Source organism: Lentimicrobium saccharophilum, from assembly GCF_001192835.1.
Classification (GTDB): domain Bacteria; phylum Bacteroidota; class Bacteroidia; order Bacteroidales; family Lentimicrobiaceae; genus Lentimicrobium; species Lentimicrobium saccharophilum.
Map to the genome: position 1 here is coordinate 948636 of NZ_DF968182.1, position 115343 is coordinate 1063978.

Sequence of the window (115343 nt, forward strand, 5' to 3'; positions counted from 1 at the left end):
AAAGCCCAGCACTTTCGCACCGAGTACATCAGGGCCGGTTGCCCGGGCATTGATGCGCGTAGTCATGGCGTACTGGTTAAATGTCGGGTGCGCGTTCAGATCATTTCCGTTCCGGTCGTAAACTGGTTTTTTGGGGTAGAAAAGTAAAAAACCTTCCCGCGCTTCCACTACCTGACGGCTGTCGAAAATCGCATCTGCCCTGACAAATCCGGCAAAATGAAGGCTGTAGGGGCTGCTTTCCTGTTGGGCTGTCAACTGATTGAAACTTAATAACAGGCTACAGGTTGCCGTGATCAGGAGGCGGAAAAATGAATGCATCTTTTTTCGGGCAAAGTAAGGCAATGTAATCTGTTTGTGCAACAGGCCCGCTTTGGTTTTAAGGTGAAGCATCATAGTCATGCTGCCGGTTTATACAGGTATAGCAGGCAATTATTGCAGTGAGCCATTTTAAGGCTGGATTTTTTTTTATAGGTTTGCACCATTCAATATTAATCTCAAATTGATGATTACCGCAAAGTCTGTCACCAGAAAGCTTTTCCGTCTGATCCGCTTTGCCGTTTTCTTTTTTTTCTTTTCCACGGTTCTTGTTACCATTATATACAGGTTTGTTAGACCTCCCGTAACGCCTTTGCAACTGATCAGGGTTGCTGAACAAATTGCAGAAGGCGAAAAGGTGAAGATGAACCGCGACTGGGTGAAACTCAGGGATATTTCCCCGCACATGGTTCAGGCGGTGGTTGCTGCTGAGGACAACAATTTCATGAAGCATCACGGTTTTGACCTGGAAGCGATTAAAAAAGCCAGGGAACTCAATAAAAAGAGGAAAAACAAGTTGGGGGCCAGCACCATTTCGCAGCAGACGGCCAAGAATGTTTTCCTATGGCCCGACCGGACATGGCTCAGAAAGGGACTGGAGGTCTATTTCACCGGACTGATTGAAATATTCTGGGGGAAGCGGCGCATTATGGAGGTGTATCTCAATGTAATTGAGATGGGCGACGGTATTTATGGGGTTGAAAAGGCCGCCGGCAAGTATTACCGGAAACCCGCGTCAGACCTTAACCGTGCCGAGGCCGCGATGATTGCCGCCGTGCTGCCCAATCCGCGCCGGTGGAGCCCTGCCTCACCAACAGCTTATATTCAGCGGAAACAACAGCGGATTATGCGGGTGATGAATCAAATGGAGAAGGTGAAATTTTAAGAATGTCAGCTTGAAACTACCGGTGTTTTTTTTCTGAACTCAGCCAGCGGCACAATATTTGAATAAAATTGTTGTCACACGGGATTACGAATGGAATTGCCGGGTATTAATATCTGTCTTCTGAAATCTGTTTAAAATAATTTATATCCATCAAACTCACTGACCCACATGAAGCAAAAATTTCCCCTTCTGCTGATCATCGCAGCGCTATTCCTTAATCTCAGTGCCTTTGCACAACTCAAAACCAACCTTGTCTTTTTTACTGAGCAGGGCGAAAGGTTTACCCTGATCCTGAACGGTATCCGTCAGAATCCGGCTCCCGAGACCAATGTGAAGGTTACCGATCTGATTGCTCCGACTTATAAGGTAAAGATCATCTTCGATGAGCAGGGGATACCCGATCTGGATAAAACCCTGACGTTTAACCAGGGGACTGAAACTACATTTGTCATAAAGCGGAACAATAAAAACGAGTATGTGATGCGCTGGATGAACGAGGTGCCCATTGAGCAGGCTTTGCCTCCGGCCACGGGTCAGCAGGTGGTTGTTTATACCACCCAGCCTCCGGCGCCCTCCACGGTCACCCAAACCACCACTACCTACACGGAAACCTACGGCGAGCCTCAGGGAAATGTATCCATGGGAGTCAGCATCAATGATCCTGAACTGGGCGTGAATATGAACATCAATGTCGGAGGGGCCATTCCGTCAGGCTCGCAGGCAGTCACCACCCAAACCACTACCACCACTTACTCCACCACCACTACCGCTTCTGACGGGTATTATCAGGAGCCGGTCCGGCAACAGCCGGTGCCGCAGCAGCAGGCGTATGTAATGCCGGGGTATAATGGACCAGTGGGATGTCCGTATCCAATGCATCCATCTGAATTCCAGGAAGTAAAGAGATCAATTGAAAGCAAATCCTTTGACGATACCCGCCTCACCATCGCCAAACAGGTCATCGCCTCTAACTGTTTGCTCAGCGCACAGGTGAAGGAGATTATGCTCCTCTTCACCTTCGAGGATACCCGCCTCGACCTGGCAAAATATGCCTATGGATATACCTACGACACCGGAAATTATTACAAACTGAATGATGCTTTCACCTTTGAATCGACCATTGAGGAACTTGATGAATACATCAATGGCTTTCGAAGGTAATACGAGCTGTATTTTTGCATTTAACCAGGGCCGGGAAGATTTTTCCCGGCTTTTGTTTTTCATTTTAGCATTCTTTTAACAGGCTGATTTTGATAATTCACTGAATTTTTTTTTTGTACCTTTGCACCCGCGTTTGCGCGGGGTTAACCTGCAAAGAATCAAGCATTGATATTACTAACCTTAATTCAATAAAAACTAAGACAAATGGCAAAAGAGAAGACCAGAAAATCGGTTTATACTTTCGGTAACAAGAAAGCCGAAGGTGATGCCAGCATGAAGAACCTGCTGGGAGGTAAAGGTGCCAACCTTGCCGAGATGAACCTGATCGGGGTTCCCGTACCTCCGGGATTCACCATCACCACCGAAGTATGTACCGATTACAACAAATACGGCCGTGAGAAAGTAGTAGAAATGATCCGCCCCGAGGTGGAAGCCGCTGTAAAATATGTTGAAAAGATTATGGGTTCAGGTTTTGGCGACAAAAAGAATCCCCTGCTGCTTTCCGTACGTTCAGGTGCCCGCGCTTCGATGCCCGGCATGATGGATACTGTATTGAATCTGGGTCTTAACGATGAAGCCGTTGAAAGCATTGCCAAAAAATCAGGCAACGAGCGTTTTGCATGGGACTCATACCGCCGTTTCGTGCAGATGTTCGGCGATGTGGTGCTTGGCATGAAGCCCGCTTCGAAGGAAGATATAGATCCTTTTGAAGAGATCATGGAACATATGAAGGAGGAGAAGGGCATTCACCTGGATACCGAGTTCACCGTTGCAGATCTCAAAGAGTTGGTAAAGCGCTTTAAGAAAGCCGTGAAAAAAGTTACCGGTCATGACTTCCCCACCGATCCGTGGGAGCAGTTGTGGGGTTCCGTGATGGCTGTTTTCGACAGCTGGATGAACGAGCGGGCTGTTTATTACCGTAAGTTGAACAACATTCCCGCTGAATGGGGAACTGCCGTTAATGTGCAGGCGATGGTATTCGGAAACATGGGCCAGAATTCGGGAACCGGTGTTGCCTTTACCCGCGATGCCGCTACCGGCGAGGATATCTTCAACGGTGAATACCTGATCGACGCCCAGGGCGAAGACGTGGTAGCCGGTATCCGTACCCCTCAGCAGATTACCAAAGAAGGTTCAAAACGCTGGGCGAAACTGGCCAATGTATCTGAAAAAGAACGCGCTTCTAAATATCCTTCACTTGAAGAAGCAATGCCTGCCATTTATAAGGAATTGCTCGATATCCAGCAGAAACTTGAGGACCACTACCGCGATATGCAGGACCTCGAGTTTACCATTCAGGATGGCAAACTGTGGATGCTGCAGACCCGTAACGGAAAGCGCACCGGTGCTGCCATGGTGAAAATTGCCATGGATATGCTGAAACAGGGCATCCTTACCGAGAAAGAAGCCCTGCTCCGCTGCGAGCCGGCCAAGCTCGACGAACTGCTGCACCCCGTATTTGATCCCACCGCTGTTACAAAAGCCAAGGTGCTGGCTAAAGGCCTCCCCGCTTCACCCGGTGCTGCAACCGGTCAGGTTGTGTTCCATGCTGATGAAGCCGAGAAATGGGTGGAAAAAGGACATAAGGTGGTGCTGGTGCGCATCGAGACATCTCCTGAAGACCTCAAGGGGATGAATGTAGCAGAAGGAATCCTCACCGCCCGTGGCGGCATGACCTCACACGCCGCCGTTGTTGCCCGCGGAATGGGTAAGTGCTGTGTATCAGGCGCCGGTAACCTCAAGATTGATTACAAAGCCCGTACCCTCACAATTGACGGAGTTAAACATAAGGAAGGCGACTGGATTTCGCTCAACGGCAGCACCGGAGAGGTGTATGACGGTAAGATCGAAACACGCGATCCGGAACTGAGTGGTGATTTTGGCAAGCTGATGAAACTGGCCGACAAATATTCCCGGATGCTGGTGCGCACCAATGCTGACACGCCGCGCGATTCACAGGTTGCCCGTAATTTCGGGGCAAAAGGGATTGGTTTGTGCCGTACCGAGCATATGTTCTTCGAAGGTGACCGTATCAAGGCCATGCGCGAAATGATCCTCGCCAACGACGAAGAAGGCCGCCGCAAAGCGCTCAAAAAACTGCTTCCGATCCAGCGTGCCGACTTTGAAGGTATTTTCGAAGCCATGCAGGACCTGCCGGTAACCGTTCGTTTGCTCGATCCGCCTTTGCATGAATTCGTGCCTCACGAAGAAGCAAACCAGAAGGAAATGGCAAAAGAGATGGGCATCTCTGTGGAGGAAGTAAAACAGAAAGTGCATGACCTTGCAGAATTCAATCCCATGCTTGGTCACCGTGGATGCCGTCTTGGTAATACCTATCCCGAAATTTCAGAAATGCAGGCCCGTGCAATTATTGAGGCCGCGCTGAACCTGAAGAAGAAGGGAATCAAGGCAATCCCCGAGATTATGATCCCACTCACGGGAACTTTGGAGGAGATGAAGTTACAGGAAAAGATCGTTCGCGAAACAGCAGAGAAGGTGTTTGCCGAGCGTAAAGAGAAGATCGATTACCTGGTAGGGACCATGATCGAAATCCCGCGTGCAGCGCTGATCGCTGACCGCATCGCCGAATCGGCCGAGTTCTTCTCGTTCGGAACCAACGACCTTACTCAGATGACGTTTGGTTACTCCCGCGATGACGCCGGTAAATTCCTCCCTGTATATTATGAAAAGGGAATCCTTAAACACGATCCGTTCCAGATTCTGGATCAGGAAGGTGTCGGACAGCTTGTGCGCATGGGCGTTGAGCGTGGCCGCAGCACCCGTCCTAACCTGAAAGTCGGGATCTGTGGTGAGCACGGCGGAGAGCCTTCATCGGTTGAGTTCTGCCATTCTGTGGGTATGAACTACGTAAGCTGCTCACCTTACCGTGTGCCCATCGCCCGTCTGGCTGCGGCACAGGCAGTAATTAAGGAAGAGGCCGCTTTAGCCAAATCCAAAAAGACTGAGACCAAAGCAAAGAAGTCCAAAAAGGATGAAGGAAAAGGCAAAAAAGCAGCCAAAAAGAAAAAATAATCCCTTTTTCTGACAACTGAAATTTAAGGAGGCAGCCCAAATTTTGGCTGCCTCTTTTGTATTTATTTTTAACTTTGCAATCGTTTGAAATCAACCCTATGGATTGAGCAGTCATATTTAGATGAATCAATATAAACGTTTATAATCAAACCACCAACACAATGACCAACCAACCAGACAGTGTGTCAGCAGAAATCGGGAAATCGATTGATCTTTCCCAATACGGGATCACAGATGTGAAGGAGATTTATTACAATCCTTCCTATGAATTGTTGTTCGAGCATGAAATGGATCCTGCGCTTGAAGGATTTGAGCGTGGAGTGCTTACCAAATCGGGGGCCGTCTCCGTGGATACCGGTGTATTTACAGGGCGTTCACCCAAGGACAAGTATATTGTCCGCGATGAGGTCAGTGAAGATACCGTCTGGTGGTCAACCATCGGGAAGAACGACAACCGGCCTTTAGACCCTGCCATCTGGGATCACCTCAAGGGAATTGTGGTCAGGCAGTTGTCGGGCAAAAAACTGTATGTGCTGGATGCTTTTGCCGGCGCCAATCCCGATTCAAGACTCAGCATCCGTTTTATCGTGGAAGTTGCCTGGCAGGCGCATTTTATCAAAAACATGTTTATCCGCCCCAGCGAAGAAGAATTGAAGGTTTTCAAGCCTGATTTTGTCCTGATGAACGGATCAAAGGCCATCAATCCACAGTGGAAGGAACAGGGGATGCATTCCGAGAACTTCGTGGTTTTCAACCTGAAAGAACGCATGCAGATCATCGGTGGATCCTGGTATGGAGGAGAGATTAAGAAAGGCATCTTCACCATGATGAACTATTATCTTCCTTTGAAGGGCATTGCCGCCATGCATTGTTCCGCCAATATGGGCAAGGAGGGGGATGTAGCGATCTTTTTCGGGCTTTCCGGAACCGGGAAAACAACCCTTTCGGCCGATCCCAAGCGCGCCCTGATCGGCGATGATGAGCACGGGTGGGATGATGACGGCGTGTTTAACTTCGAGGGCGGTTGTTATGCAAAGTGCATCAACCTGAGCGAGGAAAATGAGCCGGATATCTACCATGCCATCCGCCGCGACGCGCTGCTTGAGAACCTGGTGGTTTTGCCTGATGGCACCATTGATTTCGCGGATGCTTCCAAAACGGAAAATACCAGGGTATCCTATCCCATTTATCATATTGATAATATCGTAAAACCGGTATCCAAGGGCGGGCACGCCTCAAAGGTTATCTTCCTTACGGCGGATGCTTTCGGTGTTCTGCCTCCGGTTTCAAAACTTACGCCTGACCAGACTGAGTATCACTTCCTTTCAGGGTTTACTGCAAAACTGGCTGGTACCGAACGCGGCGTTACCACGCCACAGCCCACCTTCTCAGCCTGCTTTGGCAATGCGTTTCTTGCACTCCACCCGACAAAGTATGCCCTCGAGCTGGTGAAGCGGATGAAACAATCCGGCGCCAAAGCATATCTGGTCAACACAGGCTGGAACGGCACCGGCAAGCGAATTTCAATCAAGGATACGCGCGCCATCATCGATGCCATCCTGGATGGATCCATCGATCATGCCCCGACGAAAATGATTCCTTATTTTAACCTGGAGGTGCCCACCGAACTGCACGGGGTGAATCCCGGCGTGCTGGATCCGCGCGACACCTACCCTTCGGCAGAGATATGGAATGAAAAGGCCAGAGACCTTGCGAAAAAGTTTATCGATAATTTCGATAAGTATACCGATAACGCGGAAGGTAAACGACTGGTTGCAGCAGGGCCGGAGTTGTAATCGAAAAGTTTTTCTGAAACCGGGTGTCGTTTTTTTTTACAGACTTTCCGGTAACTTTGAGTGTTGAAAAAAAACGGCTGCCTGATTTTTTGGCAGCCGTTTTTCATTAAGTAAAGCTTGTTTATCTGATATTCTCGCTTTCCGGAAGTCCGTATTCTTCTTCCATGCGGATATCCAGTTTTTCCAGGGCGTCGAGCACCGGGTTGTAGATTTCGGGGATTACCGGGCGGAAAACACCTTTCACGCCGATTTCTCCGTTCAGGATCATTTCCACCCCAATGGCGGCCGGAAGGGCCACGGTACGGGCAATGGATGTGTCGGTGGCCGGGGTGCCGAAATCGAGCATGCGGGAGCGGATCACCTCCTTGCTGCCATCGGGGTAAGAAGCCAGGAAGGTGTGCTGCATCACCACCATGTCGCGTTCGGTATGGCCAAGTTCCATCTTGCCGATCATCAGGTCACTGGTGACTTCAAACGGGGAATCTTCGCCGCGTCCCATGGGCTTGTCGTCGAACAGGCCCAGCCATTCCATGGCTTTGATGGCATGTGCGTTTACGTCGGTTTTCAGGAAGCCTGCAACTTTCTCTTTAATGTTTGTGGCATCGGCAGCGCCGATCTGGCGGGCGATGAAACCTGCGTAGGTCATGCCGCTCATGTCGAACTTGTCGTATGAGATAAGGTTGAGCTGCTTCATGGCATCAATGCTTTCGCACCATCCCGGGAAACGGAAAGTGCCGCGCATCATGGTCTTTGTTTCCGGAATGCCGTAAATGTCGATGTAGGAAATCGAATCGCGGTTGGGGTAAACTTCCAGCTTTCCGACATTGGTAAAGTCGACCTTAAGCGGATTTTTAAAGAGGTCCTGTGTCGGCACTTCAATCACTTTTCCGTAGCGCAGGTATTTGCCGTCGTTGTTACCGGCCATTACCACGCCTTTGGGGCTCCAGGAGAATTTATACATAAATGGATTGTCGGCAGCTTCGGGTGCCGGCAATGCGCCGCAGATTGAGTAGAATTCTTCAATTTTGCCGTTGCGGTTGCGTACATTGTCGATGATGCGCATGGCCGACATATGGTCAATACCCGGATCGAGGCCCAGCTCATTCAGGATAATGATGCCGGCTTCCTTTGCCTGTGCGTCGAGCGCCTGCATTTCGGGTTTCACATAAGAAGTGGTGACCATATTCTTTTTGTGCTTCAGGCAGTATTTTGCCACCAGCAGGTGATGGGCATAGGGGAGGAGGCTTACAGAGAGGTCGTGCCCGGCCACCATGGTGTCGAGGGCTGCTTCGTCTTCAACCGTCCAGGCAATGGCCGTGCCGTTGGGATGGCCCGAGATCATGGCTTCGGCTTTTGATTTGGTACGCGTGGCAACCGTTACATGGATTCCTTTGCTAAGCAGGTGTTTTACAATGGGCTTTACCACAAGACCGGCGCCCAGGATCAGAACTTTCTTCATTTGTGTCAGTAGTTAAGGGTTGTTGTTGATTTTTTATTAAAAACCTGCCCGGTTTTGATTTCAGGCAGGCCTGTTTGTTTACCTGAGGTAAGTTTCGAGGTATTTAAAGTCATTGGTGAGCTCGCCATTGTGCAGGATCAGTGCTTTTTTGATGGCCCTGGGAAGGTCCAGGTCTTCAAATGCCTCCGAGAAATCGCAGTCGGCAATGGGTTTGATAAAGTTGATCAGTGCGTCGGCAAAGCCGTTGCTCGAATCGCGGGGAAGCTCGCTTGGCAGGATGTCCACCGCCATCACCAGCATCCCTTCCCCCTTATGACCCATCATTGGTTCGCGGGTAAACGGGTTGTAAACAAAGATGGGGTCTTCAATTTCGGTGCCCTTATGGGTGATTTCGATGCTGCCGTCCGGATCGCAGGTAACGTCACCGATAACGGTAAGCTTCGGCCTGCCTTCGCTGAAAGCCTTTTCGAGATAGTCTTTGGTTACAATCCTCGGATAGCGTGCATCCCAGTACATGCAGTTCATCAGCACACTGAGGTGGGGGATGTACTGCTCAAATACACTTTGATAGTTTTCCGGATGAGCATAGTAATCGTGCAGGTCGAAACCGCGGCCGTCTTTATGGGCCGAGAGGTGCTCCTCTTTAAACACCACTTTGTAGATCAGGTTGTCTGGCAGGTAATCGCGCTGGCTGAGATCGGTCAGTTTGTCCGGCGAAATTTCCTTCACCGGCAACAGCCCGAGGATTTCCTGGGCACCCTGCGAAACATTGCCATAGCCGGTAAATCCTACCGTAAAAGGACGAAGTTCGGCCGGAAGGCCTTTTTCGGCAATTTCCTGACCTACTTCCGAAATTACTTTTTTGGCTTCATCGAGTGAAGCATAATGATGGGCCTGTGAAATTTTCAGGAAAGGAGTGTCAAAGCCATGTTCTTTCAGTCGCAGTCCCAGCGACCACAGGGAGTTGATCATCCCTGCAAGTCCGGCGTAGCGCCCGAAGAAAATCAGGCGGCGGCCCTGCTCATCCACGATCTTTTCATAATCAATCAGGTTGCAGCCCATTTCCATCATGCGTTTCAGCATAGGCATATTGTACGACTGCCCCTTAATTACATGCGAGAAGAAAACATAAGTTTTGCCCGGTTCGAAAAAGGATTCCGGCATTTCCTTCACACCCAGAATTACCGAGCATTCTCCGAGGTTATCGGCAATGCGGGCACCCGCCTGCCGGTACTCCTCATCGGTAAAAATGCGCTTGGGCGAGGACTGCACCACGATGTCGAGATGCTTTCCTTTGATTAATCTTTCCACATGACGCGGGGTAAGGGGTGCGCGCCTTTCCATTACATACTTGTCCTCATGCCTGATTCCGATAAACTTACTCATGATTTCCGTTATTGATTAAGTATTTCACCGCTGAAGCGCAGCGGGGCAAACTTAAAAAAATTAGTTCATTTTGTTGATCTGAATGACAGGATTTATTTTTCACCGGAAAAATGAATACAAAAGCCCCCCGGGCCGGGAGCATCAGTTAACGGCCAGCCTCAATCTTTAAGTGGGAAAGGGAAACAATTTCAGGGTTTAATAAACGGGTGGTCCTGTTCAGCCGCCCAGCAGTTCAAAGTGGCCTGAACCTGCATTGTACTGGTAAATATCTCCGGAATGTATCATGTAATGCCATCCGATAAGTTGCAGGGCTTTGTTTTCCACCTTTTCGCGGATGTAGGGATAGGTCATGAGATGACTCAATTGCTCTGTAACATTGATCTGTTCGGTGAGCCATTCGCGCGCGGCATGGTCGGCGGATTTCAGGGTGAGGGTGACTTTATCTTTGACTGAAGCGGCCAGTTCCAGCCATTTCCGGGTGTGCGGAATATGGGAGAGGTTTTCCGGATTTTCCCACAAAGCCGCGCAGCCCCCGCAGTTGGAGTGGCCGCACACGATAATATTTTTAACATTCAGTATCTGCACGGCATATTCAATGGCGGAGGTAGTGGCAAGAAATTCAACCGATTCACGATACATAGGAACCAGGTTGGCGATATTTCTGACGATAAACAATTCGCCGGGCATGGTCTGGGTGATCAGCGAAGGCACCACCCTGGAGTCGGAACACCCGATAAACAGGGTGTGCGGGTTCTGTTTGCGTCCGAGTTTGCCAAAATGTTCGCGGTTGGCTTCAAAATCCTTTTCTCTGAAGCGTTTTACATCATCTTCAAAACCGTGCATGACTTTTATTTTGTATTATTAACAGTTTTCGGTTGGCAATGTTGGAAAGGCCTCAATTCAAGATAATTTATTTTTGAAGTGCGTTCGTTTAAAGGTTTTAATACATTTAGTAGTGGTTAACAATAAAAGTCAAATTTTTAAAATCGAATCTTAAGTTCTTGGTTAATCCTGAAAATGAAAAAAGCTCCCTTTTGAGGAGCTTTTTGTCTCGTCAAACAGCCTGTTTGACGAGAGACGGGATTCGAACCCGTCTTGTCACGTTGAAAAGACGTGACGAGATGACAGGCCCTTATTCTAACCATTCACAAGTAGTTCAATTGACCTGCGATTGAGCGATTTTAATCTTCGTTCTCCAATAAGTGCTTCTCTTTTTGAAGGAAAGCCTTTCAAATAGACCAGTTCCCATGGCCCTTTTCCACTTGTAAACCGGCTTTTATTGTTGTTGTGTTCCCACAACCTCTGATCAGGATTTTCAGTTATCCCTTTGTAGTAAATTTTGAAGACAGCAGAATAGAGAATGTAAGTATAATACATAATTAAAAAAGCTCCCTTTTGAGGAGCTTTTTGCGGTCCGGACGGGACTCGAACCCGCGACCCCGTGCGTGACAGGCACGTATTCTAACCAACTGAACTACCGGACCAATATTTATAAGAACGTTTCTCAAATGAGAGTGCAAAGATAAATAGAAAAATCAATTGCACAAGCGACAGTAAAAATTTTTCTGAAAATTTTTCAGTCAGTCCTGCAAATGTTACGGATTCATGGCTTAACGGGGGTTGGGTGTGTCTCAGGCTTGCCAAAGGAAGTGTGAAACTATGGCTGGACATAGCTCGTTTTGCTTTTCTGCTGAAAAACGGGGGTATGTCCAGGAAAAAATATCTCTGCAGAGGGTTGAAGATGCGGACAATATGCGGATGTGCCGTTTAGTATAAAAGAACTGACGATGTATTCACCATCCCTTCACCTCGTCCCTGTTGCAAATGGCTTTAAAAGGGCAGTTGCTGCAATGCTCCCTGAAAGTGGTCTGTGCGAAGGGAATCCCGGGATCGAATAGCTCTTCCAGCAGCCGGGTCAGCTCATCTTCAAAAGCTTCTGATACAGGCTGAGAGTCGTTATTCTGGAGCAACAACGGCAGATACCCGTCTTTAAGTGAGCGGAAGGTGATGATTCCGGCACTGAAATCACCCGTTGCAATATTTTCCCTTCCGGCAAGGTAGAGGTAAAATAATAACTGAAACGCTTTTTCCTTTATTTCTTTGGCGGGCGCAAACACTGCCGCGACATCATTGATTTTCAGTGATCTTGGCTCAACTTTCCCGGTTTTGTAGTCGATGATCCGGGTGTGTCCGTTTATGCGGTCGATGCGGTCGGCGGTGCCTTTCAGGGTTACGGATATTTTCCCTTGCCCGGGGGCTTCAATGGTCAGGGGGGCTGTCAGTTGTTTTTCCAGCGCGATCAGATGGTCCCCGTTGGCAGGATTGTATCCGGCTTCAACTTCCATTTCGAGGAAACGCCTGATCCATACCTCCGCGACTTTGATGATCAGCAGGTTGCGCCCTTTGGTGGTTTCTCCTCCCGGGAAGTGTTTCTGCAGGGCTTCGGCTATGGCCTGTCCCGCCTGTTGCTGCATCTGACTGTAGTCATGCTCCAGCGGGAAGCTCCCCACAAAGGGTTCAAAGAAGCGCTGAACCACTTCATGGATGATGGTACCCAGGGTGCGGAAGTCCATGGTTTCTTCAACCTCCTCAGTTTCGCCAAGCCCGAGCACATAATTGAAGTAGTATTTAAGGGAGCAGTTCAGGTATTGGGTGATCGCGGTAGGGGAGATGCCTTTTCTGGAAATGCTGATCAGTTTTTCGAGAATGGCTTCATCTTTATGCACCGTAATTTCACCGGGGGTGCCCAACTTTGCGTCGAAAGCCGGTCTGATTTCCCTGATTTGATTCAGCAGGCTGTAGGCCGGTAATTCATGCATGATCTGACTCAGAAACCTGCTCTTTTCTCCTCCGCCGAGTTCGTCGGCTTCCGCATTGTAGATCAGCCAGGCATTGGTGCAACGCTGCAGCAACCGGTAAAAATGGTAGGCGAAAACAGCCTGTTGTTCGTGGTGTGTCGGAAGCCCGAACTCACGCCTGATTTCGAACGGAATAAAGGAGTTGTGATTCCTGGCGGATGGCAGTATGTCTTCGTTGGCCGAAATCAGGATGATATTTTCGAAATCCAGCACCCGGGTTTCAAGCATCCCCATCACCTGTATTCCTTTGAGTGGTTCACCGTAGAAAGCTACCGGACTGGCTGCCGCCGATTCCCGGAACAGGGTGTGCAGGGTGCGCAGTTCACCGATATATTCTGCCTGGCCGGTGAAAATCTGTAGCCTGTTGATTATTAATGCAATATTGTAGAGTATTTCATTCTCGGCCTGATTTATCTTTCGTTCTTTCTCTGCGCCTGACGTCAGCCCGCTTTTCAGGGTATTGATGATTCCGGCAAGCTGTTGCGTGAAACCATAAACGGAAGCGGGCTTTTTCATCAGCAGATGCAGCAGTTCGCCCAGACTGTTTGTTTCACCGCTGTCTGCCTTAAGGTCAGAAATTCCGATAAAAGGCTTGTTGCTGTTCCGGATGTTTGCGATGATGGAGGTCAGCGCCTGGTGGCCGGCCAGGTATTGTATGTAGCTGTGCTGCAGTACTGCCAGCAGATGACGGAAATAAAACCGGGGTTCACCGGCTGTTCTCCCTTCAGTTGCATGCACATGCATTTCAATTATGCTGTCGAACAGGTTGTAAACCGGCGATTGCTGTAGCGGGAAGCCCATGGTGATATTGAAATCGCCTGCTTCCGGAGGTATGGCGTTGAGCAGTGGAAGCAGCAGGGATTCGTCGGCCAGCACCACTGCCGTTTTGTTGAGGATAGCCGGGTCTCCCGTTTCCGTGAGATTTCTGAGAATGCTTCCGGCCAGGTTGGCCTGTGCGGTGAAACGTGGCACCCCTGCTATGGTGATATTCCGTGCGGATGTTTTAAAATAGTCGGTGATTTCATCAAATCTGCCCAGGTCCCGGTCTTCCCTGTATTTTCTGAGAAATAGTCCGGCTTCCTGATGGGCATTTTCCAGGTAGTAAGCGTCAGCGTCCCACAGGATTTCAGCTTTTTCAGCTTTGATAAAATACCGGATCATCGTGCGTTGCGCAGGCGTTAGTGCATTGAATCCGGCAAAGATGATATGATTCCATTGAACAGCATCGCAGTAAGCTTCAGGCGTTTCAGCAATGGTACGGCAGGCAAGTCCGTGATAGGCATTTTTTCTGCCGAGCAGATCCCGGGTGTATTCTTGATAATAAGCAGTCAGCGAATTGAAGAATCTGAGGTATTTTGATTCAAAGTCCGTGAGCGGGCGTTGATCCATGTTCCAGAGCGTCATGGCTTTGGATTCGCTCAGGTAGGTAAACAAAGTGTCCGGTTTGATCAGGTACTGGTCAATGTCTTCGAAATCACGGATCAGCCCGCGTCCCCAGCCGTAAAATCCGTCGAAGTCCGAAGCGGCACTGCCTTCGGTTTTCCGGTGTGCTTCATACAGCGTGGTCATCAGTTCCAGTGGATCGGCTACCTGAAGCCCGGAGAGCCTGGCGGCAAAATCCTCCATAGAAAAGATGGATGGCGCCCACACCGGGGCTCCTCCGGCCGGGACCAGATGACGCTTCAGGAAGAGTCCGGCCCTGCGGTTGGGAAGGACGATACACAGGCGCTGTCCCAGACCGGGGTGCTTTTCGCGGATATGAAGGGCAAGTTTTTCAAGAAACGGCTGATGCATCATGCTGGATTTCTATCGCTAAAAGTAATCAGTTTTGCTATCTCACCGGCCTGTTTCAGGCTTTCCGGCTTTCCGGCGTCCGCCCATAGTTGACTTTCGTCAAGGTAACCTGTAATGAGATTATTTCCGGCCAGCGCAAGATAGGTGTCGATGATGGAGAATCTGCCTTTTGTCCGGATAAGCGGGAATATTTCCGGATTAATCACATGTATGCCGCTGAAGGCCAGTTGTATAAGTGAAGTAGAACCAGCACGGGCCATGCGCTGTTCGCCGGTTTTCAGGTTTTCCCATCCGGAAAGACGCAATTTTTGGTCGAAAAGCAGATAGCGGTTTGTTTCCCTTCTGCGTACCACCAGCGTGGCAAGGCTCTGCTGTTGCAGGTGCATGGCATAAAGTGCAGAGAGGTCGAGGCCGCCGATAATATCTGCGTTATACACCAGGAATGGTTGCCCGTCGCTGAAGAACCAGGATGCTTTCTGAATTCCTCCGCCCGTGTCGAGGAGCTGATCCGACTCATCTGAAATGCTGATTTCGCAGCCGAAATTCAGGTTTTTCTTAAGATAACTGATGATCATGGGTGCATGATGATGCACGTTGATGATCAATTCGTTAAATCCGGCTGCTTTCAGTTTGCGGATGGCAAATTCGAGCAGGGTGTAGGGACCGGCCTGCAGGAGCGCCTTCGGGCAGTGGTCGGTCAGCGGTTTCAGCCTGGTGCCCAGTCCGGCCGCCAGTATCATCGCTTTCATTCTGCGGGAGAATCGTCGAGTTTATAATATTTATAGTAATTCCTGAAAATCACCTTTTTGAGTTCCCGGTAGATCACCAGTTCGGCGATTACCTGCGAATGGGAAAATTCGGGATGGGCCTCCCAGGCTTTCAGGATACTCTTCTCGGGAATGTCAATCTGGTAAAGCAGGGCCATCAGCTTCTGCACGTTTCCCGTCAGCAGTCCTGAAACATGAAAATCCAGCTGATTGAATAGTTCGGTATAGGCCATATTCATGTTCAGTGGAAAATCCACATCAAGCCCGAACATGGCAAAATCCTTTCTGATTTGCTCTACGGTTTGCCTGATGACTTCGGCTTCGGCCTTAAAAGGCTCGATATCGAATGGTTCTTTCATGCATTGATAAGTTCAAAATTATAATTCCTTTGGTTTACAGACCTGCTTCTCTTTTTTTACCAGGGCACCGCATTTTTTGCATTTGTACTTTGGTTCGTTGGTATCTTTTTCTCCCTTTTTCCCTCTTTCACACATGGTCTTGCTCATGATCAATGGAATTTTTTATCTGTTGTTGTCCTTTAATATAAAAAGTTAACGGTTGACTGACTTTGGATAAACAGATTTTATGCAATCCAGTTTGCGCGTTGGGTATGATCGGGCTGTATCTGCATGCCGAATCTTTTATTCAGGTGTTTGGCAAGCTGTCCGGCGCAGTATACCGAGCGGTGCTGTCCGCCGGTGCAGCCAAAGCTTACCATCAGGTGCTGAAACCCGCGCGAAATGTAATTTTCCACGGCCTGGTCCACCAGGGTAAAGACACTGGCGAGGAAAATGCCGGTCTCAGGCTGAGCGCTGAGGTAACGGATCACCGGATCATCCTGACCGCTGAGCTTTTTGTATTCATCGAGTCTGCCCGGGTTGGGCAGGGCCCTGCAGTCGAATACAAAGCCGCCACCGTTACCTGTGGGGTCTTCAGGAATACTGTTTCTGTATGAAAAACTGTTCACACTGACTTTCAGGGCTGGTTTTGCATGGCTTCTCAGGCTTTCGCTGGTGATAAACCTGTGCAACAGTTTCTCCAGCGCAGGCATTTCAATTTCCGGATGATGATGGGTCAGCAGATGGTCGAGATTGTCGAGTGCAAAGGGAATACTTTGAAGAAAATGTTCCTTTTTCTGATAGAAGCCCCTGAAACCATAGGCGCCCAACGCCTGAAGGATGCGGATAAGCACGAATCCGTAAAAATACTTCAGGAATGATTCCCGGTCAATTTTTGTAAGCAGGGAAGCTTCCTGAATGTAAAGGTTGAGCAACTCGTCCCTGAAGATGTTGGGCAGATTGGCTTTGGCATCGAAAAGAAGTGAGGCGATGTCGTACTGCAGCGGCCCCTGCCGGCCTCCCTGGAAGTCGATAAAGAACGGATTGCCGCCGGTAATCATGATGTTGCGCGACTGAAAGTCCCTGTAAAGGAAATAATCTGAATCAGCCTGAAGCAGAAAGGATGTCAGCCGGTCGAAATCATCCTCGAGCGCCTGTTCATCAAAATTAAACCCGGAGAGCCTGACAAAATAGTATTTGAAATAATTCAGGTCCCACATCATACTTTGCCGGTCGAATGCCCGTCGCGGATAGCAGAGTGAATAATCGAGGCCATCGCCGCCGCTGATCTGAAAACGCGGGAGCCAGCGGACCACCTGCCGGTAGAGCCCTTTCACGCGTTCGGACAAGCCTTCTTCGCTGAGTATCCCGAAAAGGTTCTGATCGCCCAGGTCGGTTTGCAGGTAAGCCATTCCTGATACATCATTCAGATAGACTTCAGGTACCGGTAAGCCTTTCGCGGCAAAGTGGCGCGAAAAGGCCGTAAAGGCAATATTTTCACGTTTGTCCGGATTCCATGCACCAATAGCGGTAATGTCCTGCCCCGAAATGCGGTAATAAACACGGTCAGAGCCTGAAGCCGGCAATATTTCTGTTTTGATGGCTTCCTTTCCGCTCCATTGGTTGAAAAGGGTATTCAGTATGCTGATATTTCCGCTCATGCCGCTTGTGGATTGCTTTTTCTGATAGTGCCTGAATCCGGCTGGTCATGCAAATTTAGCGATTAATTCCGGCTTCGGTCTAAACTTTATTCGGGCCTTCATGTTTTTTATCAGGGTAATTTTGTAGGTTTGTAAGGGATTGCCTTTTGCTGCGAAACATCAAATACAATATAGTTATGGAGAACAAAAAATCTACCGAAATCCTCAAGACTGCCATTCTGATGGAGAAAAGGGGAAAGGCATTTTATGAGAAGGTTGCCGAGCAGGCATCAAGCGAAGAGGTGAAAAAAATCTTCAGCATGATGGCTGAAGAGGAACAAACGCATGTGGAATTCCTTTCAAAGCAGTTTGCAAGCTACAGCAAGGATCAGAAATTCGGGAAAATCGACCTGAAGGCCGATCCCGGTGTGGTGGAGTTGATCCTTTCGGACAATATCAGGAAGCAGATCAGTGCCGCCAGCTTTGAAGCTGCAGCCATTTCCGCAGCCATCGATATGGAAACCAAAGCCATTGAAGTATATTCGAGGCAGGCGGCAGAAGCGACAGATGTCAACGAAAAGGAGTTGTATTCCTGGCTTGCCGACTGGGAGAAGGGCCACCATAAGATTCTGCATGAACTGAATGAACAGCTGAAGGAAGACATCTGGTACGACAACCAGTTCTGGCCATTCTGAGTTTTGGATGGTATCAGCTGAGAGAAAGCGGTTTTCTCTCTGTTCTGAAGTTGACGATACCTGCCGGTTGATTGTTACCTGATGTTTTCATCATCTGTTAAGATCCATGCCGCAATTGGAAGACTTCAAAGATAAACGCCCGCCGGGACATTTTCCGGCGGGCGTTTATTATCGGGGATTCCCCTGCTACCTGTTTTTTAAATTGAACGCCGCGATCACCCCGGCAGTCATCAGCCAGGCGCCGGCTCCCGCCGCCGGGCCACCCCAAAGCGCAGCCGCGGTAATGGCGATAATCATCAGTGCAAACTCCCACCAGGCCGGCTTGATTTTTTGATAAGTGTTTCCGTAACTTTTAAAAAGCGGGGTGGTTCCGTTTTGGATAAGAAGATGTCTGTCGGAGCGGAATTCTGCATCTTTTTCCGGCCAGACGATCATCCCGGCGCTGGGAATACCGTATTTAAAAAGATACAGCCATCCGCTCTCCCTGTTTTGCAGATAGTGCCCGTATTCATGCCTGAGCAGCTTGAGCAGGGGGGATTGTCTGCCGGGTACCAGCATTTTCTCAACTACCGGTCCGCCCATATCATTCACTAAAATAAAAGATCCGAAAGTGACACCGTTGGCCATGGGGACTTTTCCCTGCATAAAAGTTGCCCCGCCCCCGGCAATGGTTTTCTCGAATAACCATACGCTGTTAAGCAGATGGGCAACGGCATTGCCGAGCAGGGTCTGGGGTTGCTCCCAGAATTGCCGGCCAAGCCCCTGCTGAATTCCCCTTAATAAAGGTTGCCCGGGTTCTATATAAAAGTTGCCTGCCAGGATGCGCAAGGCATTGTCCATGACATTCCCTTTGCCGGTTGTAACTATCCTGAGCAACCCGCTGATAAAACCCAGCATCGCGGGCACCAGGGTGATCCACAGCCAGACAAGCACCAAAACCGGTGCAATGGCAAAAATCACCCCTGTGAGTAATCCGCTCAGCACACCGGTTAACAGTCCCTGAAACATCAGGTTTTGTTTTATCTTGCCGGCTTCAACCTGTTCTTTTCCGGGAAAGTAAAAGGGCAGAAAAAGCAGGTAAAGCAATACCCAGCCTGCAATTATCAGCGTCCAGGGGGCATCAGCCAGGTCGTGCCTGAATAATTTCAGCCATTGCTGTGCATCTGTAAATACATCCATGAAGTTGATCATATCCTTTATTTTACCCTGACTTCTCCTGATCCATGGTAGGAATAATACTGTCCGTTATACATGGCATCCGCGCTTACCGGTCCCTGCTTAAAGGTTCCTTTGGAGGTTGCCCTGACCATATAATAGAATTTCTGCTGTTTGCCGCCTGCATTGACAAACAGATTGATCCTGTCGTCCCTGATATCGGTGTAGTCGGGAACCGATTGTTCTTTGGCCCAGTCAATGCCTCTGTCGGCAGTCAGGCGGGTGTTTTCCACTTCGAAACAGGCCGGCAGGATATCGGTGATCACAACATTTTCAACGGTGCTGTTGTCGTTGGTCGAAAGGGTGATTTCAACCACGATCAGGTCATTCTGCCTGATCTCATGCGGGTCGACCTGAGCACCGTTGCGGTTGAGCAAACGCCGTCTGACGGATAATACCCTGTCTTCTTCCCTGCTTTTTCCCGGCAACGGAATGCCCTCCGTTTCGAGATAATAGTATAGCGTGCCTGTGCCGCTTGTGGTAATTGTTGCTTCTGAGCCGGTTATATCCAGCGAAAGGTCATCTCCCTTGAAGGATACTGTTTGCCGGCCTTTTACAGCGATACCGGCGGAGATGCTACCGGATTTTGCTTGTCCGGCCAGCCTGCCTAATGCCAGCAGAGAGAACGCTCTTTCCTGGGTGGACATCCAGCGGGAAGCGTTCATCATCTCACCCACCTGCCGTGCAAGCATGGCAACCTGCGGATGGTCAGGATCAGCGCTTACCAGGGTATAGAGGGCCACGGCTCTGTCGCGCAATGGCGAGCTGTAACTGCCACCGTTCATTACGGCGGGTTCTGTGCTGTTATCCCAGGAGCGGGGTAAAAGATCCTCGAAACTTCTGCGGTCGCCGGCAAGGGCATAGGCACAGGCAAGCATAAAGCGGCTGTCGGTGCTCAACTCTCCCGCCATTGCCTTATAGTAGTTCATAGTGGGCAAATGCTGCTTTCCTGCCAATGCAAGTATATAGAGCGAATAGAAGGTTTCGCGGTTTGGCTGGTATCTCCGCTGCCATTGGTTGTTGCCTTCGGTTTTATAGAAATATTCTGTTACCGGTTTCTGTTTGATTTTTTCAGTGAGGTAGCGGTAGATATTGCCGGCCACAACGGGGTTGACTGTATACCCGGCATTTTCGGCTTCATAGAGGAAGTGGGCAGCATAGGCTGAGTTCCACCAATGCGCTTCTCCGCCCGAAGGCCAGGAGACAAGGCCGCCGTTGTACTGCTGAAGGGCAGCGATTTTCATGATGGCCTCGTTGATATTTTCCGCAGTATTGAATTTCCCGGCCAAATGTCCCTGCTTCAGCATCCCGGCAAGGTCGTCGAAATAGAGCTGGGGGAAGGCTGCCGAAATGGTCTGCTCGAGGCATCCATAAGGATAATTCACCAATTCGCTCAGGTTGCGGGCATAACGTCCGGCTGGTGACCGGGTGAGCAGCAGTTTTGCCGAGGCCGTTCCCTCCATGAATGCTGTCGCCGGTTTAAGTGCAACTTTCTGCCCGCCTTTTATACTTCCTGCCTCCGCTGTTTTCTCCAGACTTACAGCCGGCCTTACACCGATTTCTGTTAATTCGGTAAAGGTTTCGCCTGCCGCTGCCGCATTTACGGTAATTTCAGCCTTGCCGGTAGCCCCCCCGGCTGTAAGGGGATAGAACAGCTGCTTTTCACTGTTGGGCGGTAACCTGAATTCCGGTTCACTGAGTTTCCCTGCCTTCAGCGGGCCTGAAATCTTGATGGCCGGTTTCACGGTCATCGGTTTATCTGTGGTATTGGTAAAGGTTACCATTATTTCTGCCTCGTCAGCGGGACTGAGAAAGCGGGGAAGCGAACTGCTGATCACCAACGGGTCGGCAATCCTGATCTGCTTTTCACCGGATCCAAACTGCTTTTCCGTGTAGGCAAGGGCCATCACCCTGACAGCTCCTGAAAACTGCGGGATGCTGATGTTAAAAACCACCTCTCCCCTGGCATCTGCTTTTTTTATGCCACTCCAGAGCGATAGCAGTTTAACCCGTTTCGAAGTAAGCGGGTTCAGCCGTTTGCCAATATCGAAGCCCCGGTCGCCGCCGATTGCCGATCTGCCGCCTGACAATTCGGGAAACAGTTCGTCAAAAAGGTCGTAAGGGATTACTTCTAGCGCTCTTTTTTGGTAAAAATAGTGATAAGGGTCTGGCGTTTTATAATCCGTTATCTGCAGAATTCCCTCATCCACCACAGCAATGGTAACTTCGGCATGGGGGGCGGTTTTTATCCTTACCTGCTGTTTTACTTTTGAGCGCAATTTTGCGGGAGCCTCAATGGAAACGCTTAGCCTGCGGTTGGGCAGGTCAACCTTTACGCTGGAATATCCGTGAGCAACGGTGAGCGGCAGGCCCGAATTGTCGGTTTTCCTGATCAGTGTCGCGCTGACATATACATTGGGCATAAATGCTTCACTGATTTTCAGATTAAGGGTAGCGCCCCCGCCGGAGGCTTGCAGGGAATGGTGCTCCAGCACTTTATCCTGTTCGATGGTTACCAGCAACTCGCCGTCAAATGGTGTTTTGAATAGCACCTTAGCCAGATCTCCCGGTTTGTATTGCTCCAGGTCGGTTTCTATGCCGATCTCGCCTTCGCGGTTCACATAAAAGGATGAACTCCCCGCATCGCCCCACCCATAGGCGTAAAAGCCCTCGGCTACATAGTTGGGGCTGCCGGTATTGCTGACCCTGACCTGATATTCTCCGGAAAGCGGTGGAGAATACTGGAATGTGTAGCCTTGTAAAGGAATGGTGACTTCCCTCGAAAATACAATGCTTTCTTTTTTCTGTGAGCGGTAACTGGTCTGGCCATAGTTACGTTCGAGCACTGTTTCCCATTTCAGGTGAACGATTTCAATCCTGACTCCGCCACCGGCAGGCTTTTCGGCACGGTTGAGCGACAGCAGACTGATGTTGATGGGTTTTTGTGTTGAAACCCAGCCTGGTAAGCGTTTAATGCCGGGGAAATATTCCTGGGTCAGGATTTCTGCAGGTGTGTAACGGTTGACTGGCCGGCCGGTTTCATCAAAAACGGTTGTGAACAATCTGGCTTCGAGAATGCCAATGTTCTGATGACCGGGCAGATTGAACTGATGTGCCAGTTTTCCATCGGGTCCCGTTACTCCTTCGTTCACCTGATTTTCGATATAAATGTCAGCAGGCGTGAAAATATTGAAGTTGAAATCGGGATATTTTGCAGGATTGAATGCCTTGCGGCTGATGCGCAGTTCATTTTCCACCTTGCGGCCGGAGGCCGGAGGGCCGAACAGATTGGTTGCAGTTATACCGGCAGTAAGCCTTTCCCCCGGTTTGTAGACTTCTTTATCCGTTTTAACGTCTACCCTGATCCTGTCGGGCATAAAATCTTCGACCGCGATCCGGTAACTGCCCATCAGCACATCGTTCGATGCAAGCATCTCAATAACATAAGTTCCGGTGAGCGCAGCGGCCGGCAGGCTGAAATTCAGCGTTGCCGCCCCGTTTTTATTCAGCATGGCGCGCCTTACCATAAAATCGCGGCCATCAGGCGCCATTATCCTGAATTTTACCGGAAGTTCCCGAATGGTTTCCCATTTAAAACTGCGGACAATTGCATTGCAGAAAACGGAATCTCCGGGCCGGTAAAGGTTCCGGTCGCCGTAAAAGAATACATCGTATTTAAGTCCGGCTGTTCTTTTACCTCCGGCATCGAAACGGGAGGTTTCAACGGTTGACCGGTCAAAGAGCAAAACATTGAAGTCCTGGTCTTTCCTGGCGGAGATCATGGTGACGGTGAAGCCAGGGATGGTTTTCTGCATATCCCTGAAGATGGCGGTTCCATCAGCACCGGTAGTTACCTGGTGTACCATCTGGTTGTTGCGGCTGATAAACCGGATGGTAACCCCCTCAACCGGACCGGCGGTGGCAATGGAACGGGCGGCTACAAAAATTTCATCAACACCCTGGCGCACGATAAGGCCGATGTCTGAAACCGACACCAGCTGAACATCGATCAACCACGATTTCTCAACAGATTCGGCCTTGATCAGGTAAAGCCCTTTGGCATCGGCCGTCAATTCCAGTTCTTCCGGCTTCAGATTAAGCAGCCTGATGTTGCCTTTACGGGGAAGTGCGCGTGTATCAATCTCGCGGGTCGAAATTACCTTCCCGTAATTTTCGTCCAGACTGTAACCGTATGAGTCGTAATAATTATCGTCCTCGTAATACCAGTTCCAGCTTTTCCCGTTGCGCATAAAATGCTGGATGTTGTTCTCAAATACCTTAAATACGGTAATTTTAATTTTCGGGATATTGATGATGTTCAGCCCGAGGTTGCGGGCACCTGCCGGGGTCAGGTACAGGCTGTTCTGGTCGCTGAATGCGAGATATGGCTGCAGGGCGCCGAATGTGACGGTGTATTTCTGATCACTGCCCAGTTCCGGTCCGAAAATGCCCCTGATCTTACCCGACACGGAAAGTTCAACAGTGGCACCGTCGGCGAAGTTGCCTTTCAGCGCAAAGCCGTTGCCGATGGAGTTCAGTTCAAAGGGGATTTCAGGATTTACCTTCAGAAGCCCTTTCATTCCCTGTATCACCACCGGTTGGGAGGTGAATACGCGGATCACCCCTTCGCCCTCCTCATAATCGGCCACAACACCCGAAATCTCAAGCCTGTCGCGGGGAGGAACAGACAGGGCTGTTGAAAGTTCTTCCGGGTTGATGCGGTCTGAGCCTTTGCATTGTATGCCTTTGCCCATTAGGATGGTAATTTCACCTTCAGGTGCGGTTCCGCTGTTGACGGGGATGGCCAGCTCTACTTCAGCCGGATTTTCCCTGCTGATCACATCAAACATCAGGGATTGGTCGTTATTTCTGACTGAGAGGAAACTGCGGATGTTGCCCGGCTCGATTTCGTAATTAAAAACAATGATCATCCTTAGCTGAACCTGCCCGGGATCCGCCTCACTCACACCCCAGTAGGCATAGGCCTGATCTATGGCAAGATAAGGCGTGTGAAACCGGATCTCCTCATCTGCAGGATTGTATTTCTTTTCGCCGAATTTCGACAATTCTTTGGTAAGCGTGGCCGTGTAGTCGGTGTTTGGTGCAAACGGCACTGCAGGTGAAAATACAAGTTGCCGTGCCGAAGTCCATTTAAACCGCCCGGGAATAGCGGGGGTAATCTTTATGTATTCCGCAGAGTCCCACCGGTTGAATACGGAATCAACGGCAAGGTCACGGTTAAAATTGAATTCCAGGTTCTGGTACTGATCAATCTGCTGATCGAAATTCGTTGACTCAACCCTAAGCAGGTTGCCCGGCCCGCAGGCAGAGATCAGGATAATAAATGACCAGGACAAATGGCGGAGAATACTGTTGGTTAAGGACATATCCGGAATGTTTTTTGTAAAACCTGACAGATATAGTTGAGAGTGTATCTGATAATACGGCAATTGGCTAATTTACAACAAAATTTTTCTGGTAATGAGATTTATCGGGATGGTAATTTATTCTTGTTTTCGCCTCTGATACCTGTCTAATTCTATTTTAAGTCATGGTATTACAAACGGTGAGCTGTTTTTCGGGCGTCAATCCCCGTGCCCGAAAATTGCATAGCAAACCAGGTCTTTGTATTTTCCCCAGTGAAGGATATGTGATTTAAGGGTAGCTTCGTAATGCATGCCGGCTTTTTCCATTACGCGTCCGGAAGCCGGATTGCCGGCGAAATGGTTTGCTGTTACCTTATGCAGGTGCAGCGTGTTAAACGCAAAATCCAGCACTGCCTTTACCGCCTCTGTGCAATAGCCCTGATTCCAGAACTCTTCGCCAATCCAGTAGCCAAGTTCTGCAAGTTTGTAATGCAGTTGCATTGAAAGCCCGATGGCGCCGATCAGTTGACCGTTATGTTTGAGTGTGATGGCAAAAACAGCTGACTTTCCTTCCTCAAACTCCTTTTCATGCGTGGCGATCCAGGCTTCGGCCATTCCGTCGAGATAGGGGAAAGGCATGGCAAGGGTATTGGATGCAACGGCTTCGCGACCGGCCATTCGTTGAACGTCTTTTGCATCCTCCGCGCTGAATCTTCTGAGTATAATTCTGGCGGTTGTAATCTCCGGATAGGCTTTCTTTTGCATGGTCTATTGAAATAGGCAAAATGTATTATCTGGTTTCGGATTTTCCAATCTGCGCTGCAATGCCCTTGCTATTCAGGATTCCGGCCTCTTTCAGCGCATCCTGCCGCTTACTGAAGTATCCCAGCCTCACTTTATACAAACCTTTCTCCATGATAATTCCACACGGCGCTTCTGTATGACCGCAAACTTTCATTTTTAATTTTTCTGCACTGCCGGGATTACCAAAAGCGCCGCACTGAACATAATAAATGCCTGCGGCCGGATTGATATCCCCCTCAATAACTTCAGGTTGCGGTTTTTGGGCTGTTTCTCCCGGCTCCACGGGTTTCTGTTTGCCTGATGTCTCATCGGGTTCTGAAATTGGAGGAATGGTATCAGGCTGAATGGCAATAACATCTGGTGCTCCTGCAGGATTTTCATCAGCAGGATAATGTTCAGCGGCCCCCGTCTCTTCGCCTGTCGGAATTGGCAAGGCTGATGTGAGCGTAAAACTGATATCATCGGCAATATCTCCGTATTTATATGGTACGATTTCAAATTCAATAGCGGGCGGATTGCTGATCAATCCCAGCCTGCTGAGTTGTATCGTGTCAATGGTGGCGGTATACCTGCCCGGAGCCAGACCCAGGAAGGTATAAAATCCGTCCTGTTCCGAGAGAATTCTGCCTGCCATTCTACCTGCCGAATCTGAAACATTGATGATAATCCTGCCCAACCCTTTTTCCTGTGCGCCGTCTTTCAGATAAATCATCCCGTTGACTTCACCCATGACCTTTACCGGAATATAAACCCTCTTGAACTGGTTGGGATCTGCATAGACGCTTATTTTTTTATCCTCAATCTGCCAGGCGATATTTTCCAGTGTATTGTCATCGATTTCAAGCAGGTAAGATGCAAACGGTTCCAGTTCAATGATGCGGATAAGTGTATCGCCTCTGTCATTGAGTATTCTGCCGCCATTGATTCTGACATTCAGCCCTTCAATGACAGCTTCTCCGGCATCGCGTTTTTCGTTGTGATTCATATCAAGGAAAGGCTCAATGGTGATGCCGGCGCGGCCGATTTTTGAACGGCTGTCGGCAAGCACTGCGCCGTTCCCGCTGCCAAAGGCAAAACTACCCCTTGCACTTTCGGTGGTATACAGGCGTTTGTTGGCTATCCTTGCTGAAGCTGAGGTCTGGGCAAAATTCAGGTCGTATCTGAATGCCAGTTCCACACTCCGGTAAACCGAGCGGATATTCTCTTCATAAATAAGTGAGAGATGGGCTTTTTGTGAGAAAGTATGTTCCAGTTCTGCTTTTAACGAAACAAGCTTCTTGTTTGTAATGTCAAGCTGGGCCTGGGGCCTGAAGTTGGTGTTGCGCCCCATCCTTAATCCAAGTGAAATATTGGAGTAAATGTAAGGACTGCCTTTGGTGATCCAGGTTGCGAATCCGGAGACATTCGCACTTACATTCCCGAAATAGGAGGATAACATTGCTTCGGCAGATGAAAAGGTGAGATGTTCCAGCACATTCTGCCTGAATCCTACCTTGGCAAAACTACGGAAGGTTCCCAGCCTGACCGGCATGGAAAGGCTTGCTTTCCGCTCCTCAAGGTAATTGAAGCTGATGGCTTGCTGACCGGGCGCATAGCGGGTGTAATCCAGTTCCATAATCAGACTGGAAGGCAGGCGGTAATTCAGCAGGCCGCGGGTTCTGACTCCATGGGCATATTCTCCGGTAAACATAAAATTTTTCAGGAAGCGTAATGAAGTATTCAGGAACGGGATGGAACTGCCGCTCCTGACTGAAGAAAGGTACTCAATACCCCCGCCAACCGTTAAATTCCGGTGAATCCCGACGCCTGCTTCGGTACGGGTATAAAGCGCATTGGTTGTGTCCCTGACGATACCGCTGCTGACGTTATACTCAAGTGTACCTTTAGGAAGAAAGTTATAGGGAATATTCAGGGTTTGTTCCCGGATTCTTTCTTCTCCCCATGGTCCGTAAAACTTCAGGGTAATCTCGGAAATGCCGTAAACCAGCGGAACTTCAAAACTGAAAAATCCCGAAGCATCGGCCGTGGTAAAATCAACGATCACATTGTTGATAAACAGTTCAACCGTCCATCCGGGTTCAGTATAGTCGCTCAGCAGGTAGCTGCCGAATGATTTTCTGAAAGTGGTGGGGGTATTGGTCGCCGAAACGCCAATCACCGGAGCGTAAATAGAGGAGATAGAACGGGGTTGTATCTTTCCGGCCGTTATTTGCCTGACGGCCCGGGCGTCATTATTGGCCCAGCGCCATCTGTATTGTTGCTGCCGCTCTTCGAATCCTGCGCGGCTGGAGTAGTTAAGTATGATATTGGTTTCGCCGCCCAGCAGTTCAGCGCCCATGCCCAGGCTGGCCCGGGTATCGCTTCTGCCTCCTTCGATCTGCGACGAGATCACTGACCAGTCAACCATTCCTCCCCTTGCCGGATGATATTGTCTTTTGAGGGTGGTGTCCACGGTAACTTCCCCTTTCAGGCGGTTTACGTTTTTACGCATCGTGGCCAGTCTCAGTTCCTTGATGATGGGCAATTCATGGTGTGTCTTCAGTTCTATGGACATTGACCTGAAATTAAAATTCAGGTTAAGGCCGAAAATCTTTCCGAAGACATCGGTTCGCATGTACAGCCCGTCAGCTGTCCTTAAAAGGTTTGTTTTGTCAAGCGGGTATTTTTCGTTGCCAACGGTTGCGGTTTGTCCTGTATAGGAAATGAGATACCGGTTCTGCTCATTCAGGAAAAAGCCGCTCACCGAATCATAATTTTTTGATAGCTCGTGGTTAATTTTCAGAAAACCGAAAAGCCCGCCAACCGGAAGATATAGCTTGTCATTCATGTAAATGGCATCCATTTCAAACCCGCCTATCCCCTGAATCATCAGAAAAATTCCGATCTCATCGTATTCAGGCTCTTCCTGCGCCATGGCATTGAATATGGTTACAAAGGTCAGCATCAGCGCAACCGCCGCCCTTTTCCATAAGACCGGCCGGGGTCGGGTATTTGTGCTGTTGCGGGGTAGTGTCATTGCCGGATCAGCCTATCGTGATTATTCCTGAATAAAGGTAATAAAGAACTGCCCGGTGTAATCCCCGGGAGGGTTTGCCAGGAAATTTCCCACCATCAGCGTGCCGCCTACCATGATTTGTGTTTTGAAAGGCGGATGAGTGGAATTGATAAAGGGCGAAACGGGCAGGCTTTGTCCGAGGTGCAGCTGCATGCTGCCGCCATTGCTGCCGGTAAGGGTAATGTCGGGGCCGTTTAATATGCTGATGACCACACCTGCGTTGGCTTCCACTTCAAAAATTGCCGGATGGTACTGATATCCATGATAGATGGGGATTATATCTCCGGTGATGTTGCGTGAGCCCCCCGGATCGATGGTGATGGTCCCTCCGCTGCTGCCGTTGATGAATGCGCCAAAACTCAGGTGCTGGTAAGTTGAAACCTTCATCGGACGGGGCGGATCTTCCTGCCCCCTGGCGGTAAAAGCCAGCAGTATAAGCAATAGCAGTTGAAAGGATATCTTATAAATGGTTCTTATCTTCGGATTCATCATTGTACCAGAATCTTTTTTGAAATGGTGCCCATGCCGGTGAATACACTTATGATGTAAACGCCCGGAGCGGGTGCCTGCCCCAGCCTGTGCTCGCCTTCCCCGTAAAGGGTGCGCTCCATAAGCTGCTGACCGGCCATATTGTGTAATTTTATTTCCACCTGCTCATCCCTGAGCCTTATAATCGCATAAATCAATCCGTCCCTGACCATGGCATCCGCACTGCCACTGCCGAAGGTTTCCTGCGAGAGGTCATAATCACTGAGTAACAGCGTAAACCGCTCATTCACTTCACCCGCCGCCAGGCTGGTTTTATAGGCGGACTTCAGTTTAAGGTCCTGAACCGTGCCGTTTGCCTTGTCTTTTAAATATACCCGTTTCCCCTGCGGCAGGTTCTCTTCCGAAATCAGGCTAAAGGTAAGCATTCCCTGCTCCTCCGTTTTAATCCCCAGGGGAATCTCATGCGCCTGCGAGAGTGGCCAGGCGCCGATGGAGAGTCTTCGTCCGCATTCTGTAATTGAATAAAAATTGGGTACTTCGGGGTCTGTGTTTTCGAGTTTGATGGCGTCAAGGCCGGAATCAAACCCGGGTGTTGCATTTTCAACAAAATACACGGCAAGGTGGTCGATATTTTCCCCCGACGCTTCATAGGCTGCACTCAGCCTGATCAGGGGGCGGTACTCAATTTCTGTATTTTTATGATATGCCGCAGACAGGTTATTCACCCTTACCCGGTTATCCATGCCAAACTGACCTTCCACCGGATAAGCGCCGTCACTCACATGCACAAAGAACCCCTGCATGGAAGCTATCACTGGCCCGGCCGAACCATCGCTTGATATGCCGTTGATGTAGGTGCTGTAGGTCCCTGCATAACGGTCGGCGCCGCCTGCATCAAAGAAATAAACGGCATCATCAATATTTAAACGTACCCATCCTTCAGCAGCATCCCAGTTGATGGGCGAAGGGTAGGGGTTCCCGACCAGATTGAAACCTCTGGTGTATGTTTTGTCATGATTGTAAAGGGCGACCGGCGTCAGCACTCCGTTGTTCACCCGGCCTGTCAGGCTCATCAGCATCGGAGCTGGCGTTGAGCCTGTATTGGCCGCGTAGCCGGACATGGGAGAAAGTGGAGCCGCCGGATCGGTATAAGCAACCCAGCCTGTTGACTCACGGTCTTCATCGTACCGGTAAAATTCAGCAAAGGATGCGCCCAGGTCGGTTTCTTCGCCGAACCCTGCTACCGTCGCATCCGAAAATGGAGAACTCAAATATTTATATCCGAAAGCGGATGAGAGGTATCTCTGCATGTGCACCTCGCCGGTAACATCGCCATTTCCGCTTCCGTCAATCAGGGCGGTTTGTGTTTCGGAGGAGATAAGGGTCAGGTAGCCGTCCGCGTTAAGGTTGCCCTCCGCGGCTTTTACATAGCCCAGAATGTTCAGTTCGCCTGTCAGGGATACTCCCTGACTGTTGCTGATAATCAGATCTTTGATGGTATTGATCAGGAAGGTGGACGGAGGAATTACCTGCAGCACACTCCCTTTCATTTCGATGCTCCCTGCTGTGGCATCAAAAGTCCCGTTATTGCTGATTGCTCCGGCAATCTGCATCGTATTTCCGGAAACAGTCAGTGAAGCGCCGGATTCAATGGTCAGATTTCTGACCATGCCAGGGCTGCCTGCGGAAAGAACCGGATAATTCGATAGTCCGCTGCTCAGTGTGACATCGGTGGTCAGGTTGGGAATATAGCAACTCCAGTTTCCCGGATTGTTCCAGTCGGTGTCTGTATCTCCCGTCCAGGCATTTTGTCCCGAAACGGGAATCAGCAACACCCTTGAAATATCTGAACATCCGGCAGAATAGACGGTGCGCCGGAACCAGGTTGTGGCACTCAGTGGTTCGGGGGTATAATGCTGCTGGTCATTGATACCGGGGGCAGGGGCGAATCCGGACAATGGCCCCGTGGTGCTGCTTTCCCAGAGATAGGTGTAGTTTCCATCGCCGCCGGCAGGCATGGATCCGCTGATCTGGCCGGGGGTGGACCCGGTACAGATGGGTTCTCCGTAGATCGCCTGGATGTAAAGTCTTTTGTAAGTTCCGACGCAGGGATCACCGAAAACGCCGTTGGTCGCGGGAATTACGGCGCTGTTGTTGCCCAGGAGGTAGGTCTCGGCAACGCTATAACTGGTATTTGCATGGCAGCTGCCATAGGTAAAACTGTTGCAGCTGCCGTTTGGTGTGCCATAGCTGGCAAATTCAATATGCACGATTACAGTTCCCGCCGGAACGCTCATGTTGGCGCTTGAGTTTTCATTGGCTGTGGCGCATACCGATCCATGATTGCCGTATTCAATATTCAGGCTGTTGTTGCTGAGGGCAGCAGCAGCTGACAATACAAGGGTGTTTGAAGTGGCCACATTTCCGCCGGAACATGGATCATCGGATATCATTTCGCAGTAAACGACATCGCCGGGTTGCGGATTTTCAAGAATCCAGACCGGGCTGTTTTGTCCGGCATTGATGCCGTTACGTTTCCACTGATAAACGGGGTTTTGTCCGCCGTTTGCCGGGGTGGCGGTAAATGTTACGGCAGCGCCCTGACAGAAGGGGTTCGGATCGGCAGTGATGCTCACAGCAGCAGGTAAACCTTCAGTGATTTCAACCGTGGTGGTGGCGGTCAGTCCGCCGCAACCCGCGTAGAAATAAGTTACGGTATAAGAGCCTGGTGCACTTGCCGATGGGGTGATGTCACCGGTAACGGCATCCAGCGCAAGACCTGCGGGTATGGCAGAGAAGATTCCCCCCATGGGGCCGTTAATGACCACAGGTTGCGGATTCGTAATGCCGTTACAGTAAGGGGTTCCCGGATATATAATGGAAATATCGGGCTGGCTGGTAACCGTAAGACCGGCTTCATCGCTTACCGCAGTGCATACGGAGGCTGAACTTACCAAAACCCTGAAACGATAGCCATCCTGCCACATCTGGGTATTCATCACAGTCAACTGATTGGTAGATGTGCCGGCATACATCCCTCCATCACTGATATCGTACCAACTGCCTCCGAATGTCTGCCATTGGTAGGTTAATTCTTCTCCTGAGGCGGTGACTTCAAATATGGCATCACCGTTGACGCAGGATACGGCCGGCTGAGGATGATCAACAATCACAGGTAATGAATTTACCGTGAGGGACACTTCCTCAGAAACGACTGAACAGCTCCCGGTATATACGATTACCCGGTAAATATTGCCCGAAAGGAGGACCGGGGTATTTGTCAGTTGAAGGGTTCGTGTATTTGATCCTGAATATGGTGGCTCATCCGTAACATCTGTCCACCCGGCACCTCCGGTATTGACCTGCCATTGAAATGCCGTTCCGGAAGAATTGACATCGAAGAAGGTGTTACCGTTTTCGCACAGGGTTTGGCTCTGCGGTTGATTCCATATGGAAGGAGAGGCATTCACCGTAAGGGTGGCTGCATCGGAAGTAGTCTGGCAGCCTGTGCTTCGGCTTACCACAACGCGGAATTGCTGTCCGCTCATCCAGGTGTCGGTATTGCTGATGGTGAGCGAGGCAGTATTGGTGCCGGCGTAATTTCCGCCTTCATTCAGCGGCCACCACAAGGATCCGTTGCCGGTGTACCACTGGTATGAAAGTCCGGCTCCGGAAGCAGTGACTTCAAAAACGGCCGGAGCGCCCTGACAAACCGTTTGATCCTCCGGTTGTACAGTGATTTCAGGAGGTACTTCCACGGTGATAACGGCCGCATTGGATTCGTTGACCGCAATGTAAGGGTTGGGTGATACATTGTTGGTACTCCTCAGGCTGGCATTGCGATAAATATAATAAGTTCCCGGCACATTGAAAGGAGCGACCGCTGTGTTAGGCGCATAGTTGGCCGCAGTGGCGCCGGTGATGGCTGTGCGTGCACCATCGGGGGAGGTACTGTAAGTCCATTGATAGCCTGTTTCCTCAGGGGTAATGCCGGAAGGAAGGGCTCCGAATACATCGCCGCTGATGGCAGCGCCCGTCTCTCCGGTGCAGAGAGTTTGTTCCGTGTTGACAGTCAGGCTGTTTTCTATTAATTGGGTGAGATTCTGGAAGACCACGCGGTTGGCGCCACTGTTTTCGTAAAATTCATAAGCCAGATTGCTGCTGCCGCTCAAACTGAACAGCACCCGGGGGCGGGAACGGAAGGCATGGTCGCTCCAGTCGTTATAAACCTCCTGGCCGTCCACAAACAGGCGGCTTCCGTCGTCTGAACCAAAATCAGCAATATAGAGCCCCTTTCCGGTGGAATTCATCCGGTAACGCACCGAGAAGGTTTCGGTGTAAACTGATCGGGTCGCTGCGCTGGAAATGACTTCGAAGCAATTTTGGTTTCCTCCGAAATTCTGGTCAAACAGTTCTGTTTCATCAAAATGACCCATATAACTGTTGAAATTCGTCCCGTCATAAAAATGTCCTTTCCAGGCATCTGTACCGGCAATAGTCTGATCGTCGCCCGAAATTGACGGATCACTTACAGAGACGGTGGTTGAGGCTTCGCAATTATGAAAATCCCTCGCTGAAATCAGATATGAACCTGCAGCCAATCCTGTAAATATACCTGATGATTGGTAAGCACCTCCGTTGAGGCTGTATGTATATGGAGGGGTGCCATCGATGCCTTCGGCAGTTATGGTGCCGGTTCCCGAAGGTGAACCCAGGCAGGTCTCAGTTGCGATTGCAGATACGGAAAGGTCACATGCAAGGATATTTACATTGTAATCTTCTGCTTCTCCGTATGAATAACCTGTGCAGGGGTCCTGGTTAGAAGTGTTCCAGACCTCGCGCACCCGCATGCGGGTAGTGCCGCTGACTGCTCCTGCAGGTATTGTGAAATTGATGGTTCCCGTGGCCGGGGCAGCCCCCAGGGTTACATTGCCCAGTTTTTCAGATTCTTCAAAAACACCGTCCTGGTTGTAATCTATCCAGACCGTAATGTTATTGGCTGAGGGATAGGTCCCCGCACTTAAAGTTATGGTGTACGAAGCGCCAGCCGTAAGGTCGGTGGATAAATCGCTGTAATAAAAATAGTATGGTGCTGCGAGGCGGCCGGTAGCATTGTTGATGCTGCCCAGTTGAACGAGTGAAATATAATCTCCGTCGTTGGTTCCTATGGAATAGGTGGGGGTGCAATACGCAGGAATGGTGTTTCCCGTAACGGCCAATTCCAGGCTGGCACCTCCTCCGGAATGGCTGATGGATCCGTTATAAACCATGTTGGATATTGTCGGGGCAAACCTGACGTAAATGGTCGTGGATTCCAGTATACTGCCAGTGAAAGGAATGTTCAGGGAAGATCCGAAGCCGGAAGAAGATGAAAGGGAAATTTCGAAAGCTGAAGGTGCTGTAACGGAAATATTACCCGGCGCGCCAATCAGGTATGGACTGCTGATTGAATAGGATGAGACTGCCGAAACTGTCCCGGCAGGGACAAATCCAAAGTCGATACCTGATGAAGATGAAATTAGTGAAGGGGGTAGCGTCCAGCTTACCAGCACCAGTCCGTTTGCACCGCTGCCGCCGTTACGGTCACTACTGGTATTGGCTTTTCCACCTGATCCACCTCCGCCATAAGCGCTGCCGGCTGAGCCTGCAGTGTTGTTCCCGACTCCGTTGGCGCCATTGCCGCCATTCAGGGATGTGCCGGTGCCGCCCGACCCGTTGATGGCATTGCCTCCCGGGCCGGTTGATCCCGCGCCGCCGCCACCGGCGCCGCTGTAGCCGCTTCCACTGGTATAATCCCCCTGTGAACCACTTCCTCCGGCATAGACAATATCGCCAATGCAACCAATGGAAGAGCCAACTCCAGGGAGCCCGTTTGAATTATTGACATTTCCGGCACTTTGCCCGCCGGCGCCGCCTTTGGCGATGATTGTTGAAGCCGATCCGAACCAGCTGTCGCCTCCGTCACGGCCATGTTGTGTTGTTGTCCCTGTACCGTTTCCCCCTGATCCGCCGGCCCCAACACTAACTTGATAGCTGTCTCCGGGACCGACATTCAGGGTGCTCCTGACATAGCTCCCGCCGGCGCCGCCTCCGCCAGTGGCCGGATTGCCGCGGGCCCGGCCGCCACCACCGCCGCCACCCCAGCACTCCACGACTACCTGTGTAACCCCTGCCGGAACAGTAAAATTGCCACTGGATGTAAAAGTCTGCGACTGTGGTTGTGCGTAAATATTCCGGGAATGGGACAAAAAGAGAAGAAGGGACAGCAGGTAAAAGAGCGTGAAGGATATCCTGATGCTGCCCGTAATGATAGAAAACCAACCCTTGTAAGTAATGCTTTTCTCTGAAGAATTGTGGTGCCGTGCAGTAACATGGCCGGGTTTTTGGCAGTTGATGTTCAGTTTCTCGGCTCTTTTCGCAATTCCCATAGATCAGTCTGGTGTTAATGTGCCGGTATCCCGGTCGCATTTATGCTATTGCAGGGATATCTCCCGCGTTGCATACACCTCCGGTTTCAGGTCGCCCGGCGATTGGTAGCGTACCAGCAGTTTGCCTTTGGTGTAATCAATTTCTTCGTTCTTAAGCAGTTGCATTTTAAACCGGCGAACCTTATTGGGAGTGTACACGGCTATGCCCCTGACAATCCCGACTTCAACAGCCGGTCCCTTATCAGGAATCCAACTGACGGTAAGGTCTCCGTAGACAGATTTATCGCCGGAACGGTGAAAAGTAACCGATAAATAAGGGATTGTATCAGATTTTGTATCCAGAATAATTTCCCTTAGTTCGGTAGTTGCCGAAAGTTCTGCCGGACGGATGATAACAGGAATGGTAATCCCGAATATCGGGATCAGCCGGATGCCTATGGAAGTGCTGTCCTGCTGCGGTTCTTCGCCCAGCGCGGTTTCTTTGGGTACCGCTCTGAAATAGACATGCGAGCGGTATTCAACCGGCTCCATGTCCGGCATGCGCCGGAACTGCATCCTTACTACCTGTGATTCTCCCGGAGCCAGGGTGACCGATCTGGGAAAGAAGCGCAGGTATTTATCGGCAAAGTATTGTCCGGAATCCGGTTCCTCAATCTGCTCGAAAGATCCGTTCTCATTCATCCGGTACTGCACAAAGGATACATTGTACCTGGCGGTATCCCTGCCGGTGTTGGCCAGGGTCAGCTCCTGCGATTGCTTGCTTCCTTCAAATACCACCCGGCGGGGCGTAATCAGCAGATCGCCCTGGGCAAATGCAGCGGACGGAAGGATTGAAAGGAGTGACAACGTCAGCAGCAATGCAGACAAACAGATGCTTTTTATTCTTTTCATGGGTGTACGTTTTGAGGATTCAAACTTACGTTATTTGACCGAAACTGCCAAAGGAGTTTCTCTTTGCATCCTTCATAACGTAAAAGTCACTGATGATAAAACTGATTGATTTTTGGGAAAAAAGCGCAGGTCTGGGCTGCGCTTTTTTGCTGGTGCCTGCAATGGTCAGTTGTAGGCAAAGGTAAGACTGAATGAACCAGTGTACATACCTACGGGGTTATCTTCTATGGGTCCGACCTGCAGGGTTGCCCCGATGCTGACGGTTTCCTGTCCCTGTTGCAGGATGATGTTTCCGTTTCCGGCCGGCGGGTCCGAGGCCCATCCGTCCACGGTCATTATTTTGTTGCTTCCCTGGTGCATAAGCAGGGCGGGTCCCTGCGGCAGCTGAATGGTGAAGGAGGCGTCGGGCGCTCCGGTAACGGTAAAGATGCCGGGCTGGGCAAATCCGCCGTTCAGCATCACCGATCCCTGGCTGCTCCGCTCTCCCGAAGGGGATAGGATTACCTGCCCTCCGTTCATCAGGGTGGAAAACCTGCCGAAGTTCATCTGGCTGGTTTCGGTGGCCGAGAGGGCTTCCATTACCTCGGCGTACGCCTGTGCTGTGAGCGAAACCTGCGACCGGCCTGCAAGGGACAACAGCAGGAATAAGGCCACTGCGGTTGTGATTCGGGTCATCATGGTTAAACTGGATTATGAAAAGAACTGAAAAGGTAATAAAAAAGGGTGAAGGAAACCGACACCCTTTTAATATGAGTTGTTATTTATTATTCGTAAGTTACAGTTACATCGAATTCTCCGGTGTATTCTCCGGCAGCCTGTCCGGCGGCAATGTTGAGGGTTGCACCGACAAAGAACTCGGTAGCACCACCTGAGAGAACAACGCCGTCGTTTCCTGTGCTGCTGATAAAATTGTCAATGATCATGCTTTCCGAGCCATTTGTAATTGTAGCAGAGGTGGGAAGGGTGATGTCGAAGGTGGCACCGTCCTGGCCGCTGGCGGTAAATTTAGCTGCAGAGGTGGTTGTGGCAAGCTGAGCAGGAAGGCCGTTGTAGTTGGGAGTACCGGCTGAAGTAGCGGGAATTGCTACGGTACCTCCGTCGGTGTCGGTGATGATGCCGCCGAAAGCGAGGTCAACGTCCTTTGAAAGTGAAAGATGCTGGTGAATGGTTGCACTTGCCTCGGCGGTTTCAGTTGCTGTGTTCTGGGCGTTAACGTTTATTGCGCTGATGGCCATCAGAATTACCCCCGTAAGAATGATAGTTACCTTTTTCATTGTTTTGTTGTTTTTTGTTGTTTATTTTTTTTGTTGTTTGTTTCCGGTTCGGTTCCGGTGTTACCCGGTTTGTTTCCTGATAGCATTAAGTCAGAAAATGTGCCATTCGCTGTTTGTGTACCGTGCCAAAGTGGAATAATTTTTTTGTAAAAATCTTAATACGTTGAAAATAAGGGAAATAAAATTGTTGAATAGAATTATTCTAAATTATATTTCCCGTTCTCCACGGAATCTCAGGGGCTGGAATTGTCCCGATATTTTACCGACTGTCCCGAGATGGGACTTATTTAAAAATATTATTATCGTTTTTTTGCTTTCGCTGCCAACCGGGGACTGACCTAACAAGTCTTCTTCCGGCTTGTCAGGTCTTCTTTCTACTGATGTTCCAATCTATGTTCAGTGATGTCAGCACAAACTGTTGACTTTCATCTTTTTATCCGCTCAGGCCGCGGGGCCGCGCATTCGCAATGCGGCTGCCTAAACTTGACCATTGTTTCATTTTTAAGTTGGCCATTCATTCCTTTAAGTTTAAGCCTTTGAAGGTCAACTTTAGAAGGCCGCTTATGCGAATGCTGAAAATTTTTACGCACTTCCTTACGTTACTGGGATTACAAAGAAAAACATAATCTTGTTAGCAGGCGTTTTCCGACAGGCTACAACGCAGGATTCGCAGAATTTCGGATTCATCTTCGGTGAGCTCCGCTTTGCTCCGGTTCGGATTTTGGTCCCGATGGCAATCGGGAGCGGATTTCGAATTGCCGTCCCCTAAATTCCTGACTTCCCTGCAGATTTAGGCTGCTATCATCAATGAACCGACCTGACAAGTTATCTTCCAGTTTGTTAGGTCTTCTAAGCTACACTGATATAATGGCCCAGGGCTTGGTTTTAAGGTGAACTGGCACGGACGAGGACGTCTGCGCCAACAAATGAATGGGCACGGGCATGGACAAGGAGGTCCGCGCCAACAGGGTTGGTTCTAAGATGAATAGGCACGGACGTGGACATCCGCGTAAACAGAAAAAGGCAGGCAATTAAAGATTGCCACGAATGCACGAATGTTATGAATGAGTGTGTGCGTATCCCCGATACCCGGGCAGCACCGCGCCCTAAGACAGGTTCCGACGCGTTCCAGTGACTTTCAAAGGAACAGGATCCGGTACATCTGACCTCATTATTCAACAAACAGACCAATCAAGTCTTCTTTTTGACTTGTCATGTCTTTCTGGCTAGTCTGATTTAATAGAGTGCGGATTGATTATAAGTTGAAAGGGCACGGACGAGGATGTCCGCGCCAACAGGGTTGGTTCTAAGATGAATAGGCACGGACGTGGACATCCGCGTAAACAGAAAAAGGCAGGCAATTAAAGATTGCCACGAATGCACGAATGTTATGAATGAGTGTGTGCGCATCCCCGATACCCGGGCAGCACCGTGCCCTAAGACAGGTTCCGACGCGTTCCAGTGACTTTCAAAGGAACAGGATCCGGTACATCTGACCTCATTATTCAACAAACAGACAATCAAGTCTTCCTGGCAAATCTGGTTTATTGGTGTGGGGATTGGTTTTAAGTTGAAGGGCCATGCAGGCACTGACGAGGACGTCCGCGCCAACTGTTGAATGGGTATGGTCACGGACGAGGACGTCCGCGCCAACCGGATTCCATTTACATATTTCCACATTTCCACATTCTCACATTTACACACCTGAATCCCGCAGTTTCGGGACTCCGCTTCGCTAAGCACCTGAGCACTTGAACACTTAAACACCTGAACACATAAACACCTGAACACTTCCTAGCTGATACATTCTGTAAAAATAAAAAAGCGCATGCTTGAGCTGCGCTTTTTTGCTGGTGCCTGCAATGGTCAGTTGTAGGCAAAGGTAAGACTGAATGAACCAGTGTACATACCTACGGGGTTATCTTCTATGGGGCCGACCTGCAGGGTTGCCCCGATGCTGACGGTTTCCTGTCCCTGTTGCAGGATGATGTTTCCATTTCCGGCCGGCGGGTCCGAGGCCCATCCGTCCACGGTCATTGATTTATTGCTTCCCTGGTGCATAAGCAGGGCGGGTCCCTGCGGCAGCTGAATGGTGAAGGAGGCGTCGGGCGCTCCGGTAACGGTAAAGATGCCGGGCTGGGCAAATCCGCCGTTCAGCATCACCGATCCCTGGCTGCTCCGCTCTCCCGAAGGGGATAGGATTACCTGCCCTCCGTTCATCAGGGTGGAAAACCTGCCGAAGTTCATCTGGCTGGTTTCGGTGGCCGAGAGGGCTTCCATTACCTCGGCGTACGCCTGTGCTGTGAGCGAAACCTGCGACCGGCCTGCAAGGGACAACAGCAGGAATAAGGCCACTGCGGTTGTGATTCGGGTCATCATGGTTAAACTGGATTATGTAAAGAACTGAAAAGGTAATAAAAAAGGGTGAAGGAAACCGACACCCTTTTAATATGAGTTGTTATTTATTATTCGTAAGTTACAGTTACATCGAATTCTCCGGTGTATTCTCCGGCAGCCTGTCCGGCGGCAATGTTGAGGGTTGCACCGACAAAGAACTCGGTAGCACCACCTGAGAGAACAACGCCGTCGTTTCCTGTGCTGCTGATAAAATTGTCAATGATCATGCTTTCCGAGCCATTTGTAATTGTAGCAGAGGTGGGAAGGGTGATGTCGAAGGTTGCACCGTCCTGGCCGCTGGCGGTAAATTTAGCTGCAGAGGTGGTTGTGGCAAGCTGAGCAGGAAGGCCGTTGTAGTTGGGAGTTCCGGCTGAAGTAGCGGGAATTGCTACGGTACCTCCGTCGGTATCGGTGATGATTCCGCCGAAAGCGAGGTCAACGTCCTTTGAAAGTGAAAGATGCTGGTGAATGGTTGCACTTGCCTCGGCGGTTTCAGTTGCTGTGTTCTGGGCGTTAACGTTCATTGCGCTGATGGCCATCAGAATTACCCCCGTAAGAATGATAGTTACCTTTTTCATTGTTTTGTTGTTTTTTGTTGTTTATTTTTTTGTTGTTTGTTTCCGGTTCGGTTCCGGTGTTACCCGGTTTGTTTCCTGATAGCATTAAGTCAGAAAATGTGCCAGCGGATCAGAATGTACCGTGCCAGAATTTAAAAGTTTTAAAATATAAATTTGCAAAAATCAGTATATCAATGCATTAAAAATTTAAAATAGAATGATTATAAATTATTCCTGAGGGAATAAGTTTGTTCGGTAAAGAGAAAATAGTTTTAATTCAGGACGCAGTGTCCCATAATGGGGCATTTTTTATAGTTTGAGCGGGTTTTTTGCCGGGAAGCAATAGTTATTTAGTGTCCTGACGGGCGGAATTTTGCTTTCCGGTTTCCGGAACGTTTCCTTTTGTTCTTTTTTTATCAGGAGCGCATCTGTTTCAGGAGAAATTATCTTAAATTAGCCTTTCCTTCAGAATTTTGAATTCTATGATTGATTTTATTGATGATCTCAGGGCTTTAAAAGAGGGCGGGCAGCCCGGAGTGCTCTGTATTGTTACGGCAACGTCCGGTTCAACACCCCGGAAGGCCGGTACCAAGATGCTTGTTCTTGCCGGAGGCACCTCAAAGGGTACCATCGGGGGCGGTGCCGTTGAGCATCAGGCAGTGGAAATTGCCCTGCAGGCACTTGAAAAAGGGGTGCCGTTTACCAGGCACTTTGAGTTGCTTGACGACCTCAGCATGGAATGTGGCGGCGCCATGGATATCTATTTTGAACCCATCGGGGTGGTTCCCTGGCTCTATATTTTCGGAGCTGGTCATGTTGGGAAGGCCCTTGCCGCTTTCACCCCGTCATTCGGCTTCCGTACAACTGTGATTGATGACCGGGAGGGCATTTTCAGTAACTGGAACATTCCCGATACAGAAACCCTGTCAGGCAATTACATCCCGTTTGTTGACAACATTGAATACGGGGAGCATACCTATATTGTCATTGTCACGCACAAACATGAGTACGACGAACAACTGATGGTCGCCTGTGCCCCGCGTGATTATGCCTACCTGGGAATGATCGGCAGCAAACGCAAAGTTGCGGAAATAAAAGCCCGTGCCCTGGATAAGCATCATCTCAACCCGGAGGTGCTCGGCAAAGTGGATATGCCCATCGGCATCCCCTTTGCTGCCGAAACACCGGCCGAAATTGCCGTCAGCATACTGGCCAGGCTTATAGACATTAAGAATAAACGAAAATAAGAATGACTGCTACCGGTAACAAGGTCAGGTTTCTGCTGAATGACCGGCTTGTGGAAGTGGATTTTTCAAAGGAAACGGCGCTGCTTCCTTCTGTCACTGTGCTTAATTATCTTCGTTCCCTGCCCGGTTACAAAGGGGTAAAGGAAGGATGTGCCGAAGGCGACTGCGGCGCTTGTACCGTGGTGATCGCGGAAGTGGTTGAGGGGAAGCTGGTGTACAAAGCCGCGGACAGTTGCCTGCTGTTTCTGCCTGCCTTGCACAACAAGCAACTTATAACGGTTGAACATCTCGCTGAAGGCGATCACCTCCACCCGGTGCAGGCTGCAATGATTGCGCACAACGGCAGCCAATGCGGTTACTGCACCCCGGGTATTGTGATGTCCCTTTTCGGATTGTATAAAAATCACAGCGCCCCTGACAAGAAAGTGATTGAGCGGGCCCTTGCCGGAAACCTATGCCGTTGCACAGGATACCAGTCTATTATTTCCGCGGCATCAGAAGCCTGTAAACCGGGTGGTAACGATAAGTTTTCGGCAACCGCTGCTGATGTTGCCGCGCAGCTTGAGGCCATGAAATCAGATATCCCGCTAAGACTGCTTAGCGGGAAGCAGACATATTACAAAGCCTTCACCCTGAGCGATGCATTGAATCTCCGTCGTGAAGTTCCCGAAGCGCAGGTTGTTGCCGGTGCCACCGACCTTGCGCTGCGGCAGACCAAAAAAAAGGAGTTGTTGCCGGTTTTGCTGGATATTTCAGATGTGGAAGCGTTGAGGTTTTTTGCTGAATCTGAAGATCATTATGTAATAGGTACAGGGTTAACCATAGAATCACTCAGGCAAACCAGCGCGGGTTGTCTGCCGGCCCTGAAAAACATGCTTGACTGGTTCGGCTCCCTGCAGATCCGCAACGTGGCTACCCTTGGCGGGAACATTGCTTCGGCATCGCCCATCGGTGATACCCTGCCGGTATTGATGGCTTACCGGGCGCAAGTAAAGCTTCAGTCGGCAGCAGGTGAACGCATGGTCCCGGTCGGGGATTTTATTACCGGTTACCGCAAGACCTGCCTCGGGCCCGGCGAACTGATTACTGCGGTCGTTATCCCCAAACCTCATCCGGGAACCATTGTCACATCATACAAAGTATCCAAACGCAGGGATCTTGATATTTCAACCGTAAGCGCCGGATTTTCATTGGATTCCCGAAACGGGACAGTGGAAAGCATCATCCTTGCTTACGGTGGAATGGCGGCGCAACCCGTCAGGGCCGTAAACACCGAACGCTTTATTACCGGAAAGGAGTGGTCTGAAGCGGTGATCAGGCAGGCGATGAAGCTATTGGAAGAGGAATTCACTCCCCTGAACGATGTCAGGGCAGGGGCTGCCTACCGCAGCCTGATTGCCCGTAACCTCTTGCTGAAATTCTTTGTTGAAACGGAAGGGCTGGCAGGATGAAAAGTCATGACCTCAAACACAACAGTGCAACCGGGCATGTTACCGGCCGTTCGGTGTATGTAAACGATATGGAGAGTGGCCCCGGGCAGTTGGTTGCAAGGGTAGTATACAGTAAGCACGCGCATGCCCGCATCAATGATATTGATGTCGCTAAGGCCGCCGGGGTGCCCGGTATTGCTGCGATCATCACTGCAAAGGATATCCCCGGGAAGAACCAGATGGGGCCGGTTGTGCATGATGAACCCTGCCTGGCTGAAGGTGAAGTGTCTTTTGCGGGGCAGGCGGTTGTTTTGATTGCTGCGGAGAATGAGGAGGCAGCCCTTGAAGCTGAGCGGCTTATCAGGATTGAATATTTGCCGCTTGATGCGGTGTTGACGCTCAGGGATGCAATCGCCAAAAATGCCCTGATTGCACCACCCCGTTATATCCTGAGCGGGGATGCTGCCGGTGCCATGGAGACGGCTCCGCTGAAACTTGAAGGCATATTGGAGACCGGGGCGCAGGAGCACTGGTATCTTGAGACCCAGTCGGCACTGGCGGTTCCGGGCGAGGGCAGGGAGATGACGGTTTATGCCTCCAGTCAGAACCCGTCCGAGACTCAGGCTATTGTTGCGGAGGTATTGGGCATTCCCCGGAATGAAGTGGAGGTGGAGGTCCGCCGGATGGGTGGCGCTTTCGGCGGCAAGGAAACGCAGGCAAATCATGTGGCCGCCTGGGCTGCCCTGCTTGCCAATGCCACCGGTCGTCCGGTAAAGATTCACCTTTTTCGCGACGACGATCAGATTATGACCGGTAAGCGCCACCGCTTTCTGTCAAAATACCGTATTGGGTATGATGAAGAAGGCAGGATACTGGCTTATGAGGTTGAACTGAACAGTGACGCGGGTGCCGCAACCGACCTGAGCCTGGCCATACTCGAAAGGGCCATGTTTCACGCCGAAAATGGCTATTACATCCCGAACATCAGCATTACAGGAAGGGCTTACAGGACCAACCTGCCTTCAAACACGGCCTTTCGCGGCTTTGGCGGTCCCCAGGGCATGGCGGTAATCGAAAATGCCGTTGACCGGATTGCCCGTTTGCTGAAAAAGGACGCTGCCGGCATCAGGAAACTGAATTTCTACGGTATCGATGAACGTAACCAGGCCCCATACGGAGAGCTGATCCTTAATAACCGCCTGCACGTTATATATGAGAGGCTCTTAATTTCCTCAAAGTATGAAGAGCGCAGGGCTGAGATTGATATTTTCAACGGCAGGCACCGCTGGAAAAAGCGCGGATTGGCGCTTACCCCGGTTAAGTTCGGGATCTCATTTACCACCGCTTTCCTGAATCAGGCCGGGGCTTTGGTAAATATTTACAAGGATGGTACCATACAAGTAAACCATGGCGGTACCGAAATGGGACAAGGTCTGCATACCAAGATTCTGGGGATTGCCGCTGCTGAATCAGGTGTTTCCGCCAGGCATATTAAAGTAAGCTCGACCAACACCTCAAAGGTGCCGAATACTTCTGCCACAGCAGCCTCTTCGGGAAGTGATCTGAACGGCATGGCGGTAAAGAATGCGATAGAAACCCTTAAAGCCAGGCTGAAACCGGTCGCCTGCGCCGAACTGATAAAAGCCGGGGCGAAAGACCCGCACCATGGTGGGATCGTTTTTGCGGAGGATGCTGTTTTTACCGCCGATGAGCCCGAAATCAGGATTTCCTTTCCGAAACTGGTTATGGCGGCCTACCTGGCCCAGGTAAGCCTGAGTGCTACCGGGTTTTATAAAACCCCGGGCATCCATTTCAACCGGGAAACCGGTCGGGGAAACCCGTTTTATTATTACGCATACGGAATGGCTGTTTCGGAGGTGGAAACAGATATGCTCACAGGAATGTACCGGCTGTTGCGCAGCGATATTCTGCACGATGTGGGAGATTCGCTTAACGAACAGATTGACCTGGGCCAGATAGAGGGAGGATTTATCCAGGGGGTGGGCTGGTGCACCACCGAGGAGATCAAATGGGACGACAAAGGGCGGTTACTTTCCCACTCACCGGATACATACAAAATACCAACAGCCGGTGATATTCCGGAAGTTTTCAATGTGGAACTGCTCCGTGACTATCCCAATACAGGCACCATACGCAAGAGCAAGGCCGTGGGAGAACCTCCCTTTATGCTTGCATTTTCGGTATGGCTGGCCATCAAGGACGCCATCTCAGCAGCCGGAGACCACCGCTTTGAGCCGCTTTTTTCGCTTCCGGCTACGGCAGAGGTTGTGTTGCTCAGTCTTGAAGAAATCAGAAAGAAAACCGAAAACATCCCTTAGGTAAATCAGTCATCACCCATAGAAGAAGAAACTTTATGAAAGAAATTTATAATCGGATCAGCGCGCTCTCCGGCAAATACAGGGATTATACCGCATCAAACCTTTCCAGGCTTGTGCAGATCCGTTCGGTGAGCATGCACGAAAGGGAGGTGCAACTGGAGTTGAAGCGGCAGATGGAAGAAGCCGGATTTGATGAGGTGCGGATTGACGGGCTGGGGAATGTAATCGGACGCATCGGCAACGGAAAGCGCATCCTTGCCATTGACGGGCACATGGATACCGTAGATGTGGGTAATGCCGCCAACTGGAGCTTTGATCCCTTCGGGGGGGAGATCAGGGATGGGTTTGTACATGGCCGGGGCAGCGTGGATCAGAAAGGGGGTCCCGCCGCTGCCGTAACAGCCGGGCGTATCCTTAAGGAAACCGGTGTTCCTGATGATCTGACCCTTTACGTGGTTGGCAGTGTTATGGAAGAAGATTGTGATGGTTTGTGCTGGAAATACCTGGTGGAAGAGGAGGGGCTGAGGCCGGATGTGGTCATCAGCACCGAGCCTACCAATCTGAATATTTACCGGGGTCATCGTGGTCGCATGGAGATAGCTGTATCCTTCAACGGTGTTTCCTGTCACGGCAGCGCCCCTGAACGCGGCAAGAATGCCATCTATGCCGCAGCCCGTGCCGCCCTCGAAATTGAAAGGCTCAACGAACGCCTGCCTGCAGATGAATTCCTTGGTAAAGGAAGTGTGACCATTTCAGAAATCAGGTCGGGCAGCCCTTCGCTTTGCGCAGTCGCCGACTTCGCCCGTCTGCACCTCGACCGGCGTCTGACCTGGGGCGAAACCAAAGCAACGGCAGTGGCCGAAATTGAGGAAATCATCAAAGGAATGGATGCCATTGCAGAAGTGCTGCATTACGATGAAATGGCATATACCGGACTGCGTTACGGAATGGAGAAATATTATCCCACGTGGAAAATCCCCGAAGATCACCCGGCTGTGATGCAAGGCGTGAAGGCTTTCAGGGAATTGTTTGGCAGGGAGCCGCTGGTGGATAAATGGACATTTTCAACCAACGGAGTGACCATCAACGGATTATACGGAATTCCGGTTATCGGGTTCGGGCCGGGCAATGAAATACTGGCGCACGCACCCGATGAAAAAGTGCCCGTAGAGCATCTGGTAACAGCCTCTGCATTTTATGCCGCATATGCGTTCGCTTTTCAGAGGTCCTGAAATCCTGGCACGAGGCAAACTAATGCTCAGAATAGTTGTACAATTATTAATACTGTTTTCCGGTTAAAGCCTGCAGGGAGAAATACGCGGGAGGCCAGTCCGGAATTAATCACTGATCTATGAAATCATTTCAGCAACTGACCGATGAACTGAACAGTCTGAAAACAGGACTGTTTGGCAGGGACTTTTTATTGACCTGGGACAAGACGGAGGACGATCTCCGGCAAACATTACTGGTAGCTGACGAGTTGAAGTATCTGCGCGACCGGAATATCTCCACCCGGTGCTTTGACTCGGGACTGGCGGTATCTAATTTCCGCGATAATTCAACCCGTACCCGTTTTTCATTCGCTTCGGCCTGCAACCTGCTTGGTCTGGAAGTGCAGGACCTGGATGAGGCAAAGTCGCAGATCGCCCATGGGGAAACCGTCAGGGAAACAGCGAATATGATCAGTTTCCTTACCGATATTATCGGGATCCGTGATGACATGTTTCTTGGTGAGGGGCATCGCTATATGCTTGAGATGGGGGCTGCCCTCGACGACGGTTTCAGCAACGGCGTGTTGCCGCAGCGGCCGGGAATCATCAACCTGCAATGCGACATCGATCATCCCACCCAATCCATGGCAGATTTGCTGCATCTGGTCAATTTTTACGGGGGGCTGGATAAACTGAAAGGGAAAAAGATCGCGATGACCTGGGCTTATTCGCCCAGCTACGGAAAGCCGCTTTCCGTGCCACAGGGCATCATTGGTCTGATGACGCGGTTCGGGATGGAGGTTGACCTTGCCTTTCCCGAAGGCTATAACCTGATCCCGGAGGTGGTTGATAGGGCAGGGCGGCAGGCTAAGGCATCGGGCGGAAGTTTCAGGGTGGTGAATACCATGGAAGAAGCCTTCCGGGACGCCGACATTGTTTATCCGAAAAGCTGGGCGCCCTATGCCGTGATGGAACAGCGCACCGGGCTGCTTAAGACAGGCGATAAAGAGGGTTTGAAAGCGCTTGAACAGGAATGTCTGGCCAACAATGCCCGATTCATTAACTGGGAGTGCAATGAAGCTATGATGAAACTGACCCGTGATGGCAATGCGCTGTATATGCACTGTCTTCCGGCTGATATCTCCGGGGTTTCGTGCGCGCGGGGCGAAGTATCCGCCGGTGTATTTGAGCGGTACCGGATTCAGACTTATAAGGAAGCTGGCTTCAAGCCTTATATTATTGCCGCAATGATCCTGAACAACCGCTTTGAGTTCGCTTCCGGTATCCTCGAAGTTCTTTATAGGGAAGGCAGAAGCAGGGTGAAACGGATATGACCATCCATTGAGTTGGTATGCGGCAATGCCGGAGTTGTTATTTCACAATGACCGCAGATTATCCCCTTTTTGCATGATAACCATGCTTTTATGTAGTCAAATTTCTTTAAATTATATCATTTGCTGAATTTCTCATGCCGTTGTTAGCCCGGGCTTCTTAGCTTTGCAGGATGAAACGGAGAATCCATCAGCAGCGTCAGGCCAGGAGTTTGAAATTTTTCAGGAGCATTCACCGTGTGTCAGCCATCTATCTGTTTGCTGTATTTATCATTGTTTCTGTCACCGGACTAATGCTGGGATGGAAAAAGCACAGCGGGGGATGGCTGCTTCCGGAATCAGTGAGGGGTACCTCAACGGAACTGAAGGATTGGCTGACGCTTGACAGTTTGTACATAAATGCATGCAGCATCCTCAGCGACTCGGTTTCCCCGGGGCTTTCACATGATCTTGAAAGGATTGATGTCAGAAAAGAGCATGGAATGGTGAAGTTTGTTTTTTCCGGTCACTTTTACGGAATTCAGCTTGATGGTGCAACCGGCAGGTTGCTGAAGATTGAGCGCCGCCGTTCCGATATTATTGAAAAATTTCATGATGGTTCCATCATCGGTCATGCACTGGGTTTGCCCGGAGAGTATATCAAACTGATTTATACCAGCCTTACCGGCCTCGCCCTGCTGGTGCTTACCATTACAGGATTCTGGATTTGGTATGTGCCTTTCAGGTTGCGTAATAAAGACCGATTTTAATTTGTCCGGTTTAATGTGTTTAAGCTGTGATATTTAGGTCTTGGTTGGAAAAACTTTTCCTGAAATATTTGCATTCCATCAATCTATCTTCATACTTTTGCAGGGCAATGGTTCCGGAAACGGATAATAGGGAAAGTCGTGCAATTCGGCTGCAGTTCCCGCTGCTGTAAGCTCTTTAAACGGTTTCAACAGAATGCCACTGTCTATCCCCAAACTGACGGGAAGGCGTTGAAAACAAACGGAGTAAGCCAGAAGACCTGCCATTTGCCTTGTGGATTTTGCAGTTTACGGAGAATGAACTGCTTGTCGGAAAGCCTGGCCGTATTCACTTTTTTTTACCGGTCGTTTTTGAATCAGGTTTTCAGCGTTACTGCATAATCCATTTGTTGAAAGGATCAAAGCCGGAAGTTGCGCAACCTGCAATGAAAAGGCGTGCGGCCTGCATGGCGCGGATCAGTTTCATGTATGCCTGCTGTATGTGTTGAAGAACGTTGAATGATTCAGAAATTAATTAAAAAAATCCTGCAATGAACCATGGAAAAATCACCCTGCAGTTTGCTGTAATCACTGCCCTGGTGTTGATGCTGGCTTTCAGTCGCTTGTTGCCGCATCCCTTTAACTTTTCGCCGGTGGCGGCCCTTGCGCTTTTCGGAGGTGCCCGCTACAAAAGCCGTTTTTCGGCTTATCTTATCCCGCTTGCTGCGGTATGGATCAGCGACCTGTTCCTGAACTATGCTTTCTTTGGACGGCTGGTTGCTTTTTACGATGGCGCTTTTTTTACCTACCTTGCATTTGCCCTGATCGTCATGCTGGGCTCCGTTGCCCTGCGGAAGTTATCACCCGGAAGACTGCTGGTTACCTCCCTGTCGGCTTCGGTTATTTTCTTTCTGATTTCCAACTTTGGGGTCTGGCTTTCCGGGGGTCTTTATCCGCTCACCGGCGGGGGACTTGCCGCCTGTTACGCTGCAGCGGTTCCTTTTTTCAGGAATACCCTGGCAGGTGACCTGATTTACGGTTTCGCCATATTCTATCTATATGAACTGGTTGCTAACCGTTTCCCCGCGCTGAAGACAGCATAATTTATCCCTTAATTACTATCGGACTTATTACCTAATCTTACTCATCATGATTAAAACCAGACTTTTTGCGGTATTTACACTGCTCACCTCATTAACATTTGCACAGGGCCCTTATGCACCGGCTGCCGGACAGCCCGGGAGTACTGCCATTGCCATGGACAGCAGCATTATCCGGTCATGGGCCACCGGGGCCGAAGTTGTACGCGGTTATATCCAGATCAGCGATACCGGTGTGTATAACCTTGGCTCAAACAAGGCCTCCTATGGCCGGCATTATAACGCCATGGGGCCGGGCGAGGGTACTTCAACCGGTGTGGTAAGTCTTGGCGACGGGGGGGTGGCTACCCTTACTTTTGACCGCCTGATCGTGAATGGTCCGGGCCCTGATTTCGCGGTTTTTGAAAATTCATTCGGCGATACTTTTCTTGAACTTGCGTTTATTGAAGTGAGCTCCGATGGAGTGAATTACAGCCGCTTTCCATCAGTTTCGCTGACGCCATCTGATGTTCAGAAAGGTGCCTGGGATGAGCTGGACCCCACCATGATTCACAACCTCGCCGGCAAGTACCGCCAGGGATTCGGCACCCCTTTCGATCTCAGCGATCTGGAGTATGATCCGATGGTGGATCTTTTTGCCATCCGTTTTGTCAGAATTCTTGATGCAGTGGGTTGTATCGATCCTGAATATGCCACTTTTGATTCAGAAGGCCACATTGTCAACGAACCTTTCCCGACTCCTTTTAATTCGGGCGGTTTTGACCTGGACGGGGTGGCGGTGATCAATGCCAATGTGTTGAATGAGGTTGCCGGTTTTGAAGATCTGAATCTTGAACCCGACAGTTATTTTTTGCCTGAATCTGCCGGAAATTTTACAAGTGGATCCCTGAGTTTCCTTTATGAAGGGAGTTCGGGCTCCTGGTCAGGTTTTACCTATTCGAACAGGGTAACGCTGAACGGTACATACAACGATGATCAGTTTGTTGCCGTAAGCAGGGGAGGCATTGAAGCAGATTCTTCGGCCTTTGCCATTACTTATGTAAGTTCCGACTGGATGACCGGGACTTATGATCCCATTCCTTCGGTAATTCAAACGACGGATGGAAGTGAAGTCCTGTTTGGCGGCTTTTATGTTGCCAACACGGATATGGCTTACATTACCATGCGTGACGGAACCCTGTTCAACAAAAAGTTCGGGGGTGAGTCCGGCAATGATCCTGACTGGTTCAGGTTGAAAGTATGGGGGCTAAGGGCCGACAACAGCGTGACCCAGGAGATTACGCACTACCTGGCTGATTTCAGAAATGAAGACAATGCCCTCGACTATATTCAGGATGACTGGCGCTGGGTGGACCTGCAGCCCCTTGGCGCGGTGAAATCGCTCCATTTCATCCTCGAATCATCCGATTCGGGAGACTATGGCATCAACACACCGGCTTATTTCTGCATGGATAATCTTACCGTTCTGAATACGCAGGGACCAGTGCTGACAGCCTGGCTCCCCGATCATGAAGTGGCCCTCAATGCAGATCCTGTTACTGTAATGCTTGACGATTATTTTTACTCCGTGCAGGGAGATCTTGCGTATGAAATAGCAGGCAATTCCAATCCGGAACTGATTGCTGCAGAGATTACCGGGAATCAACTGCTGCTCACCTTTAGCGCAGATGCTTCCGGGTCAGGCGAAGTTTCTGTTGTGGCTACCGCTGCCGGGCTGAGCGTGACAGACATTTTCAATGTTTCGGTACTTTCGAATGTAGGAATTGTCTCTGCAGAAACATTTACATTCCGGGCTTATCCCAATCCTGTTTCAGGATCACTCTTTATTGAAAACGGCGCACAGTGTGAATTGCAGCTGACCGGAATGAACGGGAAAATGGTTCTGGAAACAATGCTTTTAACCGATATGGCTGAAGTTTCGCTTGCCGGTCTGCAGCCGGGCATCTACCTGCTGAAACTGATCAGCGAAAAGGGCGTTTCGATTAAGAAGATCGTTAAGCAATAGTATTCTCATCGATAAAAATCTGTTGACCAATGAGAAGAAATGTAACGGTAACCGTGTTGCTGCTGGCTGTCCTGATCATCCGGGCAACGGCCCAGGAGCCGGTTTCCGATACGCTTCTGCTTAAAGGGGTTGAGATAGCATCGGAAAAAATCAGCCGGAAAGAGCTCTCGTCTTTTCCGCTGCAGAGTTTGTCGGGTAATCAGATTGCTGCTGTTGCCGGAAATTCGGTTGCGGATGCCCTCAGGACATTTTCGGGGGTTACCCTGCGCGATTACGGTGGGGCGGGGGGGCTGAAGACCGTTATGGTCAGAAGCCTCGGTGCTCAGCATACCGGTGTTTTTATCGACGGGGCGCCGGTTTCGGACATCGCCAGCGGTCAGCCTGACCTGGGTAAGTTTCCGCTGGGGAATCTTGAGGAAGTCAGCCTGAACGTGGGAGGTGGAGGAAGTGAGCCCATGCCGGCAAGGGCGCGCTCAGGTGCCAGCATCATCAACCTGAGGAGCATCAGGCCCGACTTCGGGAAGTATAAAACAAGAGGCAACATCGGCATTAAGGGTGGATCGTTCGGACTGTTCAATCCGTTTTTGAGGCTGGATCACAAAACCGGGCAAGACTCATGGATTGGCATAGACGTAAATCCGCTCTTTTCAAAAGGGGATTATTCCTACCTGGTTGACAACGGGCCTGCCGGATCTGAAACCCTCAAACGCGGCAATGGCGACCTGACCTCGCTGTCGGCCAATCTCAGGTTTTTTGCCAGGCCCGGCGACAGCACCGAATTACGCGTATTTGCTGGATTTTACAACGCCGAACGCGGACTTCCCGGCGCTGTGGTGTTTTATAATCCACATGCCTCACAGCGGCTGACCAATAAGGATCTGAGCCTGGGGTTTCAGCTGATGTCTGAAAAAAAGCGGGTTTCACTGCTTACCAATGCCGGTTGGTCGTATGCCTGGCTACGTTATCTCGATCCCGATTATCTTGGTTACACCTACAGTCTTGACAACCGCTACCTCCAGCAGGAATTTTACCTGTCGCAGGCAGGCACAATTGCGCTCGGCAGGCATTTCTCCGCTTCACTGGCATCAGATTTCATCCTGAATACCTTTTCGGGAAGCCAATACAAAACTGATCCGTGGCGGGGCAGTTTTCTGTTGTCGGCAATATTGGCCCATCAAACCCGGAATACCGGCGCCGAAGCCGGAATTCTGGCAAGTGTCATCAAGGACAGCGGGAAAAATGCGTCCGAAGAAGACCTTACGCATAAAGTATCTCCCTACTTCTCAGTTTCGGTCAGGATTGCTGATGTCCCTTCGCTGAGGCTCAGGATGATGTACAAGCACTCATTCAGGATGCCGGCATTCAACGAATTATACTACGCCCTGGTCGGGAATCCCCGGCTCTTCCCCGAAAGTGCGCAACAGCTGAACACCGGTATACTTGGATCATACGCGCCTTTCAAAGGCGTGCTGCTCATGTTGAGCGCCGATGCTTTTTTCAACAGGGTTCATAATAAAATTGTTGCCATCCCCACGCAGAACCTTTTTGTATGGTCGATGCAGAATATCGGTGAAGTCAGCACCGGGGGGCTGGACTTTCAGTTAGATGCCACTGCGGCAATGAACCGGCGCAGCAGAATTTCAGTGAACCTTGCCTATACCTTCCAGAAGGCCAGTGATATCAGCGATAAAAATTCTTCAGTCTACGGAAATCAGATTCCTTATATCCCCTATGAAACCTTTTCTGCCATGTTTCAATTCGGTTACCGGGCATTTTCACTCGACTACAACGTTCTTTTCAACGGTTACAGGTATGTTTCAGCAGAAAATATTCCGCAGAACCTGCTTCCTTCCTGGTGGATCAGTGACGCCGGTGTAGCATGGAACCCTGAGGCCGGAAGGTACAAGTACAGGATTAAGGCAGGGGTAACCAATCTTTTTGATAAAGACTATGTGGTAATCAGGAGTTTTCCGATGCCCGGAAGGGGTATTGTAATCAGCGGCACTTTTACTTTTTGATTTTTGATATGATGAAATTTATCGGAGTGATGACAGTGAACAAAGACAGGTGCTACATAAAACCGGTGGCCTTACCGTGCCGGCAGTTGTGGCTGACGGCAATGCTGTTTCCTTTGATGATGCTGCATTCATCCTGCCGCAAGGAACCTGATCAGCCCCGGCCTCAGGAGAATGATACAACCGTATATTCTGCCGGTATATATGTGCTGAACGAGGGCTTGTTTAACCAGAACAATGCAGGACTTACGTTTTATAATTTCAGTGATTCAACGGCTGAAACGGACTATTTTTTTAATAAGAACGGTCGCGGACTGGGTGATACGGGCAGTGATGCCTGTATCTACGGTTCCAAACTTTATATTGTCGTGAATGTTTCAAGTCAGCTCGAAGTAGCTGACGCGGTCTCGGGCGTCAGCCTCGGCCGGATCCCGCTTTTTGACGGCAGCAAGCCGCGGCAGCCAAGGAAAATTGCCCCTTATGGTAAATATGTCTTCGTGTGCAATTTTGATAACACCGTGGCTGTGATCGACACTGCCCGGTTAGAGGTAGTCAGGTTGATTGAAGCCGGCAGAAATCCCGACGGAATTACAGCGGCTTATGGTAAGATATGGGTTTCCAATTCAGGAGGCCTGGCATTCCCGGATTACGACAACACCGTGTCGGTGATTGATCCGGAGACGTTTTCTGAAGTATCGCGTTATACGGTAGGCATCAACCCGTATACCATCCGGCCCGATGGTCACGGCCACCTTTACCTGATTTCAAGAGGTAATTACGGAGATGTGAAGAGCCATCTGCAGGTGATGGATACCTTGGGTAACCTGGTAAAAACTTTCGGCGGTTTTGAAGCCCTGGGCTTTACAGTGGCAGGCGATACTGCCTATGTATATAATTATGACTGGAACAGCGGTAAAAGCACGGTGATGGTCGTAAATACACTTTCCATGCAATTGGCGGATGAGCAGTTTATCAAAGATGGCACAGATATTCTCGTTGCTTACGGCATAGCCTGCGACCCGGTGACTGGGTTGATTTACATTGCGGATGCCATGAATTTTACCGGAACAGGGCGCGTTTATGCATTCGACAAAACCGGAAAACTGCAGTTTTCACTCAACACCGGCATCAACCCTGCATATTTTGCCTTTCTTCACCGTACCGGTATTCCGGGAAACTGAATCTATACCTGACCTGCTCGCGGGAAAGCCTTTAGTGTCTGAAGGGACGCGGGTGCTTTGGGCTTTCAGCGGCGGGTTTGCGAATGCTCTGATATTAATCAGGAAGCGCCTGCAATGCTGTACAGGATCCGGAAATAGAATCATTTAGGGGGTGAAGGCGGAAATTATAATCCGAAGATGCCGATTTTAAAAGCAAAACGGCGTGGTCTTTCATCCGGTGCAATGGAGCGTATGGGCCGGGGTTCCTGATTGATGATGTCGAACCGTGAACAATGGATGACTTCGCCGGGTGTGGCATTGATGCTGAGGACTTTGCAATATGGACTTCCCTTCGAAATCAGTTCAATATATTTCTGCATGGTGGTCTCTTCTCCTTCTGCATGAATCAGTATCCTGTGTTGAGATACCTCATTCGAGATGCTGCCGCATAAATTCATTTCCCTCCCCTTGTTCAGTATGTAAAATCTGAACCCTTTGCAAGGCTGGTCGATGGATATCCTGATGTCTGCTGCTACACGCATCCGGCAAATTGGTTAAGTTTAATCAGAAACTGATACCAAAACAGCTTCAGAGAATGAACGGCTGCCGGTAAGGAACAGCCGCTGAAATTCAATACAAAAATTAATTTCTTAGGAAGTGTAAAGTTAAATACAAAAAATTAAAATGCAATAGGTGTAAATACTGATTTTTTATTAATTTTTTGTGAATTATCAATGCGTACATTCACCTATAAGGCTGAAATCCTTTAAATACAGGCTTTTAAGTAAAGATATGCTGATAAATCAGTTGTTTTTATAGTAAATGATGATCAACCTGATCAGGATTAGAAACCGGGGCCTGGCAGACAGATCCAAGGCACTGGTAGATCAGGGTTTCGCCGTCTTTAAACCGGTTTTCAAATATCGGCAGGTCTGAAGGTGAGATGGAGGCCGCCAGGAGCGTTGAAGCCGTTTGTTTTGCGAAAAGTGTCCTGGCAAAATCAAAAGCTTCAGGGCCGGTAATCACCAGGGTGCGGATACCGGAGGCAAGCAGCATAGCCGATGAGGCCCAGCAGGCATAGGCCTGGGGGTAGGCATTTATCCTTGCCTGCATCCGCTGAATCATTTTTTCGGCCCTGTCTGTATACGTATTTTCCGAAAAGTAATGGCCCAGAAACAGCAATACTTTTGACATAACGGCATTCCCTGAGGGTTCAACCCCGTCAGTGGTTTCTATCACCCGCACGACCTCCGGCCCTGCGCCGGGATGATCAGCCGAAAACCAGAAGAGGGGGGAGTTTGCATCACCAAAAGTACGCAGCACATTGTCAGTCAACCGTTTTGCAGCGTGCAGCCATCCTTCGTCAAAACTGACCTGATAAAGTGTAATAAAAGCCTCGGCCAGGTATGCATAGTCATTCAGTATTCCCTCGATTCTCGCGTTCCCGTTTTTCCAGGTGCGCAGCAGGCTGCCATCTTCCCGAATCATTTCTTTTTCGCTGAATCGGGCTGCTTTCAGCGCGGCATCGAGCCAGGGCTGGTGCTGCGTTACCCGGTAAGCATCGGCATACGCCTTGATCATCAGGCTGTTCCATGAAATCAGTATCTTGTCGTCCAGGCCGGGCCTGACGCGTTTGTTCCTTTCTTTCAGTAAGAGGGCAGAAGCCATACGCACCAGCTGTTTCAGCTCCTCTGCGCTGAGGTGCTGTCTGGTAGCAAACACCTCGTCGGTAAGTGGCCGCAGCAGGATGTTGCGTCCGTGTTCCCATCGACCCTCCTGATCGATGCCCCAGTATTCCGAAAGCAACGCTCCGTATTCCGGCAATACATTCATGATTTCATCCCTGGTCCAGACGTAAAACCTGCCTTCTTCTCCCTCGCTGTCGGCATCCAGCGCGGCATAAAATGCGCCTTCCGGAGAAGTGAGTTCACGTTCAGTAAAAGAGATCGATTGCTGAATAATTTCAAGCAACTCTTTATGGCCGCTGATACGGAAGGCTTTTGCATACAATGAAATAAGCTGGGCGTTGTCGTACAGCATTTTTTCAAAGTGGGGGACTTTCCAGTGCGCATCGGTGCTGTAGCGTGCGAATCCTCCCCCTATCTGATCGTAAATACCGCCCATGGCCATGGCTCTCAGCGTTTTGAGCGCGTAATCAAGGGCTTCGGTTTTTCCGGAGAGGTCATAATAATCCAGCACAAATTGCCATACTACCGGCATGGGAAATTTCGGGGCGCCGGTCATTCCGCCGTTTATGCCGTCGAACCGCAACGAAAGCTGCTCATAGGTCTCATCAGGAAAAGCACGGTCAATGCCTGAGGGGTTGGCTGGCGCCTCCACCATGTTCTGCCCGCTGATGCCTTCCATAAGCCTGGAAGCCTGTATTTTCAGTTCTTCATGGCTGTTGTCATACAGATCTGAAATTTGCATCAACAAATCAGCCCATTGCGCGGGCCTGAAATAGGTGCCGCCCCAGAACGGACTGCCGTCGGGCAGGGCGAAGCAGTTGAGCGGCCATCCTCCGCTGTTATGCAGCAATTGGACTGCATTCATGTAAAGCAGGTCAACATCCGGCCGCTCTTCCCGGTCAACCTTCACGCACACAAACAGCCGGTTCATCACCTCCGCGATCTCAGGCTTGCTGAAACTCTCATGCTCCATCACATGGCACCAATGGCAGGCCGAGTATCCTATACTGATCAGCAGCGGCCGGTTGCGCTCGCGCGCTGCGGCAAACGCTTCTTCCCCGTAAGGATACCAGTCAACCGGATTGTGTGCATGCTGAAGCAGGTAAGGGCTCGTTTCGTTGATCAGTCGGTTGGGCATATGGCTTATAATAATGGTGTGAGGGCTATTTCTTATAAACAAGGTTTTACCCCGAGTGTTTAATGGCCGGAGTGAAACGCTTCAAATACATTCATTTCTTATCTCTGGAAGCATACGATCCGCCGATGGCGGGGAAATTACATAATTTTATGACAAAAGTATGAATCCGGAGAAGTTGGGTGTTCGGAGAAAATAATCAGCAATATGAAACCGACGTGCCCGGGTGGGTCGGAAATCCTAATTCATTCTGCATTTCTGCTGGTTGCCGGTTCATTTTATTGGGACATTTCCTGCCATAGAAAGGTACAAGTCGTGGTTTCTCTGTGAACCGCTGTGTATATGAAAGATTATTTTACAGAGATACATCCGTAACCGCTGAGATATGCAGATAGTTTAAACCCTTGATTCGCATAATGTATTTTAAATCAGTGATTAATATTTGAAAGAAAGAAGCAGTATAACATATCTTTTCTTATAATTCCGGCTGTTATTTAGATTTATTATAACTTAGCACCCTTAAGGCGTCCTTTACCCGGATTTCAATCACCAATTTCCCGGAGTGTCTGTCCCGGTTTCCGGGGTGTAGTCTATATGTCCGGAAAAGGGTAGAGGCTGCCGCTTAATAAGAAATCTGCAATAAACACTCTATGACAATGAGACTATTACTTGTTTTAATGGCCGTTCTGGCCCTGAGCCGGGCAGATGCCCAGCAAACTTACCGTGTACAGCGCGGCGAGCGACCGCCCATTGATCTGGCGACTGTTCCGGATGCTGCTATTACCCGTGGCATTTTAAAAGTGAAGGTTCAGGAATCCTACACCCGGCAGCTTGACGAAATGCCGGTGACGGTGGATGCCAGGGGCACGGTTACTTTCGGAATTGAAAGCATTGACCGGCTGAACAGGCAATTCGGCGTATCAGGTTTTGAAAAAACCTTCGGCTCTCCGGCTTTTTCATCCCGCTTCAGCGAACGCCACCGTGCATGGGGCTTTCACCTCTGGTATACCCTGCATTTTGATGAGGAACTGGATGTGAAACAGCTGGTTCAGGCCTATGCCGCCCTGGGAGAAGTACTGGTGGCGGAACCTGAGTATGTAAAAGAGTTGGTTATTAATCAATTGCCTGATGGAAAGGCAGAAGGGGAAGCGCTGAGGGGCACTGCCTGGACGCCGGACGACCCGCGTTACGATGAACAATGGCATTATCACAATACCGGTCAGCAAAACGGTACCCCCGATGCTGACGTTGACCTGCCCGAGGCATGGGAGATCACCAAAGGAAATCCTGAAGTGATCGTCGCGGTTATTGACCAGGGTATTCAGACCAACCATCCTGACCTGATCGAAAATATGTGGGAAGGGTTGGGATACAACTTTATTAACAACTCTCCGAACATTGTTCCCGGGGATCACGGATCACATGTGGCCGGAACCGTGGCCGGTGTCAACAACAACGGCATCGGGATTTCGGGCGTGGCCGGTGGCTCGGGTCCGGGCGACGGAGTGCGGCTGATGTCGTGCCAGGTATTTAACCCCACTTCCGGTGGCGGCGGATTCCAGAATGCACCCATCTGGGCGGCCGACAACGGCGCCGCAATATCGCAGAATTCATGGGGATACACATCGCCCGGTTATTATGAGCAGGCTGTGCTCGATGCCATTGACTACTTCAACATCAACGGCGGAGGTGAAGCCATGCCTGAGGGTGGGATTACGATCTTTGCCGCAGGAAACAGCGGTTCACAGGGTCAATGGTATCCCGGTTACTATTCGGGATGTTTCTCGGTAGCAGCCACCAACAACCAGGATAAACGCTCATGGTATTCGAACTACGATACCTGGATTGATGTTTCAGCCCCCGGGGGAGAGACCAACCAGGTGAGCCAGCGGGGCGTGCTCAGCTGCTGGAGAAACAGCAATTATGGTTTTTACGAAGGGACTTCCATGGCTTGTCCGCATGTTTCGGGCATCGCCGCACTGATGATTTCGCTGGCGTATGGTCAGTTTACTCCGGCACAGGTAGCTGATATTATCCGCAATACCACCGACGATCATTACGGGGTAAATCCCGGTTATATCGGCAAACTGGGGACCGGCCGCGTGAATGCGCACAGTGCCCTCCTCGAAACACTTAACCAGATGATCCTGGTAAATAACCCCCTGGCCTTTTCGGCATTGCCGGCCAGCCATACACAGATCAACCTCAACTGGGTAAAAAATGCAGAAGACGATGATGTGATGATAGCATGGAATACCGAAGACGTGTTCGGTGATCCGGTACAGGAGCAGCCTTATCAGCCCGGCGAGGTGATTGAAGGCGGCGGAACCATTCTTTACCTCGGTCCGGAAAGTACTTTTCAGCACACGGACCTCAGCAGCAATACCCCCTATTTCTACAAAGCCTGGTCGGTGAACGAAGTCAATGAATATTCACCCGGGCTGTCTGCCAATGCCATTACCCTGAAGGATCCCATCGTGAACTTCCCGTACCACCAGGATTTTGAAGAGGAGGCTTTCCCGCCCGCTTCATGGGAAAACAAGAAACTGGCCGGCGCCGGTGAAGGATTGTGGGACCGGCAACTGACCGGCACAGACCCGCTTTGTGAACCTCAGTCCGGCGAAGCCATGGCCCGCTTCAACAGTAATGAATATATGGCCGGAACCAGTGGTTTACTGGTAACCCCTCCGGTGATGTTCGGCAGTGACAACTATGAAATCAGTTTCTGGATGTTCCGCGACAGCGAAGAGCCTGCGACAGCCGACAGAGTTGAGGTGTATGCCAACATTTCGCCCAATGCCGGTTTTGCCACCCTGCTGGGAACCGTGCACCGCTCGGCTGCGCTTTCGCCCGAAACTGATGAAAGCGGCTGGCAGCGGTACGTATTTGAACTGCCGGCATCGTATTACAACAAACTTACTTATATTATCCTGAAAGGGATGAGCGAACAGGGCAACAGCATCTATATCGATGAGTTTCACATCGAAGTGCCGGTATCCTGCTTCCCGCCCGAGAACCTCACGGTCACCGACATCACCTCCGCTTCGGCGCTGATCGGCTGGACCGCTGTGGAGCCGGCCACCGCCTGGGATGTGGAAACCGGCGTGCAGGGATTTGAACCCGGTACAGGAACATTGCTTACCGGGATTGCCGACACGACATTGACGATCGAAGGGCTCGAAGCCAACACTGCTTATGACATTTATGTGCGTGGCGCCTGTGATGATGAAAACAGCAGTGTATGGACCGGTCCTCTTGGATTTACCACCCTTTGCTATGCAGAAACGCCCTGGGATGAAACCTTTGAGGGGATGAATGACGCATTTGAATGCTGGCAGGTAATGATGAATACTGCGGAAGACGGCGGACTGGAAGGCAACAACCTGGTTCCGGCAACGGAAGGATCATGGTTTGTCTGTACGCCTGAATCCTTCAATGGTTCAGGCAGTGATTATATCCACGGCGGAGAACGTTCTGCTGTTATCGATGGCGCTGCCACCGGCTTCAACTGGCTAATCACCGGAGAGCTGCAGATGCCCGGAACAGGGAATACCGACCTTGGGTTTATGCTGTATTACGCCAACAGCGATACGGCAGTCAACCGCTTTTATGTGAATATCTTTGATGAGGGGAACTGGCGCCCGGCGCTGGTGATGGACAGCCCTGAAACCGGCAGCAACCTTTACCAGCAGCAGGTGCTGATCAATATGGATGGCTATCTGGGCAAGCGCATAAGACTGGCGTTCGTATATGAAGGCAACGACGCGGCCACGCTGGCAGTTGACAACATCGGCATCGTTCCCGCCGACAACTACTGGACCGGTAAATCGGGCAGTGAATGGACGAACCCGGGTAACTGGCGTCTGGCAGTGCCGGAACAAACCAATACCGCGCAGATATTGCCCGCCCCCAACCAGCCTGTGATCAGCGGAAGCCTTGAAATGACCGGAATTAATATTCATCCCGGAGCCGCGCTTACCCTTGCACCCGATGCGCAAGTAACAGTCACCGGTTCACTTTTGAATATGTCAGGTGCACCGGGCCTGCTGCTGAGCGCTGATGAACAGGGCCATGCCACGCTTATCCATCCTGAAAATGAACTGCATGCCACGGTTGAGGTATATGCCGGATCCGCAATGGGCGCAGAGGGCTGGCAACTGCTGTCCATGCCTTTTACTGTTGATTTTGAGCCTGAGTTCTCCATGCCCGGAGACGGACTGCTGAAATGGGCAGAGGCTTCCGGCAGCTGGATTGCTTCACGACTGGAGGACGAAACCTGGAACCCGGCGTTTGAGACACAGATGATTCGGGGACATGCCTATCTCAGCGGTTATGAAACAACTGGGGTGCGTTCTGGGGCCGGGTTGCTGGATGGTACATCGTTCAGTCGTGAACTGCAGAATACCGGCAACGGATGGCATGTTTTGGGCAACCCGTTTACGGCATCCGTAAGTTATAATTCGTCTGATCCGCAGTTTGCCGCTATCGGTAAAGTGTGGAATGCTGAGGAAGGATCGTTCAACGAGCTATACCCCGGAGCCATCATTCCGGCGATGTCAGGCTTCGCGGTGGAGGTACTTCAGGAAACTGCCGCCTATCACATCCCTGCTGAGTCGCGTACACATGAAGCAGCTTTTCTGCCTGCAGCTCCGGAGCCTTCCATCGCCCTTTCGGTCAGCGAATCAATTCAGGGTACCCGTCAGCGCGCGGCCATCAACCTGAATCAGGCAGCTACAGAATATTTTGATGTTCAGCTGGATGCAGGTTTTCTTCCCGGCTTTGCACCGCAGTTTTACAGCCTCTTCGGCGGCCGGAAGCTTTCCGTCAACACCCTGCCTTCCATTGCCACCGGTGCAGTGATTCCGCTGGGATTTGTGAAAAATGAAGCTGATAGCTACGTTTTTGAGGCTCAGTTTGATGCCCTTTATCCGGATATGCTCCTGTATCTGAATGACCTGAAAACCGGGGAGCTGTATTCGCTTAACGAAACTCCTGTGGTGGAGTTCACCGCTGAAGAAGGTGATGCCCCTGACCGTTTTGAACTGATTTTCGGCACCCTGGGATTGGATGAACAGGACATGGCCGCCGGTCTGAAGGTTTATGCCCACGGTTCCGTGATTTATCTGCTAGGCAATGGCCCCGTTGAAGGGGTAGTTATCCTCAGCACCCTGCAGGGCTCCACATTGCTCGAAAAATCCGTTAAAGGAGAAGCAGTGATTAAGCTGGAAGCCGGAACCCTCGCCAATGGCATTTACATTGTAAGCCTGATCAGCGGGCAGGGCCGGAGCAGCCACAAGGTGGTGCTCAGCAGGTAAGGCAAATTGTTTGATACTAAAGAAAACGGCAGGATCCGGCAGCGGGTCCTGCTTTTTTTGTCCGGGAATGGCTGTGTCCGGTCAGGATCCCAGCCAGTTTTTCATCATCCGAAGTCCTTCCGGGGTCATGACCGATTCGGGATGAAACTGAACGCCGCAGAGATCAAACTCTTTGTGCCGCAGGCTCATGATCACACCCCGGCTATCGGTAGAGGTGATGCGCAGACAGGCGGGGAGGGGAGCCGCCACGGCCCAGCTGTGGTAGAGTCCGGCTTCGAATCCGGTTCCCAAACCTGCAAAAAGCGGGTCGGCGGGTAGCAGGGGCGTTACTTTTACCGTTTCACCGTGGAGGATGTTGCCCGGCTGAAATAATTTTCCCCCGAAGACTTCGGCCATGGCCTGCATGCCCAGGCAAACGCCCAGCATTTTTTTTCTGCCGGCCCATTCCCTGATCAGGATGCAGGTATTTCCGGCTTCGGAGGGCAGCCCAGGGCCCGGGCTGATCACGATGGCGTCGGCGGCCTCCGCTGCAGCTGAAGCGTCCCGGTCATTTTTAATCACTTCAATGGCGTTAGCTCCTGCCTCGCGCAGCAACTGAACCAGGTTCCAGGTAAATGAATCGTAATTGTCGAGCAGCAGGATTTTCATAGCGGCGGCATCGCGCAAAAATAATCAGGATTTTTATACGAGCTCCCTTCGGTCGGTTAAAGGATTCAAATATTCAAATATTCAAAGATTCAAGGATTCAAAGATTCAAGGATTCAAAGATTCAAAAGATTCAAGAATTCAAGGATTAGCTTCGCTGAGCTCCCTTCGGTCGGTTCAAGGATTCAAAGATATTGTTGGCTCAGATTAGTCTCTGCGGCCCTCTGCGAAAACCTCTGCGTTCTCCGCGGTTTTTTTACCGCAAAGGTCGCTGAGAAGACGCAAAGGTCGCGGAGGGGCCAGGTGGAAGCAAGAAGACCTAACAACTTGAAAGAAAACTTGTTAGGTCAGGTTGTTGATTTTTGTGGTCAGGCCCTGTTGAGAAGTCAGGAATTGCGGGGACACAAGATAATCATTGCGTCATTGCGGCTTTGCGCGGGGTAGGTTATCCCGGTTGGTCTCGGCTTCGCTCGACCACCGCCGCTCGACCACCGCCGCTCGACCACCGGGACGGATTCACAATTGAAAGGCCTGCTTAGTTGGTTCTTCTCCTTGAGGTGACTGAGCGAAGTCGAAGTCAGGAGAAGATGTCCGAAGGACAGATTAGGTGATCGATGCCCGTGGCATGCTTCGGGAGGACGCGCGCTGGTTGCAAAAAGAAGACCTGACAAGTTGAAGCCTATCTGCACGGATAATCACTTATTTCCAACGGATTATCATTTTTTACTTCTTCTACTTTTTGCTTGACCAAAAAGTAGCAAAAAGTCAAGGCTTCCCAAAAATGGCTGAAAACAGGCGAGCGTTTTGGCCGGAATCCTGAAAATACACCGCGCTTCGCTTGGTGTATTCGCAAAAGAGGCTGTAATCATTCTGTTTGCACATAATGAAACAGCCTCTATGCGGGATTATCCCGACTAAATCAATAGGAATATGTCTAATACTAATAGCTGATTCCAATAACCTATTGATTAAGTCGGGCTTAAGAAACGAAGGTTGTTACATTCCCCCTCTGCTCAAGACCGATGTACAAAAATCACCGGTGCATCGCCAGCCATTATCACAGACGTTTCTTCTTTATTCCACGCTGCCTGTTTTCTTAACGCCATTTTTGGAAGGCCAATCCTATTTTAATTGTTAATCCCGCTTACGCGGACGTACTCTTTCAGGCCAAAATAATATGCGCGGCCCCGCGGCCTGAGCGGATAAAAAGAAGGAAGTCAACAGATTGTGCTGACATCACTAAGCATTGATTGGAATATCAGTAGAAAGAAGGCCTGACAAGTCGGGAGAAGACTTGTTAGGTAAGGTCGTTGATTGTTTTGGTCAGGCCCTGTTGAGAAGTCAGGAATTGCGGGGACGCAATATAATCTTTGCTTCGTAGCAGCTTGCCCCGCTGTGGCGGGGACTTTGCGTGGGGTAGGTTATGCAGGCTTTATTCCGTTGAGGTCCGTGGCACGTCCCGCCTCTTGGCGGGAAAGACGCGCGCTAACTGGATTCCAGGATTCTCTGTTTTCTTTGTAATCCCAGTAACGTAAGGCAGTGCGAAAAAATTTCAGCATTCGCATAAGCGACCTTCTGGTTTTCGTACGCTGTATCATCTGATAAAACTAAAACAGCTAACCTTGGTACTACAGAAAAACAGGCAGTCGCGGTGCGAATGCGCGGCCCCGCGGCCTGAGCGGATAAAAAGAAGAAAGTCAACAGTTTGTGCTGACATCATCAGGCATTGATTGGAACATCAGTAGAAAGAAGGCCTGACAAGTCGGGAGAAGACTTGTTAGGTAAGGTCGTTGATTGTTTTGGTCAGGCCCTGTTGAGAAGTCAGGAATTGCGGGGACGCAATATAATCTTTGCGTCGTAGCGTCTTTGCGTGGGGTAGGTTATGCAGGCTTTATTCCGTTGAGGTCCGTGGTACGTCCCGCCTCTTGGCGGGAAAGACGCGCGCTAACTGGATTCCATGATTCTCTGTTTTCTTTGTAATCCCAGTGACGTAAGGCAGCGTAAAAAATTTTCAGCATTCGCATAAGCGACCTTCTGGTTTTCGTACGCTATATCATCTGATAAAACTAAAACAGCTAACCTTGGTACTACAGAAAAACAGGCAGTCGCGTTGCGAATGCGCGGCCCCGCGGCCTGAGCGGATAGAAAGAATAAAGTCAACAGATTGTGCTGACATCACCAGGCTTTGATTGGAAGATCAATAAAAAGAAGACCTAACAAGTTGGAAGAAAACTTGTTAGGTCGGTTCGTTGATTGTTGTGGTGAGGCCCCTGTGGGGAAGTCAGGAATTACGGGGACGCAGAATAATCTTTGCATCGTAGCAGCTTGCCCCGCTGTGGCGGGGACTTTGCGCGGGGTTGGTTATGCAGACCTTATTCTATTGATGCCCGTGGCACGTCCCGCCTCTTGGCGGGAAAGACGCGCGCTAACTAAAAAAAGAAGACCTAACAAGTCGTAAAGAAGACTTGTCAGGTCGGTTCGTTGCTTGTTGTGGTGGGGCCCTGTGGAGAAGTCAGGAATTGCGGGGACACAATATAATCATTGCGTCATTGCGGCTTTGCGCGGGGTAGGTTATGCAGGTTTTATTCTGTTGAGGTCCGTTGCACGCGTGTGGTGATGTGATGATTTGAGAATGTGATGATTTGAGAATGAAAGAATGTGAAAATTTGAAAATGTTGTCGATCCGGCGGGTTCTATTGTGTTCTATTGTGTTCTATTGTGCCTATTGTGGTTTAATTACCTCCGTGGAAACTACTTGGAACGTGTCGGAAAGAAGCGCGCTAGCCGGATTCGTGCATTCGTGGCAATCACTGCTACCCTGACACACTTACGAGCCTCCAGAATTAGTATTTTCGCATTTTAAATCAATCCATGGATCAGGCGAAAAAGGCTTTCGAATTGATGAACCACTTTGGCGGCAAACGCCTGCCATTCCTGTTTGTCATTGACTTTGAATGCCGCAAACCGGTGGTGCTGCCATTGGAAGAGGCCGCAAAAGAAGGTATTTTCTTTGATTTCAGGGGGTATTCCAACGGAGCGCCGTCATTTTCAGCACCTGCGGATTCATTGATATTTGAAAAGTATCCCATCCCTTTCAGCGATTACCTGAAGGCCTTCGAACCCGTGATGGCCGGCCTGCAATCCGGCAATTCCTATCTGCTGAACCTTACCTTTCCGACACCCGTAAAGATCAACCGCACCCTGTCCGAAATCTTCTTCCTTAGCCGGGCGCCTTACAAACTGCTTTTCAGGGATGCGTTTACCGTTTTTTCGCCGGAGTGCTTTGTCAGGATTAATAACGGGGTCATCTCTTCCTTTCCCATGAAGGGCACCATCGACGCCGGTATGCCCGGTGCCGACCGCCTGCTGCTCGAAGATGCCAAAGAGATCGCCGAACACCATACCATCGTCGACCTGATCCGCAACGACCTGAGCATGGTCGCGGAAGCGGTAAAGGTGAAGCGCTTCAGGTACCTCGAAGAGATACGGACCAATCACCGGCATCTGTTGCAGGCCAGTTCCGAGATCACCGGCCGGCTGCCCGTTGACTGGGCCTCACAGGTCGGCACCCTCCTCCGGGCGTTGCTGCCTGCCGGAAGCATTTCCGGGGCGCCCAAAAAGAAAACCCTGGAGATTATCCGCAGGGCCGAACCGGATGAACGGGGCTACTATACCGGCATCTGCGGGATTTTCGACGGTCACGGGCTGGATTCGGCCGTGATGATCCGTTTTATTGAAAATTCGCCCGGAGGTAAACTTTTCCGGAGCGGCGGCGGGATTACCATCAACAGCAACCCTGAAAGTGAATACCGTGAACTGATCGATAAGGTATATGTCCCTTTTGTTTGAAACCATCAGCATCCGCGACGGCAGGCCCGAAAACCTTCGCTGGCACCAGCAAAGGGTTGATGCTTCGGTAAAGGCCGCTTCCGGCCGTGTGCCATCCTTCCTGTTGACGGAGGAGATAAAGGTGCCGCCTTCTGCTGCCTCAGGCCAATACCGCTGCCGGGTGGATTACGATACGGAGATCAGGGAAATTACCTTCCGGCCCTATGTTTTCAATGCCATCAGCAGCCTGAAACTGATTGAGGATAACACGATCACCTATAACCTGAAGTTTGCTGAAAGAACAGCCCTGTTGAATCTGTTTGCGCAGCGCGGCAGTTGCGACGATGTGCTGATTGTGAAGAACGGCCTGATTACCGACAGCATTTACGCCAATGTGGCGCTGCTGAAAAACGGGCAATGGTTCACCCCCCTGGCGCCGCTGCTCCCCGGTACCTGCCGTGCCCGGCTGATTGACGAAAATATGCTGATCCCTGTTCCGATCAGGGTGGACAACCTGTACCATTACGAATCCATACTGCTGATCAATGCATTGCGGGGGTTCAGGCCCCGGAGGGCTTTTCCGGTGAGCGGGGTGAGGTTCTGAGGATTCAAAGATTCAAAGATTCAAGGATTCAAAGATTCAAAGACTTAAAGATTCAAAGATTCAGAAGTAAGAAGTAAGAAGTAGGAAGTAGAAAGTAGGAAGAAAGCTTGTTAGGTCAGGCTCAAATCGGATTGGAAGCACTTGACTCGTAAAAAAACTCAATTTCTTTTTCTTTGTAATCCCAGTGCTGTTAGGCAGTGGGAAAAATTTTCAGCTTTCGCAAAAGCGACCTTCTAAAGTTGACCTTCCAAAACCTATTTTCAAAGAATTGGATGAAATGCTATGAAATGAAACAATGGTCAAGTTTAGGCAGTCGTGTTGCGAAAGCGAGGCCCCGCGGCCTGAGCGGATAAAAAGTTGAGAGTTTGCTTTTTGGGCTGACATCACTAAACATTGATTGGAACATCAGCAAAAAGAAGACCTAACAAGTTATAAGAAAACTTGTTAGGTCAGGTCGTTGATTGTTTTGGTCAGGCCCTGCGGGGAAGTCAGGAATTGCGGGGACGCAGAATAATCGTTGCGTCATTGCAGCTTGACCCGCTGTGGCGGGGACTTTGCGCGGAGTAGGTTATGCAGGATTTATTCTGTTGAGGCCCGTGGCACGTCCCGCCTCTTGGCGGGAAAGACGCGCACTAACAAAAAAAGAAGACCTAACAAGTTAGTAGAAAACTTGTTAGGTCGGTTCGTTGATTGTTGTGGTTAGGCCCTTTGGGGAAGTCAGGAATTGCGGGTACGCAAAATAATCATTGCGTCTATGCGACTTTGCGCGAAGTAGGTTATGCAGGTTTTATTCTGTTGAGGCCCGTGGCACGTCCCGCCTCTTGGCGGGAAAGACGCGCACTAACAAAAAAAGAAGACCTAACAAGTTAGTAGAAAACTTGTTAGGTCGGTTCGTTGATTGTTGTTGTCAGGCCCTGTGGGGAAGTCAGGAATTACGGGGACGGTAATTCAAATCCGAAATCCGCAATCCGCTCCCGATATCCATCGGGACCGCAATCCTTTGCCCGAAGCGCTTACTTTCCCTCAAACCTGCTACTCATCCAGCTTGTGACGGGCATCCCAGGCCTTCTTGGCGCCGTAAGCGGCAAACAATCCCAGCATCAGCGTGACGGCCGAGCCTATGGGCGCGCCGCCGCCGGCAGGCTGGTTGGTGGTTTGCCCGTGACCTCCCGAAGGGGGAGGAGGTGGCGGTCCCTGTGCAAAAACGGAAGTGCTGAACCCGGCGAAGAGCGCGAGCATCAGCGTTACGGACAATATTTTAACTGTTTTTTTCATGCTATATCTTTTTCTTTTTTTTGCTTCACAAAAACCGGCGGGACGGCCTGCGCCGCCCGCACGGCAAAATTATAAAATAACCTTTGCGCTTACAACCCGCGATCCCGCCACGGCGGTAACCACGTACACGCCCTTAGGCAGTTTCGCTGCATTCAGCATAGCCAGCCCGTTGCCATTGACCCGCTCAGCCATTACCACGCGGCCGGTAAGGTCGGTGATGGTGACGCTGGCCTTTGCATCCGGCCCGTTGAGGTAAACCACCCCGCCGTATGCGTAGATATTTACCGGAGCAGTGGTTGAAGGATCATTCATGCCCAGGGTGCCGAAGTGCAGGGTGAAACGGTTGGCATCGTCGCCCTCCGCAGCGGTAAAGTGATAGGCGCCATCTTCGGTAAGGTTGGTAACCGTGCCGGTTTTAATGTCCGTAAGGTAAACGATGGTGGCGGGGATATTCTTCGCCAGCTCAATGTTGTAGTTTGTGGCCGTGTTCTTCACAAAGCCGAACGGGATTGCCAGTTCGTTGCTGACTGCCGGCAGGGTGTTCAGCGCGTACAGGCTGCTGCCTGAAACCGAGTAGAACATCGGGGCGAAGCCTGCCAGGAAGTAAGCGTCGAAATCAGCATCGTAAGCCTCTGTGGCCGACGGGTTAAACCGCACGATGCTCGATTGTGATGTTAGTCCTTCCAGATCGTTGGCTTTCAACAGGATGAACTCTTCGTCCGACTTGTACCAGTTGGCGGCATTGTGTTCCCGTGCATCGGCCGGAATGGTGAGTTCGCCGCTCCCCGTGGTATAAACCATAAAACCGTTCATAGCAGGGATAATATCGCTCTGTTCCGTGGTTGTTTTATAACTTCCGTCGGCTGAACTCCATACCTGCGCTACCGCATTGATATTGGTTTTTGTCCATGTGCCGGAGCCCCAGTTGATGGCGCTGGCAAACGGGTTGCCCGCCAGGTGCCAGCCCGGGTAGGCGCTGGTACCGGTGTTGGTAAGCCCGCTCAGGGTAACATCCGCAACATTCAGGTTGCCGCTGAAGGTTTTGGTATCCGTTTGCTGATAAGCTACCAGGTAACCCTTACCGGGGATAAATGTAGTGATGTTGTTGGCGCCCACCTTCTGGTTAAGCCAGTTGTCAGTGCTGGCGGTTTCGTCGAATGCGTAGAAGTCGTAATCATTGCCGGTGCCGGTGGGTGTCCAGTCCCCGCTGATGCCTTGCGCGGCTACCGGCGAGGAAAGCAGGTGCCAGCCGCTGCCGGCGGTTTCCCAGGTAGCTGCTTCAATATAGCGCTCTACCGTGGCGGGTACACCGGAGGTCGAGTGAGTCAAAGATCCTGTACCCGTGGCAGATGAACTTAATAACATGGCTCCGTTATTTCCAAGTTCATTAGATACTGTTAATGCAGCATCATCATTGATGGTAAGTTGAGAATTCAGGTTTACCAGCAATCCTGATACTGTTGCGTTTTCATCCAGGCTTACATTATGCTGGATTACGACCTGATCAGACGCTGATGGCTTAGTTCCCCCCTCCCATGTTGATGCCGCAGACCAATCTGCTGATGCTGCTGAAAATTTAACTGTACCTGACTGAATTGTATATGAATAATTTGAGCCACCATTGTTAAGGAAATTAATGGTAAACATATCCGCGTTGGAGTGATTTATTGAGGTAAGCCCGGCTTTTGAAGTAAAGAAATAGTAGATTATTGTTCCGGTGCTGAAATTTGGCAACTCTGCCCGATATGTATTACCTGAAAGAAGCGAAAGCTCAATAATAGTACTCGTGGTAAAGTCATCATTGGAATACCTTACATATACCCCTTGACCTCCGGCTACCGGAGCCGAAAGTGTGGCATAAACAACAGGCTTCATATCAGGATATACGACGGACGGAATCCGGTATTCAGAAGCTATTGACACAGGCTCCGCATCCGTTTCAATAAAAATGGCCTCCGTACTTGAATATCCGATATCTTTCCAATTCATCGTGTACCATTTGCCATTTGTAAAAGTAACAGAATTATCGCTACCCGTATTATGAGTATAGGTCTGAAGTGTATTCATCTGAACATTTACACCAGCCCACTTATTATTATAATATTCACCTGATGGTCCACTAGTAAAAAGCCATTGGTAAGAACCTCCGGTAATATCACCGCCGGAAGCTGCTACACTGAAAACAGTCTGCCAGCGGGCTTGACCGGTAGTAATTTTTGTTATACGTCCATTGGTAACCTGCGTTGAACTGGCAAATGCAAGATTCGTTGGTGGGTTATTAAAGGAATTATAAGTGCCGGGCATGTTCAGCCCCTCTGGCTCATAAATCTGGGCCTGTGTTTCCATCAGCGGAGCGGTCAATAAAGCTATAAAAGCAACGTTTACTAAAGCCCACTTAAGTAAGTTATTTTTCATATTTGCTTGATTTAACTTTATACAATAATCATCAAAATTACAAAAACAGAATAAAAGAACAAAAATATAGCATAAAAGTTGACGAAATCAACGTTCACATTATCAAAAACTTAGTAATTTTTCTACTTCCCTTTTCAAAAGCCGCATTCATATTGATTTTTCATCATTTACAAGATTCAGAACATGGCAGCAGCAGTGAATGAAAAGCCGGCATCGCCCTATGTGACCGCTCACCCGGCATGATGGACTGTGCTTCGGTTATGGGGACGTCCTGAGAGGTGTTCAACAAAAAAAAGACCTGGCAAGTCTGTTGGATAAAGGACTTGTCAGGTCAATAGGGTTAAAAAAGCGGAAAGTATATACGGGATTATCCGGTTACCTGCCCCCTGGTGTTTTGGTATGGCAAAAAGTGCCTATTCATCTAACTTCTCTCGGGCATCCCAGGCCTTCTTGGCGCCGTAAGCGGCAAACAACCCCAGCATCAGCGTGACGGCCGAGCCTATGGGCGCGCCGCCGCCGGCAGGCTGGTTGGTGGTTTGCCCGTGACCTCCGGAAGGGGGAGGAGGTGGCGGTCCCTGTGCAAAAACGGAAGTGCTGAACCCGGCGAAGAGCGCGAGCATCAGCGTTACGGACAATATTTTAACTGTTTTTTTCATGCTATATCTTTTTCTTTTTTTGCTTCACAAAAACCGGCGGGACGGCCTGCGCCGCCCGCACGGCAAAATTATAAAATAACCTTTGCGCTTACAACCCGCGATCCCGCCACGGCGGTAACCACGTAAACGCCCTTAGGCAGACTGCCTGCATTGATCATAGACAGCCCGTTGCCATTGACCCGCTCAGCCATTACCACGCGTCCGGTAAGGTCGGTGATGGTGACGCTGGCCTTTGCATCCGGCCCGTTGAGGTAAACCACCCCGCCGTAAGCGTAGATATTTACCGGAGCAGTGGTTGAAGGATCATCCATGCCCAGGGTGCCGAAGTGCAGGGTGAAACGGTTGGCATCGTCGCCCTCCGCAGCGGTAAAGTGATAGGCGCCTTCGTCGGTAAGGTTGGTAACCGTGCCGGTTTTAATGTCCGTAAGGTAAACGATGGTGGCGGGGATATTCTTCGCCAGTTCAATGTTGTAATTTGTTGCAGAGTTCTTCATGAAGCCGAACGGGATTGCCAGTTCGTTGCTGACTGCCGGCAGGGTGTTCAAAGCGTACAGGCTGCTGCCTGAAACCGAGTAGAACATCGGGGCGAAACCTGCCAGGAAGTAGGCGTCGAAATCAGCATCGTAAGCCTCTGTGGCCGACGGGTTAAACCGCACGATGCTCGATTGCGATGTTAATCCTTCCAGATCGTTGGCTTTCAACAGGATAAATTCTTCGTCCGATTTGTACCAGTTGGCGGCATTGTGTTCCCGTGCATCGGCCGGAATGGTGAGTTCGCCGCTCCCCGTGGTATAAACCATAAAACCGTTCATAGCAGGAATAATATCGCTCTTTTCCGTGGTTGTTTTATAACTTCCGTCGGCTGAACTCCATACCTGCGCTACCGCATTGATATTGGTTTTTGTCCATGTGCCGGAGCCCCAGTTGATGGCGCTGGCAAACGGGTTGCCCGCCAGGTGCCAGCCCGGGTAGGCGCTGGTACCGGTGTTGGTAAGCCCGCTCAGGGTAACATCCGCAACATTCAGGTTGCCGCTGAAGGTTTTGGTATCCGTTTGCTGATAAGCTACCAGGTAACCCTTACCGGGGATAAATGTAGTGATGTTGTTGGCGCCCACCTTCTGGTTAAGCCAGTTGTCAGTGCTGGCGGTTTCGTCGAATGCGTAGAAGTCGTAATCATTGCCGGTGCCGGTGGGTGTCCAGTCCCCGCTGATGCCTTGCGCGGCTACCGGTGAGGAAAGCAGGTGCCAGCCGCTGCCGGCGGTTTCCCAGGTAGCTGCGGTAATATAGCGCTCGATGGTGGCAGGATTACCGGTGACTGTCGGAATTACAGAACCAGTACCTGTTTCATCAGATTGCAAAATAAGAGAGGCTTCCGTTCCCAAATTATAGATTTCACCCGAAAGTTTTCCAAGTGGTTCAATCGTCACAATGCCTGGCTCCAGAATACCCAGTAAATTAGTTGCAGTCAGGAAACCGGTCGGGGCAATATGAAGATTATTCCCCAACACGATGATATCTGATACTGTTTCCGTGGTGGAAATTACCGGTGTTTCAGCAGCAGGTACCACCCATGCCTGGTAAGTGGAAGGTACACCCATGTCCCAGTTTGCCTCAGCTGTCCAGTCGGTGCTTGTGCCTTGCCATACTGTTCCAATTAATCCAAGGTTCCCAATATAATCCTGAGGTTTCACAACCCATTCAGAATCTGTTGCATTGGTGCCAGCCGAAACAGCCCAGTTTGTATTACCGTTGGTAACATTAAGTTTTCGGATTAAGGTATACTCAGCAGTAGCATTAGTAGTGCCTGCAACAGACCATGCTGTACCCGGATCCTCACCAATTGTGCCAATTACATCAATGGGTTGTCCATTGTAAACCAATTCAAGAGCATCATCTCCATTATAAAAGGTGACATTAGAAGTAACATCTGCAATATTCAAAATGGGTTGACTAGCACTGGCATTGGCTATTATAAATGTTTGACCATTAACAAGACTGCCTGAACCAGTATAAGAATTACTTACTGTTGGACTTCCACCCGAATAAAGATTTACCGTTAACAAAGATAGGTCAATGTCACTGCCGGTTCCATTATATATCTCAATCGCTTTATTGTTTAAGCTTCCCTCAATATATTCTGAGAAGAAGATTGCAGGTAAGGGAGGCGCCTCTTCGGTTGTTGCCTCGTCCTGGGGGACGGTGCCGTTAGTTTTGTAATCAATGTTGATGCCCGTGTTGGTATAAGGGTAAATTTTAAAGTAATATGTAGTGTTCTCGTTTAAACCAGTAAAAGAAGCAACCTCTGTACCTGATGCGATATTTTTTACAAGCAACGCGTCTGTTTCTGGCGTGCCATCCAAAGGCGCTGAAATTGCAGCATAACTTACATCACTCCCTTTAATCAGATAACCTGTTGGAACAACAGTTCCTGTAGCATCATCCCAAACTACATCAATTACCGAAAAGGCCGGAGTTCCGGTCGCAGCAATAAAAGTCGTAACATGATTTGACGGTTCATCGTAGTTTACGAAATAACTTTGCTCTTCCGATGTTGCTTCATCCGCATCATCATCAATTGCATAAACTGCATAATAAACTGTTGTTCCGGCTGCCTGGGCTGGAATATCTGAATCTGTTGTGTAAGTGTCGCCTGAAACCAAAGACATGTCAATATTATTGGTCAGGTTCCCGGAGCTCGTTCCCCAGTACAGAGCAACTCCTTCAACTGTACCATCAGAATCAGATACATCAGCAGATACGGAGACCGTGGTTGAAGATAAAACACCTGTAGCAGGGGTTTGAACAATATTTGTAATTGATGGCGGTGTATTTGCTCCAGACGCTGTAACTTGAACCGTTATATTATCAAAAAAAGCGGTTTGTGATCCTGCAGTCGATCCCTGCCAATAACCTCCCATATATGCTAAAGAAGTTGATGTATATGAATTATCAACCGCTGTTCCCTGTGAAACTAAAGTTCCACCCATAGGATCAGCAAATGCTGTTGTTCCGTCATTACGTAAAAATAACTCCCAGGTATTGGAGGAAGGTGTATATGTCACTTTAACGCTAACATATTCTGTGCCAAAGTCAGTTAATCCGCTTGTATTTGAGGCAATTATATTTGTAAGACTAGTTATACCTGCTGAATATTTTACAAGCCTTATGGCATCTATATTACCAGATTGCCCTAATGCGATTGCATAGCCTGTACCTGCATTATATGCAGTAGTAGATGAACCTGCAAGTATATAAGCTGCACCATAGCTCCCTGATCCAAATCCAGCTGGATCAGTTCTTGGTTGTCTAATATTAAAATACCATGTTACGAGCCCTGGATTTGAAGATAAGGTTGTATTATAGGGTGAACTAAAGCTGGAAGTTACTGCATAAGCAAATGCCCAGCCAGTAGCATTAGCAGTAGCTCCTACATCGTTGGTTATTTCAAGTTGTGCAGGGCTTGTATTTCTTCTTGCCCCCCAATCAGCACCACTCCTGCTAACAGAAAAGGCACTGGAGCCAATTTGACCGCTTGTTGTCCAGGTTGTACTTTGGTCGGTCGAAAAATCATCTGAAAAGACGGTTGTCTGCCCCCACCCCAATCCGGGCAGCAGTAAAAGGGTGATCAGCGCGGGGAGGGCGCCGAGGTTTTTAAGTTTGGGTAAAAGGTGTTTCATATTTGGTTAGATTTGATGATTCAAGGATTCAAGGATTCAAAAATTCAAAGATTTCCCGCCGAAGGGGCGGGACTTCGCTTCGCTACGCAAGAATTCAAGGATTCAAGTTCCTGGGTTCAGTGCCGGGATTTAAAAAGCTTTTGTGGTCTTTTGTGCTTTAGTGTTTCAGTGGCCCTGGAAATTCGTGCATTCGTGGCAAGAAAATTCAAAGATTCAAAGATTCAAGGATTAGCTTCGCTGAGCTCCCTTCGGTCGGTTCAAGGATTTCCCGCCGAAGGGGCGGGACTTCGCTTCGCTACGCAAGAATTCAAGGATTCAAGTTCCTGGGTTCAGTGCCGGGATTTAAAAAGCTTTTGTGGTCTTTTGTGCTTTCGTGTTTCAGTGGCCCAGGAAATTCGTGCATTCGTGGCAAAAAGATTCAAAGTCGTTTACAGGCAGTCGTCAATCCTGAAATAAGTTGTCAAAGAACACTATTACAAACATATAACAAATCCCTGACGCAGCCCCGGGGGTTGTGTTAAGAAAAGGTTAAGAATATTAAGTATTGATTGTCAGCCGTTTGTAGCGAAAGTGATCTCTTTCTCAGGTAGGATACGAAAATAAGGGAAATAATTATACCGCGCAAATTAAAATGATGAATTTTTTGAAGGGGGGGCGAGGGACGCTGAAGGGGGGACGAGGGACGCTGAAAAAGGGACGGGGGGCGAGTGTGATGGGTTGATTTGAGAATGTGAGAATTCGAGAATGTGGAAATGAGTAAATATGGAAATTTAATAAATCTGTTACCGGCAAGATGGCCGGGACAGGATGTGGCCTATTGTGCCCTATTCCCGGCAAAGTAGCCGGGACAAGTTGTGGCTATTGTGGTTCAATCGCACTCTGTTAGGTTTAAGGATTCAAGAATTCAAGAATTCAAAGATTCAAGTATTAGCTTCGCTGAGCTCCCTACGGTCGGTTCAAGAATTCAAGGATTCAAGAATTCAAGGATTCAAAGATTCAAAGATTCAATCTCCTGGTTTCAGTGCCCGTGTTCAAAAATCTTTTGCGTTCTTTTGTGTTTCCGTGTTTTAGTGGCCCAAGAAATTCGTGCATTCGTGGCAAGAAAATTCAAGGATTCAAAGATTAATTTCGGTGGTTGAGCGGAGCCGAAACCATCCGATATTCAAAGATTCAATGATTCAAAGATTCAATGATTCAAAGATTCAAGGATTCAAGAATTCAAGTTCTTGGTTTCTGTGCCCGTGTTCAAAAATCTTTTGCGTTCTTTTGTGTTTCCGTGTTTTAGTGGCTCAAGAAATTCGTGCATTCGTGGCAAGAAGATTCAAGGATTCAAGGATTCAAGAATTGCCCGGCTTCACCTCATCCGCCTTCGGCACCTTCTCCTCAAGGAGAAGGACAATCCCGGTCAGGGGTCGGGTAAGTCAGGAATTACGGGGATGCAAAATAATCATTGCGTCATTGCATCTTGCCCCGCTGTGGCGGGGTCTTTGCACGGGAAGGTCATGCCGGATGGTCTCGGTTGGTCTCGGCTGGTCTCGGCTCCGCTCGACCACCGCCGCTCGACCACCGGGACAGATTCAATATCGAGGGCCCGTGATTTACCATTGAAAGGTCCGTGGCACGCGCCAAGTGATGTGATGATTTGATAATGTGATGATTTGAGAATAAAAGAATGTGAAAATTTGAAAATGTTGTCGATCCGGCGGGTTCTATTGTGTTCTATTGTGCCTATTGTGGTTCAATTATCTCCGTGGAAATTCCTTGGAACGTGTCGGAAAGACGCGCGCTAACAGCAGGATTCAAGGATTCAAAGATTCAAAGATTCAAGTATTAGCTTCGCTGAGCTCCCTACGGTCGGTTCAAGAATTCAAAGATACCGTTAGCGGGAATGTCTCGTCCGTGCTCATCCAAATTACACCCATTCCTGCCGCTGTTTAATCAGATTAGCCTCTGCGGCCCTCTGCGAAAACCTCTGCGTTCTCCGCGGTTTTTTTACCGAAAAGGTCGCGGAGGGGTTAGGCGTGGACAAGAAGACCTGACAAGTCGGAAGAAGACTTGTTAGGTCAGCCCATTGATTGTTGCGGCCAGGTCCTGCGGGGAAGCCAGGAATTACGGGAGAAATATAATTATTGTTGCGTCATTGAGTCTTTGCGAGGGGTAGGTTATGCAGGTTTTATTCTGTTGAGGTTTGTGGCACGCGTCTGGAGACGCGCGCTAACTAAAAAAAGAAGACCTGACAAGTTGGAAGAAAACTTGTTAGGTCAGATCGATGATTGTGGTGGCCGGGACCTGCGTGGAAGTCAGGAATTGCGGGGACGGTAGTTCAAATCCGAAATTCTTCGCGTCTTTACGCGGGGTACGTTATGCATGCCAGGATTTGTGAAGCACGTTTTGCTCCCTGAGGTTATAGCTTTACAAACCTCCGGCCAATACTGGTCTTACCGTCACTGAACTGCAGCAGGTAAATTCCGGGCTTCAGGCTGCTGATATCCATCCGGTGTGTGAGGCTGCGCATCTTTGTCCGCTGCAGCAGCCGGCCATCGGCGCTGAAAAGGCTTACTTCGTATAGCTTAGGCGCGCTCCAGCTGAGCACCTCGCCGGCGGGGTTGGGCCACAGCTTTATGTCCGGCAGATCATCCGCCTCCGTTATGCCGATATTGGGCAGGGGCTGCATCCTGACAGTAAAATCAATGTCCGTATCCACCTTCAGGGAGAAATGATAGGGCAGATAGCCCGGCCGGGTTACCGTAAGCAACACGGTGTCAGGGGCGGCGGTAAACCAGGAATGCGCGGCAATGGAAGAATATTGCATGCCTGATCCTTCCAGCATAATCATGGCCGAGTCGATGGCCACACCGGTGACGGAATCGGTCACGGTGAAATGCAGGTTATAATAGGGCCGCGGCAGCTGCACGCTGGTGAAGACCTTGTAATCCCCGGGGCCGAAGTTAAAACTGTGCCCCGCGGGATCGGTGATGTTTACCTGCTCACCGGTGAAATAGTTGTACCAGTTGCCTGCATGGGGGAAGCCGGGGGCCATGTCAAAGGCATTGACGCCCATGTTGGCGGCAATCACCACATTCATGCTACCGTGGGTAATGCTGATGCGCTTGCCCAGCCCGCCAAGATCGCCGCTGAAGCTGCCGAAGCGGAAAGCATCGCTTTTGCGGAGGGCCGCCATGGCGCTGTAAACGCGGTACAACTCCTGCCTTGCGGGATGGTTGAAGTAATCCCAGCGCGGGGGCTTGCCGGCCGTGCGGTCGCCATTGTAGAAAATGCTGTAGTCATAGCCCAGCTCGCCGAACTGCCAGATCATCTTGGGGCCGGGAATGCCCATAAACAGCACGGCGGCCTGCTTCAGATGGTTCACGGCGGTGACTGTATCCTTGATGTTATACCCGGCCGAGGCATTGCCGTAGGAGAGGTTTTCGAACATCAGCCGCTCCTCATCGTGGTTTTCCATATAGTCGATCAGGTTGGGGTAAGTGTACCCGCGGCTGGCATGATGGGCCCATGAAATGTCGGAATTTTCCTGCCACCCCATGCCCACCTGCTTGTAATGATCGTGCATGGCGCTCCACAGCAGCATGCCCGTATTGGCCAGCACCACTTCTTCGTCGTTGTTGGCCAGATGCTCCAGGATCACATAGGCGTCGGGATTCACCGATTTGATGTGGTTGTAGTAATCGGTAAGGATGTTGATGCGGCTCTGGTCGTATTGGCTCCACAGCCCGAGGTCATCTCCGCTCACCGTCTGGGTAAGCCCTTTCGAGAGGTCGAGGCGGAAACCGTCGACATTGAACGCTTCCAGCCAGTAAGTGAACACCTCTTTGATAAACTGGCGGGTATAAGGACTTTCGTGATTGAAATCGTAACCCACGTTAAAGGGGTGGGTGGCCACGGTATTGAACCAGGGGTTGGAAGCGGAGGGCTGTCCGTCGCTGAAATACATCTGCACCATGGGGTTCAGCCCGTAGGCGTGGTTGGTCACGATATCCAGGATGACCGCCATGCCGCGCTGATGGCAGGCGTCGATAAACTGTTTGTACGATATATCCGTTCCGTAGAATTTATCGGCGGCAAAGAAGAAATTGGGGGCGTATCCCCAGCTTTCGTTGCCGTCGAACTCCATCACCGGCATCAGCTCCACGGCGTTCACACCCATGTTTTTCAGGTAGTCAAGTCTGCTTTCCACTTCGGCCAGGCTTTTCGACTCCACAAAGTCGCGCACCAGCAGCTCGTAGATAAACAGGTCGCTTTGTGTGGCGTGCACGGCGGGCGGGGTGAAATCCGGTATCTGCCAGGTATATTCCGGCTTGTCGGTCTGGAAAACGCTTACTACTCCGGTGGTTTTGTCGAAAGGATAAGATTTCAGGCCGGGGTATGTTGAAGCGGGAATCCAGCGGTCGTTCCAGGGGTCGAGGATTTTTTCGGCGTAGGCATCGGCAAGCTTCAGTTGTCCATCCACAAAGTACTGATAGGCATATTCCTTCCCGGGTTGTAATCCGGAAAGCGTTATCCAGTAGTGTTTCCCGTCGGGGGTGCGTTTCATGTAGTTATTGTCATCGGGCAGCCAGTTGCTGTAGTCGCCGGGGGCAAAGGCAAACTGTTTCTGCGCGGCCGGGTCGGGCAGCACCAGGGTAACGGTGCTTCCGTCAAGGTAGTTGATACCGGGTTTTGCACCTTCCGGAAGGGCTTCTACCTGTACCGGACCACGCAGGTAGATCTGCACGGAGTCGCTGACCGATCTGCCCTGTGCTGAGGCAACCGCTTTCAGCCAGTAGGCGCCCGGCTCAAGGCCCTGAAGTACCAGCGGCCAGGCCAGGGAGTTGCCCTGAAGGCTGAGCAGTTCATCCTCGTTAAGATACAGGCTGAGCTGCTCGTTGAGCATAGCTTCGGCGCATACCATCAGCACGGTGTTCGGACTTGCCAGTGGTTCCCTTCGGGTGGGGTTGATGATCTTAACATTGAGGGCGTTGGGATATACAAACAGCAGGATATCGGACCCGTCGGCGTTTTTCTGCTCCAGGTAGTACCCGCCGGGCTGCTCTTCGCCGCTCCGGAAAACGAAGGCCATGTAATGGATTTCTTCTGAAGCCGGCACCCCGTAATATTCGCGGATGTTGCTGAAAGTGATGCTGTAAAGGTTGTCGTCAACCCTTGTCATTTTGGTTTCGGGCGTATTTTCGCCCCATTCGGTTTTCACATATTTCCAGTCGGTAGTGGTCTGGCTCAGGTTGGTAATCACGCCGGTGTGGGCGTAAATGTCGCCTTCGTAATCAAAGAGTCCGCCATTGCCGTAGGCGGCGTTAAAATAGACGGTCACCGCCTGATCGTGCTGCGGAAAGGGCGGTTCGCTGCTCACCAGGCTGAGGGTGGGATTGCATTCAAACACCTGATCTACAGTGTAGCTGTAGTTCTGTCCGTTGTTATTGGCCATTTGCAGGGTCAGCAGGTCAAAATCGGCGGAAGGGCTCTCCGCCACCGTGCTGAAGATATAATACGTAACTTCAGTTTGAGATGGCTGGGCGGGGATGCTTCCCGTAAGGCTGCTTCCGCTGATATTCATCGTAATCAGCGACGAGGTAGCCCAGTTGTCGGTGGTGTAGCGGAGGTAGAAATGTTCTTCGGGCGAGGGTATTGCGCTGAGGGAAGCGCTGACTTCCACCAAGTCGGTGCTGCTGACCACCACGGGATTTTGCATCACACCGTCTATGCCGGCCGGCTCCGTGGATGTCTCCATAAATATGGCCCGGGTATTTGCATATCCTGAGTCTTCGAAAACCACCGTGTACCAGCGGTTTTGCACCAGGCTGATGTTGTTGTCGGGGTCGGAGGGCGTTCCGTAGGTGAGTGGCTGCAGGCTGTTGACGGTCATGGAGACGTTGCCCGCCCATTGATTGCCCCAGGGGTTGCCGAACGAGGTGCTGACGAATTTGAAGGCATCGAAGCCCTGGTTGCCGGTATACTGAAAGGTGGTGGTCCAGCGCGGGGTGCCGGTGTTTACTTTCTGCAGATCAAAGGGCCCGCCCATCTCCGGATCGTTTACCCAGTTATTCCATGAGCCGGGCATACGCAGGCCGTCGGGGGGGTAGATCTGGGCGAAAGCCGGAACGATGAAAAGCAGCTGGATAATCAGCAGGGCGAAGCGGTTGGGGGTTTTTCTTCTGATTGGCATGGGTGTGTTGGTTTGCTAAACCATTCAGGTTTTTAAAACCTGAATGGTTTTAGCTGGGGTTGATGTTTTTAAAACCTGAATGGTTGACTTGAAAATGCTCATGCAATGCAATAAAATTCTCCAAACTATCAAACAACTGAAGCGGCAAAGAGTCGCTGATTAACATTTTTTTGCCTTTCAGGTATTCATGAATGGAAGAGAAAGGATAATCCCTGAAATAAGTACAAACCTTGTGATGAACCGGATTGCAATGAACATACAGAATTATTCTTCTCAGATATTCTTCATCAGAGATCAGCTTACGTTCATAATTCTTCTCAAAAAGGCTGCCTGTCCGTCCTGTGGATTTATTGATGGCTTTGGCATATGCGTTGAACATATTTGAAAATGCCTGAAACGGTCTCTTTCTGAATTTCTCTGGCAGGTCAGATTCATCCTTAACCCTTAGAACAAAGTGAAAATGGTTCTTCATCAGGCAATAGGCATAAATGTCCGCTGAGGACAACAGATGCCTTTCCATCAGACGAAGAAAAAATTCATAATTGCGTGGCTCGGGGAAAGTAATATCGCCGTTGTTTCCGCGGTTGTAGATATGATAGGTTGAGCCGGGGGTTAAGGTATCGTGCGTCATGATGATGATTGATTAAACCATTCAGGTTTTTTAAACCTAAACCATTCAGGTTTTTAAAACCTGAATGGTTTAGGGCGGGTTTAAAACTTCACCAGCTTCGAAGTAAACACGATATCCCCGGCCAGGATTTTAATCAGATAAATCCCGCTTTCAAGCTCAGAGAGATCAATCCTTTGATTCCCAAGGGCTGTGGGTTGATCCATCACCACCCTTCCGCTGATATCAATCAGCTGATAAGCGGTTAGTCCAGGGATTTCGAGATTGAGCAGTTTATTGGCCGGATTGGGATAAATGCGGGACCCATAGGGGAGCGTTTGCGCACTGGTTATCATGGTGGTGTAAGTCACCGTACCTGAAACTGCTCCACCCTCGTCCACGCTCATCACCAGGTTATCCCCATCGATCAGCCAGATGCCGAATTCTGTTCCGTCGGCTTCTATGGCGCCCCACTCGTAGGTGCCGGGCAGCAGATCAAGTGTGACCGTCCAGGTAAATCCGTCGCGGTTCATGGGGATGGTATCCCAGTTGGTCATATCCCCTTTGAATTTAATGTTGTCATGAATCTCCGTGCCATCAATCAGTGTAAACAGCACCGGAGTAGGCTGCTGCGGTTCGTTAACAGTCAGTGCCCCCGAAACATTGGCTGTACCGTCCCAGAATCCTCCGCCGGTTTCATTATAGCCACCGTAAAGGAAAGGGCCGCCATTATAGCTGAAACGGGCGGCATAGTACCAGGTTCCGGATTCAGTAAACTCCGGGCCGATATTGGCCATAAATTCATCGTTGTTGCCCGAGGGAGCATTGAAAGCGGCCGGCACCCAGTTGTTCCAGCCTGCAGGGTTGGTATTGGCGCTGCTGTAGCCTATCCATGCCTGTAATCCGGGAACGGCGTTGCCCAGCCCGGTTATACCTTCTATATACACCTGAGCGAACACATCAAAGTTGTCGCCAACGGTAATTTCACCAGAGCCGGGAAACTGCAGGTTGGCCCAGGTGATTTCAGGAACCGGCAGCGCTTCCACTGTCAGTATGCCGGATATATTGACGGTCCCGTCCCAGAAACCACCGCCTGCTTCGGAATAGCCGCCGTAAAAGTACTCGCCGGTATTGAGCCGGAAGCGGCTGGCATAGTAGTAGGTTCCCGGAGATGTCAGGTGCTGGCCGAGATTGCTGAGGTATTCATCATTATTACCGGAAGGGCCGTTGAAAGTGGCGGGAAACCAGTTTGTCCAGGTTGCCGGATTGGTGTTGTTGTCGCTGTATCCTATCCATGCCTGTACGCCCGGCGCGGGAGTAGCCTGTCCGGTGACGCCTTCTATATAGGCCTGGGCAAAGATATCCAGGTTTTCGCCCGGTTCAATCACGGCGCTTCCGGGAAACTGCAGGTTTACCCAGTTAAAATCGGGATCGGGAATGGGATCGGTTACCGTAAGTACGCCTGAAACATTGTTCACCCCGTCCCAGAAACCACCGCTGAAGCCGCCGTAAACCCAGGGGTCGTCGTTGTATTGAAACCGTGTGGCATAATAGTAAGTGCCGGCGGTGGTTATTGCGGCGCCCAGATCGGCCATAAATTCATCGTTGTTGCCTGCCGGCCCGTTGTGGGAGGCTGTTATCCAGTTTGTCCAGGTTGCAGGATCGGTATCGGCTGTACTGTAACCTATCCATGCGTTCAGCCCCGGGGCAGGGGTGGCCTGTCCGGTAATGCCTTCGATATATGCCTGTCCGTAAACGTTGAACGCCCCGCCGGTTTCGATGGCGCCGCTGCCGGGCCACTGCAGGTTGGCCCAGGTAATCTCAGGTTCAGGCGCTGTACCGATGGTGTAGGAATAATTCGGGCCACCGTTGTTGTTGAATTTGATGGTGCAGAGGTCGTAGTCGGCGGTAAGCCCGGCTATGGTGGAGGTTAAGGCGTAATAGTCAACTTCGGTCCCCAGTGGCTGGCCGGGGATGCTTGCCTCGCCGGTGTTGCCCGTCATGGCGGCAACTACGGCTGCCGAGGTGGCCCAGTTGTCGGTGGTGTAACGTACATAAACGATTTCCTCCGGGGCCGGGGTTGTCGAGGTTTCCACATCGATAACAACAGGCATGTTTTCATACGCATCCAACGGAACTGACACTGTTGTGATTTCGACAGGCGCGGCACTGGTTACCATAAAAATGGCGCGGGTATCCTGGTAGCCCAGATCTTCCCAGTTCATGGTGTAGTATTTATCGTCAGCAAGTACAATCTGATTGTTGTTGGCTCCTTCTTTGGTATACACCTGCAGGGTATTCATCTCCACCGTGACATTGCACCATTTATTCTGCCAGATATTGCCTTCAACCGGACCACTGGTAAAAAGAAATTCGTAGTTTCCCCCTCCGACATCAGCGCCCGGCATGGTCGTGCTGATGATGGTTTGCCAGCGCGCTTGTCCGGTGCTGATTTTCACCAGCCTCCCGTTAGGTACCTGATTAGGATTTCCGAAAGCCGGGTTGTTGACCGGTGGATTCTCCCATCCACACCAGTTTCCGGGCATATTCAGCCCTTCGGGTTCATAAATCTGTGACTGTGCTTCCTTTTGGGAGATTGTCAGCATAAAAGCCATCAATATAAAATTCAGCAGCATTCCGGTGCGTAAGGTGTTTTTCATATTCTTCTGGTTTTAATTAAATTACTGTTCAAGGCACATTTAATGTCAGATTAATATTTCAGGAATTCTTTACAAAACAAAACCTGAAGTCAGGTTCAGTAAGGACATTTTTTACAAATTTATTTTTTTTCAACTTTTTTGTCAATACTTTTTGTCATTTGAAGGATTCAGGCAGCCACTGCCTATTTTCTGATGAACTTCCGTGAAGCAGCTACGGCGCCTTCGTGATTGACAATCAGCAGGGTATAAACTCCCGGCGTCAGAAAGGACACATTCAGACAGAGGTTTTCGCGGGTGACGGCTTCGGTGAGCCTGACCTGACCGCTCATGGATAGTATCTGAATAAAATGTTTTTTCGAAAATTCCTGTGAAAGCCCCACGCAAAGTGTGTTTTCGGCGGGCACAGGCCAGAGGCTTAATTTTACATCTTCAGGGCGGGTTACCGATGTCGGACTGTTATTGATTGGTATATGGAAATCGGCGCCGTTGTTGTTGTTCCATGTATTGTTGTTGTAATGGATCACAAAATCCAGGGAGGTAACTTCCTGCCCGGGATTGTTGAAAGGCCCCAGGGTAATAGTCAGGTTTCCTTCATCATCGGGGCCCTCCATGGCCGATTCAATGGCAGGGCCTGATCCGTTGAACAGGTAAGAGCCAGCCGGCCAGTAGGATGCGTGAGGTGTTTGCCAGGTATTGCCGTTAACGGTTACTCCCCAGTGCAGTTTTGCCCCGGTTTGCTGACCGGTTTCCGTGATGGTGATGACATCGTTCAGGGTAGGATTTTCCGGCATCCAGAACACTCCGGTTTGTCCGCCTCCCGGGTTGGAAGCGCCCACATAAACGTGTTGTATGGGCGTGCGGGTGATATTTCCATGATTGTCGGTTATTTCCACATAGTAATCGATCAGGGTTTCTGAGAATCCCGCGATTTCCGCATAGTACTGTCCGGCGATGTAGTCGGGCATGATAAAGAAGTTCAGTTCCGGATTTCCTGTTACATTCCCGGCCGGAAAGTTGCGGTAAGTCATTGTTGTTTGCTGCCATGGCTGCACGCCCGGTCCGCCGGCATAGGTTTCGTTGTCGTTATTATCAAGCGGATTCAGTCCGTCGGTATCCTGCCGGTATTTCAGCACGGCCGACTGTATGCCCGAAACATCGTAGGCGAATGTCCACACATGGAAATCAGAAGCATTCTGAAACTGCTGATAGCCGTAAACCGGGCCGAATCCCGTGCCTCCGGGGTTATGGGGAAACCTTTGCGGGATAAAGACGGTCGGCGGGGTGTTGTCAGTTCCCTGATTCGCATTGATGACCTGATCGGCGAAGCCGCAGGCGATGTTACAGGCCAGGGTCTGTTTTACTTCCATGTCGAGGGAAGCGCCATAGTACATATATCCACTGTTGTAGGCGGGGAGCAGGTGGTGCCAGGCTCTTTCGGCCTGATTTGACTGAACGCCTGGCTCAGCGATGCGCGCGATCGACAGGGTTCCGGTAAGGTCTTCGGCCATCTGCACCCGGTTCTCGGCAGCCACCAGTACCGCCCAGTTTCGGGCATCCTCGGTCCATCCCTGTGGATTAAACCGGAAAGTTGAGGTGTACATCGGCCAAAGCCAATTGATGAACTGCGGGTGGCCCCAGTCGTTTTCGGCATTTACCCAGGAGCCGTCCTCCACATGCACTACTGCATCATCCGGAACGGGGTGATTGTGAAGAAATTGCTGTATGGTGGTGGGAACATAACCTTTTGATACAGCTTCATAAGCAAATCCGGGCACCGAATTGGTGTAATAGTCGTAACCCCCTCCCCAGGCATTGTCGCCATCGTGGGCCAGCAGGACCAGCGAGGGCCGGTCGGGGTCATCGTATGGAGCGATGTGGTTGTCTATCTCCCCGGTTCCCATGGTTGCGTAGCCGTTTTTATAACTAAGCAGGTCATCCATGGGCACAACGGTAATTTTGTATTCATTGCCGGTCTCCGGATCAACATATTTTGCCTTGTGCGCCTGGTAGCAAAAAGGGGCAGCAAAGGTCCCGCCCCTGCCGTCGATCTGTCCGCTCCACCAGTGGTTGCCGTTTTCCGGGACTTTATCTGCCCTGTTGGGGGGATCAATGTTGCATCCGGAAGTGCCGAACTGCAGGGGATAATCGTTCAGGGTGCGGGCCAGATGGCTGCTGGCGACTACCGTCCATTCAATCCCTTCTTCCACCAGCGCTTTGATGTTGCGCACACTGAATGAGCATTCGGCAGGCCAGTAGCCTTTTGAATAAACCGGTGACTGACCGAAGTTCTGTGTATAAATATGACGGTGCACCTGTATCTGCCTTCTGAGCATTTTATCGCTCAACAGCGGCGACAAGGCATGGTTCATGGTAAAGGCGGTGATGTCCATCCGCGGCTTGCCTGCCGGGGTGTTCCAACCCCTCGCGGTGATAAAGGAGTTCTGCCAGCCGCTATAATAACCCCACTGACCTGCGGAAGCCAGGCTGTTCACATTTTCCATCAGGCAACCCGAGTAGTTAACCTGTGCACCGGCCTCCGGCAATCCCAGCAGCGATTGCACCGCGTCTTTGGCACGGTACTGATAAACGGCCTTACGATCCTCGTTGCTGAATATTTCCTGGAGATTGTTCAGCGGATGCTGCTGTCCGTCGGGATACCAGTTGCCGTTGTTCCATTTCAGATACTGAGATTCCCAGACTTTCTGATACTCATAGGAATTCCACCCGCTTGCCTCCGGCCAATAGACGGGTTGTTCAAGATGCCAGAGATAAGTAGTGTGAACCTGGGCTTCTGCGGGTGAGTTGCCTATGCATAAAGCCAGGATCACCAGTGCCGGGAAAAGGATTTTCATGTTTCATTAATCAGGGACTTTCACAAAGATAAATGAAAACAATGTCCGGTCCACCTGTTGAATCGGTAATGTTCTGGTGTTCATGTGTTCGGGGGTTCAGGTGTTCAAGTGCTTCGCAATGTTGCAATGTGAAAATATGCAAATATGCAAAAGTGCAAATATGGAAATGTGTAAATCCTTCCTCAAGCGGGACATGTCGTGAAAATGAGATCCGGGAATTATGATGCATAATTAGCGCTTATATTACAAAAGATCAATCTGTTTAGAAATTAAGAATCAGGTTTTAGAAATTCCGGAGGTCAGAGTGTTCAGGGGCTCAGGTACTCAGGTACTCAGGTGTTCAGGTGTTCAGGTGTTCAAGTGTTCAAGTGTTCAAGTGTTCATGTGCTACGCAATGTTGCAATGTGAAAATATGCAAATGTGCAAATATGGAAATGTTTAAATCCTTCCTCAAGCGGGACATGTCGTGAAAATGAGATCCGGGAATTATGATGCATAATTAACGCTTATATTACAAAAGATCAATCTGTTTAGAAATTAAAATTAGGTTTTAGAAATTCCGCAGGTCAGGGTGTTCAGGTGCTCAGGTGCTCAGGTACTCAGGTGTTCAGGTGTTCGGGGGTTCGGGGGTTCAGGTGTTCGGGGGTTCAGGTGTTCAAGTGCTTCGTAATGTTGCAATGTGAAAATATGCTAATGTGCAAATATGGAAATGTGTAAATCCTTCCTCAAGCGGGACATGTCGTGAAAATGAGATCCGGGAATTATGATGCATAATTAGCGCTTATATTACAAAAGATCAATCTGTTTAGAAATTTAAAATCAGGTTTTAGAAATTCCGAAGGTCAGAGTGTTCAGGGGCGTAGCGAAGCAGCTTGCCCCGTTACTTCGACGGGGGAGTCCCGCAACTGCGGGGTTCAGGTTGCTATGAAATGGGCTAATATGGAAATATGAAAATGTAATGAATCTGTTACCGGCAAGATGGCCGGGACAGGATGTGGCCTATTGTGCCCTATTGTGGCTATTGTGGTTCAATCGCACTCTGTTAGGTTTAAGGATTCAAGAATTCAAGAATTCAAAGATTCAAGGATTAGCTTCGCTGAGCTCCCTACGGTCGGTTCAAGAATTCAATTCTGTTCGTGGGGGGCAAGAATTTAAAGATACCGTTGGCGCGGACCGCTCGTCCTTGCTCATCCAAATTACACCCATTCCTGCCGCTGTTTAATCAGATTAGCCTCTGCGGCCCTCTGCGAAAACCTCTGCGTTCTCCGCGGTTTTTTTACCGAAAAGGTCGCAGAGGGGTTAGGCATGGACAAGAAGACCTGACAAGCCGGAAAAAGACTTGTTAGGTCGGTTCGTTGATTGTTTTAGCCGGGCCTTGTGGAGAAGTCAGGAATTGCGGGGACACAAAATAGTCATTGCGTCTTTGCGACTTTGCGCGAAGTAGGTTATGCAGATTTTATTCTTTTGAGGTCCGTGGCACGTCCCGCCTCTTGGCAGGAAAGACGCACGTTAATCTTCTATCTATCTGACAAGTGTAAGAGTCATTTGAAAGGAATTAAAGAGAAAGGCCTGGATGGTTGGTTCTTCTCCTTGTGGTGACTGAGCGAAGTCGAAGTCAGGAGAAGATGTCCGAAGGACAGATGAGGTGATTAATGCCGGTAGCACGCGTGTTGGAGCCTGTCCCGCCTCTTAGCGAGAAGACGCGAGCTGGCTGGCTTCCAGGATTCTCTGTTTTCTTTGTTATCCCAGTAAAGTAAGGCAGTGCGAAAAAATTTCAGCTTTCGCAAAAGCGACCTTCTAAAGTTGACCTTCCAAAACCTATTTTCAAAGAATTGGATGAAATGCTATGAAATGAAGCAATGGTCAAGTTTAGGCAGTCGTGTTGCGAAAGCGAGGCCCCGCGGCCTGAGCGGACAAAAAGAAGAAAGTCAACAGATTGTGCTGACATCACCAGGCATTGATTGGAACATCAGTAGAAAGAAGGCCTGACAAGCCGGAAGAAGACTTGTTAGGTCAGATCGTTGATTTATGTGGGCGGGACCTGCGGGGAAGCCAGGAATTGCGGGGACACAAAATAATCATTGCGTCTTTGCGACTTTGCGTGAAGTAGGTTATGCAGGTTTTATTCTTTTGAGGTCCGTGGCACGTCCCGCCTCTTGGCGGGAAAGACGCGCGCTGACCTTCTATGGTTTTGATCTATTGTGTGCTATTGCGGTTTTACTGTTCACATCGCACGGATTGTGGCAAGCGCCGGAGCCTTTCGCAAGACGCATGCCAGCATTGAATGTTCCGTGCATTCGTAGCTATTTTCTGTTTTCTGCCACCCGTCAGTATGGATGTTGCACTTTTTCATGGCTACCGGTCAGTTCCTTGTAATCATCTTCATTTACTTGACAAAGTATTGGATTTGGGATTACTTTTGCATGAAATTTTAATGAACCGGATGCAGGGATGTCCATTGCTGTTATAAAAGAAATATTGCTATATATGAAGTTGATTTACAAAGTTTTAATAAGGTCCGGACTTGTACTTCCGGCCGTTTTTATCTGTTCAGGCCTCTTTGCCCAGCCCCCTGCCGGGTATTACAGCAGCGCGGCCGGGTTGAGCGGTGAACAATTAAAAACGGCATTGTACAATATCATCAATGATCATGATGTGATCTCGTACGACGGCCTCTGGACAGCTTTTCAAACCACGGATGTTCGAACGGACGGCAAGGTATGGGACATGTATTCAAACTGTAATTTTACCTTTGTGAGCGACCAGTGCGGCAGCTTCAGTGTCGAGTGCGACTGCTACAACCGTGAGCACAGTTTTCCGCAGAGCTGGTTTGGCGGGGCATCGCCCATGTATACCGACCTTTTTCAACTATACCCCACCGATGGCAGGGTGAACAGCATCCGGGACAACTTTCCTTTCGGCACCACGGCAAGTCCCTCCATTACCACCGGCAATGGCAGTAAGCTCGGTCCGTGCAGCTATTCAGGATACAGCGGCACTGTGTTCGAACCCATTGACGAGTATAAGGGTGATTTTGCGCGTACTTATTTTTACATGGCTACGCGCTACGAAAACCTGATTGACGGCTGGTATGCCAATTCGGCGGAAGCGGATGTCGTGCTGCAGAACAACAGCTTTCCCGTTTATGAAACCTGGTTTCTGAATCTCCTGGGCGACTGGCATACCAATGACCCGGTTTCGCAAAAGGAGATTGACCGCAACAACGCGGTATATACCTTTCAGCAGAACCGTAACCCGTTTATCGATAACCCGGGTTATGTATATGAAATCTGGGGGGTGGGTGCGCCTTCGCTATTACCTGAACCCAGCAGTTATCCCACCGAATTTTCCGCCCACAGCATCCTGCTGCAATGGAGCGATGCCACCGGTTCCACGCTGCCCGACGGGTATCTGATCAGGATGAGCACTGAAGGCTTCGATGCCATTGCTCCTCCCGTTGACGGACAAAGCTACTCCGGATCATCCGATTTCACCGTTCCTTATGGCATGGGAGAATTCAGGGTGAAGAACCTGAGTGCGGATACGCAGTATTATTTTAAACTTTACGGATTTACCGGCAGCGGAGAAAGCATAAATTATAAAACGGACGGGGAAGTGCCGCAATTGATGCAGGCTACGGGGATGTAAGGGGGAGGAGAATTTAAGGATTCAAAGATTCAAGGATTTAAGAATTGACCTCGCTGAGTTCACTTCGGTCGGTTCCAAGATTCAAGGATTCCAAGATTCCAAGATTCAAGGATTCAAAGATTCTGAAGTAAGAAGTATGTAGTAATTAAATGTCTTAATAGTTTTACTCTAATGTGTCCTATTGTGGCTATTGTGGTTCAATAATATTCTGTTCAGTGTAAGGATTCCAAGATTCAAGGATTCCAAGATTCAAAGATTCCGTTAGCACTGACGTCTCGTCCGTACTCATTCAACTTGCACGCAATCCTGCCGCTGTTAAATCAGATTAGCCTCTGCGGCCCTCTGCAAAAATCCCCGGCGTTCTCTGCGGTTTTTATTACCGTAAAGGTTGCGGAGGGGTCAGGCATGGACAAGAAGACCTAACAAGTCGGAAGAAGATTTGTTAGGTCAGATCGTTGATTAATGTGGGCGGGACCTGCGGGGAAGCCAGGAAATGCGGGGACGCAAAATAATCTTTGCGTCGTAGCAGCTTGCCCCGCTGTGGTGGCGACTTTGCGCGGGGTAGGATATGCAGGCTTTATTCCGTTGAGGTCCGTGGCACGTCCCGCCTCTTGGCGGGAAAGACGCGCGCTGGCTGGCTTCCAGGATTCTCTGTTTTCTTTGTTATCCCAGTAAAGTAAGGCAGTGCGAAAAAATTTCAGCTTTCGCAAAAGCGACCTTCTAAAGTTGACCTTCCAAAACCTATTTTCAAAGAATTGGATGAAATGCTATGAAATGAAGCAATGGTCAAGTTTAGGCAGTCGTGTTGCGAAAGCGAGGCCCCGCGGCCTGAGCGGATAGAAAGAAGAAAGTCAACAGATTGTGCTGACATCACCAGGCATTGATTGGAACATCATTAGAAAGAAGGCCTGACAAGCCGGAAGAAGACTTGTTATGTCGGTTCGTTGATTGTTGTAGCCGGGCCTTGTGGAGAAGTCAGGAATTGCGGGGACGCAATATAATCTTTGCGTCGTAGCAGCTTGCCCCGCTGTGGCGGGGACTTTGCGCGGGGTAGGTTATACAGGTTTTATTCCGTTGAGGTCCGTGGCACGCGTTGGGAGGCGCGCGTCATCCGGATTCATTTCTTATATTCGTGCATTCGTGGCAATCTCCCCCGTACGCATCCGAAGGATAATCAGTATCTAAAAAAAAGAAGACCTGACAAGTTAGTAGAAAACTTGTTAGGTCAGTCCCTTGATTGTTGCGTCCAGGCCCTGCGGGGAAGTCTGGAACTACGGGGGATACAACATTATCGTTGCGTCTTTGCGACTTCGCGCGGGGCACGTATTACTTACAGTGGTTATAGCTTTACAAACCTCCGGCTAATGCTGGTCTTGCCGTCGCTGAACTGCAGCAGGTAAATGCCGGGCTTCAGGCGGCTGACATCCATCCGGTCTGTGAGATCGCGCATCTTTGTCCGCTGCAGCAGGCGGCCGTCGGCACTGAAAAGACTTACCTCGCAAGGCCCGGGCGCGCTCAGGCTTATCACTTCTCCTGCAGGGTTGGGATAAAGCGAGATATTTTCTGGCTCCGGCTGGATGGCTGTTCCGGTGGTGGGACAATTCCATGTCAGGGCGTAGCCGGCACGTTGGTTCAGCCCGTCGCTTTGCCAGCGCAGGGTAAATGTGTTGCCGGTTGACTGCAAGGCCGGCGGAACATCGCTGCCGGAAAGCGCGGCCAGCAAGGGAGCCGCCGTGCTGTTCCCGTCGTAAATCCAGAGGGAGTCAAAGCCGGCCTCCAGGCTCAGGTTTTCAAATGTCAAGGTCAGCGGGCCGGGCCAGGCCGACTGTATGGTCTCCGTGTAAGCTTCCGAAGCGCCGTAACTCCACCAGGGGCCGCCGCTGTCGTAAATGGTGTCGCTGCAGAGGCCGGCAGGCGGATTGGTGAACTTCTCCTCAATAAGGTCCCACAACTCGGGGTAACCGTTGTCGTATCCCAGCGCCCAGATCCCGATACCCCCTGCGTCCCTGCGGTTTACAAGGTCATACTTGGCATCCAGACTGCGCACATCGTCGAAAAAGCATTGCCGCCACTGTCCGGCAAAATAGCTGTAGTATGGATTGAAACTGCGATAGTCCCAGTAAAGGTTGGAAGGATTGTAATAACCGCTGCTGTTGGCCCGTATATTTCGGTATACAATGGCAGTGCCACTGCCTGTGGTATTTGCCGGAAGAGTATTGGCTGTGACCGGCCACTCACGGCCGTAGTAGGGAAGTCCGAGCAGGATTTTTGAAACGGGCACCCCCGCCGACTGGTAATAGGTGAGTGAACGGTTCACCCCGTAATTAAATGACGAGGTGAGCGGCCAGAAACCTGAAACCGGACCAGCCATGCTGCTGCCGTCCCAGTAATAATCGTAGGCCATAATCATTACCAGGTCGAGCCAGGGTGTGATGGCAGGCAGGTCGAAGGTGTTGTTCCAGTTTACCGCCGGTGCGGCAATACTCAGCTCAGCTTCGGGGATGGCAGCATGCAGTGCCTCTGATAGCTCCGTGATATAGTTGGTAAGTCCCTGCTGTTGCGAGGAAGGAACTGCTTCAAAATCGAGGTTGATGCCATGGGCGCCCCGCGAAAGGATCATACTGATCAGGTTACCTGTCAGTGTCTGCCTTGCCTGGGGGTTGCCAAAAAAGGTGGCATGCCCTGAAAAAAGGGTTACACAAAGGTGCACTTTCACCCCCCGGGCAAGCGCGGTGTCAATCACCGGGGCGGTTTCCCAGTTGCGGGTGGTAAGCGCGTTTCCGGTAGCGGGATCCACCTCGTAAGAAAAATAACAAAGGTCGCTCAGCAGCTCCCAGCGGTAGTTTTGCCAGGCGCTGCCCCCCCAGTAAGGATGATAGCCAAACACCCGTTTCTGTAGTGGTGCAGCAGAGCGCTTTTCAGTGGGAAACGCTTCAAAATGATTTATGCTGTCGTACTGTGCATCGGTGAGTGCGCCCAGCTCAGCCCAGGCTTCCGACTGCTGCTGATGGACAGAACGCTGGGCGTGAAGGGCTGGCAGCATGAAAAACAACAGAATGACAATCAACAGGTGTTTCATGGGCTGCAACATTTAAAAAAGCGGGCCCCGGACCGGACCTTTCCGGCATCAGGGCCTGCAAGATTTATTCAGTGTGTCAATGTTATTCTATAATGGTCATTTCCTGCACCAGGTGACCGGCGCCGGCCATCTTGTCGATGATAAACAGGCAGTAACGGATATCCAGACTGATGTTGCGGCATTGGTCAGGATCGTACATCAGGTCGCTCATGGTGCCTTCCCAGTTGCGGTCGAAGTTCACCCCGATCAGGTGACCGTCGGCGTTCAGCACCGGACTGCCCGAATTGCCGCCCGTGGTATGGTTGCTGGCGATAAAAGCAATCCGCATGGTGCCGTCGGGCGCAGCATAACGGCCATAGTCGCGTTGCCTGTAAAGCTCTTTGAGGCGCGGTTCTATTACATAATCGTAGATTTCCGGATCCTCTTTCTCGATGATGCCTTCCAGGGTGGTGTAGTGGCGGTAATGAACCGCGTCGCGCGGATAATAGTCGTCCACCTGCCCGTAACTCACCCTTAGGGTAGAGTTTGCATCCGGATAGAAACGGCGGTTGGGCTGATATTCCATCAACCCGAGCATATAAATACGCTGGAGGCTGTCGCGGCGGGCATAAAGTTTCTCCATTTCCGGCTGCAGGTGCTCAAAGTAATGCTGATAAACATCCCTGGCAAGCAGATAAAGGGGGTCGTTTTCGATGTGGCGGGCATGTCTGGACTTAAAGCCATTGAGCAAATCCATGGTGGCTGCCTCATTGGCAAAAATGCTCCGCGAGAATGCATCCGAAGCCCACCGGTCATAATTTGTTCCATAGGGAATGGAGGCTTTTACCAGTCCGGCAGGCATACGGACTGTTTCCTGATGGGCAAACCAGTCCTGCATCATGGCTGCAAAAACGCGCTGATCCAAAGGAGCGTGATAGTTTTTAAAGAATCCTTCTGCCGCCTGTTTCAGCTGGGCAATAATTTTCTCTGTTTCGGCTCCGTCCTTACTTTTATCTTTTGCTGCCCCGGCCAGGCGCCCGAATGCGTATGCAAAACGCATGGCTTCAATCCCAAGCGCCCCTTCAATCAGGTAGGTTTCGTCCACACTCAGTTCGGTGAGGCGGTTGTAAATGGTTTCAAATTCGGGAATAATCCGGCCATAGCGCGCGCTGCGTTCAGGTGTGGCGGAAGCCCACTGCATAAAGCCCTGCTCGAGCTGCTGTTTCTTACTGATGGCGTCCAGACGTTTGATGCCGCGGTTCTCGCCGATCATCTTTTTCCAGTAATTGGCTACCCCGGCATGCTTGGCTGAATACTGAATCCGCACCAGATCGCTCTGATTCATGTAGTTATCAAAAATATCCAATCTTTTCCCGCGCAGGCGGATGGCCGGCGGATTCTCGTGAGCAGTGATCATTTCCACGGCAAAAGAGGGGAGATATTCCTGGGTGGTTCCCGGATATCCGAAAACAAAGGTAAAGTCACCCTTTTCGGCGCCTTTCAGCGAGATGGGCAAATGGCTTTTGGGACGGTAGGGTACATTGTCGGGCGAATAATCGGCCGGTTCGTTGTTCTTGTTCACATAGATGCGGAAGAGTGAGAAGTCGCCGGTATGCCTTGGCCACATCCAGTTGTCGGTATCCCCGCCGAATTTCCCGATGTTCGAAGGGGGTGCTCCCACCAGACGAACATCGTTGTATGTCTCTGTGACAAACAGGTAGTATTCGTTTCCGTAATAAAACGGTCTCACCCTTGCATTGTAGTGGGTTCCTTCAACAGCTTCTTTTTCGATGCCGGCGATATTGGCCCTGATTTTCTCTTCTCTGGCTTTCTCGCTCATATCCGGCGTAACTCCTTCCAGTGCCCTTCGCGTCACATCTTCCATCCGGACCAGCAGGGTGACGCTCAGCCCGGGGTTGGGCAGTTCCTGTGAGCGGTCCATGGCCCAGAATCCGGTGGTCAGGTAGTCATTTTCAAGCGAACTGTGGCGCTGTATCTGGCCGTAACCACAGTGATGGTTGGTGAGGATCAGTCCCTCGTCGGAGATGATTTCTGCCGTACACCCGCGGCCAAACAGCAGTATGGCGTCCTTCAGACTCGATTTGTTGATGCTGTAAATGTCTTCGGCGCTGATGCGCATGCCCATGCTTTTCATTTCAGGCTCGTTCAGTTGCTCCAGCAGCAAAGGAAGCCACATGCCTTCAACCGGATAGGCAACGCGGAAGGTAAGAAGGAAAACGATCAGAAGGCTGGCAAATCTTTTCATAGATACGATTATGGAATTAATATTCGTTAAACAGTCTTATTGGTTGTTAAAAAGGCTTCCCGGAAGGAAGCCTTTGACAAGGCTGCTTTAAGCGATCAGCGTGCAGCGATGGTTTCAATTTCAACCAGCACGCCCAGGGGAAGGCGCACCACGCCATAGGCAGCACGGGCCGGAGGATTTTCGGGATAATACTTGCCGTAAACCTCGTTCATTGGCACAAAGTTGTCCATATCCGACAGCAGGCAGGTAGATTTGACCACATCGGCATAGCTGTAACCGGCAGCCTTCAGGATGGCGCCGATATTTTTCATCACCTGTTCAGTCTGTTCTTTGATGCCGCCTTCCACAATCTTCCCGGTGGCCGGATCAATGGGTATCTGTCCTGAAATGTAAAGGGTTCCGTTGGTTTCAATAGCCTGGCTGTATGGGCCTACGGCCTTGGGGGCATTCTCGGTGTGAATTACTTTTTTCATGATACTGGAAATATAAAGTTGGTTTTGATTTGCCTGATCAAAGGTGTTGAATCATTATCCCGGATTAGTGTTTGTTCATCGCAATGCTGATTATAAACACTTAATCGTTTAAGCATTGTTAAAAACTTAATACGGGATTATGGGTCAAAATTAATGATTTTCGGGAATTATACAGGCTTGATTTCTTTACTGCATTCTCCGCTGAAGCTCAATTTCTCAGCATAGGGTTTATGCCTGATGTCGTTAAACGGATGAAAATCAGTATTTCAGATTATTTTCTGCTGTGTCAGATGATCAGGCAGTGAAAATATGTTTGATGCATTTGCATAAACGGTTCAATAAAAGAAGAAGGATGGTCTTAAATAATCCAATCTGTGCTGCGGTACAAACGGATTATGATTATTCACCATTCAATACCTGTCTCCGGAAGGCAGTTCCGGGTGCGCTTCAGATGATCCTCCGATCTCTGATTATTTATACGTCTATGCCTGTAAAGTGTTTTTTTTTGACTTCTGCCGGTTACTTTGCGGGTTTCAGGAGATAATATATTGAATATAACCTGATTTAAGTCGATTTTTTGGTTTGCCCGTCGCATCAAAGCGACAGTAATAAGCATAAATTACGGAGAAATCCCAAGTTATTGATTCGGTCATTTTAATCTGAAATTACTTAAATACCCCCCGAAGTATGAAAAAATTCTATCTTTCATTTTTACTTTTGCTGCTCACCATATGGGCAAGCGCGCAATTCAGCGGAGGCCTGGGCACCGTTGCCAGCCCTTATCAGGTGGCCACCGTTTCCGATCTCGGCAATGTAAGGAATTATCCGGGCAGTTGCTTTATACAGACCCAGGATATTGACCTGATGGCGATCAGCAATTGGGAGCCCATCGGTGGCGGAGGTACGTCCGGAAAGTTTACCGGTCAATACAACGGTAATGGAAGAATCATATCAAATCTTACCATCAGCAAGCCCTCCATTTCCGATATCGGCCTTTTCGGGCATATCGGAGAAGGATCAGCTTCCGCTCCGGTTGTGATCCGCGATGTGCATCTCGTAAATGTGAATGTTCGCGGCGCCCGGTGTACGGGTAGTCTGGCGGGTTGCGTTACCGGAAATATCTATACCCTGATAGAAGGCTGTTCGGCTACCGGGGTGGCCGGAAAGCGCAGTGTAACGGGTGATGCATCAGCCGGAGGGCTGGTAGGATCGAACAACGGTGTTGCTGCGTCACCGGGTGGTGCCGGTAATCCTATAATTATGAGATGCTATGCCGATATAGATGTTATTTATTCCGGTGTTCAGCCCGCTCCGGGTCAGAAGGCGGAAAAGTTCGGCGGATTGACAGGATGCAACCAAAAGGGGATTATTGTGGACTCGTATGCCCGTGGCGCGGTAACCGCAAATAAAACCGGAACATGGGATGTTTATTCTGTCGGGGGACTTTCCGGGTGCATGATAAACCGGGGCGTCATCGAACGCTGCTATTCAACGGGCCAGGTGACCGGGACCGGAGCTACCGGGATTGGCGGCCTGGTGGGTAATAATACTGCAAGCGGGGATGCCGCTGACGGAACGGCAGTCAATGCTTACTGGGATACACAATCCTCAGGTATGCCGGCTTCCGCTGCCGGCAAGGGGCTCACTACAGTGCAGATGAAATCGCAAACAAACCTCAGCGGCTTCGACTTTTCGGATGTATGGCAAACAGATGCCACGAACGACGGTTATCCATCGCTGCGCGAGGTTCCCGCAACATCCTATGTTACCTGGAACGGAAGTGTTTCCGAAAACTGGAGCAATGCAGGCAACTGGAGCCCGGCGAGGTTGCCGGGAGCCCGGGATATCGTTATAATCCCCGGGGGATGCATGAACTACCCGGTTATCTATTCGGCCATTACAGGTCAGCATATCCCTGAAGGAATATCCGTACAGGAGGGGGGAAGCCTTGTCATATCCCCTTCGGGAATCCTCACAGTGCAGGGACTCTTCCTTAACGATGCAGGCGCGCAGGGATTGGTGATCACCGCTGATGAAACCGGGACCGGATCACTAATTCACGGATCAGGCAACCTGAATGCGACCACCGGACGCTTTGTATCCGCAGCCGACTGGGCATCCGACGGAAAGGGATGGCAACTGGTGTCTTCGCCGGTAGCCGCTCAACCTGTCAGCGGAAGCTGGACACCAACGGGAAGTAATAATGACTATGACTTCCTGATGCTTGACGAGAGCAGGATCAGTGATTGCTGGCTGAATCAGAAAGATGCTTCCAGCAACATCAGCACCTTTATCCCCGGTATAGGTTACTTTGCAGCATACCAGCAGGAGGGCGTAAAGACTTTTTCAGGCGTACTCAACACCGGTTCAGTCACCATGACGGGCCTTGAAAATACCAGCAACAGTGCATTTTCCGGATTTCACCTTATAGGGAACCCGTTTGCCAGCGCAATTGACTGGAATACCGGTTCATGGGTAAAAACAAATATTCCGCCTTCATCGATGTATTTATGGAGCTCATCTGAAGGGAGTTACCTGACTCTTGTCCAGACCGGGGGCCTTATCCCTGCCATGCATGGTTTTATGATCTACACCAGGGGCGACGGAACGCTGACCATTCCGGCCGATGCACGTGTGCACAGCACAGCGCCGCTGCTTAAAGGTGCTGAGGAAGATTTTATAATGCTCACAGCCAGGGATATGGAAAGTCAAACTTCCCAGTCGAGCATAATCCGGCTTGATCCCCGGGCTACCGGAGGTTTCGACGAGGATTTTGACGCGCATTTTCTGCCGGGTTTCGCACCTATGTTCTACTCGCGCACCTGGGATGCATTCCTCGCCCTGAATACCCTCCCTGAAATTAATGAACTGCTGTGTATCCCTTTCGGATTTATGAAAAACGGCGCTTCTTTATTCAACATTGAACTCACCCGGAGCATTCCCGGGGCAACCATCTACCTCACCGACCGTAAAACAAATACCGTGGTTAACCTGTCGCAATTGCCTGTTTACTCATTTTTATCAGAAGATGGTGATGATCCCGACCGGTTTCTGATCCATTTCTCCACACTTGGAACCGGTGAATTGCCTTCAGATAAACCTCTTCAGACGATTGTGCACAACGGTAGGCTTCACCTGGACGGGCTTCCCGCAGGTGCGGAGGTGAAACTTTCGAACCTCTCCGGTCAGACGCTGAAGCAGCTGAAGACCGGCGCAGCGTCTTCGGCTAGCATAAGTACTCAGGGCTTGCCTTCCGGTATTTACCTGGTCATAGTCACGAGCGACAAGGGATTCATCAGCCGGAAGGTGGTATTGTAATAACGGTTAAACCTTGTTCTGAGCCCTTATTAATTTTTTCCGGCTGGTTTCTTCATCAGGTAGAAAAAGCAGGATGAGCACGGATGTGGACGTCCGCGCTGACAAGTTAATTAGGGACCGGCCTTCCAAAAATGACGTTAAGAAAACAGGCAGCGAGTTAAACGGTAGTTATCAATCAGGAGCCAAAGGCGAACTGGTTGGTTACTACCGTTAATCCCGCTATTGCGGGAAAATAAAGAAGAAACGTTTGTGATGATGGTGGGCGTTGCACGGGTGATTTTTGTAAATAGGACTTCAGAAAAGTAAGTCAGTAACAACCTTCGTTACTTAAGCCCGACTTAATCAATAGGTTATTATTGTAACCAGCTAATAATATTGGACATATTCTTATTGATTTAGTCGGGATAATCCCGCATAGAGGCTGTTTCATTATGTGCAAACAGAATGATTACAGCCTCTTTTGCGAATACACCAAGCGGAGCGCGGTGTATTTTCAGGATTCATGCCAAAATGCTCGCCTGTTTTTAGTCATTTTTGGGAAGCCTTGACTTTTTGCTACTTTTTGGTCAAGCAAAAAGTAGAAAAAGCAAATATGGGTATAGCTTTCAGATTATGCGATTAGCATACAGAGTACAGACATGCATACCCGGGCGGGACAAGCAAGATGCATGCCCGGGCTGCAAACAGGACGGATAAGCACGGATGTGGACGTCCGCGCTGGCTGGATTATATGATTTGCTGACAGAGCACAGACCTACATGTTCAGCAGGTAACTTAATCTGGCGGGAAAAGCAGGATGAGCACGGATGTGGATGTCCGCGCTGACAGGTTTATTTGGGACCGGCCTTCCAAAAATGGCGTTAAGAAAACAGGCAGCGCGAAATAGGGAAGAAACGCCTGCGATGATGGTGGGCGTTGCACAGGTGATTTTTGTACATCGGTTTCAAGAAGAGGAAGAATGTAACAACCTTCGTTTCTTCCTGCCAAAAAGCTCGCCTGTTTTTAGCCATTTTTGGGAAGCCTTGACTTTTTGCTACTTTTTGGTCAAGCAAAAAGTAGAAAAAGCAAATATGGGTAAAGCTTTCAAATTATACGATTAGCATACAGAGTACAGACATGCATACCCGGGCGGGACAAGCAAGATGCATGCCCGGGCTGCAAACAGGACGGGTAAGCACGGATGTGGACGTCCGCCTTGCAAGGTAAAGTAATTGCAAAAAAAGAAGACCTGAATCCAATTACATTTTCATGTCCACGTAGGTGGTAAGCTTGCCCAGCATGTTCACATAGCTGCCGAATTCATTGTCGTACCAGCCGAATATTTTAGCGTGACAGACAGGGATCATGATATCCTGCGTAAGCTCAACGCCGAAGCTTCTGAGAAGGTCGGGGTTCAGCGCCATAAAACCGGTGCGGGTATGGGTCTCGATCCCTTCAATCACTACAGCGGCACGGCGGCCGATCATATCTGCGGAGACATTTTGTTTTTCGCTGAACTCCAGCATTCCGGCAAGCGGTCCATTGGCAGCTTGCAGGTAAATCTGGTTCAGGAATTCGCGGGTTACTACGGGCTCTCCAATATCATTGATGGGGGAGTGGAAAGTAATGTTCAGGATAATAAGGCTGGCTGTATTGGTAGGTATGCGCACAGAGTCGGCCATAAAGCCGATTTTTTGCACTTCAGGCAATATTTTTTCGAGTGCTTTGGCTGCCCCTGTTGAGGTGATAATGATGTTGTTGAACACCGAACGGCTTTTCCGCAAATCGGAGGTGCCGGTGGAGGGCACCGAGTCGAGGATGCTCTGGGTGCTGGTACTGGCATGAATGGTGGACATGGAAGCAGTCAGGATGGTAGAGGTCTCCGGGGTTTCGAGCAGGGGCTTGATCATATGCGAAAGTCCCGTGGTGGTGCAACTGGCTGCAGAGATAATGTGATGCTTGCGCGCGTCAAAATCAAGGTGGTTGATCCCGTATACCATCATGGAGGCATCGGCCGGCATTTTCTGGGTGGAATCCTTGATTTTGAAGGGGGCGCTGGCGATAACCTTTTCAGCCCCGGCTTCCAGGTGACCGCGCAGACTGCCTTTGGAATGATCGGCGGGCAGGGTGGGATCGAGAAACGCTCCGGTGCAGTCAACCACCAGCCTTACGTTGTGCGCCGGCCAGCTAATGTCGCGCGGGTTGCGTGCCTGCTGCAGGAACTGAACCGGCATGCCGTCGATCTCCACGAGGTTCTGATCGCTGTCAATGATACGGATTTCACATTGCTTTCCGGAATGGCCATAAAGGAATCTGCTGAGCGAGCCATAAGTGGAGTCGTTCTCTATATTGTGGAGCAATGCTTCCAGGTTTTTCCCGACCCCGCGACCCACATTTACCACAATACCTCCAAAGTGCTTATTCAGGATGTGGTTCCACAGGGTTAGTTTTCCAATACGCCCGGCTCCGTTGATGCCAAGGATGTTTTTGCCGTTCACTTTTTCCATTTCCAGTGTGTTTTATTCGGTTGGTTGTTGGTGGTTGAATTATTATATATTTGATTTACAGTGTAATAGTAATTTTCCTACGGTTTTCTTTCAGCTGATAAACATACTGAGGATAAACCATTTAACAAGGGATTTTCCCGGGTTTTCAATGATTTTTTATTCATGCAGCGCTCTTACGTTTGTTAAACAGCATGCCCCGTGTTTTTGTTGAGTGTCAGGTGCCTGATGAATGCCATTAAATTCCTCAGGAAAAGCACTGATTCGTTAATTGAAAGAAGTAAATTTTATAAAAAAGAATAACATCTGAGCGCAAAGGTAACCTGGAGGTGGGTTGAATAATCAGGAAATCAGGAAGATGATTTTTTTTGTTTGCATGAAATTTCCAACTGAAAGTGACTGACTTAGACGGGTCTCGCCTGAGTCATCCGCACACTGAATCACGGAAATCCCAGAATGGTGCAGAAGACCTGAAAAGTCATTAAGTAAGAAGACTGGTTAGGCAGTTTTAAAGAGAGAATGGTAATCCTTTGGAAAAATGGCCCGGCCGTGATAAAAGAGCCCTTTCGTCAGCTTTGCTGCATCTTTTTCCATAGCCTGTCGGCTTGTCTGCGCGCTTCCTCAAGTATTTCACCTTCATTAACCGTAATCACCTGACCGTTTCTGACAATCAGTTTTCCCTGTGCAATCACATGTTGTATATGTTTGGATTCCAGGCCGAAAAGGAAGTGACCGTAAAAATTTTCCTGGTTAAAAGGGGTGGGGGAATCGTAGTCAATTACTACCAGATTATTCTCCCTGTAACCAGTAAATCCGTTTTCTTTCAGGTAATTACCAACATTTCTGAAGCGCCGGTAGGTTTCGGCATAGTCGATGTTTTCGTGGTTCTTTCCCGAAAAAAAGGCTGCTTTGGCGCTGCGCAGCATATCGCTGTGCATGCCGTCGGTGCCAAACATAATGCGGTCGCCAAGACCTTTTGAATTGAATAATCCCACTGAATTATTTAGGTTGCTTTCCATATTCTGCACCACCCAGACCGGTGAACCGGAGAGTTGCCGCCGCTCGTATTCGTCAAGATGCAGACAGTGTGCAAGTATGGTTTTCGGGAAATCAAGGACTCCGGCCTGAGCCAGCCGGTCTATCACCCAGGTATGGTAGTTTTCCAGACAGTGGTTTTCATCTGATATATCTTCGGCCACATGCATATGAATGCCTGAATTCATTTGCCGGGCAAGGTCAACTGCCTGTCTCAGGGTTTCATTGCCGACGGTGAAGGAAGCATGCAAACCGATCAGGCCCTGCCTGCGGGAAAGGTATGTTTCGGTTTCCCTGAGTCCTTTCCGGGCAATTTCCATTCCGTCACGGTCGGAGATCTCGTAGCAAAGCAAATGGCCCAGCCCCACGGACTCAAAGGCTTCCGCGATGATTTCAAGGCTTCCTTCCACCGCAAAGGGTGATGCGTGATGATCGATGACAAAGGTTACCCCGTTTTTTGCACAGGCCAGGGCGGTCACCAGCGCGCTGGAGCGGATCATATCTTCATCCAGGGATTTGTCGAGGGTCCACCAGATGTATTGGAGAATTTCGTTGAAGTCAGCCGGGGTTTTCCTTGGCGCCCTCATGCCGCGGGCAAGTGCAGAGTAGGCATGGTGGTGGCCATTGGCAAAGGCCTGCGTGATGTATCTGCCGGAGCAGTCAAGAACAGGGTGGTTGTTAACGACCGGTATTTCATCCAAAAAACTGATCCCTTCCTCAGCACCTTCACCAGCCAGAATATGGGTTCTGGTGAAGCTGAGCGTTACCGGATCGATGTAGGTTCCGTTTGTTAATAAGACAGCCATGATTCAATGATTGAAGTTTATATGTTACCACACAGGCAAGGTCTGTTCCACCAATTTTGCCGGGAAAAGGACGAGCAGGATTTAAGAACTGTTGTGGTGAAATTCAGTTTTTCCGTCAGTAATCCGGGAGCACCTTCCTTCCCGCATCCTTCAGTTTTTAAGTTTTTTTTACCATGTCCCGGCCATTTTCCGCGAATAGGGCGACAAAATTTAAGAACTATTGTGACCTATTGTGTCTATTGTGGTGAAATTTCAGCTTTTCTGTCAGTAATCCGGGAGAGCCTTTCTTCCCGCATGCTTGAGTTTTTAAAGTTTTTTTACCACATAGGCACAATAGGACACATAGAATTCTATGTCAATGCAATCTATTGTGGTGAATTTTTGGATTCTCTGTCAAGCGGCAAAGAAAACCTCCGTTTCCCGTCGAAATCACATAGTGCGTTTGCAACCGCGGCGGCGGTAGGAACCAGTCCTATTTCACCCAGTCCTTTAGCACCGTAAGGCCCGACGGGATCTTTAACTTCCACCCCTAAAACGACGATTTCAGGCATGTCCCTGGCACGGAGAATTTTCAGGTCGCGCATTCCTTCGGAAACCAGATGTCCGCCTGTCATCGGCAGGTCTTCCGAGAGGGCGTATCCCAGTCCCATGTGCACGGCCCCTTCTATCTGTCCTTCAAACATCCGGGGGTTCATAATCTTTCCGGCGTCATGGGCCGCGTAAACAGTTTCAATCCTGCCATGCTCATCCAGCACAACAAGCTGGCTGGCATAACCATAGGCAAAATGCGTGATGACCTCCCCGGCATTGTCTCCCGGTTTGTTGGTCCAGTCGCAGGTGTAGTTGCCGTAATAACTTTTCCCTGCAAGGTCTTTCAGCTGATGACTTTCAAGGTCTTTCCTGATCCGTTGCGCTGCATCCAGAATGGCATTGCCCAAGAGGGCGGTGGCGCGGGAGGAGGTGGTCATACCTGTGGGGATCCCCGCTTTACTGTCGACTACCACTTCAACGATGGCAGGCGGGATGCCGGTTTCTTCAAACAGCATCTGAGTGGCCAGGGTATGTACGCCCTGTCCCATTTCCGTCCAGCCGTGCAAAAGACGTACCTTGTTTTCCGAAACAATTTCAATGATAACATCGCTGAAATCGGTCATGCCGTTGCCCACGCCGCTGTTCTTGATGCCGCACGCAAGGCCTTTGAACCGGGCTTTGTCGTAAAACGGCTTAATCGCTTCCAGGGTAGCGCGTACGCCAACACCTCCTCGGAGTATCTGCCCGGTGGCAGTCATCCGGCCTTCGGTCAGGGCGTTGTTGAACCTGAACTGCCAGCGGTCGAACCCGCCCTGCCGGCATAGGTCATCGATGCAGCCTTCCAGGGCAAAACATACCTGGTTGGCCCCGAAGCCGCGCATGGCCCCCGACGGGATATTGTTGGTATAAACCGTAAGCGCTTCCACTTCAACGCAGGGGATATGATAAGCCCCCGAGGCATGACCGGCCACCCTTTCCATCACTTTGGTACCAACGGAGGCATAGGCCCCGGTATCGCCGATGGCATTGAGTCTCAGGCCTGTCAGCAGACCGTTACGGTCACAGCCGATGGCCATGTCCATATAGACAGGGTGACGTTTGGGGTGCATTCGGATTGACTCCTGCCTGCTGAGAACAACCCTGACCGGTTTTTTCAGCAGCCAGGCGAAAAGGGCGGCGTGTCCCTGCACGGTAATGTCTTCTTTTCCGCCAAAGCCACCTCCCGAAGATACCAGTGTTACCCTGACTTTCTCCTCGTTCAGGCCAAGCAGTGAAGCTACCTGACGGCGGTCAACATAAATGCCCTGCCCGTTCGAAAACAGGTGCAGTCCGCTGTCTTCGGGCATTGCCAGTGCCGCTTCGGTTTCGAGGAAGGCGTGCTCTATCCGCTGGGTCTGGTAAATACCGCGGGCAACAAAGGCCGAACCAGCGATTACCGCTTCCGCATCACCTCCCCTTGAAATCCTGCAGGTTTCCAACAGATTGGATTTGCCGGGATGAACCCCGGGAGAGCCGGGCCTGATGGCTTCCTGAGGATCGGTAACGGGCGGCAGCACTTCATAGCTGACTTCGATCAGCGCGGCTGCCTGCCTTGCAGCTTCTTCCGATTCAGCGACCACCCCCGCCAGCACATCGCCAATATACCGGGTGGTTTCCCCTTCGGCAATCATCAGCGGCCAATCGTTGAAAATCAATCCGGTGTAGCGGTCTCCGGGAATGTCCTTTGCGGTGAATATCTTTACAACACCATTGACTTTCATTGCCTCCTGAACGTCTATTGCTTTGATGACAGCCTTTGGATGATCGGAGAAGCGCAGCGCCCCGAAAAGCATCCCGTCAACAAACAGGTCGTTGACGAATTTTTTCTGCCCGGTGGCCATTTCAAACGCTTCATATTTGGGATAAGCGCTGCCGACATGGGCGGATGCCGGCGGTTCTTCATTTTTTTCTTCCAAACGGAGTTTTAAAGCTGCTTCCGCGATGGCATCCACAATTTTTACATAGCCCGTGCACCGGCAAAGGTTTTGATTAAGGGCATGGCGGATCTCTTCGCGCGTGGGTTCGGGGTTCTTCTGAAGCAGGATTCTGGTGCGCATCAGAAAGCCGGGGCTGCAAAACCCGCATTGAACAGCGCCTTTTTCCACAAAGGCGCGGGCAAGCACATCCCTGATGCCGGCGGGAATGCCTTCAAGGGTATTCACAACGGTCTTGTCCACTTTTTTCATGGGGGTCAGGCACGACAGCCTGGCTTCCCCGTTGATCTCAACCATGCAGGCACCGCAGGCTCCCTGATCTGAACAACCATCCTTTACCGAGGTGATATGCTTTTCATTCCTTAGAAAATCAAGCAGTTTCTTCTCCGGGTTACCGGTGTAAGTCACATCAGCACCATTGAGGATAAAGCGTATCATAAAAGATCGGTATTTTCCTTCAGAAGGGATGTAACAGAATGAATATCAGGACTAACGGCTTCAGGGATATGCAGGAGTGGCTGAACTGATTTCAGGTCTTTCAGCCCGCTCCCGGTCAGCAGCAAGACATTTATACTGCCTTTCCCGGTTATTCCCGTTGCACAGGTCAGGAGATATCCTGCATAGGCAGCGGCAGCAGCCGGTTCAGCAAAGAGGCCCGTTTGCGCGGCCAGTTGCCGTGATGCTTCGAGGATCTGCCAATCGCTCACTTTAAGGGTTTTGCCTTTGTATTGGAGCAGGTATTTCTCCGCCATCCTGAAATTCCGGGGAATATCCACCGAAATGCTGTCGGCCAGGGTGGAGGAGGGTGTATAGTTGAACTCTTTCTTTCCTATATTGTCAACCAGGTTACTGCTGCCTTCGGCCTGTACGGCAACGATCTCCGGCATGCTGTCAGTGATTCCGGATTTCAGCATATCTTCAAAACCCTTATAGATACCGGAAATGATCACCCCGTCGCCGACCGGGACAAAGATGCGGTCGGGAATCCGGTGTCCCAGCTGGCTGTAAATCTCGAAAGCTGCCGTCTTTTTACCTTCGATGGTCAGGGGATTATAAGCTGTGTTGCGGTTATACCAGCCGAAATGTTTCGTTGCTTCGATGCTCAGGTCAAAGGCAATGTCGTAATTGCCATTCACTGGAACCAGCACAGCCCCGTACATCAGTATTTGCGTAAGTTTTGCTGCCGGTGCCGAAGCCGGGGCAAAGATTACGGCTTTCTGGCCCTGGGCTGCGCACATCCCGGCAAGGGATGAACCGGCATTGCCGGTAGAGGCTGCAACGATGGTGCTGATTTCCTGCTCTTTAGCAAAAGCGGATACCACGGCCGAAGCGCGGTCTTTGAACGAAAATGTGGGATTCTGAGAATCATCTTTAATGAAAAGTTCGTGTCCCCTGATTGCTGTTTCCCGGCCGGATATCCGGTACAACGGGGTGTTGCCGGTTCGCAGAAAGGGCAGACTTCGGGTATCGTTGAAGGGCAGAAGGTCAATAAAGCGGTTTTCTTCAAGTTTTTTGAATGTCAGTCCGCGGAGCAGCAATGGATTGTAAATGACCTTCAGGATGCCGGCAGGTGGTTGCCCGGCTTTTTGTCTGCCGGCGCATTCGCTGCAAAGGTAAACAATGCCTTCGCCGGGAATTTCTCTGCCGCAATCGTTACACTGATAGCTGAATTTTGAATTCATACAGCGTGTATTTTTCTGGTTATATTGATGCTTCTCAGGGGTGACTCCCTTGCTGCACACTTGTCATGATAGCTGCATAGCACTCTTACCACCGGCAAGACTGGTTTCTGAAGTCCGGTTTACATGTTTTTCAATACGCCTGCTTCTTCGTTAAAAGCTTCGATCATCTCATCCCATTTCTCCGCCTGGTTGAATTGTTTTTCCCAGATTTCACGGTCATACCAAAGCCGGTTCAGGTCTTCGGTTTCTTTGGCCTGCTGCTCCACCCAGGTGAAATATTTAAGGTTATGAATGGCCTTCCGGTCATAATACCCCAGTTCCCTGAGGTTGTTGCATGCCTGGCCGTATATGCACTTTTCGAAGTCTTTAGCCGCCTGCAGCATAGTGTAGGGCCCTTTTTCAGCTTCCAGTTCAGGCAGGCGCGACCGGTACATATCTGCTGAGTCGGTGGCCAGGGTAATTACTACATCATTCCTGTTCATTTCGTAATATTTGGCCGTTTTTATGGCCGACAGCAGATTCCCGATTCCTGAAATACCCAGCAGGTGAAGCTGCTCAGTGATGCCCTGGTCGAGACCGCAGGATTTCAGGTATTTGTGTCCGTCCGGCTCATTGAAAAGTCTGAAAACCCGCATGCAGTCCTCATCATCAATGGCTGTTACCATGTCGGTATTCCTGACATTGTGTACCCATGGCACATGTTTGTCGCCAATGCCTTCAATGCGGTGTCCGCCAAAGCCGTTCAGCATCAGCGTGGGGCATTGCAGGGCTTCGGAAGCCACTATTTTCATTGCCGGAAAGCGTTTTTTGAGGCGGTCACCGGCACCGATGGTCCCGGCTGATCCGGTGGCTGAAACATAGGCGGCGAGTTGACTTTTGCCGGTTTTCAGGGCATCATACACTTCTTCTATGGCCGGGGCAGTGATGTTGTAATGCCATGCCGGATTGCCGAATTCATCAAACTGGTTGAAGATCACGCAATCTGGCCGGTTTCTTCGAATATCCCAGCACTTATCATAGATCTCTTTTACGTTTGATTCACATCCGGGAGTGGCAATCACTTCGGCGCCTATATCTTCAAGCCATGAAAACCGCTCCCGGCTCATCTCCTCGGGCAGAATGGCCACTGCGGTGACGCCCATCAGCCACGAATCAAAAGCGCCCCCGCGGCAATAGTTGCCGGTAGACGGCCAAACCGCTTTGTGATATGAAGGATCAAACTCGCCGCTGATGATGCGGGGCGCCAGACAACCATAGGCCGCGCCAACCTTATGTGACCCTGTGGGGAAATACTTGCCGATCAGCATGATAATCCTCGCATCAACCCCCGTAAGTACCGTGGGTAGTTCCAGAAAGTTGACCCCACCAAACAACCCGCCGCTTTCCACCGGTTCGTTCTTCCAGGTAATGCGAAAGAGGTTCAGGGGATGGAGATCCCAAAGACCAATATTTTTCAGAGAATCTTTAATCTTCCCGGGAATAAGCTCCGGATTGCGCATTTGAGCAAATGTGGGCAGGATAATCTGCTTTTCACGGAAACGATCAATGGCTTTCCGGCGCGAAACAGCATTAACTACACGGTCGGTAACAGGAATCATAGAACACAATTTTACACAAAGTTAAAAATGTAAATCTGTTATAGATGCATAAGGAGGCCTTTTTAACACAGATATTTATAAATGAATTCTGGGATGAATGCTTATGGGTAAACCTGGACATAAAGTCATGCCGGCCGGCGATTGCTTCGTGGTTCCTGTTACAGGCCATTGGCCGGATGTATGAATTTTCGTTATAAGGCTGTTCCGGAATGCAGCGGTGGCCTTACCCTGGCATGATCCGTTGCCGCCGCTTCAGGAACCCCCGCCGTATTCTGCCCGAATTATCAAGGATTTACTACCTGTGATTCTTAGTATACCACTCATTGTATTCTCTGATAATCTTTTCGATATCCCAGGCCCTGTATCCTTCCTGCTTGCCGGCTACCTTTGCGGACAGTTCAGGATAGTCCTCCAGGTACTTACTCATGGTTTTTTTGAAATTCAGGGTACTGAGCTTCTCCGGTTCACCGCCGTTTTTTATGCAGATGGATTCAGTGTATAGTTTCTCCTCACTGAAACTCAGGTCAATTTTAGTGATCTTTTGTTTTTCCTCATCCACCACAATCCGTTTTTTCGAATCTTCCGGTGACTCATAGTACCACTTGTAGTAAGTGACCGGACCTTCAATTAACCTGAGAAAAAAATGCACCCCCCTGGCAGCGGTTTCCGGCCAGAATTTAAAACTCTCATAATATCTGGGCCCCACTTTATAGGCTTTAATGTCTTTGGGCTTATACCTGACAGCATATTCTTCATCGTCCGGATTGTTGTAAAACAATGCTTTCCGCTGGTTGTCGATATAGTTGTTGAGCTTGATAAAGCCGTGAATCGTATCGTTTTCAAGTGTAATGACATAACCCGGATAGATCGTCCACAATCTGACAGTATCCCCTTTCTGCTGGGCCGGCAGGTTAGTACAAATCAGGATCGTGAATAATAATGTTGTCACCTTTTTCATGATTTCACTGGTTTTGTTTTCCGCAATATAAGAAAAAAAAGTGATAATTCAAACAAGGGAACCGGAATTGTGAATCCGGATTGATAGACGATGTTGCATGCAGGTATTTTCACCGGTGTGCGGGTAAATTATATGTTTTTGCAGACAGACCGGATGTTTGCTTGATTCCTGTGATGATTCTATTTACAATAGGATTGCTCTTTAAGGTTGTTTAAACAGTTTCAGCGGTGAGGCCCGCATGAAGATTGCCTCCTGAAAACTGTTTTTATGCTGAAAGCAGCCGGTTAAGCAGCCATGCAAATGTCGGATTGGCTATATGTTTTAACAGGTGTGAGCAATATTTTTCCGGTTGAGTTGTCGGATAAGTAAAATTGCCGGTAATCAATTAAAAAAGATGATTGCAGGTATGCATAAAGTAATTGCTGATATTTCTTCATTACGGCCGGGCACTTATCTGCTCTCTCCGGAGGCCGGAGAATTGCAGAGAAACAAAATGGCGGTAATTAATAGGCCGGATAATCCGATGCTTCAAACTGCTTCATTGAAAAGGATTATCCTTTCACTGAAGCAGTTTTTCATTGTAATACGGTCCGCTGAATCAGGATTTCGTTGCGTTTATTGGTCAAATCCGGGCGAATATAAATCCGGCCCCGGCATTGATAAATCGTGTTCAACTCCCCTTTTTATACAGGCTAACTTTATAATCATTTTAACTGTAAACCCATAAAAAAAGGAGGTTACCATGAGCAAAAAGTTACGTTTGATTTTTATCGGCTGCGCTTTAATGTGTTTTACAGGAGCAGGTTATGCGCAGATTTTCATGCAGGGCCTGGTGGAGCAAAATGAGGGTATTTATGCCTGGAATGCCGATGGAACCGGTCCTGAACCGGCCGCCACCGGCCACATTTCTGAGTCAGGCGCCTGGTATTACTATTGTGCATCCGCTGATTACAACGGAATAAACCCCAACCCCGGTTCAGCAATGGCACATTTAACGAACATCAGGGGATTCCCGCAGTTTTATGAAAAGCTGTTGCAATATAACTATACACTGGCTGATGTACAGGTTAAATGTACATTGTCAGACCTGGGCGATGACATCGAAGGACTGGACTGGTTTTCTATTGACGGTAACTCGTTTTCAAATTATTATCATGCCCACCTGATTATTCTGGTGGATGGCCATGGGATACTGAATTTAATTCTTGATTACAACATGTTGATTGTTAATCAGTATTCTGGTCAAAGGGCGAGTGAATCAGGATATGCACCCGTCAGGGATATTTCCGGAGCTGGTCCCGCAAACTTCAGGGAGATTGCTCAGGCTTTTCTTGCAGACCTGGGTAAAGATGAATTAAGATTCATTGGTACTTCCATTGATTTCCACTCCGGTTTAAGTGGTAATGGCCGCACTGGTGGCAGGTTCAATATTTCCGGTTACTTTGAAAGAGGGAAACCTGAAATGCCGCTTATCGGACTTGCAAACGATCATGAGGGACTGGCAGGCTGGAATGCCGATGGTTCCGGTCCTGAGCCTCAGGGTGTCGGGCACAATAATTTCTTCTATTACACGGCTTCACGCGATTATGGCGGTATAGACCCCCACAGCGGTGCCGCTTTTGCCCACTTCACTGAAGGATATACCGGCTTTAGAAATACACAATTGCAGCTTATGCGTTGCGGATACCTGACCAGTGACCTGAAAGTAAAAACCGGCCTCTCAAGCCTCGGCCCTGATATCTTTGGGAATGACTGGGGGTACTCCGGATCACACCACTGGAGCAATTTTTACAACAATTATCTGGTGATTGAACTTAGTGGTGAGCCCATTCTTGTCATGCTGGCCGATACCAACCAAATCGTGGAGTACACTAACGACTGGACCTGTAAATCGTCATTTTCTCCGGTTTACAATATCTCAGTATCAGAACAGGCAGGCCTGGTAGCCCGGTCTATGATGAAAGATATTGGCAGTCATTATCTGTTGCTGAAAACATCCTGCCTGATCCGCCTCCCCGGTAGCGAATTTAATGCCAACGGGCGCTCTGGCGGACTGTGGGAAGTAGTATCAGCCAGCCTGACGGGTGAGCATAACAAGGCTACTTTCATTTCCGCAAGCCCTGTCAGTGGCATATGGACTGCCGATCATTCCCCTTACTTTATTGATGACCATGTGATGATTGAGAATGGCTCGGTGCTCACGATTGAGCCGGGGGTGGAGATTAAAGTAAGAGGGCAGTTACATTTCGATGTACAGGGGAGTATTGTTGCAGGTGGTGTTGCCGGACAACCGGTCGTCTTCACCCGTTCAAATCCGCTGTTTTATTGGGGTGGAGTTCAGTTTGCCTCCCCCCCGGAATCCAATGACTCATCAAAATTTGACCATTGTATTTTTGAACATTCGCAGGCACAGGGGGAAACTCCCTACAACTGCGGCGGTGCATTTCGGATGAGCGACTACAGTAAACTCAGCATCACCAATACATTGTTCAGGAACAACCATGCTGATTTCAATCCTCTCGGATATATTCCTGTGGGCGGCGCCTTAGCAATGATTAATTCAAAACCTTTAATTCAGAACTGCGAATTTCTTGACAATGTCGCTGAAGAAGGAGGCGCAATAACTGTCAGTATTGACAGTAAGCCTGTTATTTCAAATTGTCTCTTTGCCCGTAATCAGGCCGAGGCAGGTGGTGCCGTTTCATTCAGAATGAACGGGGACGGCCTGTTTACGAATTGTACATTTGCAGAGAATACCGCTGACCGCGGGGGCGCCCTGCATTGTACCTTTGGCTCTAATCCGTTTATTATC

At 50.1% G+C, this 115343-nt stretch carries 63 protein-coding genes, 1 tRNA gene, 1 pseudogene and 1 riboswitch (2 of these 66 cut by a window edge); of the genes and pseudogenes, 23 read left to right on the forward strand and 42 right to left on the reverse strand.

Annotated features, from left to right (window positions below):
• Nucleotides 1-399: the start of a hypothetical protein gene (locus TBC1_RS03470; RefSeq protein WP_062038563.1), read on the reverse strand. The gene continues 918 nt to the left of window position 1, outside the view; the window shows 399 of its 1317 coding nt (coding positions 1-399); its start codon is at nucleotides 397-399; the stop codon falls past the left edge of the window.
• A 103-nt stretch (nucleotides 400-502) separates the two neighbouring features.
• Between TBC1_RS03470 and mtgA the strand changes: the two genes are divergently transcribed.
• From mtgA to pckA, 4 genes and pseudogenes are all read left to right on the forward strand, one after another.
• On the forward strand, nucleotides 503-1201 hold the full coding sequence (mtgA, locus tag TBC1_RS03475; protein ID WP_062038566.1) for a monofunctional biosynthetic peptidoglycan transglycosylase: 699 nt from the start codon (nucleotides 503-505) through the stop codon (nucleotides 1199-1201).
• Between the two features lie 168 nt (nucleotides 1202-1369).
• A complete protein-coding gene (locus TBC1_RS03480) occupies nucleotides 1370-2362 on the forward strand; it encodes a DUF4476 domain-containing protein (protein ID WP_062038569.1) in 993 nt (330 codons plus the stop codon).
• A 204-nt stretch (nucleotides 2363-2566) separates the two neighbouring features.
• A pseudogene (gene ppdK / locus TBC1_RS03485) lies at nucleotides 2567-5293 on the forward strand (pyruvate, phosphate dikinase); the annotation flags it as partial.
• A gap of 263 nt (nucleotides 5294-5556) precedes the next feature.
• Complete coding sequence (gene pckA / locus TBC1_RS03490) at nucleotides 5557-7191, forward strand: phosphoenolpyruvate carboxykinase (ATP) (RefSeq protein ID WP_062038572.1); 1635 nt, start codon at nucleotides 5557-5559, stop codon at nucleotides 7189-7191.
• Between the two features lie 121 nt (nucleotides 7192-7312).
• Here the strand turns inward: pckA and TBC1_RS03495 are convergent, their stop codons facing one another.
• The 10 genes from TBC1_RS03495 to TBC1_RS03535 all read right to left on the reverse strand — a co-directional run bounded on the left by TBC1_RS03495 (nucleotide 7313) and on the right by TBC1_RS03535 (nucleotide 17454).
• On the reverse strand, nucleotides 7313-8650 hold the full coding sequence (locus tag TBC1_RS03495) for a saccharopine dehydrogenase C-terminal domain-containing protein (protein WP_062038575.1): 1338 nt from the start codon (nucleotides 8648-8650) through the stop codon (nucleotides 7313-7315).
• A gap of 78 nt (nucleotides 8651-8728) precedes the next feature.
• Nucleotides 8729-10036 carry a bifunctional lysine ketoglutarate reductase /saccharopine dehydrogenase family protein gene (locus TBC1_RS03500; protein WP_062038578.1) on the reverse strand — a complete coding sequence of 436 codons (1308 nt, stop codon included), beginning with the start codon at nucleotides 10034-10036 and terminating at the stop codon, nucleotides 8729-8731.
• A gap of 216 nt (nucleotides 10037-10252) precedes the next feature.
• Nucleotides 10253-10879 carry a carbonic anhydrase gene (locus TBC1_RS03505; protein WP_062038581.1) on the reverse strand — a complete coding sequence of 209 codons (627 nt, stop codon included), beginning with the start codon at nucleotides 10877-10879 and terminating at the stop codon, nucleotides 10253-10255.
• 294 nt (nucleotides 10880-11173) lie between these two features.
• Nucleotides 11174-11413, reverse strand: a complete 240-nt coding sequence (locus tag TBC1_RS18275; protein ID WP_062038584.1) for a GIY-YIG nuclease family protein — start codon at nucleotides 11411-11413, stop codon at nucleotides 11174-11176.
• Nucleotides 11414-11446: 33 nt separating this feature from the next.
• Nucleotides 11447-11520: transfer RNA gene (locus TBC1_RS03515), tRNA-Asp, on the reverse strand.
• Between the two features lie 309 nt (nucleotides 11521-11829).
• Nucleotides 11830-14691 carry a PD-(D/E)XK nuclease family protein gene (locus tag TBC1_RS03520; RefSeq protein WP_062038587.1) on the reverse strand — a complete coding sequence of 954 codons (2862 nt, stop codon included), beginning with the start codon at nucleotides 14689-14691 and terminating at the stop codon, nucleotides 11830-11832.
• Nucleotides 14688-15437, reverse strand: a complete 750-nt coding sequence (locus tag TBC1_RS03525) for a nucleotidyltransferase family protein (protein ID WP_062038590.1) — start codon at nucleotides 15435-15437, stop codon at nucleotides 14688-14690. Before TBC1_RS03525 ends, TBC1_RS03520 begins: the two co-directional genes overlap by 4 nt.
• A complete protein-coding gene (locus TBC1_RS03530; protein ID WP_062038593.1) occupies nucleotides 15434-15814 on the reverse strand; it encodes a hypothetical protein in 381 nt (126 codons plus the stop codon). Before TBC1_RS03530 ends, TBC1_RS03525 begins: the two co-directional genes overlap by 4 nt.
• A gap of 18 nt (nucleotides 15815-15832) precedes the next feature.
• On the reverse strand, nucleotides 15833-15961 hold the full coding sequence (locus TBC1_RS18230) for a hypothetical protein (protein ID WP_262490402.1): 129 nt from the start codon (nucleotides 15959-15961) through the stop codon (nucleotides 15833-15835).
• Between the two features lie 77 nt (nucleotides 15962-16038).
• The gene (locus tag TBC1_RS03535) at nucleotides 16039-17454 is read right to left on the reverse strand and encodes a RapZ C-terminal domain-containing protein (RefSeq protein ID WP_062038596.1); all 1416 of its coding nucleotides are present in this window, start codon (nucleotides 17452-17454) and stop codon (nucleotides 16039-16041) included.
• Between the two features lie 176 nt (nucleotides 17455-17630).
• Here TBC1_RS03535 and TBC1_RS03540 point away from each other — a divergent pair, with 176 nt between their 5' ends.
• Nucleotides 17631-18128, forward strand: a complete 498-nt coding sequence (locus tag TBC1_RS03540; protein WP_062038599.1) for a ferritin-like domain-containing protein — start codon at nucleotides 17631-17633, stop codon at nucleotides 18126-18128.
• A gap of 186 nt (nucleotides 18129-18314) precedes the next feature.
• Here TBC1_RS03540 and TBC1_RS03545 read toward each other — a convergent pair whose 3' ends face one another.
• The 11 genes from TBC1_RS03545 to TBC1_RS03595 all read right to left on the reverse strand — a co-directional run bounded on the left by TBC1_RS03545 (nucleotide 18315) and on the right by TBC1_RS03595 (nucleotide 40625).
• Nucleotides 18315-19319, reverse strand: a complete 1005-nt coding sequence (locus TBC1_RS03545) for a hypothetical protein (RefSeq protein ID WP_062038602.1) — start codon at nucleotides 19317-19319, stop codon at nucleotides 18315-18317.
• 5 nt (nucleotides 19320-19324) lie between these two features.
• Nucleotides 19325-24730, reverse strand: coding sequence for an Ig-like domain-containing alpha-2-macroglobulin family protein (locus TBC1_RS03550; protein ID WP_062038606.1), 5406 nt, complete (start codon nucleotides 24728-24730; stop codon nucleotides 19325-19327).
• A gap of 198 nt (nucleotides 24731-24928) precedes the next feature.
• The gene (locus TBC1_RS03555) at nucleotides 24929-25474 is read right to left on the reverse strand and encodes a GNAT family N-acetyltransferase (RefSeq protein WP_062038609.1); all 546 of its coding nucleotides are present in this window, start codon (nucleotides 25472-25474) and stop codon (nucleotides 24929-24931) included.
• Between the two features lie 25 nt (nucleotides 25475-25499).
• The gene (locus TBC1_RS03560) at nucleotides 25500-28529 is read right to left on the reverse strand and encodes an SPOR domain-containing protein (protein WP_082189465.1); all 3030 of its coding nucleotides are present in this window, start codon (nucleotides 28527-28529) and stop codon (nucleotides 25500-25502) included.
• A gap of 21 nt (nucleotides 28530-28550) precedes the next feature.
• Nucleotides 28551-29060, reverse strand: coding sequence for a DUF4402 domain-containing protein (locus TBC1_RS03565; RefSeq protein WP_062038614.1), 510 nt, complete (start codon nucleotides 29058-29060; stop codon nucleotides 28551-28553).
• Entirely contained in the window at nucleotides 29057-35485 is a 6429-nt protein-coding gene (locus TBC1_RS03570) for a GEVED domain-containing protein (RefSeq protein ID WP_062038616.1), read from the reverse strand. Before TBC1_RS03570 ends, TBC1_RS03565 begins: the two co-directional genes overlap by 4 nt.
• A gap of 45 nt (nucleotides 35486-35530) precedes the next feature.
• Nucleotides 35531-36376 (reverse strand): fimbrial biogenesis chaperone, encoded by an 846-nt coding sequence (locus tag TBC1_RS03575; protein ID WP_062038619.1) that lies wholly within the window; start codon nucleotides 36374-36376, stop codon nucleotides 35531-35533.
• 165 nt (nucleotides 36377-36541) lie between these two features.
• On the reverse strand, nucleotides 36542-37054 hold the full coding sequence (locus TBC1_RS03580) for a DUF4402 domain-containing protein (protein WP_062038623.1): 513 nt from the start codon (nucleotides 37052-37054) through the stop codon (nucleotides 36542-36544).
• Nucleotides 37055-37140: 86 nt separating this feature from the next.
• Complete coding sequence (locus TBC1_RS03585; protein ID WP_062038626.1) at nucleotides 37141-37650, reverse strand: DUF4402 domain-containing protein; 510 nt, start codon at nucleotides 37648-37650, stop codon at nucleotides 37141-37143.
• Nucleotides 37651-39516: 1866 nt separating this feature from the next.
• Nucleotides 39517-40029 carry a DUF4402 domain-containing protein gene (locus TBC1_RS03590; protein ID WP_062038629.1) on the reverse strand — a complete coding sequence of 171 codons (513 nt, stop codon included), beginning with the start codon at nucleotides 40027-40029 and terminating at the stop codon, nucleotides 39517-39519.
• Between the two features lie 86 nt (nucleotides 40030-40115).
• On the reverse strand, nucleotides 40116-40625 hold the full coding sequence (locus tag TBC1_RS03595) for a DUF4402 domain-containing protein (RefSeq protein WP_082189466.1): 510 nt from the start codon (nucleotides 40623-40625) through the stop codon (nucleotides 40116-40118).
• Nucleotides 40626-41086: 461 nt separating this feature from the next.
• Between TBC1_RS03595 and TBC1_RS03600 the strand changes: the two genes are divergently transcribed.
• From TBC1_RS03600 to TBC1_RS03645, 10 genes are all read left to right on the forward strand, one after another.
• Nucleotides 41087-41851 (forward strand): XdhC family protein, encoded by a 765-nt coding sequence (locus TBC1_RS03600; RefSeq protein WP_062038635.1) that lies wholly within the window; start codon nucleotides 41087-41089, stop codon nucleotides 41849-41851.
• Nucleotides 41852-41853: 2 nt separating this feature from the next.
• Entirely contained in the window at nucleotides 41854-43302 is a 1449-nt protein-coding gene (xdhA, locus tag TBC1_RS03605) for a xanthine dehydrogenase small subunit (protein WP_062038638.1), read from the forward strand.
• Complete coding sequence (gene xdhB / locus TBC1_RS03610; RefSeq protein ID WP_062038641.1) at nucleotides 43299-45620, forward strand: xanthine dehydrogenase molybdopterin binding subunit; 2322 nt, start codon at nucleotides 43299-43301, stop codon at nucleotides 45618-45620. The genes xdhA and xdhB overlap by 4 nt, the downstream gene beginning before the upstream one ends.
• Nucleotides 45621-45655: 35 nt before the next feature.
• Entirely contained in the window at nucleotides 45656-46852 is a 1197-nt protein-coding gene (locus TBC1_RS03615; protein ID WP_062038644.1) for a YgeY family selenium metabolism-linked hydrolase, read from the forward strand.
• A 119-nt stretch (nucleotides 46853-46971) separates the two neighbouring features.
• Complete coding sequence (gene ygeW / locus TBC1_RS03620) at nucleotides 46972-48165, forward strand: knotted carbamoyltransferase YgeW (protein WP_062038647.1); 1194 nt, start codon at nucleotides 46972-46974, stop codon at nucleotides 48163-48165.
• A gap of 170 nt (nucleotides 48166-48335) precedes the next feature.
• The gene (locus tag TBC1_RS03625; protein WP_062038650.1) at nucleotides 48336-48911 is read left to right on the forward strand and encodes a PepSY-associated TM helix domain-containing protein; all 576 of its coding nucleotides are present in this window, start codon (nucleotides 48336-48338) and stop codon (nucleotides 48909-48911) included.
• Nucleotides 48912-49002: 91 nt separating this feature from the next.
• A riboswitch (cobalamin riboswitch) is annotated at nucleotides 49003-49191 on the forward strand.
• A 247-nt stretch (nucleotides 49192-49438) separates the two neighbouring features.
• A complete protein-coding gene (locus TBC1_RS03630; protein WP_062038653.1) occupies nucleotides 49439-49990 on the forward strand; it encodes a DUF6580 family putative transport protein in 552 nt (183 codons plus the stop codon).
• A 46-nt stretch (nucleotides 49991-50036) separates the two neighbouring features.
• The gene (locus tag TBC1_RS03635) at nucleotides 50037-51992 is read left to right on the forward strand and encodes a DUF4465 domain-containing protein (protein WP_062038656.1); all 1956 of its coding nucleotides are present in this window, start codon (nucleotides 50037-50039) and stop codon (nucleotides 51990-51992) included.
• Nucleotides 51993-52021: 29 nt separating this feature from the next.
• Entirely contained in the window at nucleotides 52022-54010 is a 1989-nt protein-coding gene (locus TBC1_RS03640) for a TonB-dependent receptor (RefSeq protein ID WP_062038659.1), read from the forward strand.
• A gap of 8 nt (nucleotides 54011-54018) precedes the next feature.
• Complete coding sequence (locus tag TBC1_RS03645) at nucleotides 54019-55188, forward strand: YncE family protein (RefSeq protein ID WP_137305407.1); 1170 nt, start codon at nucleotides 54019-54021, stop codon at nucleotides 55186-55188.
• Between the two features lie 164 nt (nucleotides 55189-55352).
• Here TBC1_RS03645 and TBC1_RS03650 read toward each other — a convergent pair whose 3' ends face one another.
• Nucleotides 55353-55709, reverse strand: coding sequence for an acylphosphatase (locus TBC1_RS03650; RefSeq protein WP_062038665.1), 357 nt, complete (start codon nucleotides 55707-55709; stop codon nucleotides 55353-55355).
• 271 nt (nucleotides 55710-55980) lie between these two features.
• A complete protein-coding gene (locus tag TBC1_RS03655) occupies nucleotides 55981-57993 on the reverse strand; it encodes a thioredoxin domain-containing protein (RefSeq protein WP_062038668.1) in 2013 nt (670 codons plus the stop codon).
• Nucleotides 57994-58646: 653 nt separating this feature from the next.
• Between TBC1_RS03655 and TBC1_RS03660 the strand changes: the two genes are divergently transcribed.
• Nucleotides 58647-63305, forward strand: a complete 4659-nt coding sequence (locus tag TBC1_RS03660; RefSeq protein WP_172668816.1) for a S8 family serine peptidase — start codon at nucleotides 58647-58649, stop codon at nucleotides 63303-63305.
• A gap of 81 nt (nucleotides 63306-63386) precedes the next feature.
• Here the strand turns inward: TBC1_RS03660 and TBC1_RS03665 are convergent, their stop codons facing one another.
• Complete coding sequence (locus tag TBC1_RS03665; protein WP_062038673.1) at nucleotides 63387-63953, reverse strand: anthranilate synthase component II; 567 nt, start codon at nucleotides 63951-63953, stop codon at nucleotides 63387-63389.
• 2868 nt (nucleotides 63954-66821) lie between these two features.
• Between TBC1_RS03665 and TBC1_RS03675 the strand changes: the two genes are divergently transcribed.
• Nucleotides 66822-67799, forward strand: coding sequence for an aminodeoxychorismate synthase component I (locus TBC1_RS03675; protein WP_062038679.1), 978 nt, complete (start codon nucleotides 66822-66824; stop codon nucleotides 67797-67799).
• Nucleotides 67783-68382, forward strand: a complete 600-nt coding sequence (locus tag TBC1_RS03680) for an aminotransferase class IV (RefSeq protein WP_062038682.1) — start codon at nucleotides 67783-67785, stop codon at nucleotides 68380-68382. Before TBC1_RS03675 ends, TBC1_RS03680 begins: the two co-directional genes overlap by 17 nt.
• Nucleotides 68383-69414: 1032 nt before the next feature.
• Here TBC1_RS03680 and TBC1_RS03685 read toward each other — a convergent pair.
• From TBC1_RS03685 to TBC1_RS03705, 4 genes are all read right to left on the reverse strand, one after another.
• Complete coding sequence (locus tag TBC1_RS03685) at nucleotides 69415-69657, reverse strand: hypothetical protein (protein ID WP_062038685.1); 243 nt, start codon at nucleotides 69655-69657, stop codon at nucleotides 69415-69417.
• Between the two features lie 69 nt (nucleotides 69658-69726).
• Entirely contained in the window at nucleotides 69727-72072 is a 2346-nt protein-coding gene (locus TBC1_RS03690; RefSeq protein ID WP_062038688.1) for a T9SS type A sorting domain-containing protein, read from the reverse strand.
• A 413-nt stretch (nucleotides 72073-72485) separates the two neighbouring features.
• Nucleotides 72486-72728, reverse strand: coding sequence for a hypothetical protein (locus tag TBC1_RS03700; RefSeq protein ID WP_062038694.1), 243 nt, complete (start codon nucleotides 72726-72728; stop codon nucleotides 72486-72488).
• Between the two features lie 68 nt (nucleotides 72729-72796).
• Nucleotides 72797-76405: a T9SS type A sorting domain-containing protein gene (locus TBC1_RS03705; protein WP_062038697.1), complete on the reverse strand. Its 3609-nt coding sequence runs from the start codon at nucleotides 76403-76405 to the stop codon at nucleotides 72797-72799.
• Nucleotides 76406-76420: 15 nt separating this feature from the next.
• Between TBC1_RS03705 and TBC1_RS03710 the strand changes: the two genes are divergently transcribed.
• Nucleotides 76421-76861 (forward strand): hypothetical protein, encoded by a 441-nt coding sequence (locus tag TBC1_RS03710; protein ID WP_062038700.1) that lies wholly within the window; start codon nucleotides 76421-76423, stop codon nucleotides 76859-76861.
• Nucleotides 76862-78809: 1948 nt separating this feature from the next.
• Here TBC1_RS03710 and TBC1_RS03715 read toward each other — a convergent pair.
• The 4 genes from TBC1_RS03715 to TBC1_RS03730 all read right to left on the reverse strand — a co-directional run bounded on the left by TBC1_RS03715 (nucleotide 78810) and on the right by TBC1_RS03730 (nucleotide 88702).
• On the reverse strand, nucleotides 78810-82583 hold the full coding sequence (locus TBC1_RS03715; protein ID WP_062038703.1) for an alpha-amylase family glycosyl hydrolase: 3774 nt from the start codon (nucleotides 82581-82583) through the stop codon (nucleotides 78810-78812).
• A gap of 49 nt (nucleotides 82584-82632) precedes the next feature.
• Entirely contained in the window at nucleotides 82633-83214 is a 582-nt protein-coding gene (locus TBC1_RS03720; protein WP_062038706.1) for a transposase, read from the reverse strand.
• A gap of 80 nt (nucleotides 83215-83294) precedes the next feature.
• Nucleotides 83295-85850 (reverse strand): T9SS type A sorting domain-containing protein, encoded by a 2556-nt coding sequence (locus TBC1_RS03725; protein ID WP_062038709.1) that lies wholly within the window; start codon nucleotides 85848-85850, stop codon nucleotides 83295-83297.
• 182 nt (nucleotides 85851-86032) lie between these two features.
• Nucleotides 86033-88702, reverse strand: a complete 2670-nt coding sequence (locus tag TBC1_RS03730) for a T9SS type A sorting domain-containing protein (protein ID WP_062038712.1) — start codon at nucleotides 88700-88702, stop codon at nucleotides 86033-86035.
• A 2487-nt stretch (nucleotides 88703-91189) separates the two neighbouring features.
• Here TBC1_RS03730 and TBC1_RS03740 point away from each other — a divergent pair.
• Nucleotides 91190-92350 (forward strand): endonuclease, encoded by a 1161-nt coding sequence (locus TBC1_RS03740; RefSeq protein ID WP_201781627.1) that lies wholly within the window; start codon nucleotides 91190-91192, stop codon nucleotides 92348-92350.
• Between the two features lie 1339 nt (nucleotides 92351-93689).
• Here TBC1_RS03740 and TBC1_RS03745 read toward each other — a convergent pair.
• From TBC1_RS03745 to TBC1_RS03755, 3 genes are all read right to left on the reverse strand, one after another.
• Nucleotides 93690-95429 (reverse strand): glycosyl hydrolase family 18 protein, encoded by a 1740-nt coding sequence (locus tag TBC1_RS03745; RefSeq protein WP_062038720.1) that lies wholly within the window; start codon nucleotides 95427-95429, stop codon nucleotides 93690-93692.
• A gap of 82 nt (nucleotides 95430-95511) precedes the next feature.
• Nucleotides 95512-97674, reverse strand: a complete 2163-nt coding sequence (locus TBC1_RS03750) for a S46 family peptidase (protein WP_062038723.1) — start codon at nucleotides 97672-97674, stop codon at nucleotides 95512-95514.
• Between the two features lie 95 nt (nucleotides 97675-97769).
• Nucleotides 97770-98147: a RidA family protein gene (locus tag TBC1_RS03755; protein ID WP_062038727.1), complete on the reverse strand. Its 378-nt coding sequence runs from the start codon at nucleotides 98145-98147 to the stop codon at nucleotides 97770-97772.
• Between the two features lie 687 nt (nucleotides 98148-98834).
• Between TBC1_RS03755 and TBC1_RS03765 the strand changes: the two genes are divergently transcribed.
• Nucleotides 98835-101465 (forward strand): T9SS type A sorting domain-containing protein, encoded by a 2631-nt coding sequence (locus TBC1_RS03765; protein WP_062038733.1) that lies wholly within the window; start codon nucleotides 98835-98837, stop codon nucleotides 101463-101465.
• A gap of 812 nt (nucleotides 101466-102277) precedes the next feature.
• Entirely contained in the window at nucleotides 102278-102565 is a 288-nt protein-coding gene (locus TBC1_RS03770; protein WP_137305409.1) for a hypothetical protein, read from the forward strand.
• A gap of 138 nt (nucleotides 102566-102703) precedes the next feature.
• Here the strand turns inward: TBC1_RS03770 and TBC1_RS03775 are convergent, their stop codons facing one another.
• From TBC1_RS03775 to TBC1_RS03800, 6 genes are all read right to left on the reverse strand, one after another.
• Nucleotides 102704-103951 (reverse strand): glyceraldehyde 3-phosphate dehydrogenase NAD-binding domain-containing protein, encoded by a 1248-nt coding sequence (locus TBC1_RS03775; protein ID WP_062038739.1) that lies wholly within the window; start codon nucleotides 103949-103951, stop codon nucleotides 102704-102706.
• Nucleotides 103952-104517: 566 nt separating this feature from the next.
• Nucleotides 104518-105789 carry an amidohydrolase family protein gene (locus TBC1_RS03780; protein WP_062038742.1) on the reverse strand — a complete coding sequence of 424 codons (1272 nt, stop codon included), beginning with the start codon at nucleotides 105787-105789 and terminating at the stop codon, nucleotides 104518-104520.
• A 365-nt stretch (nucleotides 105790-106154) separates the two neighbouring features.
• Complete coding sequence (xdh, locus tag TBC1_RS03785) at nucleotides 106155-108731, reverse strand: selenium-dependent xanthine dehydrogenase (protein ID WP_062038745.1); 2577 nt, start codon at nucleotides 108729-108731, stop codon at nucleotides 106155-106157.
• The gene (gene thrC / locus TBC1_RS03790) at nucleotides 108728-109975 is read right to left on the reverse strand and encodes a threonine synthase (RefSeq protein WP_082189469.1); all 1248 of its coding nucleotides are present in this window, start codon (nucleotides 109973-109975) and stop codon (nucleotides 108728-108730) included. The genes xdh and thrC overlap by 4 nt, the downstream gene beginning before the upstream one ends.
• Before the next feature lie 119 nt (nucleotides 109976-110094).
• On the reverse strand, nucleotides 110095-111573 hold the full coding sequence (locus TBC1_RS03795) for a pyridoxal-phosphate dependent enzyme (protein WP_062038748.1): 1479 nt from the start codon (nucleotides 111571-111573) through the stop codon (nucleotides 110095-110097).
• Between the two features lie 295 nt (nucleotides 111574-111868).
• Complete coding sequence (locus tag TBC1_RS03800) at nucleotides 111869-112531, reverse strand: hypothetical protein (RefSeq protein ID WP_062038751.1); 663 nt, start codon at nucleotides 112529-112531, stop codon at nucleotides 111869-111871.
• 742 nt (nucleotides 112532-113273) lie between these two features.
• Between TBC1_RS03800 and TBC1_RS03810 the strand changes: the two genes are divergently transcribed.
• On the forward strand, nucleotides 113274-115343 hold the 5' portion of the coding sequence (locus TBC1_RS03810; protein ID WP_062038757.1) for a T9SS type A sorting domain-containing protein. Its footprint extends 645 nt past the window's final position; only the first 2070 of its 2715 coding nucleotides appear in the window; the start codon lies at nucleotides 113274-113276; its stop codon lies beyond the right edge, outside the window.

Bases quoted from the DNA above. Each gene is read 5' to 3' on its own strand.
- TBC1_RS03685 (WP_062038685.1), bottom strand. From the start codon at position 69,657: ATGAAAAAAACAGTTAAAATATTGTCCGTAACGCTGATGCTCGCGCTC.
- TBC1_RS03755 (WP_062038727.1), bottom strand. From the start codon at position 98,147: ATGAAAAAAGTAATTCACACCGAGAATGCCCCCAAGGCCGTAGGCCCA.
- TBC1_RS03650 (WP_062038665.1), bottom strand. From the start codon at position 55,709: ATGCGTGTAGCAGCAGACATCAGGATATCCATCGACCAGCCTTGCAAA.
- thrC (WP_082189469.1), bottom strand. From the start codon at position 109,975: ATGAATTCAAAATTCAGCTATCAGTGTAACGATTGCGGCAGAGAAATT.
- TBC1_RS03690 (WP_062038688.1), bottom strand. From the start codon at position 72,072: ATGAAAAATAACTTACTTAAGTGGGCTTTAGTAAACGTTGCTTTTATA.
- TBC1_RS03730 (WP_062038712.1), bottom strand. From the start codon at position 88,702: ATGAAAATCCTTTTCCCGGCACTGGTGATCCTGGCTTTATGCATAGGC.
- TBC1_RS03725 (WP_062038709.1), bottom strand. From the start codon at position 85,850: ATGAAAAACACCTTACGCACCGGAATGCTGCTGAATTTTATATTGATG.
- TBC1_RS03660 (WP_172668816.1), top strand. From the start codon at position 58,647: ATGAGACTATTACTTGTTTTAATGGCCGTTCTGGCCCTGAGCCGGGCA.
- TBC1_RS18275 (WP_062038584.1), bottom strand. From the start codon at position 11,413: ATGTATTATACTTACATTCTCTATTCTGCTGTCTTCAAAATTTACTAC.
- TBC1_RS03640 (WP_062038659.1), top strand. From the start codon at position 52,022: ATGAGAAGAAATGTAACGGTAACCGTGTTGCTGCTGGCTGTCCTGATC.
- TBC1_RS03540 (WP_062038599.1), top strand. From the start codon at position 17,631: ATGGAGAACAAAAAATCTACCGAAATCCTCAAGACTGCCATTCTGATG.
- ygeW (WP_062038647.1), top strand. From the start codon at position 46,972: ATGAAATCATTTCAGCAACTGACCGATGAACTGAACAGTCTGAAAACA.
- TBC1_RS03715 (WP_062038703.1), bottom strand. From the start codon at position 82,583: ATGCCAATCAGAAGAAAAACCCCCAACCGCTTCGCCCTGCTGATTATC.
- xdhA (WP_062038638.1), top strand. From the start codon at position 41,854: ATGACTGCTACCGGTAACAAGGTCAGGTTTCTGCTGAATGACCGGCTT.
- TBC1_RS03600 (WP_062038635.1), top strand. From the start codon at position 41,087: ATGATTGATTTTATTGATGATCTCAGGGCTTTAAAAGAGGGCGGGCAG.
- TBC1_RS03720 (WP_062038706.1), bottom strand. From the start codon at position 83,214: ATGACGCACGATACCTTAACCCCCGGCTCAACCTATCATATCTACAAC.
- TBC1_RS03500 (WP_062038578.1), bottom strand. From the start codon at position 10,036: ATGAGTAAGTTTATCGGAATCAGGCATGAGGACAAGTATGTAATGGAA.
- xdh (WP_062038745.1), bottom strand. From the start codon at position 108,731: ATGATACGCTTTATCCTCAATGGTGCTGATGTGACTTACACCGGTAAC.
- TBC1_RS03780 (WP_062038742.1), bottom strand. From the start codon at position 105,789: ATGGCTGTCTTATTAACAAACGGAACCTACATCGATCCGGTAACGCTC.
- TBC1_RS03750 (WP_062038723.1), bottom strand. From the start codon at position 97,674: ATGAAAAGATTTGCCAGCCTTCTGATCGTTTTCCTTCTTACCTTCCGC.
- TBC1_RS03655 (WP_062038668.1), bottom strand. From the start codon at position 57,993: ATGCCCAACCGACTGATCAACGAAACGAGCCCTTACCTGCTTCAGCAT.
- TBC1_RS03800 (WP_062038751.1), bottom strand. From the start codon at position 112,531: ATGAAAAAGGTGACAACATTATTATTCACGATCCTGATTTGTACTAAC.
- TBC1_RS18230 (WP_262490402.1), bottom strand. From the start codon at position 15,961: ATGAGCAAGACCATGTGTGAAAGAGGGAAAAAGGGAGAAAAAGATACC.
- TBC1_RS03585 (WP_062038626.1), bottom strand. From the start codon at position 37,650: ATGAAAAAGGTAACTATCATTCTTACGGGGGTAATTCTGATGGCCATC.
- TBC1_RS03710 (WP_062038700.1), top strand. From the start codon at position 76,421: ATGATTCAAGGATTCAAGGATTCAAAAATTCAAAGATTTCCCGCCGAA.
- TBC1_RS03530 (WP_062038593.1), bottom strand. From the start codon at position 15,814: ATGAAAGAACCATTCGATATCGAGCCTTTTAAGGCCGAAGCCGAAGTC.
- TBC1_RS03765 (WP_062038733.1), top strand. From the start codon at position 98,835: ATGAAAAAATTCTATCTTTCATTTTTACTTTTGCTGCTCACCATATGG.
- mtgA (WP_062038566.1), top strand. From the start codon at position 503: ATGATTACCGCAAAGTCTGTCACCAGAAAGCTTTTCCGTCTGATCCGC.
- TBC1_RS03555 (WP_062038609.1), bottom strand. From the start codon at position 25,474: ATGCAAAAGAAAGCCTATCCGGAGATTACAACCGCCAGAATTATACTC.
- TBC1_RS03775 (WP_062038739.1), bottom strand. From the start codon at position 103,951: ATGGAAAAAGTGAACGGCAAAAACATCCTTGGCATCAACGGAGCCGGG.
- TBC1_RS03745 (WP_062038720.1), bottom strand. From the start codon at position 95,429: ATGAAACACCTGTTGATTGTCATTCTGTTGTTTTTCATGCTGCCAGCC.
- TBC1_RS03700 (WP_062038694.1), bottom strand. From the start codon at position 72,728: ATGAAAAAAACAGTTAAAATATTGTCCGTAACGCTGATGCTCGCGCTC.
- TBC1_RS03520 (WP_062038587.1), bottom strand. From the start codon at position 14,691: ATGATGCATCAGCCGTTTCTTGAAAAACTTGCCCTTCATATCCGCGAA.
- TBC1_RS03545 (WP_062038602.1), bottom strand. From the start codon at position 19,319: ATGATCAACTTCATGGATGTATTTACAGATGCACAGCAATGGCTGAAA.
- TBC1_RS03645 (WP_137305407.1), top strand. From the start codon at position 54,019: ATGATGAAATTTATCGGAGTGATGACAGTGAACAAAGACAGGTGCTAC.
- TBC1_RS03480 (WP_062038569.1), top strand. From the start codon at position 1,370: ATGAAGCAAAAATTTCCCCTTCTGCTGATCATCGCAGCGCTATTCCTT.
- xdhB (WP_062038641.1), top strand. From the start codon at position 43,299: ATGAAAAGTCATGACCTCAAACACAACAGTGCAACCGGGCATGTTACC.
- TBC1_RS03615 (WP_062038644.1), top strand. From the start codon at position 45,656: ATGAAAGAAATTTATAATCGGATCAGCGCGCTCTCCGGCAAATACAGG.
- TBC1_RS03595 (WP_082189466.1), bottom strand. From the start codon at position 40,625: ATGAAAAAGGTAACTATCATTCTTACGGGGGTAATTCTGATGGCCATC.
- pckA (WP_062038572.1), top strand. From the start codon at position 5,557: ATGACCAACCAACCAGACAGTGTGTCAGCAGAAATCGGGAAATCGATT.
- TBC1_RS03795 (WP_062038748.1), bottom strand. From the start codon at position 111,573: ATGATTCCTGTTACCGACCGTGTAGTTAATGCTGTTTCGCGCCGGAAA.
- TBC1_RS03575 (WP_062038619.1), bottom strand. From the start codon at position 36,376: ATGAAAAGAATAAAAAGCATCTGTTTGTCTGCATTGCTGCTGACGTTG.
- TBC1_RS03675 (WP_062038679.1), top strand. From the start codon at position 66,822: ATGGATCAGGCGAAAAAGGCTTTCGAATTGATGAACCACTTTGGCGGC.
- TBC1_RS03590 (WP_062038629.1), bottom strand. From the start codon at position 40,029: ATGATGACCCGAATCACAACCGCAGTGGCCTTATTCCTGCTGTTGTCC.
- TBC1_RS03560 (WP_082189465.1), bottom strand. From the start codon at position 28,529: ATGACACTACCCCGCAACAGCACAAATACCCGACCCCGGCCGGTCTTA.
- TBC1_RS03770 (WP_137305409.1), top strand. From the start codon at position 102,278: ATGTCCGCGCTGACAGGTTTATTTGGGACCGGCCTTCCAAAAATGGCG.
- TBC1_RS03635 (WP_062038656.1), top strand. From the start codon at position 50,037: ATGATTAAAACCAGACTTTTTGCGGTATTTACACTGCTCACCTCATTA.
- TBC1_RS03680 (WP_062038682.1), top strand. From the start codon at position 67,783: ATGTCCCTTTTGTTTGAAACCATCAGCATCCGCGACGGCAGGCCCGAA.
- TBC1_RS03495 (WP_062038575.1), bottom strand. From the start codon at position 8,650: ATGAAGAAAGTTCTGATCCTGGGCGCCGGTCTTGTGGTAAAGCCCATT.
- TBC1_RS03570 (WP_062038616.1), bottom strand. From the start codon at position 35,485: ATGGGAATTGCGAAAAGAGCCGAGAAACTGAACATCAACTGCCAAAAA.
- TBC1_RS03565 (WP_062038614.1), bottom strand. From the start codon at position 29,060: ATGATGAATCCGAAGATAAGAACCATTTATAAGATATCCTTTCAACTG.
- TBC1_RS03625 (WP_062038650.1), top strand. From the start codon at position 48,336: ATGAAACGGAGAATCCATCAGCAGCGTCAGGCCAGGAGTTTGAAATTT.
- TBC1_RS03740 (WP_201781627.1), top strand. From the start codon at position 91,190: ATGAAGTTGATTTACAAAGTTTTAATAAGGTCCGGACTTGTACTTCCG.
- TBC1_RS03505 (WP_062038581.1), bottom strand. From the start codon at position 10,879: ATGCACGGTTTTGAAGATGATGTAAAACGCTTCAGAGAAAAGGATTTT.
- TBC1_RS03535 (WP_062038596.1), bottom strand. From the start codon at position 17,454: ATGAGCGGAAATATCAGCATACTGAATACCCTTTTCAACCAATGGAGC.
- TBC1_RS03705 (WP_062038697.1), bottom strand. From the start codon at position 76,405: ATGAAACACCTTTTACCCAAACTTAAAAACCTCGGCGCCCTCCCCGCG.
- TBC1_RS03630 (WP_062038653.1), top strand. From the start codon at position 49,439: ATGAACCATGGAAAAATCACCCTGCAGTTTGCTGTAATCACTGCCCTG.
- TBC1_RS03550 (WP_062038606.1), bottom strand. From the start codon at position 24,730: ATGTCCTTAACCAACAGTATTCTCCGCCATTTGTCCTGGTCATTTATT.
- TBC1_RS03525 (WP_062038590.1), bottom strand. From the start codon at position 15,437: ATGAAAGCGATGATACTGGCGGCCGGACTGGGCACCAGGCTGAAACCG.
- TBC1_RS03665 (WP_062038673.1), bottom strand. From the start codon at position 63,953: ATGAAAATCCTGCTGCTCGACAATTACGATTCATTTACCTGGAACCTG.
- TBC1_RS03580 (WP_062038623.1), bottom strand. From the start codon at position 37,054: ATGATGACCCGAATCACAACCGCAGTGGCCTTATTCCTGCTGTTGTCC.